Source organism: Nocardioides maradonensis, assembly GCF_054777115.1.
Window position 1 is genome coordinate 54,364 of the sequence record NZ_BAAHAZ010000012.1, and the last position, 95,547, is coordinate 149,910.

Annotated in this window: 149 protein-coding genes and 5 tRNA genes (1 of these 154 only partly in view); 66 read left to right on the forward strand and 88 right to left on the reverse strand. The window is 66.8% G+C overall.

Going from position 1 to position 95,547, the window contains the following annotated elements; translation table 11 throughout:
• The 4 genes in view from ACYVAQ_RS15130 to ACYVAQ_RS15145 are tightly spaced (at most 10 nt apart) and all read left to right on the forward strand, a layout consistent with a single transcriptional unit that may run on beyond the window.
• Positions 1 to 329, forward strand: the end of a protein-coding gene (locus ACYVAQ_RS15130; protein WP_460791074.1) for an SGNH/GDSL hydrolase family protein. Its footprint begins 430 nt before the window's first position; the window shows 329 of its 759 coding nt (coding positions 431–759); the start codon falls outside the window, past its left edge; its stop codon occupies positions 327 to 329.
• Positions 330 to 339: 10 nt separating this feature from the next.
• On the forward strand, positions 340 to 1,047 hold the full coding sequence (rph, locus tag ACYVAQ_RS15135; RefSeq protein ID WP_460791075.1) for a ribonuclease PH: 708 nt from the start codon (positions 340 to 342) through the stop codon (positions 1,045 to 1,047).
• Between the two features lie 4 nt (positions 1,048 to 1,051).
• Positions 1,052 to 1,672 carry an RdgB/HAM1 family non-canonical purine NTP pyrophosphatase gene (gene rdgB / locus ACYVAQ_RS15140; RefSeq protein WP_460791076.1) on the forward strand — a complete coding sequence of 207 codons (621 nt, stop codon included), beginning with the start codon at positions 1,052 to 1,054 and terminating at the stop codon, positions 1,670 to 1,672.
• Positions 1,673 to 1,677: 5 nt separating this feature from the next.
• On the forward strand, positions 1,678 to 2,235 hold the full coding sequence (locus ACYVAQ_RS15145) for a 1-acyl-sn-glycerol-3-phosphate acyltransferase (protein ID WP_460791390.1): 558 nt from the start codon (positions 1,678 to 1,680) through the stop codon (positions 2,233 to 2,235).
• Position 2,236: 1 nt separating this feature from the next.
• Here ACYVAQ_RS15145 and ACYVAQ_RS15150 read toward each other — a convergent pair.
• The 3 genes from ACYVAQ_RS15150 to bcp form a co-directional block, all read right to left on the reverse strand.
• Positions 2,237 to 2,318, reverse strand: a tRNA-Leu gene (locus ACYVAQ_RS15150).
• Between the two features lie 31 nt (positions 2,319 to 2,349).
• Positions 2,350 to 3,507 carry a hypothetical protein gene (locus ACYVAQ_RS15155; RefSeq protein WP_460791078.1) on the reverse strand — a complete coding sequence of 386 codons (1,158 nt, stop codon included), beginning with the start codon at positions 3,505 to 3,507 and terminating at the stop codon, positions 2,350 to 2,352.
• 4 nt (positions 3,508 to 3,511) lie between these two features.
• Complete coding sequence (bcp, locus tag ACYVAQ_RS15160) at positions 3,512 to 3,982, reverse strand: thioredoxin-dependent thiol peroxidase (RefSeq protein ID WP_460791080.1); 471 nt, start codon at positions 3,980 to 3,982, stop codon at positions 3,512 to 3,514.
• 31 nt (positions 3,983 to 4,013) lie between these two features.
• Here bcp and ACYVAQ_RS15165 point away from each other — a divergent pair, with 31 nt between their 5' ends.
• The 5 genes from ACYVAQ_RS15165 to kynU all read left to right on the forward strand — a co-directional run bounded on the left by ACYVAQ_RS15165 (position 4,014) and on the right by kynU (position 7,899).
• Positions 4,014 to 4,256, forward strand: a complete 243-nt coding sequence (locus tag ACYVAQ_RS15165) for a DUF3618 domain-containing protein (protein WP_460791082.1) — start codon at positions 4,014 to 4,016, stop codon at positions 4,254 to 4,256.
• Between the two features lie 56 nt (positions 4,257 to 4,312).
• The gene (locus ACYVAQ_RS15170) at positions 4,313 to 4,612 is read left to right on the forward strand and encodes a GroES family chaperonin (RefSeq protein WP_460791391.1); all 300 of its coding nucleotides are present in this window, start codon (positions 4,313 to 4,315) and stop codon (positions 4,610 to 4,612) included.
• Positions 4,613 to 4,751: 139 nt separating this feature from the next.
• Positions 4,752 to 5,666, forward strand: a complete 915-nt coding sequence (locus ACYVAQ_RS15175) for a WYL domain-containing protein (protein WP_460791084.1) — start codon at positions 4,752 to 4,754, stop codon at positions 5,664 to 5,666.
• Positions 5,663 to 6,649, forward strand: coding sequence for a helix-turn-helix transcriptional regulator (locus ACYVAQ_RS15180; RefSeq protein WP_460791087.1), 987 nt, complete (start codon positions 5,663 to 5,665; stop codon positions 6,647 to 6,649). Before ACYVAQ_RS15175 ends, ACYVAQ_RS15180 begins: the two co-directional genes overlap by 4 nt.
• Entirely contained in the window at positions 6,646 to 7,899 is a 1,254-nt protein-coding gene (gene kynU / locus ACYVAQ_RS15185; RefSeq protein WP_460791089.1) for a kynureninase, read from the forward strand. The genes ACYVAQ_RS15180 and kynU overlap by 4 nt, the downstream gene beginning before the upstream one ends.
• A gap of 3 nt (positions 7,900 to 7,902) precedes the next feature.
• Here the strand turns inward: kynU and ACYVAQ_RS15190 are convergent, their stop codons facing one another.
• The gene (locus tag ACYVAQ_RS15190) at positions 7,903 to 9,198 is read right to left on the reverse strand and encodes a TIGR04338 family metallohydrolase (RefSeq protein WP_460791093.1); all 1,296 of its coding nucleotides are present in this window, start codon (positions 9,196 to 9,198) and stop codon (positions 7,903 to 7,905) included.
• A gap of 77 nt (positions 9,199 to 9,275) precedes the next feature.
• Here ACYVAQ_RS15190 and ACYVAQ_RS15195 point away from each other — a divergent pair, with 77 nt between their 5' ends.
• From ACYVAQ_RS15195 to ACYVAQ_RS15220, 6 genes are all read left to right on the forward strand, one after another.
• Positions 9,276 to 10,217 carry an ADP-ribosylglycohydrolase family protein gene (locus tag ACYVAQ_RS15195; RefSeq protein WP_460791096.1) on the forward strand — a complete coding sequence of 314 codons (942 nt, stop codon included), beginning with the start codon at positions 9,276 to 9,278 and terminating at the stop codon, positions 10,215 to 10,217.
• A 323-nt stretch (positions 10,218 to 10,540) separates the two neighbouring features.
• Positions 10,541 to 11,755 (forward strand): tyrosine-type recombinase/integrase, encoded by a 1,215-nt coding sequence (locus ACYVAQ_RS15200; protein ID WP_460791098.1) that lies wholly within the window; start codon positions 10,541 to 10,543, stop codon positions 11,753 to 11,755.
• A 39-nt stretch (positions 11,756 to 11,794) separates the two neighbouring features.
• Entirely contained in the window at positions 11,795 to 11,980 is a 186-nt protein-coding gene (locus ACYVAQ_RS15205) for a hypothetical protein (protein ID WP_460791102.1), read from the forward strand.
• A gap of 159 nt (positions 11,981 to 12,139) precedes the next feature.
• Entirely contained in the window at positions 12,140 to 12,646 is a 507-nt protein-coding gene (locus tag ACYVAQ_RS15210) for a hypothetical protein (protein WP_460791104.1), read from the forward strand.
• A 34-nt stretch (positions 12,647 to 12,680) separates the two neighbouring features.
• Entirely contained in the window at positions 12,681 to 12,944 is a 264-nt protein-coding gene (locus ACYVAQ_RS15215; RefSeq protein WP_460791106.1) for a hypothetical protein, read from the forward strand.
• A gap of 5 nt (positions 12,945 to 12,949) precedes the next feature.
• A complete protein-coding gene (locus ACYVAQ_RS15220; RefSeq protein WP_460791109.1) occupies positions 12,950 to 13,198 on the forward strand; it encodes a hypothetical protein in 249 nt (82 codons plus the stop codon).
• Here the strand turns inward: ACYVAQ_RS15220 and ACYVAQ_RS15225 are convergent.
• From ACYVAQ_RS15225 to ACYVAQ_RS15415, 39 genes are all read right to left on the reverse strand, one after another.
• Positions 13,195 to 13,458, reverse strand: coding sequence for a hypothetical protein (locus ACYVAQ_RS15225; protein ID WP_460791111.1), 264 nt, complete (start codon positions 13,456 to 13,458; stop codon positions 13,195 to 13,197). The two genes, ACYVAQ_RS15220 and ACYVAQ_RS15225, sit on opposite strands and share 4 nt — an antisense overlap.
• A 160-nt stretch (positions 13,459 to 13,618) precedes the next feature.
• Positions 13,619 to 13,954 carry a hypothetical protein gene (locus tag ACYVAQ_RS15230; RefSeq protein ID WP_460791114.1) on the reverse strand — a complete coding sequence of 112 codons (336 nt, stop codon included), beginning with the start codon at positions 13,952 to 13,954 and terminating at the stop codon, positions 13,619 to 13,621.
• Positions 13,955 to 14,098: 144 nt separating this feature from the next.
• Positions 14,099 to 14,428 (reverse strand): WhiB family transcriptional regulator, encoded by a 330-nt coding sequence (locus tag ACYVAQ_RS15235; RefSeq protein WP_460791117.1) that lies wholly within the window; start codon positions 14,426 to 14,428, stop codon positions 14,099 to 14,101.
• Complete coding sequence (locus ACYVAQ_RS15240; RefSeq protein ID WP_460791120.1) at positions 14,425 to 14,595, reverse strand: hypothetical protein; 171 nt, start codon at positions 14,593 to 14,595, stop codon at positions 14,425 to 14,427. Before ACYVAQ_RS15240 ends, ACYVAQ_RS15235 begins: the two co-directional genes overlap by 4 nt.
• Entirely contained in the window at positions 14,595 to 14,774 is a 180-nt protein-coding gene (locus ACYVAQ_RS15245) for a hypothetical protein (protein WP_460791122.1), read from the reverse strand. The genes ACYVAQ_RS15240 and ACYVAQ_RS15245 overlap by 1 nt, the downstream gene beginning before the upstream one ends.
• A gap of 20 nt (positions 14,775 to 14,794) precedes the next feature.
• The gene (locus ACYVAQ_RS15250) at positions 14,795 to 15,052 is read right to left on the reverse strand and encodes a WhiB family transcriptional regulator (protein WP_460791124.1); all 258 of its coding nucleotides are present in this window, start codon (positions 15,050 to 15,052) and stop codon (positions 14,795 to 14,797) included.
• Positions 15,049 to 15,228, reverse strand: a complete 180-nt coding sequence (locus ACYVAQ_RS15255; protein WP_460791126.1) for a hypothetical protein — start codon at positions 15,226 to 15,228, stop codon at positions 15,049 to 15,051. Before ACYVAQ_RS15255 ends, ACYVAQ_RS15250 begins: the two co-directional genes overlap by 4 nt.
• A 56-nt stretch (positions 15,229 to 15,284) precedes the next feature.
• Positions 15,285 to 15,527: a hypothetical protein gene (locus ACYVAQ_RS15260; RefSeq protein WP_460791128.1), complete on the reverse strand. Its 243-nt coding sequence runs from the start codon at positions 15,525 to 15,527 to the stop codon at positions 15,285 to 15,287.
• Between the two features lie 35 nt (positions 15,528 to 15,562).
• Positions 15,563 to 15,892: a hypothetical protein gene (locus ACYVAQ_RS15265; protein ID WP_460791130.1), complete on the reverse strand. Its 330-nt coding sequence runs from the start codon at positions 15,890 to 15,892 to the stop codon at positions 15,563 to 15,565.
• On the reverse strand, positions 15,889 to 16,284 hold the full coding sequence (locus ACYVAQ_RS15270; RefSeq protein ID WP_460791133.1) for a hypothetical protein: 396 nt from the start codon (positions 16,282 to 16,284) through the stop codon (positions 15,889 to 15,891). The genes ACYVAQ_RS15265 and ACYVAQ_RS15270 overlap by 4 nt, the downstream gene beginning before the upstream one ends.
• Complete coding sequence (locus ACYVAQ_RS15275; RefSeq protein ID WP_460791134.1) at positions 16,281 to 16,610, reverse strand: hypothetical protein; 330 nt, start codon at positions 16,608 to 16,610, stop codon at positions 16,281 to 16,283. The genes ACYVAQ_RS15270 and ACYVAQ_RS15275 overlap by 4 nt, the downstream gene beginning before the upstream one ends.
• A gap of 73 nt (positions 16,611 to 16,683) precedes the next feature.
• On the reverse strand, positions 16,684 to 17,031 hold the full coding sequence (locus ACYVAQ_RS15280) for a hypothetical protein (protein WP_460791137.1): 348 nt from the start codon (positions 17,029 to 17,031) through the stop codon (positions 16,684 to 16,686).
• Complete coding sequence (locus ACYVAQ_RS15285) at positions 17,028 to 17,231, reverse strand: hypothetical protein (protein WP_460791141.1); 204 nt, start codon at positions 17,229 to 17,231, stop codon at positions 17,028 to 17,030. The genes ACYVAQ_RS15280 and ACYVAQ_RS15285 overlap by 4 nt, the downstream gene beginning before the upstream one ends.
• Positions 17,224 to 17,655, reverse strand: a complete 432-nt coding sequence (locus ACYVAQ_RS15290; protein ID WP_460791145.1) for a hypothetical protein — start codon at positions 17,653 to 17,655, stop codon at positions 17,224 to 17,226. The genes ACYVAQ_RS15285 and ACYVAQ_RS15290 overlap by 8 nt, the downstream gene beginning before the upstream one ends.
• A 184-nt stretch (positions 17,656 to 17,839) precedes the next feature.
• On the reverse strand, positions 17,840 to 18,007 hold the full coding sequence (locus ACYVAQ_RS15295) for a hypothetical protein (protein WP_460791149.1): 168 nt from the start codon (positions 18,005 to 18,007) through the stop codon (positions 17,840 to 17,842).
• Positions 18,004 to 18,348 (reverse strand): dATP/dGTP diphosphohydrolase domain-containing protein, encoded by a 345-nt coding sequence (locus ACYVAQ_RS15300; RefSeq protein ID WP_460791153.1) that lies wholly within the window; start codon positions 18,346 to 18,348, stop codon positions 18,004 to 18,006. The genes ACYVAQ_RS15295 and ACYVAQ_RS15300 overlap by 4 nt, the downstream gene beginning before the upstream one ends.
• Positions 18,345 to 18,893, reverse strand: a complete 549-nt coding sequence (locus tag ACYVAQ_RS15305) for a 5' nucleotidase, NT5C type (RefSeq protein ID WP_460791156.1) — start codon at positions 18,891 to 18,893, stop codon at positions 18,345 to 18,347. Before ACYVAQ_RS15305 ends, ACYVAQ_RS15300 begins: the two co-directional genes overlap by 4 nt.
• Positions 18,890 to 20,794 carry a DnaB-like helicase C-terminal domain-containing protein gene (locus tag ACYVAQ_RS15310; RefSeq protein WP_460791157.1) on the reverse strand — a complete coding sequence of 635 codons (1,905 nt, stop codon included), beginning with the start codon at positions 20,792 to 20,794 and terminating at the stop codon, positions 18,890 to 18,892. Before ACYVAQ_RS15310 ends, ACYVAQ_RS15305 begins: the two co-directional genes overlap by 4 nt.
• Complete coding sequence (locus ACYVAQ_RS15315) at positions 20,791 to 21,258, reverse strand: HNH endonuclease (RefSeq protein WP_460791158.1); 468 nt, start codon at positions 21,256 to 21,258, stop codon at positions 20,791 to 20,793. The genes ACYVAQ_RS15310 and ACYVAQ_RS15315 overlap by 4 nt, the downstream gene beginning before the upstream one ends.
• 310 nt (positions 21,259 to 21,568) lie before the next feature.
• Positions 21,569 to 21,687, reverse strand: a tRNA-OTHER gene (locus tag ACYVAQ_RS15320).
• Between the two features lie 109 nt (positions 21,688 to 21,796).
• Positions 21,797 to 22,351 carry an RNA ligase family protein gene (locus ACYVAQ_RS15325; RefSeq protein ID WP_460791159.1) on the reverse strand — a complete coding sequence of 185 codons (555 nt, stop codon included), beginning with the start codon at positions 22,349 to 22,351 and terminating at the stop codon, positions 21,797 to 21,799.
• Position 22,352: 1 nt separating this feature from the next.
• Positions 22,353 to 22,799, reverse strand: a complete 447-nt coding sequence (locus ACYVAQ_RS15330; protein WP_460791161.1) for a hypothetical protein — start codon at positions 22,797 to 22,799, stop codon at positions 22,353 to 22,355.
• 17 nt (positions 22,800 to 22,816) lie between these two features.
• The gene (locus ACYVAQ_RS15335; RefSeq protein WP_460791162.1) at positions 22,817 to 24,118 is read right to left on the reverse strand and encodes an ATP-binding protein; all 1,302 of its coding nucleotides are present in this window, start codon (positions 24,116 to 24,118) and stop codon (positions 22,817 to 22,819) included.
• A gap of 135 nt (positions 24,119 to 24,253) precedes the next feature.
• Positions 24,254 to 25,231 (reverse strand): PD-(D/E)XK nuclease family protein, encoded by a 978-nt coding sequence (locus ACYVAQ_RS15340; protein WP_460791164.1) that lies wholly within the window; start codon positions 25,229 to 25,231, stop codon positions 24,254 to 24,256.
• 29 nt (positions 25,232 to 25,260) lie between these two features.
• Complete coding sequence (locus tag ACYVAQ_RS15345; RefSeq protein ID WP_460791166.1) at positions 25,261 to 25,488, reverse strand: hypothetical protein; 228 nt, start codon at positions 25,486 to 25,488, stop codon at positions 25,261 to 25,263.
• Positions 25,485 to 25,670 carry a hypothetical protein gene (locus tag ACYVAQ_RS15350; RefSeq protein WP_460791169.1) on the reverse strand — a complete coding sequence of 62 codons (186 nt, stop codon included), beginning with the start codon at positions 25,668 to 25,670 and terminating at the stop codon, positions 25,485 to 25,487. The genes ACYVAQ_RS15345 and ACYVAQ_RS15350 overlap by 4 nt, the downstream gene beginning before the upstream one ends.
• The gene (locus tag ACYVAQ_RS15355; RefSeq protein WP_460791172.1) at positions 25,667 to 25,834 is read right to left on the reverse strand and encodes an endonuclease domain-containing protein; all 168 of its coding nucleotides are present in this window, start codon (positions 25,832 to 25,834) and stop codon (positions 25,667 to 25,669) included. Before ACYVAQ_RS15355 ends, ACYVAQ_RS15350 begins: the two co-directional genes overlap by 4 nt.
• Positions 25,776 to 25,988 carry a hypothetical protein gene (locus ACYVAQ_RS15360; protein WP_460791174.1) on the reverse strand — a complete coding sequence of 71 codons (213 nt, stop codon included), beginning with the start codon at positions 25,986 to 25,988 and terminating at the stop codon, positions 25,776 to 25,778. The genes ACYVAQ_RS15355 and ACYVAQ_RS15360 overlap by 59 nt, the downstream gene beginning before the upstream one ends.
• 243 nt (positions 25,989 to 26,231) lie before the next feature.
• Positions 26,232 to 26,429 carry a hypothetical protein gene (locus ACYVAQ_RS15365; protein WP_460791176.1) on the reverse strand — a complete coding sequence of 66 codons (198 nt, stop codon included), beginning with the start codon at positions 26,427 to 26,429 and terminating at the stop codon, positions 26,232 to 26,234.
• Between the two features lie 279 nt (positions 26,430 to 26,708).
• Positions 26,709 to 27,119: a hypothetical protein gene (locus ACYVAQ_RS15370; RefSeq protein WP_460791178.1), complete on the reverse strand. Its 411-nt coding sequence runs from the start codon at positions 27,117 to 27,119 to the stop codon at positions 26,709 to 26,711.
• 35 nt (positions 27,120 to 27,154) lie between these two features.
• Complete coding sequence (locus ACYVAQ_RS15375) at positions 27,155 to 27,592, reverse strand: hypothetical protein (RefSeq protein WP_460791181.1); 438 nt, start codon at positions 27,590 to 27,592, stop codon at positions 27,155 to 27,157.
• Positions 27,589 to 29,802 (reverse strand): hypothetical protein, encoded by a 2,214-nt coding sequence (locus ACYVAQ_RS15380; RefSeq protein ID WP_460791183.1) that lies wholly within the window; start codon positions 29,800 to 29,802, stop codon positions 27,589 to 27,591. The genes ACYVAQ_RS15375 and ACYVAQ_RS15380 overlap by 4 nt, the downstream gene beginning before the upstream one ends.
• A gap of 19 nt (positions 29,803 to 29,821) precedes the next feature.
• Positions 29,822 to 30,259, reverse strand: a complete 438-nt coding sequence (locus ACYVAQ_RS15385; protein ID WP_460791185.1) for a hypothetical protein — start codon at positions 30,257 to 30,259, stop codon at positions 29,822 to 29,824.
• Positions 30,256 to 31,182, reverse strand: coding sequence for a hypothetical protein (locus ACYVAQ_RS15390; protein ID WP_460791187.1), 927 nt, complete (start codon positions 31,180 to 31,182; stop codon positions 30,256 to 30,258). Before ACYVAQ_RS15390 ends, ACYVAQ_RS15385 begins: the two co-directional genes overlap by 4 nt.
• The gene (locus ACYVAQ_RS15395; RefSeq protein ID WP_460791189.1) at positions 31,182 to 31,625 is read right to left on the reverse strand and encodes a hypothetical protein; all 444 of its coding nucleotides are present in this window, start codon (positions 31,623 to 31,625) and stop codon (positions 31,182 to 31,184) included. Before ACYVAQ_RS15395 ends, ACYVAQ_RS15390 begins: the two co-directional genes overlap by 1 nt.
• Before the next feature lie 15 nt (positions 31,626 to 31,640).
• Positions 31,641 to 32,051, reverse strand: coding sequence for a hypothetical protein (locus tag ACYVAQ_RS15400; RefSeq protein ID WP_460791191.1), 411 nt, complete (start codon positions 32,049 to 32,051; stop codon positions 31,641 to 31,643).
• A 17-nt stretch (positions 32,052 to 32,068) separates the two neighbouring features.
• On the reverse strand, positions 32,069 to 36,745 hold the full coding sequence (locus ACYVAQ_RS15405) for a phage tail tape measure protein (protein ID WP_460791194.1): 4,677 nt from the start codon (positions 36,743 to 36,745) through the stop codon (positions 32,069 to 32,071).
• A 227-nt stretch (positions 36,746 to 36,972) separates the two neighbouring features.
• Positions 36,973 to 37,854 (reverse strand): hypothetical protein, encoded by an 882-nt coding sequence (locus ACYVAQ_RS15410; RefSeq protein ID WP_460791197.1) that lies wholly within the window; start codon positions 37,852 to 37,854, stop codon positions 36,973 to 36,975.
• A gap of 139 nt (positions 37,855 to 37,993) precedes the next feature.
• A complete protein-coding gene (locus ACYVAQ_RS15415; RefSeq protein ID WP_460791200.1) occupies positions 37,994 to 39,442 on the reverse strand; it encodes a hypothetical protein in 1,449 nt (482 codons plus the stop codon).
• 123 nt (positions 39,443 to 39,565) lie between these two features.
• Here ACYVAQ_RS15415 and ACYVAQ_RS15420 point away from each other — a divergent pair, with 123 nt between their 5' ends.
• Positions 39,566 to 39,796 carry a hypothetical protein gene (locus ACYVAQ_RS15420; protein WP_460791203.1) on the forward strand — a complete coding sequence of 77 codons (231 nt, stop codon included), beginning with the start codon at positions 39,566 to 39,568 and terminating at the stop codon, positions 39,794 to 39,796.
• Here ACYVAQ_RS15420 and ACYVAQ_RS15425 read toward each other — a convergent pair.
• The 25 genes from ACYVAQ_RS15425 to ACYVAQ_RS15545 all read right to left on the reverse strand — a co-directional run bounded on the left by ACYVAQ_RS15425 (position 39,793) and on the right by ACYVAQ_RS15545 (position 57,392).
• Positions 39,793 to 40,449 carry a hypothetical protein gene (locus tag ACYVAQ_RS15425; protein ID WP_460791205.1) on the reverse strand — a complete coding sequence of 219 codons (657 nt, stop codon included), beginning with the start codon at positions 40,447 to 40,449 and terminating at the stop codon, positions 39,793 to 39,795. The genes ACYVAQ_RS15420 and ACYVAQ_RS15425 overlap by 4 nt on opposite strands.
• Before the next feature lie 272 nt (positions 40,450 to 40,721).
• The gene (locus ACYVAQ_RS15430) at positions 40,722 to 41,006 is read right to left on the reverse strand and encodes a hypothetical protein (protein ID WP_460791207.1); all 285 of its coding nucleotides are present in this window, start codon (positions 41,004 to 41,006) and stop codon (positions 40,722 to 40,724) included.
• 2 nt (positions 41,007 to 41,008) lie between these two features.
• Positions 41,009 to 41,527, reverse strand: a complete 519-nt coding sequence (locus ACYVAQ_RS15435) for a hypothetical protein (protein ID WP_460791209.1) — start codon at positions 41,525 to 41,527, stop codon at positions 41,009 to 41,011.
• A 2-nt stretch (positions 41,528 to 41,529) separates the two neighbouring features.
• Positions 41,530 to 41,979 (reverse strand): hypothetical protein, encoded by a 450-nt coding sequence (locus ACYVAQ_RS15440; protein ID WP_460791211.1) that lies wholly within the window; start codon positions 41,977 to 41,979, stop codon positions 41,530 to 41,532.
• Positions 41,976 to 42,497, reverse strand: a complete 522-nt coding sequence (locus ACYVAQ_RS15445; protein ID WP_460791213.1) for a hypothetical protein — start codon at positions 42,495 to 42,497, stop codon at positions 41,976 to 41,978. The genes ACYVAQ_RS15440 and ACYVAQ_RS15445 overlap by 4 nt, the downstream gene beginning before the upstream one ends.
• Before the next feature lie 18 nt (positions 42,498 to 42,515).
• Positions 42,516 to 42,839 carry a helix-turn-helix domain-containing protein gene (locus ACYVAQ_RS15450; protein ID WP_460791215.1) on the reverse strand — a complete coding sequence of 108 codons (324 nt, stop codon included), beginning with the start codon at positions 42,837 to 42,839 and terminating at the stop codon, positions 42,516 to 42,518.
• A gap of 336 nt (positions 42,840 to 43,175) precedes the next feature.
• Positions 43,176 to 43,658, reverse strand: coding sequence for a hypothetical protein (locus tag ACYVAQ_RS15455; RefSeq protein WP_460791217.1), 483 nt, complete (start codon positions 43,656 to 43,658; stop codon positions 43,176 to 43,178).
• 96 nt (positions 43,659 to 43,754) lie between these two features.
• The gene (locus tag ACYVAQ_RS15460) at positions 43,755 to 44,009 is read right to left on the reverse strand and encodes a hypothetical protein (protein ID WP_460791219.1); all 255 of its coding nucleotides are present in this window, start codon (positions 44,007 to 44,009) and stop codon (positions 43,755 to 43,757) included.
• Entirely contained in the window at positions 44,009 to 44,683 is a 675-nt protein-coding gene (locus ACYVAQ_RS15465; RefSeq protein ID WP_460791221.1) for a hypothetical protein, read from the reverse strand. The genes ACYVAQ_RS15460 and ACYVAQ_RS15465 overlap by 1 nt, the downstream gene beginning before the upstream one ends.
• On the reverse strand, positions 44,680 to 44,910 hold the full coding sequence (locus ACYVAQ_RS15470; protein ID WP_460791223.1) for a hypothetical protein: 231 nt from the start codon (positions 44,908 to 44,910) through the stop codon (positions 44,680 to 44,682). The genes ACYVAQ_RS15465 and ACYVAQ_RS15470 overlap by 4 nt, the downstream gene beginning before the upstream one ends.
• A gap of 2 nt (positions 44,911 to 44,912) precedes the next feature.
• Entirely contained in the window at positions 44,913 to 45,500 is a 588-nt protein-coding gene (locus ACYVAQ_RS15475; RefSeq protein WP_460791227.1) for a hypothetical protein, read from the reverse strand.
• 67 nt (positions 45,501 to 45,567) lie between these two features.
• A complete protein-coding gene (locus tag ACYVAQ_RS15480) occupies positions 45,568 to 46,128 on the reverse strand; it encodes an endonuclease VII domain-containing protein (protein WP_460791230.1) in 561 nt (186 codons plus the stop codon).
• Positions 46,129 to 46,162: 34 nt separating this feature from the next.
• Positions 46,163 to 47,149 carry a hypothetical protein gene (locus tag ACYVAQ_RS15485; protein ID WP_460791234.1) on the reverse strand — a complete coding sequence of 329 codons (987 nt, stop codon included), beginning with the start codon at positions 47,147 to 47,149 and terminating at the stop codon, positions 46,163 to 46,165.
• A gap of 15 nt (positions 47,150 to 47,164) precedes the next feature.
• Entirely contained in the window at positions 47,165 to 47,686 is a 522-nt protein-coding gene (locus tag ACYVAQ_RS15490) for a hypothetical protein (protein ID WP_460791236.1), read from the reverse strand.
• A 3-nt stretch (positions 47,687 to 47,689) separates the two neighbouring features.
• A complete protein-coding gene (locus tag ACYVAQ_RS15495; protein ID WP_460791238.1) occupies positions 47,690 to 48,208 on the reverse strand; it encodes a hypothetical protein in 519 nt (172 codons plus the stop codon).
• Between the two features lie 107 nt (positions 48,209 to 48,315).
• A complete protein-coding gene (locus ACYVAQ_RS15500) occupies positions 48,316 to 49,167 on the reverse strand; it encodes a hypothetical protein (protein ID WP_460791240.1) in 852 nt (283 codons plus the stop codon).
• 5 nt (positions 49,168 to 49,172) lie between these two features.
• Positions 49,173 to 50,825 (reverse strand): hypothetical protein, encoded by a 1,653-nt coding sequence (locus ACYVAQ_RS15505; RefSeq protein WP_460791242.1) that lies wholly within the window; start codon positions 50,823 to 50,825, stop codon positions 49,173 to 49,175.
• On the reverse strand, positions 50,825 to 51,244 hold the full coding sequence (locus ACYVAQ_RS15510; protein WP_460791243.1) for a hypothetical protein: 420 nt from the start codon (positions 51,242 to 51,244) through the stop codon (positions 50,825 to 50,827). The genes ACYVAQ_RS15505 and ACYVAQ_RS15510 overlap by 1 nt, the downstream gene beginning before the upstream one ends.
• 53 nt (positions 51,245 to 51,297) lie before the next feature.
• Positions 51,298 to 54,000, reverse strand: coding sequence for an LAGLIDADG family homing endonuclease (locus ACYVAQ_RS15515; RefSeq protein WP_460791245.1), 2,703 nt, complete (start codon positions 53,998 to 54,000; stop codon positions 51,298 to 51,300).
• 220 nt (positions 54,001 to 54,220) lie between these two features.
• Complete coding sequence (locus ACYVAQ_RS15520) at positions 54,221 to 54,766, reverse strand: helix-turn-helix domain-containing protein (protein WP_460791247.1); 546 nt, start codon at positions 54,764 to 54,766, stop codon at positions 54,221 to 54,223.
• Complete coding sequence (locus ACYVAQ_RS15525) at positions 54,766 to 55,398, reverse strand: hypothetical protein (RefSeq protein WP_460791248.1); 633 nt, start codon at positions 55,396 to 55,398, stop codon at positions 54,766 to 54,768. The genes ACYVAQ_RS15520 and ACYVAQ_RS15525 overlap by 1 nt, the downstream gene beginning before the upstream one ends.
• Positions 55,399 to 55,506: 108 nt before the next feature.
• The gene (locus ACYVAQ_RS15530; RefSeq protein ID WP_460791250.1) at positions 55,507 to 55,824 is read right to left on the reverse strand and encodes a hypothetical protein; all 318 of its coding nucleotides are present in this window, start codon (positions 55,822 to 55,824) and stop codon (positions 55,507 to 55,509) included.
• On the reverse strand, positions 55,821 to 56,444 hold the full coding sequence (locus tag ACYVAQ_RS15535) for a RusA family crossover junction endodeoxyribonuclease (protein WP_460791252.1): 624 nt from the start codon (positions 56,442 to 56,444) through the stop codon (positions 55,821 to 55,823). Before ACYVAQ_RS15535 ends, ACYVAQ_RS15530 begins: the two co-directional genes overlap by 4 nt.
• Positions 56,445 to 57,009: 565 nt before the next feature.
• Positions 57,010 to 57,207: a hypothetical protein gene (locus ACYVAQ_RS15540; RefSeq protein ID WP_460791254.1), complete on the reverse strand. Its 198-nt coding sequence runs from the start codon at positions 57,205 to 57,207 to the stop codon at positions 57,010 to 57,012.
• Positions 57,207 to 57,392, reverse strand: a complete 186-nt coding sequence (locus tag ACYVAQ_RS15545; RefSeq protein ID WP_460791257.1) for a hypothetical protein — start codon at positions 57,390 to 57,392, stop codon at positions 57,207 to 57,209. The genes ACYVAQ_RS15540 and ACYVAQ_RS15545 overlap by 1 nt, the downstream gene beginning before the upstream one ends.
• A 179-nt stretch (positions 57,393 to 57,571) precedes the next feature.
• Between ACYVAQ_RS15545 and ACYVAQ_RS15550 the strand changes: the two genes are divergently transcribed.
• Both ACYVAQ_RS15550 and ACYVAQ_RS15555 read left to right on the forward strand, forming a co-directional pair.
• The gene (locus tag ACYVAQ_RS15550; RefSeq protein ID WP_460791259.1) at positions 57,572 to 57,916 is read left to right on the forward strand and encodes a hypothetical protein; all 345 of its coding nucleotides are present in this window, start codon (positions 57,572 to 57,574) and stop codon (positions 57,914 to 57,916) included.
• Positions 57,916 to 58,644 (forward strand): sigma-70 family RNA polymerase sigma factor, encoded by a 729-nt coding sequence (locus ACYVAQ_RS15555; protein WP_460791263.1) that lies wholly within the window; start codon positions 57,916 to 57,918, stop codon positions 58,642 to 58,644. Before ACYVAQ_RS15550 ends, ACYVAQ_RS15555 begins: the two co-directional genes overlap by 1 nt.
• A gap of 189 nt (positions 58,645 to 58,833) precedes the next feature.
• Here ACYVAQ_RS15555 and ACYVAQ_RS15560 read toward each other — a convergent pair whose 3' ends face one another.
• The 12 genes from ACYVAQ_RS15560 to ACYVAQ_RS15615 form a co-directional block, all read right to left on the reverse strand.
• Entirely contained in the window at positions 58,834 to 59,115 is a 282-nt protein-coding gene (locus ACYVAQ_RS15560) for a phage fiber-tail adaptor protein (RefSeq protein ID WP_460791265.1), read from the reverse strand.
• Positions 59,116 to 59,123: 8 nt separating this feature from the next.
• Positions 59,124 to 61,163: a beta strand repeat-containing protein gene (locus ACYVAQ_RS15565; RefSeq protein ID WP_460791267.1), complete on the reverse strand. Its 2,040-nt coding sequence runs from the start codon at positions 61,161 to 61,163 to the stop codon at positions 59,124 to 59,126.
• Between the two features lie 43 nt (positions 61,164 to 61,206).
• Positions 61,207 to 61,602, reverse strand: a complete 396-nt coding sequence (locus tag ACYVAQ_RS15570) for a phage tail fiber protein (RefSeq protein ID WP_460791270.1) — start codon at positions 61,600 to 61,602, stop codon at positions 61,207 to 61,209.
• 147 nt (positions 61,603 to 61,749) lie between these two features.
• Positions 61,750 to 62,109 carry a phage tail fiber protein gene (locus ACYVAQ_RS15575; RefSeq protein ID WP_460791272.1) on the reverse strand — a complete coding sequence of 120 codons (360 nt, stop codon included), beginning with the start codon at positions 62,107 to 62,109 and terminating at the stop codon, positions 61,750 to 61,752.
• 3 nt (positions 62,110 to 62,112) lie between these two features.
• Positions 62,113 to 62,310, reverse strand: a complete 198-nt coding sequence (locus ACYVAQ_RS15580) for a hypothetical protein (protein ID WP_460791274.1) — start codon at positions 62,308 to 62,310, stop codon at positions 62,113 to 62,115.
• Positions 62,311 to 62,367: 57 nt separating this feature from the next.
• A complete protein-coding gene (locus ACYVAQ_RS15585; RefSeq protein WP_460791276.1) occupies positions 62,368 to 63,174 on the reverse strand; it encodes a hypothetical protein in 807 nt (268 codons plus the stop codon).
• A complete protein-coding gene (locus ACYVAQ_RS15590; RefSeq protein ID WP_460791278.1) occupies positions 63,161 to 63,424 on the reverse strand; it encodes a hypothetical protein in 264 nt (87 codons plus the stop codon). The genes ACYVAQ_RS15585 and ACYVAQ_RS15590 overlap by 14 nt, the downstream gene beginning before the upstream one ends.
• A gap of 24 nt (positions 63,425 to 63,448) precedes the next feature.
• The gene (locus tag ACYVAQ_RS15595; RefSeq protein WP_460791280.1) at positions 63,449 to 64,015 is read right to left on the reverse strand and encodes a hypothetical protein; all 567 of its coding nucleotides are present in this window, start codon (positions 64,013 to 64,015) and stop codon (positions 63,449 to 63,451) included.
• 15 nt (positions 64,016 to 64,030) lie between these two features.
• Positions 64,031 to 64,720, reverse strand: coding sequence for a hypothetical protein (locus ACYVAQ_RS15600; RefSeq protein ID WP_460791281.1), 690 nt, complete (start codon positions 64,718 to 64,720; stop codon positions 64,031 to 64,033).
• 10 nt (positions 64,721 to 64,730) lie between these two features.
• The gene (locus ACYVAQ_RS15605; RefSeq protein WP_460791283.1) at positions 64,731 to 65,429 is read right to left on the reverse strand and encodes a hypothetical protein; all 699 of its coding nucleotides are present in this window, start codon (positions 65,427 to 65,429) and stop codon (positions 64,731 to 64,733) included.
• Between the two features lie 36 nt (positions 65,430 to 65,465).
• Positions 65,466 to 65,801 (reverse strand): hypothetical protein, encoded by a 336-nt coding sequence (locus tag ACYVAQ_RS15610; RefSeq protein ID WP_460791285.1) that lies wholly within the window; start codon positions 65,799 to 65,801, stop codon positions 65,466 to 65,468.
• Positions 65,802 to 66,120: 319 nt separating this feature from the next.
• Positions 66,121 to 67,065 carry a hypothetical protein gene (locus tag ACYVAQ_RS15615; protein WP_460791287.1) on the reverse strand — a complete coding sequence of 315 codons (945 nt, stop codon included), beginning with the start codon at positions 67,063 to 67,065 and terminating at the stop codon, positions 66,121 to 66,123.
• 1,006 nt (positions 67,066 to 68,071) lie between these two features.
• Between ACYVAQ_RS15615 and ACYVAQ_RS15620 the strand changes: the two genes are divergently transcribed.
• From ACYVAQ_RS15620 to ACYVAQ_RS15805, 38 genes are all read left to right on the forward strand, one after another.
• A complete protein-coding gene (locus tag ACYVAQ_RS15620) occupies positions 68,072 to 68,401 on the forward strand; it encodes a hypothetical protein (RefSeq protein WP_460791289.1) in 330 nt (109 codons plus the stop codon).
• Positions 68,402 to 68,482: 81 nt separating this feature from the next.
• Positions 68,483 to 68,881: a hypothetical protein gene (locus ACYVAQ_RS15625; protein WP_460791290.1), complete on the forward strand. Its 399-nt coding sequence runs from the start codon at positions 68,483 to 68,485 to the stop codon at positions 68,879 to 68,881.
• A complete protein-coding gene (locus ACYVAQ_RS15630; RefSeq protein WP_460791291.1) occupies positions 68,881 to 69,054 on the forward strand; it encodes a hypothetical protein in 174 nt (57 codons plus the stop codon). The genes ACYVAQ_RS15625 and ACYVAQ_RS15630 overlap by 1 nt, the downstream gene beginning before the upstream one ends.
• A gap of 152 nt (positions 69,055 to 69,206) precedes the next feature.
• Positions 69,207 to 69,392, forward strand: coding sequence for a hypothetical protein (locus ACYVAQ_RS15635; RefSeq protein WP_460791294.1), 186 nt, complete (start codon positions 69,207 to 69,209; stop codon positions 69,390 to 69,392).
• A 29-nt stretch (positions 69,393 to 69,421) separates the two neighbouring features.
• The gene (locus tag ACYVAQ_RS15640; protein ID WP_460791296.1) at positions 69,422 to 69,679 is read left to right on the forward strand and encodes a hypothetical protein; all 258 of its coding nucleotides are present in this window, start codon (positions 69,422 to 69,424) and stop codon (positions 69,677 to 69,679) included.
• A complete protein-coding gene (locus ACYVAQ_RS15645) occupies positions 69,676 to 69,798 on the forward strand; it encodes a hypothetical protein (protein ID WP_460791298.1) in 123 nt (40 codons plus the stop codon). Before ACYVAQ_RS15640 ends, ACYVAQ_RS15645 begins: the two co-directional genes overlap by 4 nt.
• 1 nt (position 69,799) lies before the next feature.
• Positions 69,800 to 70,150, forward strand: a complete 351-nt coding sequence (locus ACYVAQ_RS15650) for a hypothetical protein (RefSeq protein WP_460791300.1) — start codon at positions 69,800 to 69,802, stop codon at positions 70,148 to 70,150.
• A 1-nt stretch (position 70,151) separates the two neighbouring features.
• On the forward strand, positions 70,152 to 70,403 hold the full coding sequence (locus tag ACYVAQ_RS15655; protein WP_460791302.1) for a hypothetical protein: 252 nt from the start codon (positions 70,152 to 70,154) through the stop codon (positions 70,401 to 70,403).
• A gap of 10 nt (positions 70,404 to 70,413) precedes the next feature.
• Positions 70,414 to 70,587 (forward strand): hypothetical protein, encoded by a 174-nt coding sequence (locus tag ACYVAQ_RS15660; RefSeq protein ID WP_460791304.1) that lies wholly within the window; start codon positions 70,414 to 70,416, stop codon positions 70,585 to 70,587.
• Positions 70,584 to 70,820: a hypothetical protein gene (locus ACYVAQ_RS15665; protein ID WP_460791307.1), complete on the forward strand. Its 237-nt coding sequence runs from the start codon at positions 70,584 to 70,586 to the stop codon at positions 70,818 to 70,820. The genes ACYVAQ_RS15660 and ACYVAQ_RS15665 overlap by 4 nt, the downstream gene beginning before the upstream one ends.
• A complete protein-coding gene (locus ACYVAQ_RS15670) occupies positions 70,817 to 71,563 on the forward strand; it encodes a DUF4192 family protein (protein WP_460791309.1) in 747 nt (248 codons plus the stop codon). Before ACYVAQ_RS15665 ends, ACYVAQ_RS15670 begins: the two co-directional genes overlap by 4 nt.
• A complete protein-coding gene (locus ACYVAQ_RS15675) occupies positions 71,560 to 71,799 on the forward strand; it encodes a hypothetical protein (protein WP_460791311.1) in 240 nt (79 codons plus the stop codon). The genes ACYVAQ_RS15670 and ACYVAQ_RS15675 overlap by 4 nt, the downstream gene beginning before the upstream one ends.
• A gap of 23 nt (positions 71,800 to 71,822) precedes the next feature.
• Positions 71,823 to 72,191 (forward strand): helix-turn-helix domain-containing protein, encoded by a 369-nt coding sequence (locus ACYVAQ_RS15680; RefSeq protein ID WP_460791313.1) that lies wholly within the window; start codon positions 71,823 to 71,825, stop codon positions 72,189 to 72,191.
• 65 nt (positions 72,192 to 72,256) lie between these two features.
• Positions 72,257 to 72,703 (forward strand): hypothetical protein, encoded by a 447-nt coding sequence (locus ACYVAQ_RS15685; RefSeq protein ID WP_460791316.1) that lies wholly within the window; start codon positions 72,257 to 72,259, stop codon positions 72,701 to 72,703.
• Positions 72,704 to 73,044: 341 nt separating this feature from the next.
• Complete coding sequence (locus ACYVAQ_RS15690; RefSeq protein ID WP_460791320.1) at positions 73,045 to 73,677, forward strand: hypothetical protein; 633 nt, start codon at positions 73,045 to 73,047, stop codon at positions 73,675 to 73,677.
• A gap of 170 nt (positions 73,678 to 73,847) precedes the next feature.
• Positions 73,848 to 74,138: a hypothetical protein gene (locus tag ACYVAQ_RS15695; RefSeq protein ID WP_460791325.1), complete on the forward strand. Its 291-nt coding sequence runs from the start codon at positions 73,848 to 73,850 to the stop codon at positions 74,136 to 74,138.
• Positions 74,135 to 74,392 (forward strand): DUF7455 domain-containing protein, encoded by a 258-nt coding sequence (locus ACYVAQ_RS15700; RefSeq protein WP_460791328.1) that lies wholly within the window; start codon positions 74,135 to 74,137, stop codon positions 74,390 to 74,392. Before ACYVAQ_RS15695 ends, ACYVAQ_RS15700 begins: the two co-directional genes overlap by 4 nt.
• 169 nt (positions 74,393 to 74,561) lie before the next feature.
• Positions 74,562 to 74,786 carry a hypothetical protein gene (locus ACYVAQ_RS15705; RefSeq protein WP_460791330.1) on the forward strand — a complete coding sequence of 75 codons (225 nt, stop codon included), beginning with the start codon at positions 74,562 to 74,564 and terminating at the stop codon, positions 74,784 to 74,786.
• Positions 74,783 to 75,082: a hypothetical protein gene (locus ACYVAQ_RS15710; RefSeq protein ID WP_460791332.1), complete on the forward strand. Its 300-nt coding sequence runs from the start codon at positions 74,783 to 74,785 to the stop codon at positions 75,080 to 75,082. The genes ACYVAQ_RS15705 and ACYVAQ_RS15710 overlap by 4 nt, the downstream gene beginning before the upstream one ends.
• Positions 75,082 to 75,864 carry a Ku family protein gene (locus ACYVAQ_RS15715; protein ID WP_460791334.1) on the forward strand — a complete coding sequence of 261 codons (783 nt, stop codon included), beginning with the start codon at positions 75,082 to 75,084 and terminating at the stop codon, positions 75,862 to 75,864. Before ACYVAQ_RS15710 ends, ACYVAQ_RS15715 begins: the two co-directional genes overlap by 1 nt.
• A 2-nt stretch (positions 75,865 to 75,866) precedes the next feature.
• Complete coding sequence (locus tag ACYVAQ_RS15720) at positions 75,867 to 76,079, forward strand: hypothetical protein (protein WP_460791336.1); 213 nt, start codon at positions 75,867 to 75,869, stop codon at positions 76,077 to 76,079.
• The gene (locus ACYVAQ_RS15725) at positions 76,076 to 76,312 is read left to right on the forward strand and encodes a hypothetical protein (protein WP_460791337.1); all 237 of its coding nucleotides are present in this window, start codon (positions 76,076 to 76,078) and stop codon (positions 76,310 to 76,312) included. Before ACYVAQ_RS15720 ends, ACYVAQ_RS15725 begins: the two co-directional genes overlap by 4 nt.
• The gene (locus ACYVAQ_RS15730; protein ID WP_460791338.1) at positions 76,312 to 76,536 is read left to right on the forward strand and encodes a hypothetical protein; all 225 of its coding nucleotides are present in this window, start codon (positions 76,312 to 76,314) and stop codon (positions 76,534 to 76,536) included. Before ACYVAQ_RS15725 ends, ACYVAQ_RS15730 begins: the two co-directional genes overlap by 1 nt.
• The gene (locus tag ACYVAQ_RS15735; protein WP_460791340.1) at positions 76,533 to 76,682 is read left to right on the forward strand and encodes a hypothetical protein; all 150 of its coding nucleotides are present in this window, start codon (positions 76,533 to 76,535) and stop codon (positions 76,680 to 76,682) included. The genes ACYVAQ_RS15730 and ACYVAQ_RS15735 overlap by 4 nt, the downstream gene beginning before the upstream one ends.
• Positions 76,682 to 76,840 carry a hypothetical protein gene (locus ACYVAQ_RS15740; RefSeq protein ID WP_460791342.1) on the forward strand — a complete coding sequence of 53 codons (159 nt, stop codon included), beginning with the start codon at positions 76,682 to 76,684 and terminating at the stop codon, positions 76,838 to 76,840. The genes ACYVAQ_RS15735 and ACYVAQ_RS15740 overlap by 1 nt, the downstream gene beginning before the upstream one ends.
• A complete protein-coding gene (locus ACYVAQ_RS15745) occupies positions 76,837 to 77,085 on the forward strand; it encodes a hypothetical protein (protein WP_460791344.1) in 249 nt (82 codons plus the stop codon). The genes ACYVAQ_RS15740 and ACYVAQ_RS15745 overlap by 4 nt, the downstream gene beginning before the upstream one ends.
• Positions 77,082 to 77,396, forward strand: coding sequence for a hypothetical protein (locus ACYVAQ_RS15750; RefSeq protein ID WP_460791346.1), 315 nt, complete (start codon positions 77,082 to 77,084; stop codon positions 77,394 to 77,396). The genes ACYVAQ_RS15745 and ACYVAQ_RS15750 overlap by 4 nt, the downstream gene beginning before the upstream one ends.
• On the forward strand, positions 77,389 to 77,661 hold the full coding sequence (locus ACYVAQ_RS15755; RefSeq protein WP_460791348.1) for a hypothetical protein: 273 nt from the start codon (positions 77,389 to 77,391) through the stop codon (positions 77,659 to 77,661). The genes ACYVAQ_RS15750 and ACYVAQ_RS15755 overlap by 8 nt, the downstream gene beginning before the upstream one ends.
• 5 nt (positions 77,662 to 77,666) lie before the next feature.
• Positions 77,667 to 78,506 (forward strand): ATP-dependent DNA ligase, encoded by an 840-nt coding sequence (locus ACYVAQ_RS15760; protein WP_460791350.1) that lies wholly within the window; start codon positions 77,667 to 77,669, stop codon positions 78,504 to 78,506.
• Entirely contained in the window at positions 78,506 to 78,787 is a 282-nt protein-coding gene (locus tag ACYVAQ_RS15765) for a hypothetical protein (RefSeq protein WP_460791352.1), read from the forward strand. The genes ACYVAQ_RS15760 and ACYVAQ_RS15765 overlap by 1 nt, the downstream gene beginning before the upstream one ends.
• 55 nt (positions 78,788 to 78,842) lie before the next feature.
• Complete coding sequence (locus ACYVAQ_RS15770) at positions 78,843 to 80,063, forward strand: AAA family ATPase (RefSeq protein WP_460791355.1); 1,221 nt, start codon at positions 78,843 to 78,845, stop codon at positions 80,061 to 80,063.
• Positions 80,064 to 80,207: 144 nt separating this feature from the next.
• The gene (locus ACYVAQ_RS15775) at positions 80,208 to 80,351 is read left to right on the forward strand and encodes a hypothetical protein (RefSeq protein ID WP_460791358.1); all 144 of its coding nucleotides are present in this window, start codon (positions 80,208 to 80,210) and stop codon (positions 80,349 to 80,351) included.
• Positions 80,348 to 80,527 carry a hypothetical protein gene (locus ACYVAQ_RS15780; protein WP_460791362.1) on the forward strand — a complete coding sequence of 60 codons (180 nt, stop codon included), beginning with the start codon at positions 80,348 to 80,350 and terminating at the stop codon, positions 80,525 to 80,527. Before ACYVAQ_RS15775 ends, ACYVAQ_RS15780 begins: the two co-directional genes overlap by 4 nt.
• The gene (locus tag ACYVAQ_RS15785) at positions 80,520 to 82,085 is read left to right on the forward strand and encodes a hypothetical protein (protein WP_460791366.1); all 1,566 of its coding nucleotides are present in this window, start codon (positions 80,520 to 80,522) and stop codon (positions 82,083 to 82,085) included. The genes ACYVAQ_RS15780 and ACYVAQ_RS15785 overlap by 8 nt, the downstream gene beginning before the upstream one ends.
• A gap of 13 nt (positions 82,086 to 82,098) precedes the next feature.
• A complete protein-coding gene (locus ACYVAQ_RS15790) occupies positions 82,099 to 82,275 on the forward strand; it encodes a hypothetical protein (protein WP_460791369.1) in 177 nt (58 codons plus the stop codon).
• Between the two features lie 345 nt (positions 82,276 to 82,620).
• A complete protein-coding gene (locus tag ACYVAQ_RS15795) occupies positions 82,621 to 83,565 on the forward strand; it encodes a DUF6744 family protein (protein ID WP_460791370.1) in 945 nt (314 codons plus the stop codon).
• 2 nt (positions 83,566 to 83,567) lie between these two features.
• Entirely contained in the window at positions 83,568 to 83,822 is a 255-nt protein-coding gene (locus tag ACYVAQ_RS15800) for a hypothetical protein (protein ID WP_460791371.1), read from the forward strand.
• A gap of 260 nt (positions 83,823 to 84,082) precedes the next feature.
• Positions 84,083 to 85,105, forward strand: a complete 1,023-nt coding sequence (locus tag ACYVAQ_RS15805) for an AAA family ATPase (RefSeq protein WP_460791372.1) — start codon at positions 84,083 to 84,085, stop codon at positions 85,103 to 85,105.
• A gap of 17 nt (positions 85,106 to 85,122) precedes the next feature.
• On the opposite strand, the gene ACYVAQ_RS15810 is transcribed toward ACYVAQ_RS15805, so the two are convergent.
• On the reverse strand, positions 85,123 to 85,452 hold the full coding sequence (locus ACYVAQ_RS15810) for an HNH endonuclease (RefSeq protein ID WP_460791373.1): 330 nt from the start codon (positions 85,450 to 85,452) through the stop codon (positions 85,123 to 85,125).
• Between the two features lie 72 nt (positions 85,453 to 85,524).
• Here ACYVAQ_RS15810 and ACYVAQ_RS15815 point away from each other — a divergent pair, with 72 nt between their 5' ends.
• The 6 genes from ACYVAQ_RS15815 (at position 85,525) to ACYVAQ_RS15840 (ending at position 87,808) form a co-directional block, all read left to right on the forward strand.
• Positions 85,525 to 85,983, forward strand: coding sequence for a DUF4262 domain-containing protein (locus tag ACYVAQ_RS15815; protein ID WP_460791374.1), 459 nt, complete (start codon positions 85,525 to 85,527; stop codon positions 85,981 to 85,983).
• A complete protein-coding gene (locus ACYVAQ_RS15820) occupies positions 85,980 to 86,267 on the forward strand; it encodes a hypothetical protein (protein ID WP_460791375.1) in 288 nt (95 codons plus the stop codon). Before ACYVAQ_RS15815 ends, ACYVAQ_RS15820 begins: the two co-directional genes overlap by 4 nt.
• A 212-nt stretch (positions 86,268 to 86,479) precedes the next feature.
• The gene (locus ACYVAQ_RS15825; RefSeq protein WP_460791376.1) at positions 86,480 to 86,839 is read left to right on the forward strand and encodes a hypothetical protein; all 360 of its coding nucleotides are present in this window, start codon (positions 86,480 to 86,482) and stop codon (positions 86,837 to 86,839) included.
• Positions 86,836 to 87,096, forward strand: coding sequence for a hypothetical protein (locus ACYVAQ_RS15830; RefSeq protein WP_460791377.1), 261 nt, complete (start codon positions 86,836 to 86,838; stop codon positions 87,094 to 87,096). The genes ACYVAQ_RS15825 and ACYVAQ_RS15830 overlap by 4 nt, the downstream gene beginning before the upstream one ends.
• Entirely contained in the window at positions 87,093 to 87,302 is a 210-nt protein-coding gene (locus tag ACYVAQ_RS15835; RefSeq protein ID WP_460791378.1) for a hypothetical protein, read from the forward strand. The genes ACYVAQ_RS15830 and ACYVAQ_RS15835 overlap by 4 nt, the downstream gene beginning before the upstream one ends.
• The gene (locus ACYVAQ_RS15840; RefSeq protein WP_460791379.1) at positions 87,299 to 87,808 is read left to right on the forward strand and encodes a hypothetical protein; all 510 of its coding nucleotides are present in this window, start codon (positions 87,299 to 87,301) and stop codon (positions 87,806 to 87,808) included. Before ACYVAQ_RS15835 ends, ACYVAQ_RS15840 begins: the two co-directional genes overlap by 4 nt.
• A gap of 136 nt (positions 87,809 to 87,944) precedes the next feature.
• Here the strand turns inward: ACYVAQ_RS15840 and ACYVAQ_RS15845 are convergent.
• Together ACYVAQ_RS15845 and ACYVAQ_RS15850 are read right to left on the reverse strand one after the other, a co-directional pair.
• Positions 87,945 to 88,020, reverse strand: a tRNA-Lys gene (locus tag ACYVAQ_RS15845).
• Between the two features lie 79 nt (positions 88,021 to 88,099).
• A complete protein-coding gene (locus ACYVAQ_RS15850) occupies positions 88,100 to 89,650 on the reverse strand; it encodes a phytoene desaturase family protein (RefSeq protein WP_460791380.1) in 1,551 nt (516 codons plus the stop codon).
• Positions 89,651 to 89,726: 76 nt separating this feature from the next.
• Between ACYVAQ_RS15850 and ACYVAQ_RS15855 the strand changes: the two genes are divergently transcribed.
• Positions 89,727 to 90,683 (forward strand): pirin family protein, encoded by a 957-nt coding sequence (locus tag ACYVAQ_RS15855; protein WP_460791381.1) that lies wholly within the window; start codon positions 89,727 to 89,729, stop codon positions 90,681 to 90,683.
• Position 90,684: 1 nt separating this feature from the next.
• On the opposite strand, the gene ACYVAQ_RS15860 is transcribed toward ACYVAQ_RS15855, so the two are convergent.
• The 3 genes from ACYVAQ_RS15860 to orn all read right to left on the reverse strand — a co-directional run bounded on the left by ACYVAQ_RS15860 (position 90,685) and on the right by orn (position 92,405).
• A complete protein-coding gene (locus ACYVAQ_RS15860) occupies positions 90,685 to 91,452 on the reverse strand; it encodes a ZIP family metal transporter (RefSeq protein ID WP_460791382.1) in 768 nt (255 codons plus the stop codon).
• A 164-nt stretch (positions 91,453 to 91,616) separates the two neighbouring features.
• Positions 91,617 to 91,692: transfer RNA gene (locus tag ACYVAQ_RS15865), tRNA-His, on the reverse strand.
• Positions 91,693 to 91,787: 95 nt separating this feature from the next.
• A complete protein-coding gene (gene orn / locus ACYVAQ_RS15870) occupies positions 91,788 to 92,405 on the reverse strand; it encodes an oligoribonuclease (protein ID WP_460791383.1) in 618 nt (205 codons plus the stop codon).
• Between the two features lie 67 nt (positions 92,406 to 92,472).
• Between orn and ACYVAQ_RS15875 the strand changes: the two genes are divergently transcribed.
• The 3 genes from ACYVAQ_RS15875 to ACYVAQ_RS15885 are packed head-to-tail and all read left to right on the forward strand — an operon-like array spanning position 92,473 to position 94,737.
• The gene (locus ACYVAQ_RS15875; RefSeq protein WP_460791384.1) at positions 92,473 to 92,958 is read left to right on the forward strand and encodes a MauE/DoxX family redox-associated membrane protein; all 486 of its coding nucleotides are present in this window, start codon (positions 92,473 to 92,475) and stop codon (positions 92,956 to 92,958) included.
• A 1-nt stretch (position 92,959) separates the two neighbouring features.
• Entirely contained in the window at positions 92,960 to 93,715 is a 756-nt protein-coding gene (locus tag ACYVAQ_RS15880) for a DsbA family protein (RefSeq protein ID WP_460791385.1), read from the forward strand.
• Complete coding sequence (locus tag ACYVAQ_RS15885; protein ID WP_460791386.1) at positions 93,712 to 94,737, forward strand: adenosine deaminase; 1,026 nt, start codon at positions 93,712 to 93,714, stop codon at positions 94,735 to 94,737. The genes ACYVAQ_RS15880 and ACYVAQ_RS15885 overlap by 4 nt, the downstream gene beginning before the upstream one ends.
• 1 nt (position 94,738) lies before the next feature.
• On the opposite strand, the gene ACYVAQ_RS15890 is transcribed toward ACYVAQ_RS15885, so the two are convergent.
• Both ACYVAQ_RS15890 and ACYVAQ_RS15895 read right to left on the reverse strand, forming a co-directional pair.
• Positions 94,739 to 94,812, reverse strand: a tRNA-Arg gene (locus tag ACYVAQ_RS15890).
• A 10-nt stretch (positions 94,813 to 94,822) separates the two neighbouring features.
• Positions 94,823 to 95,425, reverse strand: a complete 603-nt coding sequence (locus ACYVAQ_RS15895; RefSeq protein ID WP_460791387.1) for a TetR/AcrR family transcriptional regulator — start codon at positions 95,423 to 95,425, stop codon at positions 94,823 to 94,825.
• Positions 95,426 to 95,547: the final 122 nt, after the last annotated feature.

Here is a 95,547-nt window from a genome sequence, read left to right on the forward strand (position 1 = left end):
CGGTCTACGACGAGCTGCACGAGGTGTACGGCGGGCTGCGGCTCGACCTCGCCGGGCGGGCCGAGCTGGCGCGTCGCGAGTGCTGGTCCGTCGACCGCTTCCACCCCTCCGAGATCGGGCACCGGGCGCTGGCCATCGCGATGGCCGAGGTGCTGCGGGCGGGCGGGTTCGACGTCGTACCTCCAGGGGCGGAACCGTGCGGCGGCGTACCGCGGACCTGGCGCGGCGACGCCGCGTGGATGCTCGCGGAGGGTGCTCCGTGGGTCGGGCGGCGGGCCCGCGACCTCGGGCCGTGGGCCGTCCGGAGAGCGGTCGCGGCCGCTCGCTAGTGTCGGCGGCATGACGACCCGCGAGGACGGCCGCGCCGACGACGAGCTGCGCCCGATCAAGATCACCCGCAACTGGCTCGACCACCCCGCCGGATCGGTGCTGGTGGAGTTCGGCCGCACCCGCGTGCTGTGCTGCGCGTCGGCGTCGGAGGGTGTTCCGCGGTGGCGCAAGGGCTCCGGGCTCGGCTGGGTCACGGCGGAGTACTCCATGCTCCCGGCCTCGACCAACACCCGCTCGGACCGCGAGTCGGTCAAGGGCCGGATCGGTGGCCGCACCCATGAGATCTCCCGGCTGATCGGTCGCTCGCTGCGCGCGATCATCGACGACAAGGCGCTGGGCGAGAACACCATCCAGATCGACTGCGACGTGCTGCAGGCCGACGGCGGCACGCGCACCGCCGCCATCACCGGTGCGTACGTCGCCCTGGCCGACGCGTGCGCGAAGCTCGGTGTGCCCGGTGCGCTCACCGGTTCCGTGGCCGCCGTCTCGGTCGGGATCATCGACGGTGTCCCGCGGCTGGACCTCCCGTACGTCGAGGACGTGCGCGCCGAGACCGACATGAACATCGTGATGACCGGCGACGGCAAGTTCGTCGAGGTGCAGGGCACGGCCGAGGGCGCGGCGTTCGACCGCTCCGAGCTGGACGCCCTGCTCGCGCTCGGCGAGAAGGGCTGCGCAGACCTGACCCGGTTGCAGCACCAGGCGCTGGCGGAGTAGTCCGGTGATCGAGCCTGTCGAGATCCTCGTCGCCTCGGGCAACGCGAAGAAGGTCGAGGAGATGCAGCGGATCCTCGCGGCCCACCTCGACGACGTCGAGGTGCTGGGTCTCGGTGACGTGGCGGCGTACGACGAGCCCGTCGAGGACGAGCCCACCTTCGCCGGTAACGCGCTGCTCAAGGCGCGGGCCGGGGTCGCGGCGACCGGCCTCGCCACGATCGCCGACGACAGCGGGCTGTGCGTCGACGCCCTCAACGGCATGCCGGGCGTGCTCTCGGCGCGGTGGAGCGGGCGTCCGAAGTCGGACCAGCGCAACAACGAGCTGCTGCTGGACCAGCTCCTCGACGTACCGGACGAGCGGCGTACGGCGCACTTCACCTGCGCCGTCGCCTTGGTGCTCCCCGACGGCCGGGAGCTCGTGGTCGAGGGCCGGATGGACGGCCGCGTGATCCGCGAGGTCCGGGGGACCGGTGGCTTCGGCTACGACGTGCTCTTCGAGGCCGACGACCACCCGGGTGTCACGACGGCCGAGCTGTCGAAGGACGACAAGGACGCCATCTCGCACCGGGGCCGGGCGCTGCGCGAGATCGCGCCACAGGTCGCCGCACTGCTGGGCGGGGCGTGAGCGCCATGCGCATCCGCCCGCTCATCGCCCGGACCGTGCTGAAGCTGACCCGCTGGAAGCTGGTCGGCGTGGTGCCCCGCCGCGGCATCCTGGTCGGGGCCCCGCACACCTCCAACTGGGACTTCATCGCGATGCTGGCGATCGCCTGGAGCAGCGGCGTGCAGCCGCAGGTCCTGATCAAGGAGTCGTTCTTCAAGGGGCCGCTCGGGCCGCTGCTGCGGGCGCTGGGCGGCATCCCGCTCGACCGCTCCGACCCGGGGCCGACCATCCGCGCCATGCTCGACGGCGCCGACGACTCCTTCCTGCTCTGCCTCGCGGCCGAGGGCACCCGGTCGAAGGGGGAGTACTGGAAGTCGGGGTTTCTGCGGATCTCCCAGCAGACCGGCCTCCCGGTCTCCCTCGGCTTCGTCGACGGTCCCACCCGCACGATGGGGATGGGTCCGACCTTCACCCCGTCCGGCGACGTGGCCGCCGACATGGACCTGGTGCGGGCCTTCTACGCCGACAAGCACGGCTTCAAGCCCGAGAACCGGACCGAGCCGCGGTTGCGGGAAGAGGGCTGAGTGCCGAAGGGGGGACTCGAACCCCCACGCCCGGAGGCACCAGATCCTAAGTCTGGCGCGTATGCCAATTTCGCCACTTCGGCTTGAAGCGCCTCGAGTCTAGGAGACCCCGGGTCAGCTCCAGGACCAGCCCGCGAGGAACGAGTCGAAGACAGCGCTCTCGCCGGTGTCGCCGTCGAGGTAGGTGAACACGATCGTGTAGCCGGTGCCGTCGTGGACGACCAGGTACGCCGTCTGCTGCAGCGTGCCGTTGCTGCTGGAGCGGGTGACCGAGGCGCCGATCGCCTTCTCCCCGTCGATCTGCCGGTCGGCGATCTCGGTGAGGTTGGCAGTCGCGTCGGAGTTGCGCAGTCCGTGCTCCCAGCCCGAGCGCACGTCCTCCGGGTCGCTGACGCCGAACGACTTCGAGATCGCGATGGCGACGTTCGCGGTCGAGGCGGGGATGGAGCCGGCGTTCACGGCGATCTTGTCGAGCTTGGCCGAGACGGACGGATCGTTAGCGGTCTGGTCCGTCCAGCCCTGCGGCATCGCGACCGTGTACCCGTCGCCCGACAGCGTCGCTCCGGCGGAGGCCGGTGTGGAGGTGTCGGTCGTCGAGGTGGTGGAGGTCGTCGGGTGCGACGGACCCGCCGTGTCCCCGCCGCTGTTGGCGATCAGCAGGGCCGCGCCGATGCCGCCGCCCAGCAGCACCACCGCGCCGACGACGAGCCCGATCACCAGGCCGGTGTTGCTCCTTCGGGGCGGGGGCGGCGTCTGCCAGGAGCCGTACGTCGGAGCGGCCTGCCAGGTGGGCTGCCCGTACGACGCCGGCGGGCTCGTCACCGGCGGGCTCGCCACCGGCGGGCTCGTCAGCGGCGGGGGCGGGGGACTCATCACGGGCGGGGCCTGCGGTGCCGGCGGCAGGGGAGGGGCGGACGGCCCCGTGCCCGGGTCGAGGCTCTGCACGAGCTGCGCCGGCACCCGGCCGAGCGCGAAGCCCAGGACCCCGCACGCCCACTGGCAGCCGCGGGTGTCGCTGCTGCCGCGGTCGCGCGCCAGCCGCTGGCCCGAGGACTCGACGGCGGCCTGCACCTGGGCACCGCTGTCGAGCATGCCGAGCATGCCGTCCACCGCACCGAGCCGCACGGCGTCGGTGAGCAGGTTGATGGTGCCCGAGCTCGCCGTACCCTCGTCCAGGTAGTCGTCCAGGGCCGCGCGGAAGGTCGCGGGGTCGCGGAACAGCGCGGTCCCACGGTCGCGGGCCAGGTCCGCGAGGGCGGCGGCGAGCTGCATCGGATCAGATCCCGAGGTCGCGGCGGAGCTTGGCGACGTGGCCGGTGGCCTTGACGTTGTACTGCGCGAGCTCGATCTTGCCGTCCTCGCCGACCACGAAGGTGGAGCGGATGACGCCCTCGACGGTCTTGCCGTACAGCTTCTTCTCGCCGTACGCCGCATACGCCTTGTGCACCGCGAGGTCAGGGTCGGACAGCAGCGTGATCGTCAGGCCGTCGCGCTCGCGGAACTTGGCGAGCTTCGCGGGGCTGTCCTTGGAGATGCCGAGCACCGTGTAGCCGGCCGCCTTGAGCGGGTCCAGGGAGTCGGTGAAGTCGCAGGCCTGCTTGGTGCAGCCCGGTGTCATCGCCGCCGGGTAGAAGTAGACGATCACTTGTCCGTCTGCGCGGGCCGACGCGAGGGAGACCTCCGCGCCGGTGTCGTCGGTCAGGGTGAAGTCGGGGGCCGTGTCGCCGGGGCCGAGGCGTGCGCTCATGGACACAGCATCCCATTGGTAGCCTGCCTACGTGACCAACCCATCGGACATCGAGCGTGAGATCGAAGAGGCCCGCGACCGCCTCGCCAACACCATCGACCAGCTGGTGTACCGATCGAGCCCCAAGACCGTCGTCGGGCGTGAGGTCGCGGCCGTCAAGGCGTACTACGTCGCCGCCGACGGGCAGCCGCGCACCGACAACATCCTGAAGACCGTCGGCGGAGTGGTCGGCGTGATCGCCGCGTTCGTGGTGATCCGCAAGCTCGTCAAGTGAGCTCCTACGAGGTGGCCGACGCCACCCCGGCAGGAACCGACAAGACGCCGATCAAGATGCTGCACGACCGCATCCTGTGCGAGGTCGACGACGAGGCGGGCGAGCGCAGGTCCGCGGGCGGCATCGTGATCCCGGCGACCGCCGCGATGGGCGCCAAGCGGCTGGCCTGGTCGCGGGTGGTCGCGGTCGGCCCGCACGCGCGAGCCGTCGAGAAGGGCGACCGGGTCCTCTACGACCCCGAGGACAAGGCCGAGGTCGAGGTCCACGGCGAGGTCTACGTCGTCATGCGTGAACGGGACATCCACGCGGTCGCCGCCGACCGGCTGGCCGACGAGGCCGCCGGCCTCTACCTGTAGACGCCGCACCGGACGAGGTCGGCGCAAACCTGGGGAAAGACGGCGAGTCCGCCCGCCCAGCGGCTACCGTCGCGGGAGCGATCCACACGAAGTTTCGGGAGGGGCCATGGCGGGGCCGGGACGTGACCAACGAGAGCCGATGGAGAGGTTGGTCCGCATCGCCGCGGTCCTCCGGGCACATCCCCAGCAGGGCGTGCCGGCCGAGAAGCTGATCGCGGTCGCCGGCTTCACCGGGCAGGGCGACCCGGGGAGCCAGCTGACTCGCGAGATCCGCAACCTCAACAAGCAGGGGTGGCAGATCGAGAACATCTCCCCGCCCGGTGCGCCGGCCGTCTGGCGGATGACGGCGATCGACAACCGGCTCCGGCTGCGTCTCACGCCCGAGCAGCAGACGGCGCTGCGTCGGGCGGTGCTGCTCGCCGATCGGGGCGACCTGGCCGAGAAGCTGGGCCTGCCGGAGGGTGCGCAGCCGGTCACCGTGCCCGCGGCCATGGCGACCGACGCCGCGGAGGGCGAGGGCTCCGCGGCGCTGTCGGCGTCGGTGCGGGCCGTTCGCGGCCGCTGCCGGATGCACTTCGGCTACAAGGGCACGTCGCGCGTGGTGCACCCTGAGTCGGTGCGGATCCAGAACGCCCGGTGGTACCTCCGGGGCGTCGAGGACGCCGACCTGGAGTCGGGTCTGGTCAAGACCTTCGTGGTCGCTCGGATGCACGACGTCGAGATCGACCCGCCGGGGAGCGCGCAACCCGTGACCGCGGCCCGCCACGCCGGCCTGCACCCGATGACCTGGGAGATCGACGAGCCGATCGACGTCACGCTGAGCACGACGACCGACTACGAGCCCGACGTACGCCGTTGGCTGGGCAGCCCGTCCTCGTCGCGGGTCGAGCCGGACGGTCGCGTGACGATGACCTACCGCGTGACGAACCGCGCCGCCCTGCATGCCCGGCTCTTCGAGCTCGGCACCCGGGTGCGCCTGGTCGGCCCGGAGAGCGTCCGGGCCGACCTGGTCGAGGAGCTCGCGGGCTTCGCGGGCCTCCGGGAGGGCCGATGAGCGTCCCGAAGTACGTCGCCCGCATCGCGCGCCTCCCCGAGGTGTTCGCCAGGCTCGCCGAGCACCCGGACGGCCTGCCGCTCAACGTGCTCGCCGACGACCTCGGCATCGCGGTGGCCGAGCTGCGCGAGGACCTCGCGGCCTTCTTCGCCGCCGACCTCGACATCATGCTCGGGCTCTACCGCCCCGACGTGCTGGAGTTCCTCGGCCCCGACGGCGACGACGCACTGCCCGAGGACGCCCAGGTCGTGCGGATCGTCCAGCCGGCCGACGAGCTCGGGGTCGAGTACGTCGACGCCGCCGAGCTCGCCCTCGTCTACAGCGCGGCACGCGCGCAGGCCGACATCGATCCGGACGACGAGCACCTGCTCGGTGCGATCGACGTGCTGACCGAGACGCTGTTCGGCGAGGACGTCGCCGTACCTCCTCCGGCGGCGGCACGCTGGAACCGGCCGCTCCAGACCCTGCAGCAGGCCCAGGAGGAGCGCCGCCGGGTGCGCATCGTCTACTCCCGGTCCTGGGAGCACGGTGTGGGTGAGCTCGTCATCGAGCCCCTCCGCCTGGTGCAGACCCGGCGCGGGTGGGAGGTCGACGCGGGGCCGATCCGCGCGAACGGGGCGCTGCGCACCTACCTGTTGTCCAACATCCGCGAGGCGGAGCTGCTCGACGAGCCGTTCACGCCGACGCCCGAGGCACTGGCGCTGCTGGCCACGCAGCGGGAGACCACGAAGGTGCGCCTGTGCCTGCCGCAGTCGGGCCGCTGGGCCGCCGACATGTACGCCGAGCAGGTGACCTTCGTCCACGACGACGAGGAGTCGGTCGTGGTCGACGTGGAGCTGCTGCCGCCGCTGGAGCAGCGGGTCGGCATGCTGATGCTGGCCGCAGGGCCGGACGCCTTCGTCGTCGACCCGCCGGAGCTCGACACCGCGGGAGCCGTCCTGGCAGAGGAGCTGTTCATGCACCACTCGGTGAATCCGTCATGACCACCCGCGACGACGCGATCGCGCTCGACGCGGCCGACCCGCTGGCGTCGTACCGCGACCGCTTCGCGCTGCCCGACGACCTCAACTACCTCGACGGCAACTCGCTCGGCGCGCTTCCGCGCGCGACGTCGGAGTGGCTCGCCCAGGTGGTGCGGCGCGAGTGGGGCGAGCGGCTGATCCGCTCGTGGAACGAGGGCTGGCACGAGCTGCCGGTGCGGGTCGGCGACCTGATCGGCCGCTACGTGCTGGGCGCGGGGCCCGGCCAGGTCGCCCTCGCGGACTCGACCACCGTCAACTTCTACAAGCTGCTCGGGGCCGCGCTCGACGCGCGACCCGGTCGGTCGGTCATCGTGTCCGACCCACTCAACTTCCCCACCGACCGGTATGTCATCGAGGGCGTCGCCCGGGCCCGGGAGCTGACCGTGCGGCCGCTCGCCGCCGATCTGGTCCTCGGTGTGACGCCGGCGGACGTCGAGGCGGCGGTCGGTCCCGACACCGCCGTGGTGACGCTGTCCCAGGTCGACTACCGCTCCGGCGCGCTCGCCGACCTGCACGAGATCACCCGGATCGCCCACGCCGCCGGGGCTCTCGTGCTCTGGGACCTCTGCCACAGCGCGGGCGCCGTGCCGATCGACCTTGACGCGGCGGGCGTCGACCTCGCCGTCGGGTGCACGTACAAGTACCTGAACGGAGGTCCCGGCGCGCCTGCCTTCCTGTACGTCGCCTCTCGCCTCCAGGACGAGCTCACGCCTCCGATCTGGGGCTGGTTCGGGCAGGCCGACCAGTTCGCGATGGGGCCGTCCTTCACGCCGGTCGCGGGGATCCGCCGGTTCCTCAGCGGTACGCCGAGCATCCTCGCCGGCTCCGCGGTCGAGGCCGGCATCGAGCTCTTTGCCGAGGCCGGCATCGACCGGATCCGCGCCAAGAGCGTCGACCTCACCTCGCTCGCCGTCGCCCTGCACGACGAGCACCTGGCCGACCTCGGCTTCACCCTCGTCTCGCCGCGCGACCCCGCCACCCGCGGTGGTCACGTGTCGGTCTCCCACCCGGAGGCCTACCGGATCTGCAAGGCGCTCATCGAGCTCGAGGACACCGTGCCGGACTTCCGCGAGCCGGACGGGCTGCGGCTGGGCTTCTCGCCGCTCACCACGCGTTTCGTGGACGTGTGGGACGGGATCGACTCGATCCGCCGGATCGTCGAGGAGAAGCTCTACGAGCGGGTCAGCTCGTCCCGTTCGGCCGTCACCTAGGCCCTAGCCCGCGGCGTCCAGCGACTTCTCGTCGCTGAGCCGCGCCCGGCGCGCGGCCCGGTCGCCCTCGTGGGCGGCCGAGGGCGCGCTGTTGGCCGAGGACCGCCGGTCGGCCGACCAGGTGCCGCGGATCTTGTTGCGGCGCAGCGCCTCGGCGAAGTGGTCGTGCACGTCGAGCTCCTTCTGGCGCAGCGCGAGCGCGGTCTCGCTGCTGCTCGGCTCGTCGGCGACGGCCTCGGCCAGGGTGGCCTCGCGCGACTCCTGCAGCCGGCGGCCGATGCGGGCGGCGTACGCCTCGTAGAAGGCCAGGCGTGCGGTGATGGTGGCGACCTGCTTGGCCTCGTAGCGGCGCTTCCGGGCGTTCCACACCGTCGCGACGTCGCGGTCGCCGGCCTTCAGGTAGCGCTCGCAGTCGGCGACCATCTGCACCAGCAGTGACTCGTAGAGCGCCTTGGTGACGGCGATGTCGGACGGGAACCCGTACATCGTCACGCCCGTGGAGTCGCTGTTGATCGTGCAGCGCAGGTCGTTTGCGTGGGCGATGTTGAGCAGCAGCCGCACGTAGCGCGCGAGTCCGCGCCGGCCGGGCTCGCCGATCCGGTAGTGCTCCGACCCGGGCTGCTCGCGCTGCTCCTGGCGGGCGGTGTGGGCGCGGGCCACGGCCAGAGCGATCGAGTGCCGGGTCGCGAGGGCCTGGGCCTTGCCGAGGAACGCGTCGCGCTCGTGGTCGTTGCGGGTGCCCTCGGCCTGGCGCAGCAGCTTGGCGATCCGCGCCAGCATCCCGTCGTCGAGGGTGTGGGTGACCTGCTCGAGCCCCTCGGCGGCGTACGCGACCTGGAGGAGGTGGGCGATGACCGGGCTGCCGATGTTCTCCAGCAGCCGCAGGTACGTCGATCGGAAGCCGGCGCCGTGGTCGAGCTCCTCGGCCAGGTGGTGGGCCAGCTCGTGCAGCACCACGAGCCCGCGCAGCGCCCAGCGGCCGCCGACCTCGAAGGTCGGCACCGCGATGGTGGCGGTGTCGGCCAGGTAGACGGCCATCCGGTGACCGGCGCGCGCCCGGACCACCACGGCGGCCTGCTCGCGGCCGGCGTAGTCGGCGCCCCGGTCGCGCAGGTGGGTGAGCACCTGGTCGACGTACCGCTGCACGGCCTGGGGATCGGTGAACCTCGGCTCGACCTCGGGCTCGTGGACCTCGCCGTCGACAGTGACCGTGGGCCGCTCGGGCGTGACCCGGTCCAGCCAGGACGCGAGCTGGTCCTCGGCGGCGTACACCGCGGTCTTGTCGGGGTCCGAGGTCATGGCGCCAGTCTGCCGGGTCGCTCCGACAGCGCGGCCCTCCGCGGGGTGGTGTCGGGGGTGCGTGGTGGGATGGCGACATGGGGCTGAGCTCGGAACAGGCCGATCGTGCGGTCGGGGTGCTGCTGGGATCCGCGTGCGGTGACGCGCTCGGCGCGGGCTACGAGTTCGGGGTCGCGACGCCCGGTCCCGAAGGGCCGCGGATGATCGGTGGTGGGCTCGGCGGCTTCGCGCCGGGGGAGTGGACCGACGACACCTCGATGGCGGTCGTGATCGCCGAGGTCGCCGCGACCGGCGCCGACCTGCGCACACCCGAGGGGCTCGACGCGATCGCCGCCGGCTTCCGCCGGTGGTACGACGGCGGCCCGGCCGACATCGGCATCCAGACCCGGCAGGTGCTGCACGCGGCCGGTCCGGCGCCGTCGGGGGCCGGGCTCGCGGCTGCGGCGACGGCGATCCACGAGAAGTACCGCCAGAGCGGCGGCAACGGCTCCTTGATGCGCACCGCGCCCGTCGCGCTCGCGTACCTCGACGACCCGGTCGGGTTGGTCGACGCGGCGATGGCCGTGAGCGCGCTCACCCACCACGACCCGCAGGCGGGGGAGGCCTGCGTGCTGTGGTGCCTGGCGATCCGGCACGCGGTCCTGGAGGGCGCCCTCGACCTGTGGGCGGGGCTCGACGCCCTGCCCGAGGCCTCGCGCGACTTCTGGGCCCTACGCCTGCTCGGTGCCCAGACCGACCCGCCGAAGACCTTCCGGCCCAACGGGTACGTCGTGACCGCCCTGCAGGCGGCCTGGTCGGCCATCCACCAGACCCCCGGATCGGGGTTCGAGGACTCCCTGACGACCGCGATCCTCATCGGCGACGACACCGACACCGTGGCCGCTATCGCCGGCGCGCTGCTCGGCGCTCGGTGGGGTGCGGGCGCGGTCCCGGTGGAGTGGCGGGACCTGCTGCACGGCTGGCCCGGGCTCCGGGCCGACGACGTGGTGCGGCTGGCACGCGAGACGGTCGATCGCTGATCCTGGTGTCGCATCGAGCTGTTCGGCTCGGGGACCGGCCACGTGCTCGCCGGGCCGCAGCGCGTGCCAGCGGCCACTCCGTAAACGCCCTGAGGCCCGGTCTCTCGACCGGGCCTCAGGATCTGTACGCCATCACGGACTCGAACCGCGAACCCGCTGATAACTAGAGAGGGGGTTCCCGGCACATCCCAGAAGTACCCTCACGGCGAGGGAAACGCCTTCATTTCGAACAGATGAAGCAATGCCGCATTCCCGGTGAATCCCGGCAGTTCCCGGCCCAAAGTGGCGAGTTTGTGGCAAGTTGGGGAGCGTAGGATTAGGGCATGCGAGACCGCCTGGACCCGTACGAACTCGGGAAGATCGACACCTCTCCATGCCTCACGAACCCCGCTCTTGTCACCGCCCGGGCTAGGTACCGGGACAGGAACAACGTACTCCGAAGCATCTCCGCCAGTGCCCCCTCGAAGGCCAAGGCCGAGCGGGAGCTCAAGCGCAAGGTCAAGAAGCTCTCGGAGACCCACCAGGGCGGCACGCCGGCGCTCAACCAGGACACGACCGTCGCGAAGGCAGTCGGCGTCTGGGTGGATCACTGCAAGCGGAAGCGGAAGAACGGGAAGCCCTTGTCGCCCGAGACCATCCGGCAGTACGAGGACTGGTCGGAGCGGTACGTCAAGGGAACCGAGATCGAGCACCTGACCGTGGTGCAGGCCAACGACATCGCTCGCATCAACTCCTGGCTCGCTGGCCTCGCGGACAACCGCGGAGAGGGCGCCGCCAAGAACGCCCGTCGTGTGCTCTCAGGGACGCTGAACCTCGCCGAGGAGCACGGGGCCATCGAGATGAGCAAGGTGACCCGGGTTCGCACTCCGGGCGCCACGGCGGGCTCTGTCGGGGCCGAGCGCATGTGCCGGGACGACGACTGCGACATGGACTGCGGGAAGCGCCACAGCGGCGTAGGGCGGGCGTTCACGGTCGACGAGTGGCTGACTGTCGCGAAGCTGCTGGAGGAGGAGCGGTATGGCGTCGGGGCCCAGGACATCGCCGACCTCGTCCACTTCCTGTTCGGGACCGGGGCTCGCATCGGCGAGGCCCTGAACCGAGTCCGCTGGGAGGACCTCGACATCAACGGCCGTTCGGTCCACGTCCGCGGAACCAAGTCCGTTCGGGCGGATCGAACGCTGGAGATCAGCGATGAGTTGGCGGAGCGACTGGAGGAGCGACGCAAGCGGCTGGGCGGCAACCCGCCGGGGCTCGCCTTCGGGATCACCCGGTTCCCGACCAAGGTCGGCCAGCCGCGGGACCGCACCAACGTCATCCGAGCAGTAACGGCCGTTACCAAGAGGACCGGGATCGACTGGGCCGGCACCCACACCTTCCGCCGGACCGTGGCGACCTGGATGGACGAGCGAGGTGTCGGGCTCGCGGAGATCGCCAACCAGCTGGGCCACGCCAACGTGAACGTCACGGCCGGCTACCTCGGCCGCACGCTTCAGCCCACCCGGGCCGCGAGCATCATGGTCACGCCACCTTCCCGGTAATTCCCGCTACGACCTTGTGCCCGTCCTCATCGTGAGGGCATGAACGAAACCTGGATCAGCCCCCAGCAGCTATCTGAGCGCTGGGGCGTCAGCACGAAGACCCTCGCCAACCAGCGAAGCCTGGGCCTCGGCCTGCCCTTCCATCACATGGGTCGAGCGGTCCGCTACGCACTCTCCGACATCGAGGCCCACGAGCGCGCCTCCCGCGTCGAACCCGTCCAGTGACCACCCCGAGCTCTATAGGAGAGCCGATGAACAACGACCATTCGACAGAGAAGGCACGACTCGTCTGCGAGTGCCGAGGCGGTCCTCATGGCGGCTACACCTGCGACTACTGCCTGGGCATCCGACCGCAGCCCTCGCGCATACGGCCCGGTGAGACCGATGAGTGAACTCGAAGACAACGCCCGTTTGCACATCCACAGCCTTAGCGGCGCCGGCTGGACCTACAACGCAATCGCGGACGCCGCCGGCGTTGCCCGTAGCACGCTGTTCGAGTTCCGCAAGGGCCGTGCGGGCGCCGGCGTGGCGGCACGCGTCCTCGCCGTGCAGCCACAGCACATCGGGAAGGTGCGAGAGGCCAACGACTGGGTGCCGCGCATCGGCACCGTCCGGCGCATCCAGGCGCTCCTTGTCATGGGCTGGACCCACCAGGAGCTCTCGCAGCGTCTGGGCTACAAGTCTGACCGGGCCACCTCCATGCTGCTCGCCAACCATGGGCTCTGGGTGTTCCGGGACACGCACGATCGGGTGGCCCACCTCTACCGGGAGCTGAGTCACCGCAGGGGACCGTCGCATCGTGGGCGCCTGATGGCATTGGCACGCGGCTACGTCGGCCCAGCGGATTGGGATGACATCGACCTCGACGAGACCCCGGAGATCGCAGCATGACCACGATGAATGCCTTCATGGACTCTGCCCCCGTATGGCTGAGGGGCTCCCTGGAGAAGATGTCCCGCTGGCATGGGATCGAGTGGAACCGGGGATCGAGCGTCACGGATGGCTCTGCTACCTCGACGAAGAGTTGGCGGGTGTCGGGGAGTTCAACTTCTGCCTCGACCCATCAGTCGAGCTCCTGGAGAGTCCGCAGTTCGACGCAATCGAGCACATCTACGGCATCGACAGCGTGGGCTATTGCCCATCCACAGACTCCGAGGTGGTCCTCCGGTGGCTGGGGGAAGCATGCTGATCCCGATGCAGGACTACAACGTCGGGGACGTCGTCGAGGTCCTCGGCTGGGTCGGGCGGGTGATAAAGGTGGAGCACTTCATGTCGGAGACTGGCGCAACATTCTTCGAGGTCAGTGCGGAGTACCTGGATAAGTCGGGCGGACTCTTCAGGTTCCGCCACGACGACCCGTTAATCACTGTCCGGGTAATGAAGACGGCCCCCGGACTGGATCCGGGGGCCGTCTTGGCGTACTTGCTGGGAGAGGCGGGCTAACCCCCGCTGGTGAGGAACGCAACAACCGTTGAGGGAGACAGATCGGCCGGCGGAAGGATCTTCAAGTACCTCTCCAGGATGTTCCACTTCTCCCTGGGCTGGCGCGAGTCATCGAGCATCTGGACGCTCCAGGTGCGATCATCGAGCAGACCGTCCAGGCCAAAGTAATCGGTGATCCTCCCGATCCTGTGGTGCCCGAACACCAGCTGGACCATCGGGTCACTCACTAACACGACATCGCCGGGCTGGAACATCGCCATCACTCGCCTCGCGAGAGGAACGAGACAACCGCGTCAACGTCCGTTGGGTCGGGCAGGATGCCCAGGGCCACGCGGGCCTCGTAGCTCGGGAGGACGCCCTCCTTGCCGAGAGAGATCATCAACTCCTCGAACCACTCCGGGCTTCCCGGAAGACTGCCCATCACGCACCGCCCAGGAACTTCACGACGTCAGCCGGTTGGGCCGAGTCCACCGGCTGCCACACCTGGATCATCCCCGTGCCGGGCTCCACGATCATGTGGACGTGGCCCCGCAGCTGCATCGAGACCAGCGTCTTCAGCAGTTCCTCCTGCATCAGCCCCGTGGTGCACTTCAGCAGGACCTCCATCTCATGGAGGTCGAAGCGCCTGCCGCGGTTGATTCCGCCGAGCATGCGGTTCACGCCGCGCTCCATCCTCGCGTTCGCGCTCTCCTCAAGCCGCACGAGTAACTGCTCCAGCACGAACAACGACGAATCCGCCGCCAGGGAGATCAACAATGCACATAGCCTCACCGTGATCCCTGTAGATCTTTGAGAGCGCGCCACGCTCATCACCCCAGATACAACGGACGTTGACAGAATCGCCGACCGCAAGCTCTCGGCGTAGGTGGTCGATCTCGAAAAGCTCGCCATCGTGGCCGGTCACAGGAACTCCCGAGGCGCACGCCCCTTCGGGTTCTTGCCCAGCAGCACACGACGGTCGTTCGGAGTCGTCCCGCCGAAAATCCCATGAAGCTCGTTGTTGTCCAGTGCCCACTGCAGGCACTGGGTGCTGACCGGGCACTCCTTGCAGACCTTCAGCGCCTGCAGGGTCGCTGTGCGGACGTCGCCCTTCTCAGGGAAGAACGCAGCCGGATCTGTAGACCCACAGTTCGCTTGGCCCCACCACGTCGGCATCGCAGCAGCCGGGTAGGAGTAGCCCTCTCCCTGCTGGATGTGCGCCGGGTTGCACCAGTTCCGCAGCCGGGTCATGACGCCAGCCCGAGCATCGCCAGCAGCAGACGGGCGTCCTCAACGTCCGTTGCCACACTGGCCACGTAGCGGGCGGCCTTGTGCCGGTCCTTCTCGCTGACCCGCTTGACCGCGGGGATGGCGTCCGACAGCGCGTTCAGGTCGTTGTTCATGAACTTCTCGGCCATCAGTCCTCCACCGCCTCGATCGCGTCCAGGGGGATCTCGAAGAACGGCTCCTTGTCCAGCACATCGGACACGGCGATGCCGGCGGGGCTGATGCAGCCGTAGGTGTGGCCCGTGTACTCGTGGACCACCGTGCCGGCCGGGATCGACTCCCACAGCCAGGAGCATTCGTCGGGAGTCACGTCCCGAGTCACGCGGTACCTCACGACGCCCCCTTCAGCCGGCGGCGAGCCGTCTCCGACATCCCACCCCAGTAGCCCTCTTCGTCGTTCTCCAGCGCGAACTGCAGGCACTGCTCTCGGACGGGGCAGGCCTTGCAGCAACGCTGGATGTCGACCGTAGGGCGGTGGTCCGCGAAGAAGCGATCTGCCAACGCCCGTTGCAGCCGCGGGGAGATGCCGGTCGTACGACAAGCAGCGTCCCGGGCCCAGTTGATCTCGGGTGCGAACTGCCAACTCATCGGCGGTCACCCCACAGGGACGCGATGAGCTTCCGACACTCAGCCTCGGCCTCGGCGATCATGCGCTTGGCCCGACGCTCTTCGAGACTGGAGAGGATCATGGAGATCCAGAGGCAACCGATGCCGGGCCAGAGCAGCGCCATCGACATCTGAACGAGGCCGGTGAGTACCAGCACGAACCCAACAATCAGTGCGGCTAGTGAGGCCCAGAGTCGGGGCGTCATATAGCCCCTCACGCCAACTCACCCCGCACGACCTCGATCGCGACCTCCAGAGCGGAGTTCCACTCCTTGGCGACATCCTGGTCGTCGATCAGAGTGCGCAGTTCGCCGGCCAGGATGGACCGGACCTCCGCCAGGAGGCCGTCGCAGACCTCTTCGTGGGCCGCGCGGAGCAGGCTCGGGTTAACCACCCTGACCGCCTGCTCGATGGCTTCCTCGACGTTTGGTACGCCTTCGATGTATCGGAACTTCATTGTGTCTGCCTCCTATAGGCGGGACATGGGTGTTACTAGAAGGGCCCGTCGAACTCGGGCTTGTCGACACGGAGCGGGCGGGGCTTGCTGCCCATCTCGGCCTCGTCGTCGTCCTCATCGAGCAGTTCGACGGACGGGTCGTACGGCTCGGATGAATCGAAATCTTCCAGGGCGTTACGCAGCGTGCGGACGGCCTGGCGCTCCAGCAGCAGGCAGTCCTCGCGGTAGTCCTCGTGCTCTAACGACAGCTGGATCTGGTGGGCGATGCCGACCATGCCCTCGACGCGAACGTCCGTTGAGGCCATGTAGCCGATGGTCACGGTGTCGCCGTCGAACGTGATCGTGTGGATGCGGTAGTCCGTCACGGCTTGGACTTCCGTTCCTTGAAGCGGTCGGCGAGGAGGGCCCGGGCTGCCGCGGAGGAACTGGTAGCGGCAGAGTTCGTTCCGGCGGACCCGCCGGTCCCGCCACCGCCACCACCGTGGCCGGACGCGTTGATCGTGAACGAGGTGCCCGGAGAAGCAGCGATCGTGGACGACGAGTACCGCCGGGCCCCCGCAAAGCCCTCGTTGATCTTGTCCAGCACCTCCTGGAGCGTCAACGAGACACGGATGGGCTCGTTGCTCGCCTTCAGATAGATGCGCGTGACGTGACCGCCGCCCGGGAAGGCCTCGCACGTGATCGCGGCGATCAAGTTGGGGTCGACGGAGGTGGTCTCGTCGATGGGAATCAAGATCTTGCCGCCGATCTCCATCACTCGTCACCACCCTGCTCGATCGAGTGGATCACCGAGCCCTGCACGGGCCGGGGGAGCGCACGCATGATGAACTCGTCCGGCTGCTCCTCGTCGAAGGCGTGGGGGACCATCACCATCGGCCGGAGGACCTGGACGCGGACCAGGTTGCCGTCCTTGTCGGCCTGGTGGGAGACGGCGACACAGCGGAACTGCGCCACCAGCTGGACGACGTCGTCGATCCCGATGATCGCGCCCTCCAGGTCATCCATCGGGATCGAGCCCGACATCTTGATCGCAGTCCCGTTGACCGGGTGTCCCTCGTAGTTGGGGATCGCCTGCTGGCCCATCGTGGGCCTCCAATCTGTCGCCCTATGCGACGTAGTGGTGGACCCGGCGCCCTATGCGTCGGGGTGGAACAGGTCAGGTGATTGGCTTGCCGTGGCAGCGATGACAGGTCCGACACTTGAACCACGGAGCGTTGCCGGCCAGCCGGCCGTACCGGGCCCAGTCGCTCTTCATGTCGAGGAGCTCGGTATTCCCGCGGCAGCAGTTCTTCGGGTAGCGCCACTCCATGTACGGGGTGTCGTGGCCCCTCTTGCAGACGTCACAACGCCCGTTGACCTCTGGAGTGGTGCACTCGTCGAGGAAGACCTTCCGGCAGTCCTGATCGCTGCAGATGTGCCAGTGGTAGCCCGGCGTCAGCTTCGAGACGTCCCGCTTGACGACCTTCTGGGTCGGGAGAGACTTCACGACGACCTTGCGCCTCATGGCATCTCCCAGTGGCCGCAGGTGTCATCGAAGTCAGTACCCTCGGCCCACTTCAGGCAGAACGAGACGCCCCTGAGGGAGAGTGCGAAGTGGGCACAGGACGCGCAGGTAGCCCGGCTCATGTCGGCCACGGCCTCGTCGGTCTCGTCCTGGGTCATGGACTCCAGGCGCTTGCGGCGGAACGGAACAACGTCACCCATCGCGCTCCGCCTTCGCCTTCTCGAACTCGGCCAGGACGCCAGGAGCGCCCGACGGCGATGTGCTGTAAAGCCGGGAGGCCCAGTCCTGCATCCCGAGGGCCACGGCCTCCTTGGTCGCCATCAGGAGCGCCTGGACCATGTCCTCGCCGCGCTTCGGCTTCTGCGCCCGGCGGGCCGGTGCGATGAGCTTCAGCAGGTCGAAGGGCTGGCGGATCACCATGCGCTGGTCCGCGGCGTATTGGGCGGCCATGAACAGTTCTTCAACGGACGTTCGCCGACGCTTGCAGATGCTGTTGATCTTCCCGGCCTCAAGCGAGCGGTACTTGAAGAAGGGGACGTCGCTGGTCTCGTCCCACGTGCCGATGCCGAACCGCTCCTGCAGGTAGTCGAAGAGCTCGGTGGCCGACTTCGGGGTCACGGGCATCGCTCACACTCCTCCAGGAGCACGACGGCCTTCTTGACCCCCATGCGCTGCAGCAGCCCGTCGAGACGGTGGCATGCGCACACGCAGTCCCATGCTGGGGTCAGGCCATAGGGATGGAAGTGGCCACGGCACTGGCGACAGTTGCCTGCCTCGCAGAACCCAGACGCACGGTTGGTCATATCACTCATACCGCTCGCCCCCAATCCGTTCTTCCGTCGTAGTCACCGATGAACTCCGGGCGCTCGCCGCACGCCCCACAGGGGTGGGCGTCGAGGACCTTGACCAGGACCCACTCGTGGCACAAGCAGCGGGCGATGTAGTACGCCTCGTCCGGGAGGTGCGTGAGGCTCATGACTCGCTCCGGAAGCGGTCGTCGAACTGCCCAGCCTCGCCCTGCTCCGCCAGCCAGGTCAGCATGAACAGCACGTGGCAGCCCGCGTGAGCCAGGTGCGGGAGACCGGACTCCAGGTCGTAGGTCTCGCCGTCCCAGTGCGCCGTCATATGGCGCATCGCCGCGGCGTAGGACTTCCCCCACTCGTAGCCCCGTCGCCAGTTGTGCGAGTCGTACTTCTCGGCGCCGAACGCGAAGACCTCGGCGATGGCGTCTAGCGCCGCTTTGGGCAGCAGGTCGTACCGCTGGGGCTTCACACCCTTCTGGCCACCGGTCGAACTGGTGGTGCGGATCTCGGTCATGCGATCACCTCGGAGAAGTGCAGAAGGTCGAGCACGCGCTGTGCTCCTGGGATGTGCTGGTTCCACGGCCGCGTCAGGAGATGGGCGTCAACCCCGGCATCTCGGAGCGCCGCGTAGTTCTCGGGCTTGTCATCGACCATCGCGTCCACACCGGCGACCGTCTTGTCGGCGGTGAAGGTGATGGAGTCGAACGAGAGGTCGTGCCGCGCGAGCCAGTCGATGGTGGCTGCCGCAGCAGCGCCGGGACGTCCGAACGAGCGGTCCGTGACGATGTGGATGGTGTGGCCGGCGACCCTGATCCTGGAGAAGGCCTCGTGCACACCCGGAAACGGATCCCCGTGGGTGAAGATGACGCCGGCGTTCACCCCGTCGTGGCAGAGCTGCTTGAACTCGTCGAGGGAGAATCCCCAGTCCTCGTAGAACTCCCAGCGCAGTACGTCGGCGTAGACGCAACCGTCAGGCAGTCCGCCCGACATCTCCAGGTAGGTCCGCAGCGACGCCGAGAAGTCGTAGCAGACGCCGTCCAGGTCGATTCCGATCCTCATGCGACCTCCTCGAACGCCCGTTGAGCGACTGCGGCGTCCAGCTGCTTGCGGTAGTCCTCGTAGTGGAGGCCCTGCGAGACGAGGCTGACCTCAGAGCGCACCCTGGCCGTGCCGGTGGCATCGAAGGTGCGGTCGACAATCGCCAGTGACATCGGACTGAAGGCCAGGTTGAAGGTCTTCCCCATGCCGCCGTGGCGGGACTTCAGCAGCTGCGCATTGAGGTTGCCGTCCTGGGGGAGGATTGACCCGTCGGCCTGCTCGACCTGGTCCGGCCGGTACAGGCTCAGGACGAAGTCGGCCGTCTCCTCGATCGTGCCGGCGTCACGGGCCTCGTCCAGGCTCAACGGCTTGCCACGCTCGGCCTTGCGGTTGACCTGAGAGGGCACGATGACGGACGTCTCGATGTCCTTGGCGCTCGCCTTGACCTCCATGATCGCGTCGCCGACCCGGTCGTACATCGAGCCGCCCTGGAATCCCCGGGCGTAGTACTGCAGGTAGTCGATGATGATCAGGTCCGGCTTGGCGCCGATCTCCTCGTTGTACTCCCGAGCGAGTTCCTGCAGGTCGCCGCGGCCGATCCGGTTCCGCTCGGTGACCATGAGCCGCTCGTAGTCGAACAGCATCTGGTCCCGGTCGGCCGACGGATTGTGGAAGCGGTGGATGCGGCGCAGGTGTTCGAAGACCTCGGCGCCCGTCATCTCCAGGGAGATGAACAGGACGTGCTTCCCCCGCAGGTTGTGGGCGATGTTGCTGAGGAAGCAGGTTTTGCCAGTCCCTGTTTGCGCGAGCGGGATCATGACCTGGCCCGGCTTCAGGCCGGGCCGAAGGATGGCGTCCACGCTGGGCCAGCCGAGCTTGAGACCAGGGGCCTCGGACTGACGGCGAGTCCACTTCATCGCCAGGTCGCGAGCATTGAACATCTGCTTGCCGGCGAGGTCGGCTTCGATGAGGAGTTCCTGCAGGTCTCGCCAGGTCTTGCCCGAGTTCAGCCAGTCGGTCCAGTCCATCCCGTCGGTGGGGATGGTGACGACCCGGGCCCGAGCGCCGATCTCGTCGCGGAGCTTGATCGCAGCCTTGCGACCAGTGTCGTCGGCGTCCATGCCAATGAAGACCTTGCGGGCCCCCGACAGCATCTCAATCAGGCCGTCGGGCCACGCGTGAGCACCAGGCAGCGCCACCACGGCGAGCCCGTCGAGCGAACGGTCGTTGGATTCTTCCAGAGCGCTGACGAGCCGCAGGCAGTCGAACTCGCCCTCGCAGATCAGAACCTCGTCGGCACCGAACAGAGCGTCGGCGTTGAAGAGGCGGGCGTCATCGCCGGCCGCGGTCAGGTACTTGCCGTCCTGGGTGCGGCACCGGAGCTGCACGACCGAGCCGTGCGAGGTGTACGGGATCAGGATGCTGGCGTTGGCCCACTCGCGTCCGGAAGTGGTCACGAGACCGGAGGCCACCAGTGCCTGGAAGTTGGTGAGCTCAGTCCGAATGGGTAGCGAGTCCGACAACCCGAAGTCGCGGGGCACGTAGCCGATGCGGTGCTTGACAATCAGTTCCGGGGAGATGCCTCGCTTCTGCGTCAGGTACTCGATCTGACGGTCGTTGACCATGAGCATCTCTGAGGCCATCTGCGTGGCCTGCTCCAGAATCTTCCGGCGCAGCATCGGGTCGGCAGCGCCCATGCTCGGGGCGGTGTCCTCGTCCCCGAAGTGCTCGCGCAGCTGACGGCCGTTCCCGTGTGCCCCGCAGATTTTACAGTCCCAAAGTTCGCTGGCCACGTTTAGGTACATGCGGCCCTTGCGCTTCTGCTCGCCGCAGAAGAGACAGTTAACCGTGATCTCCTGCCCGGCGGCCTGCCACGTCTGAACACCCTTTTCCTGCAGGTACTCACGAATCGTGGCGGTCATCGCAGGACCTCCGGTGCGTACTGCCGGAGCCACTCCATGGCCCAGGCCGTTCGGTCCTCAACGCGCTGACCCGGAGGCTGCGAGCGCGACCAGAGCTCCAAGTTCTCGGGCCGATTGTCGTCGCGGATGCCGTTCTTGTGATGGACGTTCTCGCCATCCCTAAGCGCACGTCCCAGGACCTCTGACATCACTAGGGTGTGCTCGAAGACATAACCGCTATGGTCAGCATTCCCGTGATCGGGCCGCCGCAACTTGATGTACCCAGCCGACGTAGCGAACTTCGCGTTGCGCTTGGCCTCAGCCTCGGCGGCCATGATCTCGGGAAGCAGTTCAGTTAGGTGCATCCGGCAAAACTGACGAGTCGCGCTAACGTTGTGCGCTCGATATCGACAGCCGCTAACGCCGCAAGGCGGCATCTTCCATTCGCGGTGCTCGCGACAACGCTGCTGTGAGCCCCGATCCATTGCACGCGCCCCACAGCCCTCCACGACGCACTGTGCTGCGAGTACCCGTTCCCGCTGGACATCCGCCGGAACTCGACGAGACTCGCCATTGCAAGCCTGCGAGCAATACTTCTGTTTCGCAGAGTGCGGGCAGAAGCCTGATCCGCAGTTCCTGCAGAGACGCTCGCCCCAGCGGCCATAGCCGTGATGCCTACGACAGTATCCATAGGCGACAGCAAGGGACTCGCAGCCATCCAGCCGGCACTGCTTCCGAGCATTCTTCCGAGGCACTTAGCTTGTCCTCCTTCCTATAAGAACGGACGTTGAGATGTGGTGCGCAGCGGGGCTCTCGAATCCCCGATCCAGCCAGCCGGCTCTTCCCCGACCAACCCGCCTCCTATAGGCGTGTGGTCGACCTGCTGACTTGCTCTACCGCTTGAGCTACTGCGCTGCACCCGCCTGGTGAGCTTGAGGCTCATGGCGGGGCCCGTGAGGCGAGTTCGACGACTACCGGTGCGACCCGTCTCCGTGCGAACTGCACCCGGGCCTCACGGGAGGTTCATGCCGCCAGCGACTTCGGGGCCTCATCGCCCTTCAGCGTCACCTTGAACATCTGCTGGGCCGCGGAGTGGAAGATCACGACACCCTCGGGGTCCATGAATCCGGGGGCCGCCACGGAGCCGGACTTCTCCAGCCCCATGAGTACATAGCCAATGGCCATGTCATCCCACGGGCCCTGGTAGAGCACCGGAACGGTTCCCACTTGCGGAAGGGCCGAGAAGTCCGTGTCGCCGTACCTCGCCGTGTTGAACAGCGAGAACCGCTTCTCGGTCAGCCCGTACTTGCGCTGGATCCCTTGGCCCCACCACTCGCCGAAGTGCCTGCCCGGACCAAGCAGCTCGACGAGTGCTCCCGAGTGATCCTCGACCCAGCGGGCGAACCCGTAGTTGTCGGCGTCGGAAGTGATGATCCGAGTGCGGGACTGAGCCGCGACCACTCCGCTCTCGGTGATGATCACTGCTGCGTTGGTGCCGTCCAGTTTCTCGGTCACCGTGATGTCACGGTTCAGCCGGGCGATCTTGGGCCACGGCGCGAATGCGATCTCGTCGTCCATCTCAGAACGGAGGAGTGGCGTCCTGCTGCGCCAGAGAGGTACCGATGGGCCAGACCTGGGCGACCGGACACTTGTAGTAGTTCCGGTCCTTGCCCTCCTCGACAACGTGGTCGAGGACGATCTCGCACGGCATGCCGAGCAGGTCGTCGGTGTCCAGGTCCTGGCCGATCTCGAACTCGGCACCCAGCAGGGCCTCGGCGTACTGCCGGACCTTGTTGTCGGGGTGAGTGGTAAGCCGGTCCTCGGTCTCGGCCCAGGCGCGGAGGCCGGCGTACGGACCGTCGATGATCTTGAACTCCCAGATCCACTTGTCGAACGAGTAGTCCTTGCCGGTCCGGGTGCTGGTGCCTTCGAGGTGCTTGACCTCGACGGAGCTCAGCTCGGCGGGCAGTGGCTCGTCCTTCGGGAGCTTGAACTCGGCCTCTTCGGCGAGAGTTGCGCGGGGCATCTGATTCCTTCTTCCTGTTACTTGGAGGCCAGTCGGTCGCAACACGAGCCGCACACGAACGTGCGGTACTTGACGACCGAGATCTTGGACTTGGTGTCGCTGTCCTCGATGGGCTTGCCGCACCCCTCGACAGCCGGGTACTTGCCAGCGAAGGCCGGAGGCTGGGTGCCACAGACCTTCTCGCCCGGAGCAACCTTCGGCGGCTCGGGCTTCGTCTCCTCGGCTGCCTTCTCCTCGACGGGAGTGGCGTCGGCCTCGGACGGCAGCGGGGGCTGCCAGGGGTCCTCTCCGGCACCGCTCGCCTGACCCGGCACCGTTGCGGATGCAGGCTCGGCCACGGACGGAGCGCCTGCCGGCGCCGGAGAGGAGTTCTCAACGGGCGTTGCCACAGGGGCAGCCGCCTTCTTCGCAGCGGTCTTCTTGGCCGCTGCCTTCTTCGCAGCCGCCTTCGGGAGCGCGGGCTTCTCCAGGGCGCCCACCTCGTCGACCGCGGCTGGCACGGCCTCTACCTCCGGGGTCTCGATCTCCTGGATCACCTCGGTCTTGGCGTAGGCGTCGAGGCTGTCGCCGGCGATGGCGTCGAACAGCTGCTGGTAGTCGCCGGCATCGAAGTTGACCGCGGTGGTCTTCGGGAGCCGCGTCGACTGGTCCCGAAGGTTCGGGTGCTTCGGATCGGGGTGCCACCGGACCTGGCGCTTGATGACCCGCTGCCCGCCCTCGGCGGCGTAGCGGTTCTCCATCAGCCCGACGAGCGGGTAGTTGTCGAAGATCGAGTCCTTCGAGTCGCCCTTCATGCGGGCCCGCTGGACGACGCGCGTGGTGTCCGAGTCCTCGTTGTCGTCGTCCTTCTCGTGCACGTCCCGGGTGTGCATGAGGACCACGACGTTCATCGGGAGCGCCTTGAGCTGCTCGATGAGCGACTGCATCTTGGCGTCGAGCCAGCCCCAGTCGGCCCAGCCGGACAGGCCCTGCTGCCGCGTTTCCCGCAAGCGCTCCTGGATCAGGACCTTCTGGTAGGAGTCGATGGTGTCGACGACGAAGGTCTCGTACTGACGGCTGGCCGGCGGCTTGCGGCTCTCGATGCGGGCCTGGTCGATCAGGGCCTGCATGTCGGCCGAGGACTTAACGTCAGCGTACGGCGTGTGGCTGAGCGCGAGGCTCATGTGGCCGTTCTCGCAGAGCGCGAACAGAGGCTTGGGCCACTGCGCCGCGAACGGGGTCTTGCCGGAGCCGTTCTCTCCAATGATGAGCGCCTTCAGGTAGTACTCACCGGACGTGAGTAGCTCGTCGAAGCCAGCTTTCTTGATGACTACGGGCACTGCTTGCTCCCTCCTATAGGGATTGAGTTCGCCCCTCCGATAGGGGCACTTATTGAGACGGGCGTCGGTGTTTCGTGCGGCACTCACCGGACCGGTCACGGGCTCTCCCCGCGCACCATGCCGACGCCCGTCGGTCTAGGGAGCCCCCTCCGTGGGGTGGGGGAGACCGACTCCTGCGCAGATGTCCTTGAATGCGCAAAACTGACAGACGCTCGCGTCGAGATTCACCGAGTAGATGCCGGCCTCGCAGGCCCGGACGTAGGAGTCGATGGCGTGCTTGAGGCGAGCGAAGTCCTGCTCGATGCGCCATCCTCCGTCGCAGAACTTCATGTCGTTCAGGTCGATCCAGCGGAACCGGCGTGCCGCGAGCCGTTTGCCCTCGGCGTAGGCGTCGGTGCCCCGGTGGAGGGCGTAGCCGTGGCTGCTGAAGAGGTGGTCGACGCGCTCCAGGTCCTCGGCCCCGAAGGTCTCCAGCTGGCCCATGCCGGACTCGGCCCATCCGGTCCAGAACTCGGGCATGGTGGTGGCGTAGCCGTAGGCCGTGCCCTGCATGTTGTACCGGAGGTACGTCGGGCGTCGCCCAGTCTTGTTGTCGTCGATCCCGAGCACAGGGCGTCGGTTGGAATGCATCCGGACGGCAAGGCGGTCGATCGTGCCGGTGAGCGTGTGCAAACGCCCGTTGACGTCGATCGGGACCGCGAACTGGTATTCCAGCGCGAGCTTCCAGGACTTGTCGCCCTCCAGCATCGCGTAGTGGACCCGCAGCGCCTGGCGACCGCGCTCCTTGAGTCCGAGGTAGGACTGCTTGGCGATCCACTGGGTCGGCCGGCGGACACCCGGGATGGCCGTCATGTTGTCCAGGTCCCAGTAGTGCTCCCAGAGGCGGAGCGCCTCCGCAAGAGCGTTCGGGTTGCCCTCGTGCATCTGGAGCTCCATGTTCATGGAAACCCAGTGGTAGACGCTGCCGTACTCCGTGGCGCTCAGGGCCTCCGGCTGTGCCTCGCCTGGGTCCGCCGCCGCACGGTCGTAGTAGAGCTTCTGGAGTTGGCAGCGGGACCAGGAGCTGAGGTCCGATTGGCGGATGATGTAGCCGCCGTGCTGGTTCGGCCTCAAGTAGTTGCCTCGGGCCAGGACGGGTTCGATCAACGCGTAGCCCTCCTGGTCCAGTGGTCGGTGATGAGCAGTTGGTCGCATTCGTGGGGCTCGTCGAAGTGCCGCTGGACGTCGGCCAGGTCGGCCTTCACGCGAGCCAGTCGCTCCATGAGCCGGGGCGACTCGCGCCGGGCCAGCAGGTGGGCCACGCGAGCCAGGTCGCCCTTGGCCTGGGACAGCTGCGATCGGCGCTTGTTGCACTCACGGCAGCCCTTCACGCCGCCCCCTCGTTCGGCCAGGAGACCTGCTCGTAGCTCTGCCACCACTTCGAGCGGTGCGGGGTCGTGTGGCCCCGGCTCTCGCAGCAGATCGCCGGGAAGATGTCGCCCGCGTTGGTCTCCTGGATCTCCAGGCAGGTCGTCCAGGCCACCGGCGTGGGAACCAGGTCGAGGTCGATCATGCGTCCACTCGTTCCAGGTAGGCGGCAGCGGTGCGGAGCCGTGCCGCGTCGTCCTCAAGCAGTCCAAGCGCCTTGTTGCATGGCGGGCAGAGCGGCTCGCTTCGCCTACCCCTGGGCACGGCGGTTGGCCTTCCTGGAGAGACGGGCGACCTTGTTGCGCGCACGGCGCTTGGCCTTGACGTGGGCGGGCACGGTGCCCTGGTAGAGGTGCTTGCCGGTGTCCGCGATGGCCAGCAGCATCCGAGTGCTGGGCCGCTCCGCGATGGCGATGTCCTCGGGGGACAGCGTGTTGACGCGAGGCGTCGGGAAGAGATTCACGGCGATCCTTTGCTGGAAAACGACAAAGGCGGCCCGACGGACCCCAGCTGTACTGGAATCTGTCGAGCCGCCTAGCCGAACTTTGTCCGGTGCGACGAGCACCCGCCTTAGCGGGCCTCTGGCATCTACGAGCCTTTGAAGTTTGGTGCCGCCCCGTGGGGCTGGCGAGATAGAACGCTACTCGGGAATCCGCGCCCCGCAAGGGCGTTGGCGGACGAGTTTCGTCTCAACGGGCGTTGCTGACTAATTTCCTCCTACGGCGATGCTGGGACTGCCGATGACAGTCGTGTAGAAGACCTCGGCCGGCTTGGCCGGGTCGCTGTTGATCTGGATGATGAGGGTCGCCCCGATGCCCGGCGTCTCGTGCGCCTGCAGACCCTGATGAAGTGCGAACTGGCTGTGCTTGCGCATCCCCCCCAGGAGCGCAGCGAGCTTCTTCATCGCTTCGTTCTCCGCCAATGCAGAGCCCCTCCGATTCTGACCCCTTGAGGGACTCCCATAGTCACCTCACGTCACAAGAGTGACGGCGCGGGCGCTCGGTCGGCAAGGCCGTTGGAGGACGAGATTTTACTTAACGGACGTAGTCCGGAAACTCGTTGTCTAGACGGGCGTTATCCCAGCCCGGAAGGGGAGATCCCTCGCACCTGCAGTTCTCGCAGGGGAGGGCGTGGTGCTCATGACCGCAGTGCCCGCAGGGCATTTGGCGGCTGAGCAGCGGGGTCATTGCCGGCTCTGGCGGAAGCCCATGAACTCGGTCTCCAGGGAGATCAGCCGAGCGTCCATCTGAGCGGACTGGGCTAGGTGAGCGTCCATCCGCTCGTTGGCCAGGTCCTGTCGCTGGGTCGCCTGGCGCTGGCCCTCCACGACCTCGGCCTGGCCGTCGGCGATCTTTCCGATGTCACTCGCCAACGAGGTGAGGAGGGTGCGGATGGCAGCCTGCTCCTCGACGACATAGCCGACCTTGTCCTTGAGGGTGGGCGGGTTGTTCTTGCCGCCGTTGACCGCTACCTCGCGGTGGGTCTCCTTCGTCTCACGCCGACCACGCCAGGCCTGGAGGCTCTGAACACACACGCCCAGGAACGCCAGGAACGCGATGATGACCGCAGCCTTGTCGCCATGCACCGGCTCCATTGACTTGTCCCCTCTGTTGGTAAAGAGGACTTCGGTCAGCTGACGTTCAGCGGAGCGTTCTTGATCGCGACCGCCTCGAACGTGAAGTAGTGCTCGATGTCCAGCTGTGCGGACGGGGAGATGGCGGCAGGGAAGTAGACGGCCACGGCCACCCAGCAGCCGATGTAGTTGCCCCGGCCGTCTTGGTCCCACTCGGTGACGAAGCCCGTGCATTGGGGGAGCGCGGTCGGCAGCGCGTCGTCATCGAGATTCAGGGCGTCGCGGACCGTGTCGAGGTCGACCTTGCAGCCGTAGGACATGAACGGCTCCTCGATGTAGGTCAGGTCGAACGAGAGTCGGTCCGCGAACTCGACGACACCCTGGCCGGTGGTCGAGTACTTGGCGTACACGCCAGCACGCCGACCGCGGTTCTCCGCGTTCCGGGCGCGCTCCATGTCGACCTGGAGGCGCGGGTCATCCGACTTGAAGGTCACTGGTCCGTTCCCAACAGGCTCAGGTACTGCTGGGTCGCCGCGTTGAGCTTCGTGACGTCGATGACCCACTCCCCGTTATCGGGCGACTGGCCGAGCCAGCAGGTCTCGATGTCGTACTCAAAGACGCCCGACTCCATGTCAATCGTGCAGTCGATGCCGGTGACGTAGTGGTAGAACCGCTCGCCGGTGACGCGTTCAACGATGCGGATCTGGTCGTCGACCTGGATGGCCGGGTTGCCCCAGATGGTCATCTTGCCGCGGCGGTAGTCCATCATCTGCCGGGCAGCGATCAGCTCCGCGGCCACCAGCGCCTCGCGGTTGGAGTCGAAGTGCTCGTCGCTCCACAGCGCGACACGGCGCAGGTTCGTGGGCTGGTTCGGCGGCCGATAGCCGGCGATGACCGCGCCGTACTTGCCCTGGGTGTCAGTGACTCCCACGCGCTCGCGCAGGTTGGCACTGGACGTGCGGACCTCGTAGTCCAGGAGGGTCGACCGCTCGTCGATGGTCAGGACCTTGTTCGTCCGCGTCAACCCGCTGCGGTGCGGCGGGCTCTGCGGTCCGTAGTTCCCGAACTTGTAGATGTTGGGCATGCGCCAGATGAACGCGCCGGCCTCGTCGACATAAGCCACGAAGCCGAGAACATCCCGGGCCTGGGAGATGGACTCCCATAGCGGCTGCTTGTCGAGTCCATCGGCAGTGATGTCCGCGATCGGCGACGTGCCCGAGTCCTGGATCGTCCCCCAGACGCGGCCTGTTGGCAGCGCGTACGCATCCTGGCTGTACGTGAAGTGGGTGGGCGAGGCGTAGGGGCTCGTTCGGATGTAGTTGCCGTTGCTGGAAGGAGGCCAGTAGAACCCACCCCAGGCGAGGATCCAGGTGACAATGTTCGAGTAGTCGGTGATGTTACCGACGGGTCGCTCGACGGTCCCGCTGCTGAACCCTAGGTCAGCGTAGTTGCCCGCGTACACGCCGAACATGTCCAGCGCAGCACGGAAGGGGTAGCCGACCATGCTCGGCCCGCGGTCGGCCCGCAGGTCGGTGAAGGTCAGGCGGATCTTCGAGATGTTCTTGTACTTGCGGGGCAGGACGTAGTCGTAGTTCGCGTGGCGGCTGGGCCGGAACGAGCCGACGAACTTGATGTCCGCCTCGATGTCCACGCCTGCCGTTGTCACCTGGTAGGGGATGGTCTTCTTCCCGAGCCAGCGTCCAGTCGACTCCTGGTAGAGCGAGACGTAGATCTGGAACGGACCGCCCAAAGTGCGGACGCGGATCGCGGCGACGTCCCTAGGGTTCTTGAAGGTAGTCTCCCACCAGACCATGTCGGTGGCGGCCTGTTGGCCCGTGCTGAGCCAGTAGTAGCCGCCCTCTCCGAGATTGAGCATCGCCTGCTGGGCCGTGTGCCCCTGGACCGCGCCGTTGGCGCCGACGTAGGGCGGCTTGTCGACGATGCCGGCGCCCACGTAGTAGGTGTTGGAGCTCGACGCCCCGCCGCCAGCCGGCACCTGCCACGAGCCACCAGTGGGGGCGCGGCCAGGGACGTGGTCGGTGCGGATCGTCGACCACTCCAGCGGGTATTCGCCGACGGGGATTACTGGGGGGAAGGCGATCTGGTCGAGAAGGACGCGGCCCACGTCCCGACACTTGATGGTGAGGTCGCCAGAGGTGGGGGAGACGGTCACCTCATCGATCAGCCACGTCCCGGACATGTAGAGGTTGGGGTCTTCACCGGGCCACACCGACCAGTCGACGCCGTAGCCCTCGTACGTGCGAATGAGCCGATCTGGCTGGATCCGGCCCCTCCAGGACTCGTCGATGTGAGGCCAGAGCGTCTCGGCGCCGTTCTCGCGCTCAGAGAGGGCTCCCGGACTGTCGAAGTCGGGGCCTTGGCTAGTGGCCCCGAGGGGAGTGATCGAGGAGTTCTGGACGACGATCGTGCACTCGGCGACGTCCTGATCGACCGAGCGCGACCAGGTCATCGACCTGATGTGAGGGATCTCGGCGATGTCGGTGCTGCCGCCCAGTACGACGCTGGCGAAGGTGCCCCGACGAGAACGGTCGTTGTCGTAGTTGCCGCCGGGTGCGTCGTCGGTGTTGTAGGCGTACTGGCGCAGCACGCTGCGCTCGACGGTGGCTCGCACCACCGGGCGGTAAGGGCCGGCCTTGACCCGCGCGGTCCAGGCCTTCTGCGTGTGGTCCGAGGTCGCCTTCATGCCTCCGACTTCGACCCGCTCAGGAGAGCGGGCGGGCCGTATCGCCCTCCGTCGCCCTTCCGACAAGGGATCCGCCGAGTACCAGGATCTGTGCCTCGACCGCATAGTTGACGCGCCAGTTGTTGCGCGGGGTCGGCGTCAGCTCCTCCGGGCGGAAGGCGGTGATGAAGACGATGAAGCTTCTACCGAGGTGATCGGTGATCTGGACCTCGTTCGGGCGCTGCGACCAGTCAAGTAGCGCGTTGTAGTGCGCCTCGTCCGCCACACGGCCCGCGAAGTTGAGGGTCAGGCCAGTGGGCGCCGTCTCGAAGCTGGGGATCCGGCCGTCAGCTCCCCAGGCCGTGCCGTGCCGAAACGTGCGCGAGACCAGCGGGATGTCGTTCATCGCGTTCGGGTTCCGAGAAACGACGTACGTCTCGTCGGCGATCGGGTCGTAGAACGTCCATCGGAGCGTCATGGGGTCACCGGCATCTGGGAGTAGAGGGTGAAGGTCAGGTCGTAACTGCCGGCCCAGTCGTTGTCGACCGACACGGCGTCGCTTTGGCGCTTGCGTGGGGTCGTGGTGAAGGACTGGACGCCGACGAGCCAGATCCGCTCGCGATGGTCCTGGACGTAGAACCGGCGACGGATGCCGCAGAACCCGAGGAGCTTGTTGTAGAAGTCCTGGTCCGGGTAGTAGCCCGTAATGCGCCACGGTCGCGTAACAAACGCGGCCTCGGCGACGGCGAACTGGCCCTGCGAAGGCGACGTTGCGTGCCTGGTCGTGACATTCCGCTCGAAGTGCGGGTTTGTCATGGAGGATGGGTTGACCGGCAGCGTCCAGGTTCCCAGTCCGCTGGGCATCAGGTCCTGGAAGACCCACTGGCCCGCGGAGGAGGTCGGAACGGGCGTTGTGTCGCCGGGGAGTGTTCCGGGCAGCGGCTCCGAGTCGTTGCTCAAGGCGAAGCTGGCTGAATCGGTGCCGTTGTCAACGGTCGTTACGACGAGTGAGTAGGTGCCAGCCGTCAGGTCCAGGGGAAGTTCGATCGTGGCGGCCTGCAGGTTCCCATAGGCGTCGGCAACATCGGTCCAGACCGTGTCGACTCCGACCGTGAAGGTAAGCGTGGCGCCGGCGTTGGCTCCAGAGACGTTCACGGACAGGGGGCCCGGGGCGCTGTCGAGGGTGTCGTCGAGGATGGCGAGCGAGACGGTGGAGGGACCGATGATGCCGCCGTGCCCGTCGTCGAACCGGCAGACCTGGGCTGTGCCTTGCATCGCGACGCGCCGCAGGGCCGTGCCCGATGCCGCCAGGGAGAGTGATCCCGAGGCGCTCGGCGCGGAGGACGCGGCGCCCCCCGAACCGGTCAGGGTGAGCGCGCCGGTACCGGTAGCGGCGGTCATCAGCTAGCCCAGTAGAAGCCGCCGGTCGCGAACACGGCCGTGATGTCGGTGCCGGACGGCGTTCGAGCGAAGTCGAGCTTGACCAGGGGAATGATGTTGGTGTCGTTGCCGGACGTCGTGTCAGGGTCGTAGCAGATCAGCAGCGCGCCAGTGGGGTTGCCGGAGGCGGCGGGCCAGGTGACGTCAGCCGCGTCGACCTCGACGCGGTCGTTGGTGTCGTTGATGGTGACGGAGACGCCGCCGAGCGTCTTGCGTCCCATCGTCGTCTGCTCATCAGAACCGCCGGCGAGGACCTGGTACAGGTTGTCGTAGTCCCGCATGGTCGCGTCACTGACGAGTCCGGACGCCTCCAGGACCACGGCGATCAGGGCGTCGCTCGATCCGGGGAGGGAGGCGTAGTACGCCACCTTGCCCTTGGCGTAGTTGAACGTCAGATCGGCCATGATCTGGACTTCGGACTAGGCCGCGTAGGCGATCATCAATCCGGTGGGGTCGGGGACGTAGGTGTAGCTGCTGATGGCGGACGTGTCGACGGGGCCGAAGAGGTCGGCCGCGAGCAGACGGTCAGTAGCCGAGGAGCCGGTGCTGATGTAGAAGATCGCGCCTGCGATGTCGGTAGCACCGAGCGCCCCGAAGTCGATCTGATCGCAGGACAGGGTGACCGTCCCCGTGCCAGGGGTGAGGGTAACGCCCGTTGCCGTGAGCCCGCCGGCGGTGTAGCCGGAGCCGGAGATCTCGTCGGCGATATCGGCGCGGTAGTGATCCGTGCTCGACTGGACGTAGGAGGATGTCACCAGCATCACCTTGATGACCGCCGACCCGAGCTCGGCGGTCATCACGTCTTCGAGCCACTTCTGGTAGGTCGCCATGCTGTCGACTTCGTCTCTCAGCGGTGCCGCGAAGTCGTGGTGCGGGTCGTCAACTGACCCCTCGTGAGCTCCCGCAGGATCTCCTTGACCTTGGCGGTGTCTGCGCCGTTGATGTGGACCTCGACCCGGGGCTGGTTGCCCCGGGTACCGGGGTCACGAACAGGAAAGGGCGTGTTCCCCCCGGTAGTGCTGCCGGAGGGGTTGACGATGTTGCCGTACAGCTCCTCCACGCGGCGCTTGACCTGGTACGGGGTGGGGAGGGTGATGTCCCCGAAGTTCCACTGGCCCTGCAGGTCCGTGTTGGCCGACTTGATCAGCTGGTCGATCTGGTCGAGCTCGTCCTGCTGCTGCCTCGTGCGGTGCTTGATGGCGTTGAGTCGGTCGTGCTCGTGGTCGAGGTAGCTCATGTACTTGAGGTGGCTGATCCGACCGAGTTCGTCGGCGGTCTGCATGTCCTGCAGGCGCTGGCTGAACTTGGTCGCCTCCAGGTTGTTGCGGGCCGTCTTCAGATCCACCTGGGCCGCGAGGCGGTCCTCTCGGTTGAGGGCGTGCTTGACCCGGTCGAGGGCGTCAGCGACTGCCACGCGAGCCTCAGCCAGCGGGTCGGTCATGTCGATCGAGAGCTGGCGCAGGCTGGCGCGGATGGCGAGCATCTTCTGGATGCGGTCAGCCCGCGACTGCTTGGGATCCTTGGTCGGAGGCTTATAGCCGGGGACGTCGGAGCCAGTCAGGTAGGTGTCGGAGGCGCCGTGAGTGGTGTCCTGGAGTGCGCCGAGCAACTGCTGCAGGCTGGTTACTACCTGCGGATCCTTCGGCGTGACACTGGCCCCCAGAAGGCCCAGCAGTGGGTTCACGGCAGCGACCGCGGCAGCCAGAATCTTCTGCTGGATCGCGTCCATCGCCTTGATGGTCGCGATGTCCTGCTTGATCATCGCGATGACAGCGTTCTTGGCAGCCTTGCCGCCGGCCTCGACGATCCCCACCAGGGCGTCCTGGCCGACCTGGCCGTGCTTGAGAGCGATGTCGATCTCGCGCTTCCAGTAGCCCTTGCCGATCGACGCGACAACACCACGCCCAGACTTGTTGTCGATGGCGTTCTGCTGGGCTACCTTGCGCAGCTGCTCCAGGCGGGCGATCTGCGCCGTGACGAGCTGCTTCTCGGCGTCGTGTAGCGCCTGGGTGACCTGGGCGGGCACGCCGCCGCCGGCCTTCACCTGCTTGTTGATGGCGGCGTGGATCGCCTCCACGGTCTGACGCCACTGCTTGATCGGACCGTTGTAGTCCGTCTTGTTCATGTCAGACAGCGCGGCCTGGGCCTTGCTGACGAGTGCAGCGACGGAGGCGTTCAGGTCGGCGTTGGACATCGGCTTCAGGCCACTCACCACATCCCGGACGTCCTGGGTCTGGATGGAGAGGGCCTGGAAGATCTGGTCCAGCAGCGACTGACGGTAGGCCTTGATCTGCTCGGGGGTGAGGCCCGTCTGCTCCGCACCGAACTGCGCAGCAGCGTTCACGTCGGTCGAACCGCGCATGATGCCGGCGAGCGGGCCAGTGTCGACGATCTGCGCGGCCAGCCGGCGCAGCTGGGTCGGGTTCAGGTTCTCGGTCTTGATGTTCTGATCGCGGAGGGCGCTGAGCAGGAGGTCCTGTGCGTCCTTGCCGGAGATCTGCTCGCCCCCGTTGCCCAGGAGGCCCTTCCGAGCCAGGGCCGCGGCAGTGAAAGCGTCCGGACCCGCGTTCGTGCCGGTGACCGCGTTGGCGATCGAGTCCGCCGCCTTGCCGGCGAACGTGCGGCGATCGAAGCCGTGCGTGGCAGCGTCGGCCGCCGCTCCGGCCCCGAGGAGGGCGGTGCGGAGTGCCTGGAACTGCTGCTGTGCCGAGGCCCCCGAGTCGGCCATCTGCTGCAGCGAGGTGTTCAGCGAATCGGCATCGAACGCGGTGATGAGCGGCGCCCGGCCCTTGCCTGCGGTGGCGTCCTCGATCTTGGCGAGTCGGTCCGCGAGAGCCTTCCGTCGCTCGGCCTCGGTCTGCAGCGCGGAGACGATGGCATCGTCGCCAACGTCGTTGCCAGAGATCTTGGCGTAGACGTTCTGCCAGAACCCGTGGGCTCCAGACGCCGTCGCCTGCTTCTTGAGGGCGTCAGCGCTCGCCGCCCACTGGTCACTGGTCTTCAGGTCCTCGGTCGTCGCCTTCAGGGCGTCGGTGCCAGCCTTCATCTGGTCCCCGAGGGACGAGGCCGCGTTGGCGAGTTCACCAAGGGCGACCAGACCACCGATGGCCGCAATCCACGGGCCGGCGGCCAGCAGGGCGCCTCCCGCGGCGCCGGCAAGCGCCCCCGCACCGGCACGCGAAGCGATGGGCACGACGGCACCGGCTTCAGTGGCGAGCGCTGCCCGGCCACCCAGCGTGGATGCACGCGCCAGGCCACCCGCGCCGAGGATGCTCGAAATCGCAGACTGCCCTGCCGTGGACCTGCTTGCGAGGGCGAGGAGCGCGAGGCTGGCCACCACGGTCCGCACGGTGCCCGGGATCTCATCCCACGCCCGGAGGAGGCCGTTCGCCGAGTCGAGGAGTCGCCGAAGCCCCTCGGCCAGGAGGCCCAGGCCGCCCAGGACGCCGGACTGGCCCAGTAGGTTCGCGAACTCCTTGAAAGAGGAGAGCAGGAGTTGCAGCTGGCCACCGAGGTTGTTCATGCGCTCGGAGAACGCCTTGTCGGCTGCGCCGTTCGCCAGACCCTTCGAGGCGTCGTCTGCGGCCCGGGATACCTCGCTGAACGACCCGAGCAACACGGAGACGGCGTTCTGGACCTTGCCACGACCGAAGGCGGCAGCGATCTGGTTCTGCTCGTTCGGGGAGGCCGTCTTGTAGATCTGCGCCAGCTGGGCCAGCTGCTTGGCCAGGGTCTCGCTGGAGTCGATCCCGTACTTGGAGGCGACCTTGCCCAGCGAGCCCTCGCCCGCCCGGGAGAAGATCTGCGCCATCCACCCCGCCACGGCGTCGGCGGACTGACCAGTGCGGCCCTGGAGCAGCGCAGCGATGGCCGTGGTCTGGTCGAGCGTGAAGCCGGCCTGCTGGGCCACGGAGCCCGACTCGGCGACGGACTGGACCGTCTGGCCCGGCGCGACGCCGAACTTGTGGCTGAAGTAGGCGTCGAGGTCGGCGATGCGGCCCTGGCCGGCGTAGCCGAGCTGAAAGGCGTTGGTGATGGCAGCGAGGCTCGTCTGGACGTCCTGGATCTGCATGCCGGAGTTGAAGGCCAGCTTCGTAGCAACGTCCGTTGAGATGCGGGCGATGTTGTTCTGGGTCGCGGCAGTGGAGTCCGCGGCGCCGTACAGACCGATCGCACGAGCGCCGGCCAGCGCCCCCTCCGACGGCGAGAAGCCGGCGTTGGCGGCCTGCTCCCCGAGCTGGTTGGCGAGGGACTTGGCGGCGTCGGCCGACTGGTTGGTGGCGAGCTTGAGCTCGCTCACGGCCTGCTCGAACTGGATGCCCTCCTGCAGGGTCTGCTGGAGGGTCTGGGTGAACGCGAAGAGCGCCTTGTAGGCGGTTCCGTAGAGCAGGGAGAACTTCGCGGCCTGACCCAGCTGGACCGCGTAGGGATCGCCGGACTTGCCGCGGAAGCCCAGGCCGAACTGTGCCGCCAGGCCGGTGGGCGGAGCCTCGCTGAGTGCACGGATCCGGACGTTGGCGGCGGCCAGCTGCTCGGCAGCCCGACGCTCCTGGTTCCACGCGGAGATGAGGGAGCGCAGGTTGGGGTTGGCCTTCTCCTGCTCCGCGGCCAGGGCCCGCGAGGCAGCAGCCTGGGCGAGGACAGCCTGGTTCGCCTGCTCCTGTGCCCGACCAAGAGCGGTTGCCGTGTTCGGGTTGTAGTAGGGGACCGCAGTCTCTTCCTGGAACTTGCGGAGGGTCTCCTGCTTCGCCAGGGAGGTGCCGGCGCCCTGGTCGAGGCCACTGCGGTACAGGCGCTGGCTCTCAGCGAATGACAGCTTGGCGGCTGCGAGACGCTCCTGGGCTGCCTGGCGGTCGGCGGCGTCGCTTCGGAGACCAGCCTTCTGCAGGCGTTGGCCCTCGGCGAAGGAGGCCTTGGCAACGTCCTCCGCGGCCTTCTGCTCTGCCGCGGCAGCCTTGATGTGTGCCTGCGTCTCGGCGTTGATCGCATCCAGCAGGGCGCGAGTGTCCTTGCTGTAGCGCTCGGCGGCAGCCAGCGCCGCATCCTTGGCCTTGCGCTGCCCTTCCGCCGAGGTGTCCGCCTCGACGCGGTAGATGTTGCGGTTCGACGGAGAGTACGGGTTGAGGTCCCGCTCCTTGACGTACCCGATCCCGCTGGTGTTGCGGGAGGCACGCTCCTTGGCGTTTGCCTCGGCGAGCGCTGTGGTGGCGCGCGACAGCCGGCTCTGCAGTTCGGCGATCTTGTTGACGCCGACATCGGGGATGGTTCTGAGGAGTTGTTCCTGGAGGTCCTTGCCGAGGTTGCTGAAGCCCGGGTGGGATTCGACCGACTCCTTGAAGAGCTGCCGGATGCGGGCCAGCGACCGCTCGACCTGGGTGGTGTCGACCTGGCCGAACTCCAACTTCTGGCGCGACAGCGCGGTCGTGCCGTCCGCGATGAGCTTGAAGATGCTCTGGATGTCCGACGCAGTGCTGCCCGGGTTGAGCCGCATTACGAGCTCAAAGAGCTCCTGGTTCGTCGCCATGCCACTTCCTCAGTCGCGGAGCCCCTTGGTGAGCTCGTTCTGCGCCCAGCCGGCCGGAACAGCCTCTTCGGCGATGGGCTTTAGTTCGGGGTTCTTCCGCCGCTGCTCCACGGCGTCGAACCACTCCTCAAGTCGCTGGGAGTGGTGCCAGATGCTCTCGTCGGGGACTTCGTCCTTCGGGAGCTCCAGGAAGCCGAGGACCTGGAGTGCCGCGTTGATCGCGACGCTCAGATCGAAGGGGCAGCGCTCGGCGTCTCGGCCGGGGAAGAGGGATTCGAGACTTCCTCCGGTGCGCTTGAGGGCTCCAACGATTCGGAGGAACTCGCTGGAGCGTCCGAGTTTCCCGCGGCCCTCGCGGAGACCTGGAGGCCATCGAGCGTCTGGACGATCATGTTCAGAACGGCCGTTGGCAGGCCGACCACCTCGGACCGTTCGCCGAGGTAGCGCTTCGAGTGGTCGCACATGGTGTGGTCCCAGGCGCCCGGGCCGCCGGTCGCCTTGCAGAGACGCGTTGCATAGAAGATCTGGGTGACCTGGTGCTCACGCTCGAAGACAGCCCGGGTCGCCAGGTCCCGCCAGCGCTCCAGGAACTTCTCTCGGAGTTCGGCCTCGTCCATCGTCTCGGCCTCGCGGAGCTTCGCCTGGGTCCGGGACTCCTGGGCCTCCTGCAGTGCGGCCATCCAGGTCGACTGGGTTGCGGCCAGCACGTCACGGTCGGGGGAGTCCTCCGTCATGCCGGCGTCGTTCATGAGCTCCTCGGCACGCTCCAGGGCCTCACGCTGCTTGCGGAGTTCGGCGTCGATGTCGATGTCGTCGAGGGCTTCAAGGTAGATCTCGTTGGCCATCAGCTCGACGTATCGCGAGGCGACCTCGACACGGGAGAGCATCTGGGTCTCGGCGACCATGCCGTCGTACTCGCCGGACTGCTTCAGGTCGGCGATGGCCATGAACCGCCGAGCAGAGGCGTCCTTCATGGCCTCCTGCACCTGGAACGGGTTGAGCTTGTTGACCCAGATGACGATGGGCCCCTGTGCGTCGTCGCCGAGGTGAAGTTCGGTGCCCTCGACGAACAGGTCTGTGATGCGCCGCAGCCGGTCAATGCCACCCATAGGTGCTCCTGAAGTCCGATTCCGATTCCGCCCGCGTGTCCGCGGGAACGCCCGTTGCCAGGCCGATTCGCGACGTACTTCGGAAAAGCACCGAGCCCCGGTCCCGCAATGCAGGACCGGGGCTCGGTGACGAGGTAACTCAGCGCTCGAAGACGAGCAGCCCGCCCTCGTCGGAGGTCCACTGGAGCTCGACGGAGAGCTTCTGCTGCACCTGGCCCTGGAAGCCCGGAGCGGTGAAGCGAGCGTCGTCCACGTGGATGCGCTTCAGGTGGGCACCGGTGTCGGGGTGCTTGATCACGATGTCCAGCGCCAGCGGGACCGCGGTCTGGGCGCCCACGACCTTCGTCGCGTCCGTCACGCCCGAGATCTTGCGAACCACCGACAGGAGCTCAGCAGCGTCACGCGGCTTGAGGGTGACAGAGCCGGAGACATCCGGAACATCGAAGTCCTGGCCGACCGCGAAGTGGTTGCCGAACTCCTCGTCCTTGTCGAGGGTGACCTTCCAGTCCGCCTGGACCGCCTGGACCATGCGGAGCCGGTTGGCCTGCGAGCCGGAGATGTCGTTCGGGTTGTAGCCGCCGACGTAGACATCGATGTCGATGCCCTTGACCGCAGCCGGCTTGACCGTGGTGTCCGCGTGGACCGACTGCGAGTACGTCAGCGACGTCGGGCTGGAGTAGACGATCCGGACCTTGTCGGTCGTCGCGACAGCGTCGACCAGGGTGACCGTGGTGACCGCCGCGCCGGCGGTCACCGTGCCGTAGGTCTCCGCGTAGTCCACGCCGAAGGCGAGGCGCTTGCTGCCGACACTGACCGACAGGACACGACGCTGGTCGCCGTCCGCGAGCTGGTAGGCCGGGTGGGCGGTGACGACGGCCTGGCTGGTCGAGCCGGTGCCGGCGGTCTCCTCGATGTAGGTCGCGCCCGGGTTGTAGAAGATCGAGTCGCCACGGAGCGAGGCCTGCTGGCTGGCGTTGTCCCGGAGGCCGAACCGGTAGGACATGCTCTCCAGGTAGACGAAGGGCACGGCGACCGAGTCGGTCACGAGGTACGGGTTCGACGCCGTCAGGCCGGCCTTGAACTGGCTGGCGAAGTCGGCCGGCGCGCAGGTTGCCAGGTCGATGCCGTTCGGGGCGATCCGCACGGCCGCAGCAGAGACGGCGGCAACGGACGGGTTGGCCAGGACGACGGTCGTGGCGTTGGTGACCGAGGCGATCGTGGTGACGAGCTCGCCGCCACCAACGCCAGCACCCGCGACGATAACCATGCGGCCGGCGTCAGCAGACGTGAAGGCGGCGGTGGCGGAGGTCAGGCCAGTGGACGTGGCCGACATGACGCCATCGGTCACGTTCCGGCCGGCGTACGCCTTGGTCAGCAGGGTCTCGATCTCGGTGGACACGTCGAGCGAGTCGAGGGAGAAGGTCAGGTCCGGGACGTCGCGAACCGACGCCACCGACTTGTAGTTGCCAAGCTCGTAGATCTTCTCGACGGGAATGTTCAACTGACCGGGACCACCGGTCTGGATACGGTCGATGACGGTCGAACCGTTACCGACGTGGATCAGGCTGCCGGCCTTGATGCCTGCCATGTCGCGTCCTCCTTGCTCCGGGGGCGCCCGGATCGGGGCGCTTACGGGGAGGACTTCGGCTTAACGGGCGTTGCCGAAGGTTCGGGCTTGACGTGGTTCCCGGCGCGGCCTCACGCTGGACATATGGCCGAACTGCTGCACCCACTCCCTCCCGGGACTTGGGTCGAGTACGGCACTCGCAAGGGCCCCAAGGTCGGGAGGGTCGAGGTCGCCTGTCGTGCCAACGAGCGGTACTTCTACGACCTCAAGGACATGCAGGACGAGTGGGCCGCGACCTGCGCCGACCGTGACGTCCTGAAGGTCCTCCGGCCGGCCGAGGGCGATCCGCGCGAGTGGCTGCTCGCCCGGACCTAGCGCCCCCGCAGTACGCCGCGCATGGTCTGCCGGTAGTACTCCTTGGCCAGTGGAACGAGCATCTCGAAGGCCTCCCCGGAGGACATGAGGTTCTGGTAGACGCTGTGTGGACGAATCGGGTGCGTCACGAACAGAGGCGCCTTGTTCTTGCGTGGGAACGAACTGACGCGCACCGTCCGCAGTCCAGGGTCCTGGGCGTCGGTGCGCCCGCGGGTCGGTCGCCCCTTGCTGTTCTTGGGCAGGATCGTGATCTGAGTGCCCACGAACATCTCGGTCCCGAACTCGAAGGAACGCCAGTAGCGACCTTCCTTCTCGGTCGCCTGGTCCAACCAGGTCGGATTGCCGACGCCGAACGAGAGCGCACCGACAAAGGTGTTGCCGTCGCTTCCGCCCGGCCGAGAAGTCTTTGCCGTGGCCCTCACCAGGCGCCCGGTCGACTGCTGCCGGCGAGCTCCCGCCCATGCGCCCGACTCTGTACCAATGCTCTTGGCAGTCTTCTCGGCTGCACGCGCCGCCAGCGCGTTAGCCAACTTCTCGTTGCGCTTGAGCATCTCGACGTTGACGCCGGACATGCCGTTTAGGGCGTGCGCAGCGCGCAGGGCGGCGTCTCGCCTGAATCCCTTGAGGCCGATCTCGATCTGGGCGCCAGCCATCTCAGGCCAACACCGCCCCGGTCCCAGCGGCTCCAAGCAACTCCACATTGAACTCGCTCGCTGGCAGGTGGCGCTTGCATGCCCTGCAGGTCTTACTCGTCGCCGGCTTGAGGGCTCCTGCAGCCAGGGCATCTCGACGACGAGCGGCCCTGGCTCGGTTCTGTGCGTTCTGACAGCCCTTGCACTGCCAACGCCGCTTCCGCCGGTCCTTGGAAACGAAGTTGAAGTTGGTGATGGGCTGACCGACTCCGCATATCTTGCAGACGCGAGTTTCAGTCATCGGACCGGCCGTCCAGCATTAGTTGGCGCGCCTCTGCGATTCCGCGGTTGAACTCGACAATGGCCTGGACGGCAGCTTCGTTGGTTTCAAAGCCGACGTCCACCGAGGACTTCAGGATGTCGAGGCAGGTGTCGTGGTACTGGTTGATCGAGGCCATGACTTGGCTGCGAAGGTCCTTGCGCTGAGCCTCGGGGAGTCGCTGGGCGTCGATGGCGGACATGATGCTGGCGACCGCCCGCTTCCGCTGCTCGCCGAGCAGCCGGCGTACAAACATCATGGCTAGTAGGCCTCCTCGCTGAACGTGACCTCGCACGTGGTCTTGACCGCCTGCCAGTGCAGGGCGAAGCGCTGGTCGGGGGCGACTCGCTCGACCTCGGTGAACTCCAACTGCCAGCCGGGTGCCGGGTCGCCCGTGGTCTGGTCAATCACGTCGAGTACGCGCTTGCCGCCGATGCGTCCGCGGAGGATGTCTCGGATGTCGCACGCTGCCGCGACGGCGAGGCCGTTGGCGTCCATGAAGACATCGAAGAAGATGGGGATCTGCTGCATCGACAGCGGACCGCCGAGTTCCTGGTCCTCGGGGTCGGGCTCGGTGCCAAGGGTCACGAACACGGAGCCGGGCCGGGCTTCCTGGCGGATCTGGTCGCCGTCGACGAGTGGCTTGTCGATCAACGTCAGCGCGGGTGCCCCGAAGGGTGTTGTTCCAGCGCTGAGCCAGCCAAGGGTGTCCAACTGGTCCTTGACGTGATTGAGGACGGTCGCGTGGACGTGTCGCGAGGAGTGGCGCAGCCAGGCCATATCTAGCTCTCATCCTGGGCGCGACAGAGCACCTGGACCACGTCGATGCTGCCGAGTGCGATGGTCGGCTGGACGTAGTCGCGGGCGTAACGCTCGTTGGCGCCGCCGGCGGTGACGTAGGTGAAGTCCTTGACCTGCGCCCACTCCTCCTGGAGGAGGGTGAGTCGGATGCGGGTCGGCTTCACACTTCCGGGCTCAACGACCTGCCCCTGCCAGTCGATGAACTCCAGCGCGCAGGAGACGGCCTTGGAGGTGGGGGACTGGTCCTCGACGCGGACGCTGGGGTCGAACGGGACGCCGTCCTGGTCTGCCGATTCGGTGGTCGTCGCGCGCGTCGGGAAGTAGAAGGTGACCTTGTCGGCCATGGAGTTCGGCTCTCCGAACCCCATCGCCTTCAGGAGGCCGGCCCGAACGGTGGGGCGGTTGAAGCTGCTGGGTGCGTACTTGCTCACCAGAGACCTGCCGGGATGCCGTTGTACTCGAACTCGTAGCTGTAGAAGGCACCCCAGAAAGCGTCCGCGACCCGGGCCCGGTAGTTGTCGATCACCACCGCGAGGGGTATGCGTGCGTTGGTCGCCTGTGTGATCAGGTCGTCGAGCCGGGACTGAAGAAAGTCGAGTTCGCTCTTGAGCAGGGACGCCGCGTGCTGGATCTCGAACTCCGCCGGGCCGGCCTTGTACCGCTCCATCGTGTTCATGGCTCGAATCTGGGCGCGGATGATCCGCATCGAGGTGAAGATGACAACCAGCGCGGTGCCAGCGAGGGAGAGGTCCGCGCTAGTCACATAGTCATCACCGGACTGGGTGAGCGTCATCGTCGGGAAGAACCCGCGGAGCTGTGCCTCGGCGAAGCCGTCGGCCAGAGAGGCCGCAAGCGACGCGTCGTCGGAGTCCGGAAAGACGTCGTCAAAGGTCCCCGGGACGGCGAGTTCGCGCTTGAGGGGCTCGATGAGCGTCTGCAGGGAGGTCACGTAACGTGACTTCGTCCCCTACCCCGGCAGGTAGTCGACCTCGACGGCAACGAGGCGTAGAACTCGTCCGACGACGGCGCGCTGGAAGGCGCCGGAAACGCCCATTGGCACCCGCAGCAACTGGCGTCGACCGGTCCGTACGTCGTCAGCCAGTTGGGTGGCTAGAACGTCCGACTGGCTGCGGAGCCGAGCCAGTTCGGACTCAACGCCGGGAGGAACGCGAGAGCGCCCCTGATCCCACTGAGCGACAAGCTGTTGCTTCACTCCGAGATGATCGGCGAACGCTTCGCGCGAGAGCCCGATGAACTCTCGTGAGATGCGGAACTCTGCGCCAGACAACATGGGCCCCAACCTAGATGTGTTTCATAAGAAGGTGACACTCATTCGATTCTCTGACCCGACGGTGTCTATCGCACTGGTCCATTAGGACTAGATCGGAAAGAAATTCGGACGAGTTGCCGCGAATCGCTTCGCGGTGCATGACGGTGTGGCTACGGTCACGCCCAGGTGACAAACCATGCCGGAGCAGTGCCCCATTGAACTGCGACCACGCGGCCAAGCGATGAAGGCTACAGCAGCGCACGGATGAGGGAGTCATCTAAGTCCCCCACGTGGAACGGTCCCGGGCCCTGGATTTATGGGGTTCCAGGGTCCGGGACCGCTTGCCGCGGCGAGGGGTCAGGACATGACGCCGATCTCGCTGATCTGCTGCTGGGTCGGGCCCGGGACGGGCGCCGGCCAACGCTCCTCGATCTTCTCCTTGAGGAGACCGACCTGGTTGTAGCTGGCGTCGCGCTCGACCGCGAGGCTGAGCAACCGGCGGACGTTGACCTCGCTCATCCCGCCGACGAACGAATCGAAGTCGGCATCGTCCAGCTCGAACGCTGCGGCGAGTTCGTCGTCGGCGAGTTCCTGGGCCGTGCGCTCGCCGTCACCCCGGCGTACGAGCATCCCGTTGCGGAACGGGTTGTGCTCGGGGTAGACGATCCGCTCCTCGGCGAGTTCACGCTGCTGGTCGGTCAGGCGCAGGACCTGACCCTTGCCCTTGACGCTGATGGTGCGGACCCTCGCAGTGGCAAGGTCCTCCAGGCCCACCGCGACGCGACCCGGGATCTGGCAGACCCAGGCCTCGTACTGGGGCTCACCCTTGGCTTCGCTCATTTCGTACTCCTTCCAATCCAGTCCATCCTGAGCCCGGGCACAAGGGCGTAGGGCTCAGGAAAGTGGAACTTGGGTGGTTCCACTTTCTTCTTCGGGTCAGTCCCCGGAGACCTTGTAGTGCGCCAGTACGGGCACCAGGACAGTCGTGGCCAGGGCCCCCAGGACCTTCAGGTCGTCGGTGACGCTGGCGACGTCCCAGCCAAGCGCCTGAGCGATCCGCACCGTGATGTAGAGGCCGCCCGCGGCAGCGACCTTGTAGATCAGCTTGCGCTGCTTGGCGTTCAGGGTGTCGACGAGGGCGCAGACGGACACGACGGCGTCAAACGCGCGTGCAACGAACGACTTCAGCATCAGTGCTCCTTGAGGGTGACGATGGCGATGCCGGCCGGGTGGTCGGCGTTCTGCTTGCGGTACTCGATGGACCGGAGCTCTAGGCCGTAGCCAAGCCCGATGTAGAGCAGCCCCGGCTCGCTCACACGCTGCATGCCGGCCCAGGTGGTGAGTCCCGGCCGGTTGATGTCGCCGACCATCGCGACGCGACCCTCACAACGGGCGTTCAATTCTGCGAGGCGGCGCGAGATGTGACGGCTGTGCCGGCGCCAGCGGAACTGGATGACGTGGCGCACCCGGGCCTGGGCAGTGCTGGGACGATGGGCCCAGCCGCCGGGGGACATGTGCGTGGAGACGATCGCGTACTCCAAGCCGTCCGCGTCCTTGAGGATCGCCCAGGACGTGTATCGGGCCGGTGCGACGATCGGAATGCCAATGCATCCGAAGTCGACGCCTCCCTCGACCTTCTCGAAGCCCGTCCAGACTGCCGGGCAGTCAGTGCGGGAGAGGCCCTGCCGGCCCGGGAATAGGGCTCGGACGGCGGCCTTCGGTCCCTTGCGCGTGATCTCGGTCAGCCCGCCCATTCCGAAGCCGCCAAGACGGTGCTGGAGCAAGAGCACGTCGGCCTTGACCATGCTGAGCTTGAGCTGAGGGCGGGAGCGAGAAGGCGCGGCCACCACGGCGAACAGGGTCATCGTCCAGCCCTCTTCTTCCTGTCGAGGATGTGGCCACAGAAAACGGCCGTTGTGAGGAAGGCGCCGCCGACGAAGGCTGCCTCTGCGGGCAGGTTGTTCGGGATGAGGTTCCGGACGACGGTTGAGAACGTCTCCCAGTCATTCCCGTCGCTCATGCAGACGCCGTCGAGCACGGCGAAGGCTCCTGCCCCGGTGCCCGCGAGGATCAACCAGCGCTTGCGGTCCATGGCTACTTGGTCGGGATCCCGTGCTTGGCGACCCAGCGGGCGTAGTTGAACGACTTGATGACCTTCGGGCGACGAGTCCTGTCGATGCCGGACTGGTGCTGGCCGGCGAGGCCCTCGGATTCGTTCAGGTAGTCGACCAGTTGGGAGGAGCCTTCGCCGGGGTGTCCCTGCGAGGCGCCTCCGTCGATGAACTCACCCACGACGGTCGTGAAGTGCTTCAGGTCGGCCGGCAGCGGGAAGCAGTGGACGTGGTACTCCGAGACTGAAGCCCAGGAGCCCGTGTGCCTCCACCAGGCCGCGGCGCAGTGGTTGCGGAAGAACCACTGGAAGCGCAGCCAGCGCCAGCGCGTGGTCGGGCGGCCCAGAGTGCCGACGAACCCGAAGTCGAACACCGCGTCGTAATCGTGGGTGCCGGCGGAGGGCGCGTAGCCCGAGTGGTAGCACGGCTGGTACATCACGAGCCGTGACCGCGGGAAGACCCGCGCGAAGTCGGCGATGATCCAGTCGAGCCACGCGACAGTCCGGCGAGAGGCCTTGAAGGTGTGGCCGAGCCGGGTGACCGTGATCAGGTCGGTCTGTTCCAGTGCCATGCTCCCGACTTCGGACAAAGCAAGAAGCCCGGCCCCACGAGGGAACCGGGCTTCTTGACCGCTTCGATCAGACGCCGCTGACGATTTCGAGGTACTCAGCCGCGGCTCTGAGACGAGCCGGATCGTTGCCGAATTGACCGATCCCGATGTTGCATCCCTGGCAGATCGCGCCCCGGAATGTGCTCGTGTCGTGGCAATGGTCTGGGACCAACTTGGCCTCCCGACTGCAGATCGCACAGCGTGATTCCTGCGCTTCCACCAGAGCGTCGAACTCTGCCGGCGTGATCCCGTAGCCGCGACTCTTGAACTGCCAAGCTCGTGTCGTTGCGGCGTCGACCGTACGGCGCGCGCGCTTGTAGCAACGCGAGTAACACTTCTTGCTGCAGTAGCGCTGCTTGCGTTCCGAGGTGCGGATGAAGATCTCGCGACAGGTTGGGTCGGCGCAGACCGCTTGGCTGAATGTGGGGCGTTGACGATTCTTGGCCCGCCACTCTTTCCCGTACTCCTGCCGACACGGCTTGCACCACGGGTTCGTGCCACCAGGCCAGAGATTCGTCTTGCACTTAGAACACAATCGAGGGGCCCCATCCCAGTTGGATGAGACCCCTCGATGCTCAGACTCTGTCATGGCCAGTACTTCGGCCCAGAATCTTCCAGCCGGGCTATACCCCGGAAACGATCCTTCTGGCCATCTCCGGGTGGGAGATCACGCCGCCGACATCCGCGCGGGCGCGGAAGTGGTAGTAGTCCGAGGTGTTCTCGACCCACGCCTTGGTCTTGACGCCACCGAACTTGGCGAACTTGCCGACGGTCCCGCCGAACACCCAGAGCTCGTTGTCCGGGATGTACGACTGGTCGTTCTCGTCGGTGTAGTTCTGGAGGCGGACGATGTTCGCGCCCCGGTACACACCCAGGCGACCCATCTGGCGGATCTCCGCGGTGCCCTCGGGGTCGAACAGCGCAGCCGCGTCGGTCACCACGGCGGAGATCTGGTCGATCATCTTCGCCCGGCCGGCGATGGTGATCGGGGGCAGAGCGCCGGCGTTGTTCGGACGCAGGGCGTCGTGAACGTCGGTGATCGCCTGGTCCAGCTCAGCCTTGGTCAGGCCCGTGGTGGCGTTGACGTAGTACGGCGAGGACGACGGGATCGCGGCCTGCAGCATGTTGAACGCCCGGCGGTTGATCTCCGCGTCGAGCCGCATCATGCCGAGGGCAGCGAGCTCCTCGATCGTCTCGGCGTAGTTCGCCTGCAGCTTGTCCTCGAACTCGCTGACGTGGAAGCCGAGCGTGTCGTGGGTGAGGGTGAACCGCTCGGTCTTGAGCTGGCTTTCCTCGATGTAGCCGCCACGCGCGGTCCAGAAGACCTGGAGGCCACGACGCTCGCGCCAGGAGATGATGTCCTGGGCGCCCACGTTCATGAACTCGATGTAGGTCGGGAACAGCGAGTCGAACCGGAAGCCGTAGTCCCAGCGCTCGGAGAGGATGGCCGCCTGCTCGCGGTGCCACTCCGGACGGTCCCAGTTGTCCTTGGCCTCCTGGTTGAGGGCGGCCTTGGCACGCTCGTACTCAGCGAGGTTCTCGGCCACGTTCCGACCGAAACGGTTCAGACCGCTCTTCGCTGCGAGCAGGTCATCAATCGTCTTGCTCATGGTTTACGCCCCCTTTCAGAAGGTGATGACGGCCTCGACGTAGCCCGTCGAGACAGCGGTGACAGTGAGCCAGTGGGGAGTGGTCGAGCCGTCGGACTTGACCCACTTGGTGCCGTTCCAGCCGAGACGGTCGCCCACGGCGACGCTGGTGGTGTCGACGATGTTCACGGCAGCCTTGGTGCGCCCGCCCTTGGAGTACGCAGCGGTGTTGCGCATCCAGACCTTGGTGCCCGGGCCCGACCAGACGATCGAGTACTTGTCGGCCTTGGCGGTGCCCAGGTCGATCGAGTCGTGGTCCTGGACGTCGAAGAGCCCGAACATGTGGCTCTCCTCCTGGACCAGGAGGCCGGACTTGCCGGTGACGGGGGCGGCGTTGGCCGCCGACTGCTTGAGGTAGCCGGCGCTGGCGGGGTCGATCTCGACGGCCGTTCCGATGAGGAAAGCGCTGCCGACGGGGGTCTTCAGGCGACCCTCACGCGTGGCGTTGTTCTCGTCGGAGCGGCGGAACCCGAAGTTCAGTCCGTAGTCGGATGCCATGGGTCACGCCTCCTTCGGGGCGAAGCGGCCGAGGAGCAGGCTCCGGGCCGAGCTGGTGGGCTGCGCCGGCTGGCTGCCGGACATCGCGGACTCGCGCGGGACGCCACCGGAGGCGCCGGCAGCGGGAGCGGTCGCGGCGAGGTCAGCGACGTAGCCGTCGAACTGCTCCTCGGAGAAGGCGACGATCCGGGCAACCCGGGCCTCGTCCTTCAGGAACTCCTCGCCCATGTGGGCGGCGGCTTCCTTGACCTTGGCAAGGCGCTCGTCCTTGCGCTCGGCGGCCTCGCGGAGTTCCTCCAGGCCGCTCTTGAAGGAGTCGAACTCCCCCTGGATCTCGGTGACCTTCTGCTCCGCGGCGACCTTCGCGGCGATCTCGACGTCCAGCTTGGTAGCCAGGTCGTCGCGCTCCGCCTTGAGGGAGTCGCGCTCAGCAGTCAGGTCGGCCGTCTCCTTGGCGACGCGGTCTGCAAGCAGCAGGGCCATGTCGTTCTCGGTGAACGTCTTCTCGTTCTCGCCGGCCATGCCTTCCTCCTCACCTATGAATCGGTGGTCGGAGTTGGGCCCGACCGCTCGGCGAGGTACTTCGGCAGCGGCTTGCGTCGTTACGGCAACGGGCGTTTAGACGCCGGTTAGCGGCGTCCGTTCGCCCATTCGAGGATCGTCGCGGCGAGGGCTTGGGCTTGGTCAGCAGTGATGCCGTCGGGGGCGAACTCGGCCCTCTCGACAGACTCAGCGGCCTGGCGCATGACCTCCATCGAGGCATGGGCATCGGCCGGCCGGACGGGCGGAATGATGATCGCGGTGCCCAGGAAGATCGGGTCGACGAAGCGCCGCATGGATGACCTCTGGCGGAGGTGCTCGCAGGTCTTGCCGGCGTTGTAGTCCGAGTAGGAGAACTCCTCGCCACAGCCGGAGAGGCCGTTGGGGCCGTCGAGGCAGGCGACCGCCCGGGAGACGCACTCCATCGACTGCATCAGCTGGCCGTCGGCTGCTGCTGCTTCGATGACCGCGGCCTCGGCCGGGAAGAGGAACTTCCAGATCGCTGCGGTGGAGACGATGTGCGCCTGGTGCGTGCCGCTGGCCGCCTGCTCGCGCTCGGGGACGTACTGGCCATCGAGAAGGCTGCCGACGATCTTGGTGTCGTCGTGCAGCCAGTTGACGGGCCCGCCGGCGACGGTCTTCTCGCCGAGCTCCAGGTCAGCGGCGGTCCAGAAGGCGCCGTTGGCGTTGGGGTAGTCGGCGCCGAGCATCCGGCCGCGGAGGTAGGTGAAGCCACTGTTGGCGGCCGAGATCTCGCGGAGTGGCGCAGTGATGAAGGTCCGCCCTGAGGCGGCGGTCATGACGAACGCACGCTCGGGGACGATCAAATCGCCCTCGATCTCCTCCTCGCCGTCGTTGAGGTCGTAGACCTTCGCCGGCAGGGGGGAGGCATAGCGCTGGCGGAACAGGTCCCGCAGATCGCCCAGGCTTCGCTCGCTCATGTCGTTCACTTCGGGCTCTTCTGGCCGGACGCGCTACGAGGACCGGTCTTCCCCTGGGGGGACTGAGGCGAGTCTCCGCCGCCCTTCGGCCGGCCGCCGCGTGCTCCCGAGACCTGCGGTGCCTCGGGCTGCTGCTGGCCGGTACCGCCATCGGGCCCGGCCGCCGAGAACGGCACCATCGTCTTGAAGATGTCGTCGAACTGCTCTTCCTCGATCTCGCGACGAAGGGCCTCGACGTTCTGGTCGAACCCAAAGTATTCGAGGGTCGACTCCCGGGAGAGCTCGTTCTGGGTGCGCAGGGCTAGGATGGCGGAAGTGACCTCGGCGTCGGAGTCCAGCTGGACGTTCCGAGGCGTGAAGGTCAGGTTGGGCTCCTGCTTGAAGATTCCGTCGTTGAGTGGGTGCTCGACGACGGCGCGAGCCAGCCGCTCCTCCAGGACTCGCTTCATCATGTGCCGGCGGTTCTCCAGGAGGCGGGCCACGCCGCGGGCGACGGTCAGGCTCGTCTCGTTGCGCTGGCCGGAGCTCGGGATCGTCAGGGCGCCGAGTGTCCGCGACAGGATTCGACGGTCGAGGGTGTCGTACTTGTCGGCCGTCAGGACGAACTCCTGCGGCGGCACGATGATGTCCACCTGCAGGCGATGGTCGCCAATGATGACCGGCAACTTCGCGATGACCTTGAAGTTCTCCTTCAGGTTGTCGATCTCCTCCTGCTTCGCCGGCACCTGATCCGTGCCCTGTCGAACAAGGAGGATGAAGTTCGCCTGACCGACGAGGGCCACGCGGTCGGCCTCGATCAGCTGCTGCTTGAGGTCGAGGAGGGCGAAGGTGCTCTTCAGGCGCAGCGAGGGCATCCGCTCGTACGTCGACTTGGTCCGGCAGTAGCGGAAGACGTAGTTCGGGTTCAGGTACAGCAGCCGCTTGGTGTTGATCCCCCAGCCGGCCAGCAGCATCTCCTCGGAGCGGTCGAGGTTCAGGACCGGGCCGGCGGTGAACTGCTGAAGGACCGGGTCCTGCATCGTGCCGTCGGCGAGCGCCATCGCCGCGGCGAACTCCTCCTGGGTCGCGTGCCAGGCGAGGCGATCCTGCCCGAACGGGCCGGGCCGGAGGGCGACGACCTTGGTCGGGTCGAGGAACGTCGCGGCGAGCGGTGCCCAGACCGTCTTGGTCTTCTTGGACTGCTTGCCGGCCGGCGTCTTGGTCCGGATCTTGTACTCCTTGGGCCCCCACCAGAAGCCGCAGATGACCTGAGAGTAGGTGAACTCTTCGCGGTGCCAGGTCCGGACGAACTCATCGAGGTTCAGGTCGCGGTTGATCTGGTTGAAGATGTCTGTGGTGTCGGGGTCCTCGGACTCCCACTTCAGGCCCTGGAAGGCGAGGCCCTCGGTGACGTCACAGACGCCGCCGATGATGTCGTCGTTCTCAACGGCCGTTCGTGCGATCAGCATCTGCTGGAACGGGTTCTCGGGGGCGACGTACGCCACTCGGTTGAAGATCGAGGGCTGCGTCTTCGCGGTCCGGCTGCGGTCGACCCAGTTGGCAACCTCGCGGGCGATGTGGTTGACGGTCGCGTTCACGCCTGACCTGGTGTCGTAGTCCATGTCGCCGACGGCGTTGATCCACGGAATGCCGTCCTCGGTGCGCTCTTCGGTCGTCATCAGATCTGCCCCCTCAAAGTGGCGGCATCGAGCTTCTGGACCTCGATGAGGCGAGAGGCGGACTTCCATTGCCGCTCGCATTCCGCGAGGAATCGTTCGACCTGCTGGGTTCTCACGCGGGTGTACTGCCGATCGAGGCCCTCGACGCGGTGGAGGAGGACGCAGAGCTCGGTGAGCCGGGCGGTGTAGGCGCTGCACTCGCGCATGACCATGTCGGCGGGCTTGGCGTAGAAGGTCCGGATCGCTGCTGCGATCAGGTCGAGTTCCTTCTCGATCTCTGCCCGTGGGCCGAGGTGGCCGGCGGGGCCGAGCGCCATGACCGGGCTCAGGAAGCCCTGGATGATCTCCGCGGTCGACGTGACGTCGTCCGGGGCCGATGCCCCGAGGTCGCGACCCTCTTCCATGACCGTCTTAGGCATGCTCGGGACTTCGGATGAACCGTTCTCAACGCATCTGAACGCCTAGGAACGCCTCAGAAGCCGAATCGAGCGAGCACTGGAGTCGTCACGGGCCTGGTGCTCAGGACCTCTTCGATGTGCATCAGCTCCTTGCCGGCGAAGCACATGAAGGCCGCGTCGAGGGTGTGCAGCGAGCCGCCCACCATCCGTGTCTTGATGCCGGCGGCCGAGCCCTCGTCGCGGACATACATGACCTCTTGCCCCTGCCATTCCTGGAGGAGCTCCGCGTCGTAGGGCAACTCAATGCGACTGTTGTCGACGTACTTGCGGAGTTCGTCCGCGGCGAAGGAGACGACGTTCTTCTCGATCAGAGCGTCCTCGGGACGCTCCTTCTCGCCCAACTCCCTGTCGTCAAACTCGACGGCGACCTTCTGGGAGAACCCGTAGCCCTTGATCCGCCGGCTGATGTGGTCCGGCGTCCGGCGGTTCTGGACATGGGTGCCAACGGCCTCCGGATCCAGCTCCTGCCAGAGGGGGAGGCCGTTGCCAGTCTTGTCCAGCGAGTATCGACGAAGGCGTTCGCCGTAGAAATCGAAAATGTGCCGGATCGCGGCGGCCTGGTCGGCAGCCGATACGCGCATCAGGTGCACGCGGGCCAACAACCGCATCAACGATGGGGCGCCCTTCTTAGGCTCGGTCTCCCCGAAGATCAAGATCTCCGACGGGTCGCGTGTGAAGCCGACGTCCTGGCCGGCCCAGAAGTTGAAGTACTTCTCATCCAGATGGCTCGCGGGGAACTGCAGGAAGGTCTCGATGGGTGCCCCGGACGATTTGAGCAGCTCGTCGTTGATCTTGATCTGGGCGTAATGGGCGTCGTTGTACTCAGTAGCCCAGGCGTTCTCGTTGATGCGAACACAGGCCATCAGGCGGTGCAGCACGAACAGGGTGGCGCTGGCGTCGCCGTGGTCACCGTAGACGTTGCGCCGGTAGTCGACGTTATCCTCGGTCCCGCCGTAGATAGCGATCTTCGCCTTGCGTTCGTCCGTGCTCCACGAGGGACGGTGCATGGCCATGTAGCGGTGGACGTAGAACGGAATGTCCGGGTTCTCAGTCTGGGTGTACCGGTAGTACCGGTCACGGACGCCTCGGGACACGCCATGCACCCGCCACTGGGCGCCCGGCGAGGCCGACTTCATCGTCTCGACGAGCTCGACCCAGCCGTTCTCCGGGAAGTCCTGCCCCTCGTCCATCTCAATCTTGAGCGGGTGCTGGCCCTTGACACCTCTGCCATCGCGGTTCGGAAGCCGGCTAACCAGTCGCGCATTGTTGATGAAGTGGCACTGGAACTGCGGCTGGTGGTTGATGCCGTTGCCGCGCTGCTTGGGCAGCATCTCCCTGGTGAGCCGGTGGGACAGGATGTGGTGCTCGATCTTGTCCGTGACCGGCCGCAGGTGGTTGAGCTCGGGGGCGGTGATGAGCATCTCGGCGCCGGGGTAGTTGAAGACGAAGGCGTTGGCTCGCATGATCAGGCCCTGGGAGTTGTGGGTCGGGATCATCGCCCTGCCAGCCAGGAACATGTGCGATTCGGCCTCAACCTCGATGCAGCGGACCGGACGTGTCGGGACCTCGCGAACCGCGACCACGCGACGATGGGCAACGCGGGTGTTCTGGGTCACCGGGCGCCACGCCGCGGCCTTCCTCGCAAGATGCGCCGGCTGGACGAGTGGACGCCATGTGACGCGGTAGCAGACCCCGACATCGACTCCGTTCAAGATCATCGGCCGCTTGGTGATCCTCGGCTTCTCGCCCAGGCTCGTAAGCAGTTCCATGATCCCCATCGCCAGAATCTCGTTCTTCTGAGTGATCTCCGCGTAGGAGTCGGCCATCCGAATGTGGCCGTCACTGTCGACCAAGCCGGCCAGCAGGTCACGCCGCTGGGCCTCGCTGGCTCGCAGATAAACGCTTGGGATGTGCTTGTTGTTGAGCACGCCAACTCTCCGCAGGACCGCAGCAGTAGATCGAGTCCCCCAGTTGTGGCAGTCGACTCCGGGGAACGTGACGGTCCAGCGATACTTGGCACTGGCCGCCTGTGCCACGACGAACCCTCGCTCACGCAACTCATACATCACCTCCGGATCAGCGGAAGTGATGTAAGCATTCGCAGAGTTCCCGTCACCCAGCCAGAGACCTAGGTAATAAGGGTCCAGCGGAAGGTCTGCCTCGGGCAGTTTCAGAGCGTCAGCGAGCTCAATGCTGTGGTTGTTCTCTCCACCGCACCGGATGGTCTCTTCAATCTCAGCAGTCGTCCGAACACTCGGTCGACCAGACGCTCTGCCAGCCGCGGCCGAGCGTCGCTCCGCCCGGGACCACGTGCGCCACAGGTGATCTGCGTCGGCGACGACTGTACTGCCGTCATCGAACTCGACTTCCAGGCATCGACGGTCCTGAAGGACCTCGTACGCCCGGCGGACACGGGTAGGGCGACCCAGGTCGTCGAGCACCTCATCGCCAACCTGAAGGTCGCCCATCACCGTCCATCCAGTCGGGGTGGGAACGGGCGTTGTGACATCGAGAGCCTTACCCAAGCTGCGGCCCATGTGGTCGATCTGGTAGATCGACTTGTTTCGATACAGCGGCCACTGGAACGGCCACAGCCGGTAGCAGGCGTCGGGCTGCTCCTCGTCGATCCAGGAGAACTCCGCGAGGTCCACCCCGGAGTCGTCCATCAGGATGGCTGCAAGGAAGCACTCCTCGTCCGTCATGCTGCGCGCGCTCATGCGGGCGACTTCGTCGGTTATTGGCCCCGCCAGGTGCGACGGTCCTGGATGCCCCGCACAACGGCCGACGGCGGGTGGCCCAGGTGCCAAGTCCCGCAGAAGTCACACAGATAGGCCTGGAGCCGGACTCCGGGGTGATTCGTCCGGGCCACGTGCTTGGCTTCCTTGCGGCTGGAGTGGCGGACCTTGCCGGAGCAGGTCGACTCGTAGTTGAACGCCATCAGTGCCCCCGCGAACGGGCGTTCCGATGTGGTCGAGCCAAGCCAGAGAAGCGCTTGAAGACCTCTGCGGAGAGGTCGGGGTGGGCGGTGAAGGCGCTGTCCATCAGCGTCATCACCCACAGCCGGCGCCACTCTGCAAAGTAGCTGGGATGCACCCGGAGTGGCTTGGCGACGGCCTCGATGCGCTTCATGGAGCCGGTGATGTCGTGGACGCTGACGATCGGTCGCTCACCGCGGATGTAGCGCCCAAGTACAGGATGTTGTACGCCTGCCTGGGCAGCGAGCCATCGCTGGCTGCGCCCGCGGCGCTCCAGCAGTTCGGCGACCGCCTCGCCGAATGGGGTACCAGTGAACTCGGGCGTCTCCATGAGCGCCCAGAGGGCCTCGATGCTCGGCGGCTTGTCGGCACCGTAGGTCACCCGGTAGATGTCGGCCAGGAGCCGGTTGAGGATGTCGGGGTTCTGGGCGAGGAACTCGTCCCAGAAGAGCGCATCGTCTGCGCGGGAGGCGAGTGGATGTGACCGGAGGACCTGCTGCCAGGTCATCAGATGGTCCGTACCCAGTACCGCTGGCCGTCAGGCTTGTTCCGGAAGTGCTCGTCGATCTCGTTGTACGCAGGCTCCAGGTACTCCGTGATCCAGTCGAGGATCGCCTCGGCGTTCTCGATCCCGAGCTTCCTTCGCTCGTTCTCGTTCGAGCGCTTGTAGGCCCCGACCATCGCGATCAGCTCGTTCATAAGCTCCAGCGCGCGGTCGGACTGCTCCTCGCGCATCACGCCGAACTCCTTGGCGCGCTGCAGGAGGTTCGTGATGTACGCCCCGACCGAGTCGGCCTGCTGCGTCGCCTTCTCGCGCTCGGCCTTGGTGACGCCCAGTTCCTTCTGGAGCTCAGTGATCTGGGCGGAGATCTCCTTGATGGCCTTGCGGTACTCGCTCTCCTCGCGGGATGAGAGCAGCGTCGCTTCGTAGTCGATGCCGGCCAGCGTGTACCACTGGTAGCGCTGGCACTGGACCTCCAGCATCAGCAGGCGATCGACCTGGCGCTTGTCGTTCTCGTGAGTGAACGTGTACTCGGCGAGGTACTTGGCCTGGGCTTCCTCGTAGAACTGCTTCTCGGACGGGTGAAGAAGCTGAATCTTCTGGCCCGTGACCGACGTGACTTCGATCTTCTGGCGCACCGTGGGTGCTGCCGGATCGACCTGTGGCTCCTGATCGGACAAGGTTTACTGCACTAACCGGGTCGCAAGAAAAGCCTACCGGTTCTGGAACTCAAATGGTTCCAGAACCTATTCGTCCTCGTCGCCCTCGTCCCCGTCATCATCGCCGGCGTACTCATCGAAGGCCGCGAAGTAGGTCTCGATGTCGGATTCCGCGAACATCTGGTGCCAGCGCAGCAGGCCGAGGGTCTGCGACGGTGTCTGGGAGGGGGCGCCGCCAATCGCCCAGCAGTGTCGGCCCTCGGGGTCGACGTACTCGATGCAAACCGTGAAGGCAGTCGCGAAACCACCGCCGAGTCCCTGCAGCCACTGGTCGACGCCGGCCTGGACGACCCGGGAGACCGCCTGGTTCGGGGTCTCGTACTCGACCTGCTCCTCGTCGCTCATCTGCAGCTCCAACAGGTCCGGGCTATCGTCGGCTTGATCCGGCCGCAGAAGCAGGTGTCGTAACCGGTCGGAGGCACCGGGGCGGCGGCGTACATGCACGGCCGGCAGGGCCGGTGGCGCTTGTGCTCGACACAGAGGAGGTCGCCGGCCTCCGGGTCCGTCAGCATCTCTAAGTGGTCCTGGCCGCAAGCACAGTCCTCGACGAGTGGCTTCTTCCGCCTGGGGCGGGAACGGGCGTTACTGGGTGCGCGCGAGCCGAGCGAGAAGACCTGTAGGGCTACGTAACCCTCGGCGACGCCGTACTCGACCTCGCCGCGGAGGCGGACCACCTGCTTGTCGTCGGCATACAGGACTCCTGCATTGCCGGCATCGAGCACACATTTCTGGAGGTTGTCGATGTCCTTGCGACGGTTGCCGACGACACCGAACTGGCAGTGGATCTCTAGGTCCTCGGACTCATCACGAGGGACGGCCCCCGCAGCCTTGAAGGCCCTGGCCAGATCTTTCTCGTACTGGGCCGTCCGCTTCGGGGTGTACGAGCTGCCGGTCTTGCGGTTGAATCTCGGTCGCTCCTTGGCGACTGGGTCGATCACGACTCGCAACTCGAAGACCGGCAGCATGCTCACTGCTTCGGAGGAAGAGAAAGCCCCCTGGCGTTCTCCGTTGTCCGCAACGATCCAGGATGCCTGCCAGGGGGCACTGGGAACTTCGGATTCAACCAACGCCCTTGCGCCCGGGCCGAAGATCCTGACTACGCAATGATCCGAGGATGCCTTCTGGTCTCCCCCCGGCCGCTCAAGGGGCGCGCGATCCAACTAACCGGGGATGTCTGCCAGTCGTTGATCGGGGAGCCGCTCCCTAGAGAGAGGTACGCCCTGAGGAGGGCACCGCTTTCAACATCATCTGCCTGATGGGCCGATAGCCGCCCACAAGAGCGGAAAGCGCGCGGAGTTTACGGAGCGTGCGCCACCGCGAGGCGGCGTACGGACCATCACTCGGGGAGAATCTCGAACTCATCCCCGCAGCACTCCCGAGCCAGGCTCGGGACACACCAGCACTGACCACAGACCTGGCAGACCCAGAGATCCTCGTAGCTCAAGAACGGCACGACCTTCCGCAGAAACCCGATGCTGGAACCGCAGCCACCCACCTCCGTCGAGGAGATGAGTGACTGTGGGGCCAGCCTCAGTAGGGCTCGGCCGGGTTCAGGTCCCGACGGTCCGGGAAGTGCAGAGGGCTGACCTCCAGCTCCACCGGCTCGCCGTCCTCGAAGGCCTCGTCGAACTCCTCGGGAGTCGGTTCGCCCTCGGGCCCGGCCTCCAGGGTCTCGTCCACGGGAACCTCCGGAACGACGTCGGGGGTCTCATCCTTCTTGGCGGCCATCAGTCCTCCTCCTTGTCGTCATCCTCGGGGTCCTCGACCTTCGGGAGGTCGACGGGCTGCGGGGCAGCCTTGGTGCAGCCCGGGCAGGGCACGGCTGCACAACCGCCATCGGGCTGCTCGACGGTCGGCAGGGCCGCACCGCACGAGTAGCAAGGCGCCGAGATGACGCCCTTCTCTCGTTCCATTTCCAACTCCTTCTCCGGTGGATGGATCGGGAGGGACTTCGTCGGAGGGCTGGAATCGGGAAGTGGTCCGGGCGTTAACGGGCGTTGAAACGTCGACTACGCCACGCTCTTGCGGAGATGCCGATGCTCTGGACATGGGTGATAAAGGGGCAGCATGGCCCGCGCTCACCGTGGGGGACATGATCCGGACCCCCTTCGGTGACGCGGTGATCCAGGTCGTCGACAGCCAGGGCCTTCTGGTCAAGACAGATCTGGGCGTCTGGGACTACGCGGAGATCGAGTTCCGAGGTTCGCTGGAAGACGGCGAGAGCGTCGTCGACTTCCTGAGCGGACCGCGCTTCGAGGTGCTGACCAGCACCGACTACGAGGTCAACCCCTGTACGTGCGGGTGCCGGGACTGCTCGGACACCCGGCAGCGTCACAAGCTGACGGGCAGAACCACCATCCGAGGTCATGAGCGCCGTGCCAACTGTCGCTGCGAAGTCACGGGCTGCCACTGCGTCGCCGTCATCCTGGAGCCCTGATGGGCCGGCCCGACCGCAACAGGGACATGTCGGCCTACTGGGAGGCGTACCGCGCCAACGGCGACCCGGAGGCCCTGGAAGAACTGTTCGTGCAGTACCGCTCACTGGCGCTCTACCTGGCCAAGAAGGCGCTGGCCAAGGCCCCGAGCCACCAGGACCACGACGACATCATCTCGTTCGCCATGCACGGTCTGCTCGACGCCATCCGCAGGTTCGACCCTGAGGCCGGCGTGAAGTTCGAGACGTACGCCACCAGGCGCGTCACGGGAGCCATCATCGACGAGCAGCGGCGGATGGACCCACTGCCCCGCACGATGCGGACCAAGATCAAGCAGCTCACCCAAGCCACCTCGGAGTTCTGGGAGCGCGAGAACCGCGACCCGACGGTCCCGGAGCTCTCCGAGGCGACAGGCCTCCCCGAGGAGCAAGTTCGGGAGGCCCTGGCCAGCCAGAAGACCATGGTGGCCGAGCTCAACCCGGCCACCGCGGACGACGACCCGGGAATGCTCAAGGCAGGCCATGACGAGGCCAGCGCAAGTGCCGAGCTGGCCGACCTCCGGAGCGCCCTGGCTGCCCGCCTGGCGGCCTGCAGGGGAGAGGCAGCGGCCGTCTTGGTACTGACCTACGCTGAAGGCCGGGAAGCGAAGGAGGTTGCGCACATACTGTGTCGCACCCCGCACCAGGTGAAGAGCATCCAATCGAAAGCCCTCGGGAGCCTCGCCGGTTAGTGGAACTCAGGTGGTTCCACTTTCTCCTTAATCGTGCGTACAGAGGGGGCAGCAGGCTTCTTTCTCCACCGCCCATGTCGCCCGACATGATGTGACCGAGAGGCCACACTCCTCGCAGTCGCCCGGCTCGTGGATCCCGCCCATTTCCTGGTAGCGACGCCAATGGCTGGTCATGCCGCCGACTTCGGACTACTGCTGGACGATCTTGATGACGAGCGTGCGGTCGTCGGTCCGGCCGCCATTGGTGGTGATCCGGTTGACCAGCTGGTACCGCTGTCCGAGGGTGCCGCCGGAGACCCAGATGGTCGCGGTGTTCTCGGTGTTGGACTGGGCCTCGACGGTGATGCCGGCCGGCGCGATCCACTCCGAGGAGACGATCACGTCGTCGCCGGAGGAGGCCAGCCAGTCCGTCCAGTCCCGGGTGTAGTCCAGGGTGGCGTCGGGGTCCTTGATGAACGTCGGGAACGACATGATTCCTCCTAGGAGCGGGGGTCTGCGGTGGTGATGACCGTGCGGTCCTCACTGATGACCTCGACGCGGTACTGCGCCTCCGTCACGACCGTGCGCTCTGGCGGGGTGGTGACCAGGATGATCAGGGTCGCCAGGAGCGCGACCGCGGCAGCGACCTCGGCGTCCATCAGCTGGTTGCTGACCGCCCGGTCGGCGGCGGCACCGAGGCCGGATAGGGCCACGCCGGCGGCCAGGTCCAGGCGCACGCTGACGTCGACCAGGCCAGTCGCAGTCAGCGTCGGGGTCGTCGCGGTCGTGGCCCGGGTCGCCGTGGTGCTGAGCGTGCCGGTGGCCGGCCGGGTGACGTCGAGCTGAGCGGTGCGCGTTGCCGTAGTAACGGACGTTCCCGTGCCAACGAGGTCGATCGGCGTGACCTGGGAGCCGCGCGAGCTCGCGTCAGCGATCGTGCCGGTGCCCTGCAGATCGACGCCGGCCGCGTGGCTGACCGTCGCGTCCGCGGTGATCGAGGCGTTGCCGGTGAGCACGATGGCCGCAGCAGCCACCCGGTCCGCCGTCGAGGCGACCGACCCCGTGCCGGCCAGAGCGGCTCCGCCGGCCGGGCCCGACTGGACCGAGCAGTTGAACGCGCCCGTGCCAGCGAGGGTCGCCGAGATCACCGTGCTGACAGCACCATCCGGGGCGATCGAGGCGTTGCCGGCCAGAGCGATGTCGGCGGTGTAGGGGGTCGAGTTCGTCGCGTCGCTCGTCAGCGAGCCCGCGCCGGTCAGCGCCGCGTCAGCGGTCGCTGCACGCGTCCCGTCAGGGCTCGTGGTGCCCGAGCCGGCCAGGGTCGCGCTCATGCTGGAGGTCAGGACCGCGGTGACGCTCACCGTGCCGGTGCCGGCCAGGGAGGCGCCTGCTACTAGGCCGTGGACGGTGTCGACCGGCGTCGAGCCGGCGCCCGTCAGGGAGGCGTCCGCGTAGGCGCCCCGCTGGCCGGCAGCCGTGATCGCGCCAGTGCCGGTCAGTGTGACGTCGCAGTGGTAGGTCAGCCCCAGGCTCGCACTGACAGTGCCGGTGCCAGCCAGGGTGGAGTCGATGCTCTGGCCACGCGAGCCGACCGTGGCGATCGAACCCGTGCCGGCCACGCTGGAGCCATCAGTGGTGGCGCGCGCGTCGGCCGCGGTGACGCTGCCCGTACCGACGAGCGGTGCGTCGCCGTAGGCCCCGCGGACGGCGACGACCGAGATCGAGCCCGTACCCGTCAGGGTGACCGCGCCTCCACGTCCGGCAGACGCCGCAGCCGAGAAGGCGCCCGTGCCTGACTCGGTGATGTCGGCACTGGTCGCGCGCTGTCCCGCTGGGGTGATGCTGCCCGTGCCCGCCAGGCTGATCGCGCCCTGCTGGGTGAACTGGGCGCCCGAGGTGATCGAGCCCGTGCCGGCACGCGAGACGTCGGCGGTGTAGGCGAACGTGTAGGTGACTCGCACTTCGCCGCGCGCACCAGCTGCTCCGATCGCGGTTCCAATGCTGTTGGCGCCGCCGGATGCGCCACCGCCGGGCGCGTTACCAGCCGTGCCATTGCTGCCGACCGGGGCTGACTGGGACGCGCCGCCAAACGGGCCGCCGCCTGCGCCACCAGTGCCACCCTGGGTCGACGAGACGCCGTTTCCTCCAGCGCCACCAGCGGTAGCTGTTCCACCGACACCGCCGGTGCCAACTGCGCCACCGCCACCGCCGGCGCCGCCGTAGTTTCCGCCGTTCCCTGCCTTCGCCAGCAAGGTGCTCGTGTTGACCCACCAGGAGTCGGTTCCGGCTCCACCAGCAGTGTTGCCACCACCCGCGCTACCGCCGCTGCCGACGAACAGGTTGTAGACGTTGCCCGGAGTCACGGAGTACGAGGTGATGACCCGGTACTCGCCGCCGGCACCACCGCCGCCGCCGTTGTTGAGACCGCCAGCGCCGGCCGAACCTCCACCGCCCGCCAGCACCTCGACCTTGACCGAGGTGACGTTGGCGGGGCAAGTCCAGGTGGCGGATCCGGGGGTGGTGAAGGAGTCGGTCGTCACGTCTCAACTCCTGTCTGGAGTGGCTGGTCGACCAGCCGAGGAGTTACGCAGCGATCGGCGTGATGGAGACGCCCAGCGACGTGAGGGTCAGGGTGTCGCCGGAGGCCCACGCCTTCGAGGCGGTCAGCTGGGCGGTGTACTTGCAGTTGCCGGCAGACGAGGCGTCCCAGACCGAGATGTGCGTGATCGTCTCCGAGGTGCCACCGTTGGTCCACGACGGTGCGGTGCCGGTCATCGACATGGAGCCGGCCGAGGGGCTGGTGTGGGAGACGGCGACGCGCGTGGTCGAGCCCGCGGCGGCGTTGTTCGCACCCGAGGCGCCCGGGTCGCCGGTGTGGAGCTTGACGTAGGCGGTGCTCAGGGCCGTGTAGGACGCGCCACCGGTGCGGATCGCGTCGAGCCAGCCGTTGACAGTCGCGGCGACAAAACCTGCGGTCATGGTGTCTACTCCTCCTCAGCCGGCTCGGACTGAGCCTTCGCAGGAGTGACTTCGGCTTCCGCAGTGAAGCGAATCTGGAGGGTGACGGTGTCGCCAGGCTCTTGAGTCATGCCGGCTACTTCGGAGCCGGCGGTGTCAGAACGGGCGTTACGAGGCCGACAGAGTCAACGCGCCCGCGGCGACCGTGATCGTGACGGCCGTGACCGAACTGGTCAGCGCCCCACCGATTCCGAACGTGCCGGAGGTCGAGGCCGACCAGGTCCCGAAATAGGTCGCCGCGGTCGAGCCGGACGTGGTGAACGTCAGGGCAGACGAGTTGGTCTTGCTGCCCGAAGAGGCCGCGTTCCAGGAGCATGCCTGCCGGGCGTAACCGCCGCCCGAGAACTCATTGGCGCCGGTCGTCGAGGGACTCCCCGAGTGCAGGGAGACGTATGCGAGCAGGTTCGTGGAACCGCCAGAGAGCCCGTCCAGGGCCTGGTTCTCTGCGGCCGTCGAGGCGAGAGCCATGACTCAGGCCCCCTCGTACCGGAAGGTGCCCTCGACGTCCGGATGACCCTCCGCCGCGTGACGCTTCCCGATGAGGTCGGCGACTTCCTCGGCGATTGCGAGAGAGGCGACCTCGATGACACTGGGAGTGACGTCAACCGAGGTGCCGTCGGACAGAACGACGTCGCCCTTGATAGGGCCGGTCATGACCAGGTGGCTCATGGCCCCTACTTCGGAGCCGGGCCCAAACGCCCGTTTGACCGATCTGAACGGCCGTTGCTAACGGATACCGCGGCTCAACGCGGCTCGTTTGACGTAACCCGCCCTCAAGTTCCCGCCGCAGTTGTTGCAGCGATAGGCGGCGTAATCCATGACCACGGCACGGACCTCACCGTTGTGCGCGAGGTCCAGAGAGCCGCACTGGTTGCACACGCGCTCGTCACCATCGGTGGTGATGAACGGATGGTTCGGGATGTAGCCCCGCATGCCGTCGTAGACGGCGCCCGAGAGGACGATGTCGCCCTTCTGGTAGGTCAGGAGCTCGCGCTGCGCGTCCCGATCGCCGGCAACCGCCGCGTCAGCCAGATCGCGCGACCACTTGCCCTCCTTGCCCAGCGGGACGTTGAGGAACTTGGCCGCCTCGGTGAGGGACTTGGAGTGCCAGGCCGGGAACTGCTGCCGCATGACCTTGTAGGTGTCGACCGACTTGGCCGGCCGGGGGAGCGGGATGCCGTACTGGGGGAGTGACTCGCGCAGCCAGGGAAGATCCGCGCGATCCACGTTGTGACCGACCACGACGTCGGCCCGCTCCACGAGCTCCCACAGCTGACGGATCATCCGCTCGTGGCCGCCCTTGCGCCACTCAGCACCCGTTAGGATCTTGTCCGAGCCGTACCAGCGCGCGCCCCAGCAGATGATCCTGGGCGGCGAGAGTACGGCGTCGGAGGGGAACCAGGAGCCCTTGAACTGGCCGCGGTCCCAGAAGCGGACCTCAGCACGCCCCTCGACCCGCTCGACATCGAAGATCAGGATCGAAGACGTGCGCCGCTCGATCTTGGGGGACTGAGTTCGCTCACTGAGGGCCACGGAGTCGCTCCCTCGCGCCGCACTGGCCCCTGGCGTGCCGGCTGATGGCACTGACCGAGAGGGTTGGGGTGTCGGGATCGTCGGCCACCTCGTCGGCGATGGCGGGGAAGGTCCAGGAGGGGTCGGCCATCCAGTCGCGGAGAACCTGGGCATCTGCCTTGGGGAGGGCACCGAGTGCGACACAGACGGTGCACCGCGGGCCCTTCTTGGTGCTGGGGGCCGTCTTCGCGGCCTGCTGTCGGAGCGCCATGACCCGTTCTTCGTCGGTGGCCCGTTACCAGCCGCGCGAGAAGCGCGCGTGGCCAGGGCCGGGGAGGCTGGCCGCGGTCTGACGAGGGGCCCAGGAGGTGCCTGTCGCGGAGAGGGTTGGGAAGCCGCCCGGAGTTGGCGGAGGAGGAGGCGGGGGAGCGCCATCTCCGATGTTCAGGTAGTAGAAAGTTGGGTCGTTGCCGTAAGTGCCAATCTGGATGTAGTAGGTCGTGCCCGCGATTCCGTCGAATGAGACCGCGGAGTTGTTCGGTAGCGCTCCTGGGTTGACGTCCGGGTCGATGTCGTCGTTCGACGCGATGGTGGTGAGGCTGGCAAGGCCGCTTCCGGTGTAGATGCCGAGGGTCGTGTCGCCGTACGTCGGGTCGTGGAGGCTGTACGACCCGAACGTGTTGGCGTAGAACGTGCTGTCGGAGGTGGGCGTGAACGACCACCAGGCCGTGTGCCAGCTGCCGCCGGCAACCGTCGGTTCATCCGGGTCTTCCCGGGTGAAGTCGCCGCCGTCCTGCGAGTCGTAGAAGACGCCTCCCGTGAGGACGACTAGCCGAGCGTCGGCGAAGGCGTCGTTCGTCATGCACGCGACTTCGGGTCAGGCGCTGCGCTTGGGGAGGAAAGTGCGCTTGGTGGAGTCGAACGAACCATTCAGATAGGCGGGAACGTAGTAGAAGTCATCGAGGAAGATCGTCGCTGCTGTGTCCGGACCACCCGTTCCGCCACCCACATAGACCCGGGTTGTGTACATGGGCACTGGGCGGTGGGTACTCGCCGTCGCGATGGTCGTCCCTGCTGCATCGCTCAGGGTGAGCAGGCCTGTCGATGTGCCCCTAAGTTGCAGCCACTCGCCCATGTGGTCATACGGGGGCAACGTCACATAGTCCCCGGGGTCGGGGTATAGCTGACTCGCGGAGAGAACCGGGGTCGGAGAGCCCCCCGAGTTCGTGTTCAGGCTCCAGTTGAACGTCATGATCTCGGATCCGCTGAGCAGCGTGATTGTGGCATAGATGAGCCCGTTCAGCGGTACCGAGTCGTACTTGAACCATAGGCCGGCTTCCGCGACCGGAAGGTCGACCTCGGCACGGAAGCCGGCCGAGGCAAACGGGCCATCGGATGCGCTCGACGTGCATCGCACCGACCGGGCGCCGGAGTGCGCGACGTTGCTGAAGTAGCCCCTGTGAACGACCAGAAATTCCGCTCCCGAGGTGCCGGTGCCGGGTGTCTCCGGAATGGCTGCATTCAGGGTGCCGCCCTCGAAGTTCGCGATCGTCCGCGGTGGTTCCATGCCGCTCGCCCTACTCGAAGTTGCGCCGGCGGAACAGCGGCTGGCCGGTGAGCGTCGTCAGTACATAAACCTCGTCCACCAGGATCGCAGTCGGATGACCCGGGGCACCACCCGTGGCTCCGTCGCTCAGGGCGATTGCGTAGAAGATCCAAGGAATGTCACCCCGTCCTTGTGTCGTGACGCCCAGATTGCCAGTCCCGATCACGCCTGCCGAGTCGCCGACCAGGGACCAGCCCCCATCGTCGGCCAGCTCGACGGTGAACCACTGATTCAGGTCGACCGTGTAGTACAGATTTTCTGGCTGAGCCGGCGCATTGAACGTATCGATCAGAAGGTTGCCACGAGCCAGGTGAAATGGATCGTTGAACAGGAACTCAATAAACGGTTCAGCATATCCGCCGGCTTGGTACCACCAGAATTGAATACATGACCGTCCCAGGATCGGCTTGAACGTACAACCCATTCCGGCAACGAGCGCGTTGTGGGTGCTGTCCTGATAGAAGTCGAGATCGCGATATCCGACACCCGTCGACTGCAGTTTCAAACAAAGGTCGCCGGACCGGCCCGCCGCATACGTTGCCGAGTCCAGCTCGCCGCCGTAGAGGAAGGTCTCCAGGATGCCGAACTGCGAGGCACTCGCCCAGTTTGCCGGCAGGGAAGCCCCTAGGGTGCCGTCACTGAAGTCGCCGATCACAACTTTGTTGGCCATGCACCCGTCTTCGTCACAACGGGCGTTGGTGCTAGGTCAACGGGCGTTGCGATTCGCGAAGGCCGCTCTCGTCAGGGCTGAGTGCAGGTCCGGGGACGTGATCTCGACCAGGGACTCCTGGCCGTCCCGCCAGGTCACCACCGACAGCCGCTTCTTCCGGGCGCCCAGCAGGCCGCCGGCCAGACCGAGCGGGCCGAGGGCCACGACGCCCACCACGGCTCCACCCACGCCGGACTTGATCTGCCGGCCCTCGGTCGCCACCTCATAGCCCGTCGCCCAGGAGGCCAGGAACGGACCGACGGCCCACTCGCCGCCGCTCTTCTGGGCCATGGCGCCCTTGCCGGCACCTTCGATGATCGCTCCACCAGCCATGCTCAGACGATACGTCCGGCCGGCTCCGCGGGGGAGCGGTTCGGCTCAACCCATCGGGCTCAACGCCCGTTCAGACCGGCGCTGCCTCGTGCCTCCGCTGCGCCGCAATGAGCATACCTCTTGATGTCAAGATTCTTAACGCCCGTTGTAAGTCCCACGACGATTCCGAAAATGGGATTTATCGTGAGCGGGGAGCTGCCGTTGGCCGGCTGGTGGTCCTGGCAGCTCGTCCCGAGAAACGGGGGGGCCTCTCCCCCCCGGAACGCGACCGACCCCCGGTCGCCACCTTGTGCGCCGGGGGTCGGTGTCGGGTGACGTGTCAGCGTGCGCTGACAGTGATGGTGGGCCCGTTGTCCCCAGGTCGCTTGCGGGGGGACGGTGCGACCTTTCCGCTCGTGACCTGCCCGTCCCGCATGCGTGCCGCCTGCCCGGGGGCGTGGAAGTCGGACGCGCTCCGCTGTGACCCGTCAGCGACGTGACCCTTGACTGTGCGCCGGGGGTCGGTGTCGGTGACGTCCTGACCCTCTCCGGCGTAGGTGGCGGTCTGCTCGCGCGTGGTGACGCGGTCATAGAACGCGCGCTCAGCCTCGCTCATGTCCCGCGTGGTGACCTGCCCGTCAGGGGTGCGCACGGTGACGCGGCCGACGTGCGCGGGGTGCTCGGTGGTGGTCTGGTGTCCCCCGTGAGAGAGACGCCCATGCTTGGGGTGTGCGGGGGCCAGGGGTGCGGAGTCCCCCATGTCAGCGAGTGCGACCTGCAACGCATCGTGCTCGGTGGTGGTGACGTGCTTCGCCGGGGTGGTCCGCTTCCCTCGGCGTCCCATGCGCTCCGCAGTCAGCCAGTCGGAAGCGCTACGGCGTGCCGTGAGGGGGAGCGTGTTGACGACCGCGACCGCGACGTCAGCGACGCGATAGCCGTAGGCGTCGGCCGGATCGGTGCCGCCCGAGGTGAGTCGCCCCATGCCCTCGCCCGTGATGTCCTCCGCATCCGCCGGGGTCACGCCGTAGGGCAGTGCGTCGGTGCCGCGCGCGATGGAACGGGCAACGCGCTGGGCGTGCTCGGCCCGTGCGATGCGGAGCGCTGCGCGTGCGGCGTGAACAGGGGACTGTGCCGCTCCGAGCAGTGACGCGGCGTAGAGGACCGCGTCACTGACGACATGCGCGTCTTCGTCGCTACGGGCCGCCGTCATGAGTGCGGTCATGAGTGCCGTGCGGTCGTCGTCGGCGAGTGCCTGCCAAGCGGTCAGGTCGGTGATCTGAGACATGGTGCCTACTCCTCTGAGAGTCGGGCGCCCGGTGTTGGGTGCCGCACGGCCAACTATGCCGCAACGGGGTGCCGGAATAAACGGGATTCCGTCCCGAATCAGTTTCTTTACCTTTCGACCTCGGTTATTGCCAGACCCCGACTAGGTAGGGGTCAGCAAGCGGGACCGACCGAACAGGGTTGGCCCGACCGGCCCGATCGGTTTATTCCGACGGGCCGACTAGGTAAGGGTCGAAAGGGGGTGAACGGTTGATGCGCCGAACGTTGCTAGCGCTTGTGCTCGTCGTCGGTGTGACCGTCGCCGCGAGTCCGGCGGAGTCAGCTCCGCGCGGGCTATTCAACCCTGCGGCCCATCTGGACGCCAGTCGCATGGTGTCCCGCTAGGCCCCCACACGTACGCCGCTGGACTGCGGCTACGAGCAGCTCGCGCACACGTAGGAGGTGTGAACCAATGAGCGATCTGCGCCCGAATGACCACGACCACGCCGGCGTGACTCCTGACCTGGACCCGGCCGCGCCCTCGTGGGTCACGCAGCACTCCGGGCAGGAGTGAATCTCGACAGCCCACACGCACGAGTGTGTATCCAGCTCCATCGGAACCTGGGTGGGCACGGCTCGCGATAAAGGCGAGTTTCCGCACGAACAGGCGGATTCCTATGCTCACGCGGAATGGGCTTAGTGGAATCCGCCGCCTTCGAGTACACACGTAACGAGGGCCGAAAGGCCTAGATTGCGCACAACTGCATATCCGCACGGATATCCGTGGGAATCGTTGTGATTCCACACGTAGCCGATGCGGACCAAACAAGCGGAGAGACAACTTCGCGCTGAACGCAAACCAAACCCGTGAGCAACTGGCTCTGCGCATCCACGGATATCAATGAAATGCCAGTTCGGGAACGGGCTCGCGCCCTTCCGTCACGTTGGCCGGTACACGCAATCGTGTGTGCCGGCCTTCGTGTGTCCACACGCAACAGGGTGTGTGGGCCATACCGGAAGGCAGAACCATGAGCACCACCACCAACACGCAGACCCTCGACCTGGACTCCATGTCGCTGGAGGAGCTGCAGGCTCTCGTGGAGGCGCGCAAGAACGCGTTCCTCGCCGACCTGGGCGTCCTCGCGCAGGACACGGTCGCCTCGATCGTCGAGGCCCGCAAGGTCAAGGAGTCGGAGACGTCGGCCTGGGTCGGCGCGTCCGTCTCCCAGATCCCGGTCACGTACGACGGTCGGCAGTACTCCGTCTCCGTGCGGATCACCGACACCGCGGCCACCAAGGCGCGCGAGCCGCAGTTCCCCAAGAAGCCGGCCACCAAGGCCGAGACCAAGTCGGAGTGATCCGGCGCAACGAGCACACGCCCGGGTGACGGGCACCCGCTAGTCACCCGGGCGTGCACCAAGGAAGGAGGGCGCACACGAATGTCCACCCTGCAGCAGGCGCTGCGGGATGCCGGCCTGATCGACACGCAGGAGTGTCGGTCGAGCTCGGTCACCCACACGCCGAACCTCACGCACAGCGGAGCACCCTGGGCGCCGGCCTCCCTCACCATGGGTCGGGTCCAGCACACGCACCAGTACGGACCCGGCTTGCGCACCGTGCGCGTCGACTCCGGCATCAACCTGGCGCCCAACCAGCGCGAGCCCCAGCCGGACAACTCCGCTGCGCGCATCCGCGAGATGCAGCAGGGGAAGCGGGCCGAGCTGATCGCCCAGATCACCGACCTGGGCATCCCCACGCAGATGCCCCCGAGTGGCACCTGCCCGACGTGCTTCACCGTCATCCCGTCCGCGCACAAGTCCTGCCCGGACTGCTCATGATGACCACGCGCATCGAGCACAGTGACGATCTCGGCCTGGCTCGCATCATCGTCAACGAGGACGGCAAGCCCGTCTGCCCCAACAACTTCCCGCACCCGGCCCACACGAACGCAGTCCACAACGACTGGCACGACGCCGACGTCTGGATCTGCGAAGGTCGAGACGCGCAGTAACACCCGCACCAAGCAGCTGCACCCAACTCCGGGTGCAGGGCCCTCACCAGGAGGTAGCACCCATGGCAACGCCCGTTCTGACACCGCCGTCACACGCAGCAGCGCGTAGGCGGCACCGCGACAAGGTCAAGCGCGACCGCACCACGTACAACATGCGCACGCACCCGGAGATGTTCTCGCCGGAGGTGCGCGAGATCCTCCACGACGCGCGCGAGCTCGCCATCAACATCCTGGGCGACTACTACGACTGGGACTGCCCCGGATGCGAGCGCGCCGTGCTGACGCGGCACCTGAGCGACAACTGCCCCAACTGCGGACACGACGGCCGGACGCACTGATGCCCAGTATCCGAGTCGAGTCGCATGGCGTGCCGTTCACCGTGCGATTGCACGTCAAGCGCAGCACCTGGAGCGCTGGGATCGCACACGCGGTCACCTTCTACGACGCCCGTTACCCGTTCACCGAGTACGGGCAGCAGATCGCGTCGTACTACCTGAGCACGATTCTGGGGTCCACCGCGGGCATCTGCCTGGATGGCGGCGCTCCGGATTGGTGGATCGACAGCGCCACCATGGCCGACATCCGCGCGTGGCTCGAATCCCAGCTCATCACCGAGCGCACGTGATGCGCGCCGACCTGGGCGAGTGGATCGCCGCCGGCCTGATCCTCCTGGCAGTGGCAGTTGGGTTCGTGCTGCACCTCGCCACCACCAACGACCGCAACGACCCCTGGACGAGGGACTGACATGGCCGAGCTCCACGCACACATCGACACCCGCAGTACCGACTGCGACGGCACCATCGACAGGCGCTACGTCGCAGAGATGACGGACAGGGAGCGAGCCAATGACCTGGCCGAGCTCCAGTTCCGCAACCGCGTGCTCGCCGACATCGTGAACACGCAGCCGTGGATCAACGGCCAGCTGAAGATCGGCACCTACGACAGCAGCCGTAGCCCTCAGCACGCCACCCGCATGGAGTGGTTTGAGGAGACCGAGGAGGGGTCCATCTGGCGCGAGGCCACGTTCTGCACCGAGGACGACTGCGACATGACCTATTCGCAGCGCGACCACAGTGCAGAGGCCGCGGGGTACTGACATGGCCAGCATCACCAACGAGGTGCGGGTCTGCGACTGCTGCGCCCAGAAGATCGCCAACGACGACACCTCGTCATGCAAGAACTACTACGGACATACGCATGAGCCGGCGGCCGAGCTCGGCCCTGGCGCGTTCGTGGTGGACGACGAATCACCGACCGAGTGGTGGGGCCGCATGCCCTGGTACTGCGACGGCTGCGGAGACCTGATGTACCGCGGCTCGAACCGCTGGACGGTGTACCAGCTCGCATAGGGAGAAACACATGTCCGAGAACAAGGCACCCATGATCGGGAGCCGTCGCCACACCGGTCCCGGTGGCCGTGACTGCGCGTGCTGCAACGAGGCGCCCGGCAGGAACCGCAAGCGCGACAAGCGCGTCGGCAAGCACCAGGAGCGCCAGGCGTGGCGCCGGCGCATGACCAAGGAGCAGGAGTGAAGTTCACCGACCTGCCGCTCTCCCAATGCGCGGCCTGTGCCGACGGCGAGCGCATCCAAGACCATCTGACCTGTCGCGACACAACACGCCGCGTCCTCGACTCCCGGTGGCTCATTCGACAACCGCACGACATGGAGTCATGGCGGGCGCTCGACTACGAAGGAAAGTTTCCACTTGGCGTGGACGCCCCGACGTTCCAGCGGCTCCTAACAAAGATTCGAGAGCTTTCATGAAGAAGATCACCCTCAAGTCACCGGCCGACGTGGCAACGATCGTTCCCGTCATGCTCGGATTCGCACCCGAGCACAGCATGGTGCTGCTGACGTTCGGACCGAGGGCGTTTCACGCCCGGATCGACCTGCCGGGCCGAGACACCGGCACGTTCGAGGACATGGTCGAGAGGCTCGTGTCGCCATGCATCCGGCACCAGGTGGAGAAGGTCGTCCTGGCGTCGTACGGGGGTGCGCTCGAACAGGTGCAGCGCCTCGGCCACGAGTTCGACAAGGTCGGCATCGAAGTGCTGATCGCCTGCACCGTAGACGTGCTGCACGACCACGCAACCGTCACGACTGTTCATGGGACCTGGGAGACCGTCACCAATCCCGAGTACAAGAGCCGGGCGCAGGTCGCTGACGAGATCGAACCCCGCGGCACCGAGCACTCCGCATGGGCCGGCGACAAGGAGCAGCGGGACAACATCTACCGCACCCTCGGACGTGACACAGCCGAGGATCTCGTGGCTCGGCTCTGCGTCGAGCTGGCCAACCTCGACCCCGGGCACAAAGACACCGGGCAGGTGGCCAAGGTGCTGGCGCTCGCAGCGTGGCTCATGGGCGACGGTGCGTTGGCGTGGATCGCCCATGACGTCGCGGCCCGATACATGAAGGGCGACCCGGTGCTGACCTTCGTGCAGACCGCACTGGACATCGCAATCCCGCCGTCCGCGTGGGACGACTTCCGCAAGGAGATCGCGTGAGCACCGACCTCGACATCTTCAAGGTTGGCACCTGGCCGACCGTCGTCTACCGCGTAAAGCACGCCGACGGAAGCGTCACCCGATTCAGCCAATCCGCGTACGTGGATGAGGGCAGTTACGGTCCCGTCGTCGTGGAGGCCGGCAACATCGAAGTGTTCGTCGACCACGACGTGAACGTCCGTTGTGGGGGCAAGTTGGACACGCGGTGGATTCGCCGGTTCTACGAGCAGGAGTGAGGTTCGCCCCTATGCTTCTGGACGTGACCACCGAGCGCATGAACGGCGCAACGTTCCGGGTCATTCGGGAATCGCTCGGCTTCACCGGTGGCTCATTCGCCGAGTTCGCCGGCGTCCCGCAGAAACGTGTAAGTGCGTGGGACAACGGGAAGTCGAACCTTCCGCCGCGGATCCTCGAACTCCTGCGCGAGTGCGAGCACGATGCCGACACGATGGTGGCCGAGCTTCTCGCCACGCTCCAGGAGCATCCGGCGCCGACAATGCAGACGTATCGCAATGACGCCTCGTACCGCGATGCCGAACCGGATTCCAAGTACCCGGCCGCCTGGCACCGAATGGTCGCCGGCCGTGTTTGGGAGCAGATCCCGCACATGAGGATCAACTACATCTAGCACGTCCACCCGTTAACGCCCGTTCTCCTGAACTGGAGGGCGGGCTTGCTGCATTTGGAGGTCACATGACCAGCACCGTCGATCTGGTCGAGGTGTTCGAGAACAACCCAGAGATCGACCAGCAGGTCCAAGGCATGAAGGACGCTGTCGCGTTTCTGGAGAAGCACGCGCATCTCCCGACGCCGGCATTCGGCATCTACACCAGCGGCGCCGAGATCTTCTGGTACTTCTGGGCGTCGGAGTCCGCCGTGCTGCAGCGCGCCTCCATCATCCGGCGTGCGATCGGCGGCAAGTGGGAGAAGCTCTACCGCGGCGACACCTTCGAGCTGAACCAGCAGATCACCGAGCACCTGCAGGTACGCATCATCACGCAGCGAGACCAGGTGTGCGAGCGGAGGCAGATCGGCACCGAGACCGTCGTGGTGCCTGCCGTCGAGGCCCAGCCCGAACGCACCGAGGAGCGCCCGGTCTACGAGTACGAGTGCTCCGACTCGCTCCTGGCGAAGGAGTAGTCATGACCGACCATTCGACCGAGAAGGCACGACTCGTCTGCGAGTGCCGAGGCGGTCCTCATGGCGGCTACACCTGCGACTACTGCCTGGGCATCCGACCGCAGCCCTCGCGCATACGGCCCGGTGAGAACGAACGTGATTCGCACACGCAAGACTGATTGGCGCGTCCAGGTCTGCGACGACGAGGGCCGTTGGTACGACTACCACGTCGGCCATCGAGCCAGTCAGGCATTCATCGCGTACCACCGGATCACCGGACCGAACAAGCGGCTCCTCAGGAATGGGGAGCCGCTTCGCATTTCCCACGAGGAATCAACACAACCGAGCCTATGGGAGGCCGGATGAGCATCACCGATCTGGAGTACGAGGTCAGCGACCTGGTGCCTGACACCGCGATCATGCAGTGGACCGAGGAGGACGGACTCCCCGCCCGCACCGTGGCATGGGCCGAGGCTGACGACTTCGGCAACCCGCACGGCGATTTCCAGCACACCAAGTTCGTGGCCGAGGGAACCCGGTGGGCGTACAACGACGATGACTTCGCGGCCAGGATCATCCGCGAATACCGCAACGACTACGTCTACAACGAGAAGCACCTGCGGAAGAGACTCCTCAAGGAGTTGGAGCCGCTGGCGATCGAGCGCTTCGACTTCGGGGACTACGGCTCGGGCACGATGTGGGCCTTCATCCCCGACCTGACTCCGCGCCAGTTGCTCGGCGACCCCAAGTACTGGGACGTCGCCGAATGGCTGCACCACGCCCAGGACCGAAAGCACCTCAAGGCTTACGCGCGTCGGGAGCTCAAGGGTGACATCGCCAGCTTCAAGGTGTGGGACGAGGAGGGCTCGTTCTACATCCGTGCCGCCAACCTCCGCACCGGCGAGCAGTCGATGGGCGTCGGGGGAGTGGTCGACCCCTACCCCTACAAGTACGCCCTGGAATGCGCGATCGAGGAAGCCCGGGAGGTCGCATGAAGGTCCTCAGGCGCCTGGATGACGCCGAACCTTTGATCCGCGAACGCATCGAGTTCCGGAACACCTTCAAGAAGGACGGTCCAGGCGGGCCGTCCTTCTCCGCTATCGAGCATGTCCCCGGCTGCCACCCCGAGACCTTGAGTGGCCTCCCGGTTCGCTACTTCTCGTCAGTGAGGTTCGCCTCGTTCGTCATCAGGTCGTACGCCACCCCGATCGCATGGTGGGCCACCAGGCCCCACGACACCATGGCACCGGAGGACGTCGTTCCGTTCCTGGAGACCGGCGAGTTCGGCATGTGGGTCGTGCCGGCCGTCAAGTACTCCGTGACCACGACCCAGCACCAGGGACTCGTCACTGGAGCCCTGAGCACGACCTGGCGCGACCCGGAGCGGGTCGCCATCCCCTACTCGTCCGGTTGGGGCGAGTACGACGAACGAGTCCCGATGGGAGGACAACGATGACCACTCAGGTCGAAGACGTTTCCATGGAGGCCATTGCGCCCGAGGCGCCGGAGCTGCGAGTCGCAGATCGGTGTGACTCGTGCGGCGCCCAGGCCTTCGTGGTGGTGGGCCAGGTGATCGGCGGAGACCCGCTGAGCCTTTACCTTTGCAGCCATCACACGCACCAGCACTTCGATGCCCTCACGCTCGACGGCTGGCAGATCCTGGTGGACAACCGGGACACCATCAATCGGAAGCCTGGCGGTTCGGTCTAGGTCCAGCCCGGTTTATTCCGTCACCCCGACTAGGTAAGGGGTGACAACAACGCCCGTTCCCATCAGGGAGCGGGCTCTCCTGCTTTTGGAGGTCACATGCGCGCAGTCAGCGCGTACCGAACTGAAGCGCCGCCGATGACGCGGTGGTGCTTGGTGTCGAGGAGGACTGATGTCGAACATCGGACGCGAGATCAATGCCGCACTGGGGGCGGGATACGGCCGCAACCTCTGGGACTACGAGGTTCGTTACCGCGAGGAGTCCGAGTCGCTGTGGCTCGTCTGCACCTCCTGTGACGACGTCATCTGCGAGATCGAGGACACCGACTCGCTCTACGCGCTGGTAGCAACCGCGCTGGATCACCGTCCCGGACACGACTGCGAGGAGGACTTGTGAGTCAGTACGACAAGGTCTGGGGGAAGCACCGAGCCGATGCCGAGTTCTGCAAGCACGACCGACTGGTGTCGAACTTCCCCGAGACGCCCGATCAGTGCCCCAAGTGCGACTGGTGCAGTGCGTGCCGGAACCTGTTCGACATCGAGTGCGCCGTGAGCAAGTACGACGGCGACACCTGTACCGAGTGCTTCCGGATGTGGGGCTACGACTACCACCCCGACGACTGCCGTGCCTGCCATGGCGACCCACCGCCGTCCGCCGCTCGGATTCACCGCTACGACCCCAGGGGGACCTGATGGCAGCACGACACATCACTCTGACGCTGGGGCTGATGAGCCTCACCGTCAACAAGGAGAGCGCGATCGAGAAGCCCGTGCAGATGAGCAATCTCTGCACCGGCCGACCCGGCGCACACCACGACCCGTCGCCCCTCCGGGCACCGCGGGCCTGCGACCACTGCGGCACCCTCACCGGGGACGAGGACATCGTCAAGGGCATCAAGGAGGGCGGCACCTACCGCATCATCCAGCCCGACGAGATCCAGAAGGCCAAGGCCGAGTACACCCAGGCATACAAGGGCGGCATCAAGCTCGTGGCACACCCCGCGGACGAGTTCCTGCGGGCCACCAGCGAGGGCGGCAGCACCTACTACCTGACGCCCACCAGCGGGGGAGACCTGGCCGACCAGTATCAGCTGCTCGTCGCCCTGATCGGCAAGCACCCCGAGCTCGTGTTCGCCGGCCTGCACACCCCGGTGTCGGTCACCGGCCTGTACATGATCTCTGTACGTGATGGCGTCCTGGTCATGCAGGAGCGCGTCCGGGAGCAGGCGATCAAGCCGGCACCGAGCGTCGGCGGCGAGGTCAACGAGACCATGTACGGCCTGCTCGACGCCATGCTCGGCCAGCTGACCACGGACTACGACGCCGAGGCGTACGAGGACCGCTACGCCGTTGCGCTGGAGCGGATGATCGCCGACGCGGACAAGGTCCAGGTCGAGTCCGACACCACGGCAACGGGCGTTGTCGTGTCCAACGACGAGCTGATGAAGAAGCTCGCTGCACTGAAGGCGGCCTGAACATGGACCCCTGGAACCGATACACCGTCATCGGCTACTACGTGGACGACGAGCCCTATGTTGCCGGCGTCATCGAAGGCGATCACGAGGTCGGTGGCGGCAACGAGTCGTTCGGGCAGCCATGGGCGACCTGCGTCGATGCGCCGAACGTGGCGGCGGCAGAGGACGAGGCCCTGAGCGAGATCCGTGCCCTAAATGGATGGGGTGAAGAGTGAAACTCACCGCGACCATCGAGAACATCTACGAGGACGGCCAAGAGGTCGTCACCACCGTCGCAACGGACGTTGACGGACCCGAGCCCGGCGAGGACATCGAGGACTGGGCGGCTGACGTCCTGCTGCCCCTCACTGGCACCGGGCGCTACGACGGTGACGCCTCGTACTTCCTGGAGATCACGGAGTGCGACGACCCCGCCATGGTCGGCGCCAAGTTCGAGTGGGGGCTGTGATGGCGCGTCCGCGGAAGTTGATCTGGGCTCAGCAGGCGCGCGAGTACGTCTGCCCCGCCTGTGGGTGCGGGACGTTCCTGCTGGCCGAGCAGGGCGTCCACTACTACAAGGTCTACGGCTTCGAGGAAGACGGCGAGCCCAACCACATGGAGTCCTCCGACGAGGACGTCACGCGGAGCTGGCTGAAGTGCTGGCAGTGCGAGATCCGAGTGGCCGCACCGTGAAGCAGCAGACGGTGGTCCTGGCGATCACCTACGACGAGACTCGGTTCGATCCGCCCTCCCAGTGGGACTGGGCGACGCTGCTGGAGCTCGCCCCCGAACAGGTGGAATGCCTTCTAACGGGAGTTCTGATCAACGCGGAGGACTGATGCCTCTCAACCTCAAGACGACTGACGAGGTCGTCGCCTACCTCCTCGGTGAGGGCTACTGGGAATGCGCCGGCACCTGCGGGCGCATGGGCTCTTCCGAGGACCACATGTACGACGACGAACGCGGCTACTGCATGGATTGCCAGGAGGAAGCGTGAACGAGTCCTCCGAGGCGATGTTCTCCCTGATGGGCAACGTGTTCGACGTCAAGCCCGAGGAGTCCAGGGCCGAGATCGCCGTGAGGGCATGGGAGACCGTCAAGCGATGGGTCGAGGAGGGCTATCGCCCCGTCGTCCTCATCCAGATCGACGGGATCAACTGCGACATCGACCTCGAAGAAGTACCGCCGATCGACGACCCCTACGAGTTGGCCAAGTGGCTGACGCAGGAGGAGGAATCATGAGCGCAGCAATCCCCGAGCCCGAGGCCGACTGGGCCCGGTCCGAACAGATCAAGCAGGCCATCGACAAGGTCCTGGAGCTCGACCCGCCCGACATTGCGTGGATGACCGGGGAACTTGGCAACGCTCTCCTGAGCGCGAACTACTCGGCCTACACCATGATGCAGATGGAGCTCATCAAGCGCGGAGTCCATCCAGCCGAGGCCCAGCAGTCTGCTCAGCAGCAGGCACCGCTGCTGATCTTCCAGCTCGGCCTTCAGGTGGGAACGGAGTTGGAGTCCACCCGAGCGATGCGGGAGCTCTTCGGTGAGTGAGATCGAGGCTGGCTCGTGGGTCAGGTTCGCATCGCGTCCGACCTTTCGCGGCAAGGACGCTACTGACATGTCCTGCCCGGACGACTGGCTGACCGGTACCTACTGCGTCCAGTCCCTCGACGACTTCTCGGGTGGCGCGACCGCGTCGCTTGAGTGGCTCACCTCCGAGGGAATGGAAGAGGCGTCGTTCGACCTGTCGTGCCTGGCACTCCGTCAGCGTGACTTCTCCACGCCGGAGAAGGTGATCGCATGGCTATCCCAATAGAGCCCATGCTGGCCATCGCCAGCACCGGCGCGTCCGGCCGGCAGCCCATCGACGTGCGGAAGCTGGTCGAGTCTGGCGACTGGGTGCTGGACCTCAAGCTCGATGGCATCCGGGCGATCCTGGATGACTATTCCGGTCGCATCTGGACCCGCACCGGGACCGACATCGCCGACAAGTTCCCCGAGATTCGGATGGGCTCTTGGGCGAGCTCTCTCTTCGATGGAGAGATCATCGCGAAAGACGGCACCTTCGAGACCGCGCTCATGCGGGAGTCGCAGAGCAGCAAGGCGAAGATCAATCGTCTTGCAGAGTCGCACCCGTGCATGTTCGTCGCATTCGACATGCCCATGGCACCGGGAGACTGGACCAGCCGGCGGCGCACCCTGGAGGTCCTAACTGAATCGCGGACGCCCCTCGGGCACGACGCTCAGTTCATCGACGCCGTTCGTCACGCTCGTGGCGAGGGCGTCATCGCCAAGCGCCGGGCATCCCGTTACCAGCCTGGCAAGCGCTCGGCTGACTGGGTCAAGTGGAAGGACACCTCTCGCACTACCTGCATCGCCTACGGCTACGAGCCGGGCACTGGATCACGCACCCACTTCGGAAGTCTGAAGCTGGCGCTCATCAACGACGACGGTTCCGTGCAGCACATCGGCCGCACCGGCTCGGGCTTCACCGAGCGCCAGACGTGGGAACTCAAGAACCGTCTTGACAGCGGGGAGATGTTTGCCGTCGAGGTGGAGCACATGCGCACCTTGGCCGGCGAACTCCGGTTCCCGGTCTTCCGTGGTGTGAGGCGAGACAAGACGCTGCTCGACTGCACCATCGACCAGCTGGAGGAGTGATGAACGACGAGCCCACATTCGAGCCCATCAAGGGTTGCATCTACTTCATGCAGAACTGCCGCGCCACTAGCGGCAAACGGATGCCCGAGTGGGACGGCATGCGCGTCAGGTCACTGGGCAACTGGGACTGGGAGCCGCTGACGGACAGGCCCGATGGCAGGCGGGGCAGATTCAGGTGGGAACACGTCCTGGACGGCGGGCCGCTCGAATTCCGCCTCGAAGTTCCCCTGCCCGATCTGGCCAGCCCCGACTCTGTCGTCGACTTCCTGACCAACAACTGAATACCCCCCAGCGCTGGCTATAGGAGCCGGCCTCGAATGCCTATAGGAGGCACCCATGGGCAACGCCCACCCCGTTGCGGTCCAGCTGAACACGCTGGCTGACGAGCTCAACGCCACGTTCCTGGAGCGCAGGAGCCTCACCCAGGCGTCGATCCTGGCGCTGCTGACCAAGGAGCACGTCTTCGCCCTCGGCGCCCCGGGCTCCGCGAAATCGCTGTTCTTCCGCACCCTGGCCAAGGCGTTCATCAACGCCCGTTACTTCGAGATCGCGCTCTCCAAGACGCGGCCGGCGGAGGCGGTCCTCGGCCCGCTGGACATCAAGGCGTTCCGTGAGAACGGCGACTACAAGCTCAAGCGGAAGGGCTTCGCCACCACGAGCGAGCTGATCTTCCTGGACGAGATCGGCAAGGCCAGCCCGATCCTCGGTCACGACCTCCTGGCGCTGCTCAACGAGCGGATCTACCACGAGGTCGACGACGAGGGGAACTCCGCTCACCCGGCACCGCTGAGCACCGCGTTCACCGGCTCGAACGAGATGCTGACCGACGAGTCCGACGACAACGCCGCGCTCGCCGACCGGCTCCTGTTCAAGGTCCTCGTCGACTACATCCAGGACACCGACAACTTCAAGGCGATGCTGACCTCCGACATGTCGGAGCCGGAGACCACCATCGAGTGGACCGACTTCAAGCAGGTCGTGGACGAGGTCATCCCGGCCATCAAGATCAGCCAGGCCACCCTCGACGGCGTCGCCGGCCTGAAGGAGGCGTTCGCCCGTGAGGGGATGAGCCCGTCCGACCGGCGCTGGCGGACCTCGATGAAGGCCCTCCAGGCCCAGGCGTTCCTCAACGGGCGTTCCGAGACCAACGAGAACGACCTGCTGGTCCTGACCTACACGCTGTGGGACACCCCGCAGCAGATCGAGAAGGTCGAGCGCCTCTGCAAGACGGCGAGCAACCCGTACTACGACACCATCCTGCGGCTGAAGGACGCGCTGAACGAGGTCGAGGAGGGCATCGACGAGCGCGTCGACCAGCCCGCGGAGGTCCGGAACCACCACGCCATCGAGGTCACCAGCAAGCTCAAGCGGGCCAACGACAACATCACCACGCTGCGCATGGAGGCCGAGGCCGCCGGTCGCGACCTGCCGGCCGACGTCGAGGCCGTCATCCGGAACCTCGACCGCCTGATGGTCCGCAACCTGCGGGAGATGATGGGGATGGACGACGACGACAACATCGCCATCACCAAGCGCCAGTTGCTCGGACGCGACTGACCGTCGTCTTACCCGGTCGGCGTCAACGAGGTCTTTGCATGGTGGTGGCCTCGAAGGACGTTCATGACCGCTTTCTACCTTTCGGGCGCAGGCGTACCTGCGCCGACCGGGTTTCCACCCTTCCCATCAACACCGGGAGAACACATGGCCAAGTACGTGGTCAAGCGCACTGAGTACGCCTCTGTCGAGGCGGAGAGCAAGCAAGAGGCGATCGACGCCGCGCAGGCCCTCGCCGATGGCGACTGGGACTACGCGGACTACGACGCTGAGAAGGAGTGGGGCCTATGAGCAGCCGCGATGAGCGATTCGCCTACTCGGCGACCGTGAACGAGGAGGCGTTCCTGCCGTACCTCACCCGCGGAGAGTCCAGCGAGTCCTGCCTGGACATGGGCTGGAACTGCTCGATCGACCCCGAGACGGGGCGCTGCACCGAGTGCGGCAAGAAGGAGGACTTCAATGAGTGACCGCCTCGAAAGGCTGATCGGCCGCGCGAAGCGTGGCAACCTCTTCACCGAGGAAGGCGAGGCCGCGAAGCCGTGGGTGCCGCCCACGGAGAAGAACTCCATCAAGGGCGACGCCTTCGACCGTCGGGCCTGGGAGTACCTGGCCGACCAGCTGCCGTTCATCGGCGAGCAGGTCGAGGACCTGGAGAAGGACTTCCCGACGTCCCCCGTGGCGTACGAGGACCTGTTCCGGATGCTCAACAAGGGCGACCCGCGGATGATCGACCCGCAGGGCATCGAGCCGATGTACCGGCCCCAGTGGGCCATCGTGAAGGGCATGGACGAGGCGGAGGACCTCCAGCACGTCCGCAAGCACACCCGGTACGACGAGTACACAACGGGCGTTGCCATCGCCACCATGAAGGACCGGATGCGGAAGGCCTTCGAGGACCTGCAGGACGCGCTCGACGCCATGGCGGCGGCCGAGCAGCTGCTCCAGGAGATGCTGAAGGCTGCCCAGGAGGCGATGCAGAACGGCCAGGGCCAGGAGCAGGCCGCCGACGGCCTTGAGAAGGCGATGCAGGGTCTGGCCAAGGCCCAGGGCGACGCCCAGGCCAAGGGCGAGGAGCTCAGCGAGGCAGCCGGCCGCGGGCTCTCCGACGCCAAGAAGGAGCTCGACCGTCAGGCCGACGCCGCCAGCGCCTATGGCGTTGAGGATGGCGACCTGAAGCGCATGTCGTTCGAGGAGCGGCAGGCCCTGGTCGGTCGGCTCGACGGCGACAAGATGAAGCGCCTGGCCGATCTCGTGGGCCAGTTCCGCGAGCACGCCGACGCCGAGCGCCGACGCAAGGTCACCCGCTCTCCGGCCGAGATCTACGACGTCGAGATCGGCAACGATCTCAGCAAGATCACCGCCAGCGAGCTCACCCACATGGCGATCCCGGAGCTGGAGGACCTGTTCTGGCTGCGGTACGCCAAGCAGGAGCTCGTCCAGTGGAAGGTCCGGGGCAACGACCACGCCGGTCGTGGCCCGATCCTGGTGGTCTGTGACGAGTCGGGCTCGATGGGCTGCGGTCTCGACGAGGCCGGCAACACCCGGGAGGCATGGTCCAAGGCCGTGTCCTTGGCACTGGCCGACCAGGCCAAGCGAGGGAAGCGGGACTTCCACTACATCGGGTTCTCCAGTCATGGCCAGGTTTGGCACACGTCCTTCGAGAAGGGCGACGCCAACGTGGCTGACGTGACCGGCTTCGTGGAGCACTTCTTCGGCGGCGGCACCAGCTACGAACGCCCGTTGACGGACGCCATGGGCATCTGCCGCGAGTACGCCGAGAAGGGGATGCGCCGGCCAGACGTTGTGTTCATCACCGACGACGAGTGCCACGTGGACGACGAGTTCATCGCTCGCTGGAAGGCCGACTGCCAGGACCTCGACGTCCAGTGCTACGGCATCCGTGTCGGCGCCCGGTCGGACGACGGCTGGAAGTCGGCGATGTCCTCGCTGTGCACCCAGATCATCAACGTCAACAACCTCACCGCGAAGGCCTCCGATGTCGACAGCCTCTGGCGTTTCATCTGACCTGTACACCCTGGTGGACGGCCAGTTCGACGACGACGGATTCGACGAGGGGCTTGACACCCTGTGCCGCGAGTACGGGATCGACGGCCGCCAGGCTGGTGGTGCGCCTGACCCGGACAACGCGCAGAGCGTGGTCCGGTGGCTGCTGACCCCCTACTACTACCAGCCGCGCGACCCGGGCCAGTGGTAGAGATCAGCGACTTCACCGACGAGGCTGCCTCGTCGACGCGGATGGTTGTTGGTGGATCCATCGCAGCGTGGAAGACCTCAACACCTGGTGGTGCTTCGATCCGGCCACGGGCCCGGCCGCTGATCTCGGAGCGAGGGCAACTAGCTCGGCCGACCTCTTGAACCATTACGGCATCAATGGTCTTGCCACCTGGCATGCCGATGATCCCGACTCGATCGTCCGTTTCCTCACGGGTCCGAGCATGTTCTCGTACGCGCTCGTGCCCCTCTAAGCAGCGCCACCCCCTCTCTCGGGTCCTCTCGGGCGACCCCTCACACCGCCCCCAGCTCTGGAGGGAGCTTTGCCATGTCCGACATCAAGGACTACCTGGACCAGATCGGCGATCTGCCGGCCGACATCCTGCTGGGCAGGATCGTCTTCTTCACCATCTACGACCACCCCGTCACACTGCCCGAGATCGAGAAGTGGTTCACCGAGCTCGACCTGAACCGCGCGTTCATCCCCCAGGAGAACAAGCGGCACGACGCCTTCCGAAAGGCCACCAAGGAGCTCGACGGACTCCGATACCCGATGTCCGGGCAGCGGACCGGGATCCTGCTCTGTCGGGACGTCCGCACCACCGGTGACCAGATCATCCGATCCATTGTGCGGGAGATCCGCGACGCCAGGAACCGGAAGCTGACGCACGCCGAGGCGATCAACTGCCAGTTCAACCGCGGCGGACAGTTCGTGCACCCCATCCGGGGCGACCTGCTGGAACCGGAGGAGATCGAGCACGTCCGACTGGCCGCCCAGAAGATGGTGGCCCGCTACAACTACCACTGCGCCTACCTGGACAACATGAAGATCCGGGCCATGGTGCGTGGCTACCTCAAGCATCTCAACTGCGTTGAGATGAAGCCCGGGGTTTACTACGTGAACCACAGCCGGGACGACGAACTCCACCGCCTCGCCGAGTTGGTTAACCGTCTGGGGGGCGGGTGCCACATGGACATGATCCCCATCCCGAACATCGAGCGGCAACGCAAGATGCTGACGGGCATGTTCGAGCGCGAGGCGGTGGGCCAACTTCAGGAACTCACCAAGCAGATCGAGGAGGCCGTGGCCAGTCCCGGGAAGATCAGTGCGGCCAAGTACGCGAAGATGGCTGCACGCTTCTCTGAGGTGCTGCAGAACGCCGAGGAACACATGATCACTCTCGACGTGACGCAGGATCTCACTGCAGCGCACAGCGAGATCGCACAGAAGGCCCTCGCTGCCATGCAACTGAAGATGCTTAGCGAGGGGTAACCATGATCGACCTGTCCCGGGTCAAGAGCGCACTGGTCGACGTCGAGGCACTCGTCAAGAGTCTCGACGGCTTGGCTCACGAGGACAGGAATGCGGTCAGCAACAAGCCCCCAGGCAAGGTGCGTGAGCAGAACGCCCGCATCAACCAAGAGCTTCTACTCCTGTCGGCCCGTCTCCAGCTCGCGGCTCAGCTCGTCGAGATCGAGTACTGGCATGCCCGGGGGGAGGCCGATCCACTAGACAGAAGGCGGCGATGAATCACACTCGAACTTACGAAGATCCCTGGCGCACCCTTGACTTCCGCTACAAGGCGGGCGATCGAGTCATCGACCCAGTCTCGGACAGTCGGGGCCAAGTGGTCGACGTCAAGCCCTCGGTCCGTGGCGGCAACGTGCTGGTCATTGTCCGCTGGGGAAAGGACTCGTTTGTCTCGACGCACCACGCTGGAAACGGTCTCGTGCCCGACCCGGCAGATGCCCAACTCGTCGCTCGTTGGCTCTCGCAGTAAGGAGATTCGATGGCACTAGCCCTGGAGTACATCAAGTACTTGGCAAGCACGGTGGCCGATGACGAGACCATCGCACCGAAGCGCGGAGAGGAGATCTTCGAGGGCACCGACTACCCGCACGACTGGGACGGCTTCATCGGCCAGGAGAAGGCCAAGGAGCAGCTGATGGTCACCGCGGCCTCTGCGAAGGCCCGCAAGGCTCGCATGGAGCACACGCTCATCGCCTCCGGCATCGCGGGCGTCGGGAAGAGCACCCTGGCCACACTGCTGGCGTTCCAGGCGGAGGTGGGCCTGGTCCGCACCACGGGTCCATTGACGCTGGAGGACGCGCGCCGGCTGATGATGTCGATGGAGGACCGCGACGTCCTGTTCATCGACGAGATCCACCTGCTGGTCAACGGCAACAAGAACCGAGCCGACTGGCTTCTGCCGTTCATGACCGAGGGCAAGCTCTACACCAAGGCCGGCTCCGAGCGGATGCCGAACATCACCGTCGTCGGCGCCACAACGGACGTTGGCAAGCTGCCCGAGACGCTGATCAGCCGGTTCATGATCCAGCCCACCATCCACCCGTACAGCGCGGAGGAGGGCACCCTCATCGCCGAGAACCTCGCCGGCCGGATGGGGGTCGGGGGTCTCGACACCGGGCACCTGGAGATCGTGGCCGGTGCCTCCGACAACAACCCGCGGGTGATGCGCCAGATCCTCACCCAGGTCCGTGATCTGGCGTACGCGTACCCGGACACCTTCCCGAACCTGGACAAGGCCCTGGAGTGGGCCGGCGTCTCCAAGGACGGGCTGACGCTGATCGCCCGAGAGATCCTGATGCTGCTGCGGGCAGCCACCAACAACACCCAGTCCATCGACTCCCTGCGGGCGAACCTGGGGGAGCCGGGCCCGATCCGACACCACGAGCAGCAGCTGCTGCGCCGGAATCTAATAGAGGTGACCGGCCAAGGCCGTCGGCTCACTGACCTGGGGCGCCGTCGAGCAAGCCACGAACTGGACATCCGGGCAAGGATGGATGGATGACCCGGATCCGGGCGACGTCACTGCCGTGGTCGAGTTTCTGACCAGCGGTGCACCTGCAGAGCAGTGAGCTCCGGCCGGCCGGCTATCGCCAGCAGGATGTCCCGCCAGTAACGGGCGTTTTGACCGTGGGCGATCCGCAGATGGCAGTCGCACGAACCGACCGCCCAACCGACCGTCACCAGGTTCTCCGGAACGTGTAGCCCGCCCTGACTGCGGAATCGGATGTGGTGGAGGCCTGGGGTTTCCAGCCACTGCCCGCATACCCTGCACGCCGCCTGGCCTTCGAGAGTCCAGTTGTCGCGCGCAGCAACCTCTCGACGAACTGATGCCGGAATGTCGTCAGCCACGAACACCTACCTGAAGGAGCGTTAATCATCTATTCGACCTGCGACACTCAAGTTATGGAGTGGAGGAAGGGCATGGGCATTGATGAGGTCAAGGACCTGACGTTCAATGCGATCCTGGATCACGGGCATGCCGTGGTGCTCTCGCCGGCCACCGAGAGGGTGCCGGCGCCGTACGCGTACACCGTCGGCCGGTACATGAAGGACCGCCCGGAGATCGTCATCACCGGCATCGAGGGAGAGGCGGCCACGAAGCTGCTGAACGAGATCTGCCTGGTCGACGACGTGATCGGACTCGAATCGGGCGAATCGTTCCTGGTCGCTGGCATGCAGGTGAGGTTCATTGAGGCCTACACCGGCCACCTCGACGCGGCGATCCTTCAGTGGCAACGGCCGTTCCGGGCACTCCAGGCCCTGCTGCCCGACGTGGCCGGCGAGTTTCCCGACACCCTGCGTGGCCGTACGTCGTCCCAGCCCCTGCTCCCGGTCATCCCCGAGGATGCCTGGGATCCCTACGACGAGGAGGACGAATGACCGACCAGTGCGAATGCGACATCGACTACCTTGACCCGGCCTGCACCGACAAGTTGCACATCGAGCCGCCGGACCTCGGCGACATCCGACGACTCCAGCAGGACCTGGAGAACGCAGAGGCTTCCGAGCGGAAGATGACCGAGCTCAACATCGCGAACCGAGCACGACTCGACACCCTGCGGAAAGAGATCAGCAACTACGCGAACGAGGTGGCGTTCGGTCTGCCTGACGTGGCCCGGGACCTTCGGCACATCCTCGCTGCGAACGAGAGGGCGAGTCGATGACCGACCATTCGACCGAGGAAGCGCCACGCTGCGCCACGTCGACGCGCTGCCGACAGCCCATCGTGTTCAACGTCGACGGAGGCTCCTGGCGCACAGTCGTATGCGAGAACCACGCAGGACTTCTGCTCTCCCGGCGACTCGCCAACGCGACGACCGGATCGCTGATCGTCTCGCGCATACGGTCCGCCGCTCCGAGCGAAGGGGGGCGAGTCGTGAGCACCTGCATCAGCCGCGAGGGCGAGTACGGCGAGCACGTCCTAGGCGAAGGGGCCGAGCGGTTCACCTGCACCCGCTGCTACGTCTTCGACGAGAACGCAGCGATGGCTGCGCTGGCCCAGGCCGAGAAGGAGCGTGACGAGGCCCAGGAGCACGTCGCCTACCACCTCAGGGACTACGCGCTGAACAGCGAGCCGACCGGCGATCTGGCGGTCGACATGGCGAGTTACGCCGGGCGACTCAAGGTCGAGAGGGACCAGTTGCGCGAGGAGCTGCGCGCTCTGCTGGGCCGCGCTGCCGATGAAGTCTGGTCGCGCATACGGCCCGCCGCCCCGAGCGAAGAGAGCGAGTCATGAGCGCCTCGTCCACCTACCGACCTGGTGACATCGCCGTTGTTGAGGATCGTCCCGCCGTCTACATGCCGACCCGCTGGGAGTGGATGGACGGCACCTGGACCGCGATCCCGCTGAGTGTTGGGCCGGTGCTGGGGAACGTCTTTGACATCGCCAACGCGTCGTGTCGGATGACGCCCGACGGCTGGTGCTCCGAGCATTCGACGGCGGCAGGACCGGCGTACTGCAAGCCGCGCATACGGTCCGGTGAGGGCTCATGAAATCTCAGGAGATCGCCGCGGTACTCCAGAACGGCCGTTGGCTCTACGGGGTCCTCGCCGAACGAGATGGCATCACTCGCACCTGGACCATCGAGACCTCGCAAGAAGATGCCCAGGCCGTCATCGACGACGAGCGCGTGCCGGCTGAGTACCAGAACCCCCGCGTGATGAGGCGCTGGGAGAGCGAGTGGATGGAGATCGAGTGACCGTCACCCTGAAGTACCCGGGCCTGGACCAGGCGTACTGGGAGGACATCGAGTCGACCAACTTTGGTGGCACCCAAGAGGAGCTGATGGGCCACGCCTTCTTCGTGCCGCTGGCGCCAGGGGATGTCGTGGAGATCGACCCGTTTGGTGTCGTGACGGGCGTTGCCGCAATGGCCGAGTCGTACCTGATCGAGGTCGACTTCTACGTGCCCGCCGACGTTCCGCCCATGATGACCCCGACGCCGGAGCATCGGGCGATGAGAGCCGTAGCGGACACGCTGGACGTCTGGCGAGCCGCTGGCCTGTGGGTCACGCGAGACACCAACTTCACCTGCCGCGTCTCCGCTGGGAACGCCAGTGAGATTGAGGCCGCCCAACAGCTGGTGATGCAGCACAAGTACGTCCAGCGGGCGACGATCATCCGCCGGCCCGGCTTCCAGTTCGATTTCAACGTCGCGATCCAGCACCCGGACCTGGACGGATCGAACACGGGCCCATGGGCATGACCTTCACTACCACGAGGACGAGCTCGAAGTCCTGGAAGATCCCGGCACCTCCTGGTGAAAGTGGCGAGTAACCGGCAAGTCGCTCATGAAATGTTCGAAGGCCTCCCGCCTGTTTTCCCAGGTGAGAGGCCCTCTTTGGTACGCCATCACGGACTCGAACCGCGAACCCGCTGATTAAGAGTCAGCTGCTCTGCCAATTGAGCTAATGGCGCATGTCTTTCGACTCCGAGAACATTACACCTCGGCGACCTTCGGCCCAAATCCGGGTGGGCCCTCCGAGCGTCCTCTGGATCACAGTGATTCGAGGACCGCCTGGGCGGCGTTGTGGCCGCCCAGCCCGGACACCGCACCGCCCCGGCGGGCCCCCGATCCGCAGAGCAGGAGGGCCGGGTGGTCGGTCTCGACACCCCAGCGTGCGGCGGGTGTGTCGAGGGCGGCGCGGGCCGGTGCCCAGGGCCAGTCCAGGTCGCCGTGGAAGATGTGGCCCCCCGGCATCGCGACCTCGGCCTCGACGTCCTGCGGGATCTTCGCCTCGATGCAGGGCTCGCCCGCGGAGTCGTGGGCCACGCAGGACAGCAGCGGCTCGGCGAGCACCTCGTCCAGCGACGCGATCGCCCGGGCGACGGCCTCCTGCTTGGCGGCAGCGGGGTCCGCCTCGAAGAGCCGGGCCGGGGTGTGCAGGCCGAAGTAGGTGAGCGTGTGGGTCCCGGGCGGTACGTCGCCGAGGATCGACGGATCGGTGAGCGAGTGGCAGTAGACCTCGCCGGGCAGCCGGGTGGGCAGCTGACCGGCGGCCGCCTCGGCGTACGCCGCCTCGAGCTCGTCGTACCCCTCGGCGAGGTGCAGGGTGCCCGCGAAGGCGACCGCCGGGTCGATGCCCGAGCGCAGTCGCGGGAGCCGCGACAGCAGCAGGTTGATCTTCAGCTGCGCACCCTCGGGCTTGGTCTCGGGATCGGCGGGGCCGCCGCGCAGGATCTGCAGGACCCAGGGAGCGACGTTCGCGAGGACGAAGCGGGCGGAGACGGTCTGATCGGAGGTCCCGTCGTGCCAGCGCACCGTGCCGTCGTCGGTGATCGCGCTGACGCCGGCCCCGGTCACGAGGCGGGCGCCCGCATCGGAGGCTGCCTTCGCGAGGGCGGTGGTCACCGCGCCCATGCCGCCCACCGGCACCCGCCACTCGCCGGTCCCGTTGCCGATGAGGTGGTAGAGGAAGCAGCGGTTCTGCACCAGCGACGGCGAGTGCAACGAGGCGAACGTCCCGATCAGCGCGTCGGTGGCGACCACGCCGCGCACCAGGTCGTCCTTGAAGCGGCGTTCGATCGCCTCGCCGAGCGGCCGTTCGACGAGCTGCTTCCACGTCGCCGGAGCGACCTGACCCGCGATCTCCTTGTCGCGGGGGAGCGGCTCGGTGAGGGTCGGTGCGACGACCTGGGCGACCTTGCCGACGTCGCCGTAGAAGGCTCGCCAGGCGGCGTACTGCTCATCACCGCCGGTCAGCCGTCGGAAGCTCTCCCGCGTCTCCTGCCCCTCGCGCCGCTCCACGAGGAGCCCGTCGGCGACGCCGTCGCGGACGTAGGGCGTGTACGACGCGGTCTCGCGGCTGACCAGCGCGATGTCGAGCCCGAGGTCGCGCACGACCGCGTCCGGCAGCAGCGAGACCAGGTAGGAGTAGCGCGACAGCCGGGTCGGCAGCCCGGGGAACGCCTGCTCCGACACGGCCGCACCCCCGACGTGGTCGAGCCGTTCGAGGACGAGCACCGAGAGTCCTGCCCGAGCGAGGTACGCGGCCGCGGTGAGCCCGTTGTGGCCGGCCCCGACGACGACCACGTCGTAGGAATCCATGCGTCGAACCTAGCGGGAACAAGACGCACGTGCTTATAGTTGACATGGCAACCACCTACTTCAGGAGATGAGTGCGATGCCCGCGATCACCGTCGACGACCTGACCGTCCTGCCCCGGATCAAGGAGCCCGGCCTGGGCGACCAGCCGCGTCCGGTCTGGAGCGTGACCACGGCCCCGACCGGCTACGAGGGGGAGGGGTTCCCGGTGCGCCGCGCCTTCGCCGGCATCGACATGCGCCACCTCGACCCGTTCATCATGATGGACCAGATGGGCGAGGTGGAGTACGCGCCGGGAGAGCCCAAGGGCACGCCCTGGCACCCGCACCGCGGCTTCGAGACCGTCACCTACATCATCGACGGCGTCTTCGACCACCAGGACAGCCACGGCGGTGGCGGCTCGATCACCAACGGCGACACGCAGTGGATGACCGCGGGCAGCGGCCTGCTGCACATCGAGACCCCGCCGGAGTGGCTCGTGCAGTCGGGCGGCCTCTTCCACGGCATCCAGCTGTGGGTGAACCTGCCGAAGGCCGACAAGATGAACCAGCCGCGCTACCAGGACATCCGCTCCGGCGAGGTCGCGTTGCTGACCTCCTCGGACGCCGGCGCGCTGGTCCGGGTCATCGCGGGCGAGGTCGCGGGCCAGGCCGGCCCGGGGTCGACCTACAGCCCGATGACGTTGGTGCACGCCACCATCGAGCCCGGCGCGCGGCTCGAGCTGCCGTGGCAGGTCGAGCACAACGCCCTCGTCTACGTGCTCAACGGCTCGGGATCGGTCGGTACGACGGAGCCGAGCCCGCTGCACACCGGCCAGACCGCGGTGATGGGTGCCGGCGACTACCTGACGATCACCGCGGACGGCACCCAGGAGAGCCGGAGCCCGAAGCTCGACGTGATCGTCGTCGGCGGCAAGCCGATCAACGAGCCCATCGCCTGGGCCGGCCCGTTCGTCATGAACACCAAGGCCGAGGTGCTGGCGGCGTACGAGGACTTCCAGAAGGGCCGGTTCGGCCACATCCCCGCAGGGATCTGAGTCAGACGCCGCCCGCGGTCACGATCGCGTCGGTGAGGAAGCCGGCCAGCAGCCCGACGACCATGCCCACGGCCAGCAGGTCGGTACGCCGGGCGCGGGCGGCCACGCCGATCAGCTGGATCACCACGTAGAGGATCGAGCCGGCGGCCAGTGCGAGGAAGACGACCGCGAGCGGGTCGCTGGTGACCTTGTAGCCGACCAGGGTGCCGACGAAGGTCGGGCCGCCGCCGATCAGGCCGAGCAGCAGCAGCCGGCCCCACGTGGGCCGGTGCTCCTCGCCGGCCAGGGGCGCGGTGATCCCGAAGCCCTCGGTGGCGTTGTGCAGGCCGAAACCGACGACCAGGAGCACCGCCAGCGCGATGGCGCCGGACGCGGCGGACTGGCCGATCGCCAGCCCCTCGGCGAAGTTGTGCAGCCCGATGCCGATGGCGATCAGCAGCGACAGCTTGGCCGGGTCGAGGTCGTGCGCCATGCGGCGCTCGTAGCCGACGAGGCCGAGCAGGCCGACCGCGATGCCGCCGAACATGAGGGCGCCGTAGCCGATCGCGCTGCCCCACTGGGCGCCGCCGTCAGCGGAGAGCGCGGCGTCGGCGGGCTCCCAGGCGGCGGAGAGCACGTCCCAGACGAGGAAGACCAGGATGCCGACCGCGATCGCGTTCAGCAGGTTGCGCAGGACGGGCGCCGGCTTGGGCAGCCGGGCGATCGGCAGGCCGAGGAAGATGGTGCCGCCCGCGATCACGCTGAGGATCAAGGTCTTCTCGAAGGTCACGAGAACTAAGGTTAGGGACACCTAAGGCATTCAGGGAATCCCCGGATGCTGTGGCGATGGTCTCGATACGCGCGACGCGGCTCCCCTCCCGCAGCCGGATCCTCGGCCCCTCGCGGGACGGTGAAAACGACCGCAGCCGGATCCGAGGATCCGGCTGCGTGACATGGGGTGAGCGACGGGGCTCGAACCCGCGACCCTCGCGACCACAACGCGATGCTCTACCAGCTGAGCTACGCCCACCATGTGATGCACTCCCGAAGGAGCGTGGACGAGTGTAGTGGGACCGGGCCCGGTTCGTTCAATCGGTATCGCCCGAGCCCCCGGTCATGGCCGGGTCAGGACGGGCCGAGGCCCGTGATCGACCCGCCGTGCCGGGCCGCCGCCTCCTTCGAGGCATCGGTGTCCGGGCCGGGGAGCGGCACGAAGACGGTGTCGCGGTAGTAGCGCAGCTCCTCGATGCTCTCCTGGATGTCGGCGAGGGCCCGGTGGTTGCCGCGCTTGACCGGCGCCGCGAAGTAGGCGCGGGGGAACCAGCGCTTGGCCAGCTCCTTGATCGAGGAGACGTCGACGATCCGGTAGTGCAGGAACTCGTCGAGGGCCGGCATGTCGCGGGCCAGGAAGCCGCGGTCGGTGGCGACCGTGTTGCCGGCCAGCGGCGGCCGCGAGTCCGCCGGGCAGTGCTCGCGGATGTAGGCCATGACCTGCTCCTCGGCCTCCTGCAGCGTCACCCCGTTCGCGAGCTCGTCGAGAAGACCCGAGGTCGCGTGCATGTTGCGGACGAACTCGATCATCTGGTCCAGCGCCTCGGCCGGTGGCTTGACGATGACGTCGACGCCCTCGCCGAGGACGTTCAGGTCGAAGTCGGTGACCAGCGCCGCCACCTCGATGAGCGCGTCCGCGCCGAGGTCGAGGCCGGTCATCTCGCAGTCGATCCAGACGAGTCGTTCGTTCACGGTTGAGCACCCTACGCCGTAGGTCGTCTCAGGTTCGGCTCAGCCGTACCGGATAACCTCCGGTCTCGTGGAACGTGGACTGCCCTGGGCGGGCGTGCTGGCCCGCCTGGTGGTGGGCGGTGTCTGGCTCGTCGCCGGGGCGCTCAAGGTGGTCGCGCCGAGCGAGAGCATCAATGCCGTGCAGGCCTACAAGATCCTGCCGTCCTCGGTCGCCGAGTGGGTGGGCGTGAGCATGCCCGCGATCGAGCTGGTCGTCGGGCTGGCGCTCGTCGCCGGCGTGTTCGTCCGCGGCGCGGCGGTGCTGTCCGCGGTGCTGCTGCTCGCCTACATCGGCGCGATCGCATCGGTCTGGTCGCGCGGCATCAAGATCGACTGCGGCTGCTTCGGTGGTGGCGGCGCGGACCCGAACGCCGCATCGGCGTACCCCTGGGAGATCGCCCGCGACTCCGCCCTGCTCCTCGGCTCGCTGCTCCTCGTGCGGCTGCGGCGTACGCCGCTCGCCCTCGACTCCCTGCTCTTTCCCAAGCGCCAGATCCCTCTCGAAGGAGACTGACATGTCCTCGTCCGACAAGAAGGCCGCCGATCGCGCCGCCACCGCTGCCGCGATGCGCGCCGCGCAGGCCCGGCGGGAGTCGCAGCGGCGGCTGCTGACCATCGGTGGCGTGGCGCTGGTGATGATCCTGATCGTCGGCGGTGCCATCGTGTTCTCGATCGTCAAGAACAACCACGACCAGACCCAGCGCGAGGAGGCGGTCTCGCAGCTCGGTACGTCGAAGTACGGCCTGGTGATCGGACCGGACTCGGCGCCCCACCACGTCGTGATCTACGAGGACTTCCTGTGCCCGATCTGCGGCTACCTGGAGTCCCACTCGCGCGACCAGCTGGCGAAGCTGGCCGCCGAGGGCAAGGTCCAGGTCGACTACCGGCCGTTCGACCTCCTCGGCGGCGGCAAGGCCGACAGCTACTCGGTGCGGTCGGCGGGCGCGTTCTCCGTCGTGCTGCAGCACGACGGCGTCGCGGTGGCCAAGAAGTTCCACGACATCCTCTACGCGAACCAGCCGAGCGAGTCCGGGCCGTTCCCGAGCGACGAGCAGCTCGCGGCCTATGCGCGGCAGGCGGGGGCGACCAGCACCCAGGTCAAGCAGGCCATCCTCAGCCATGCGGGGGAGGCGTGGGTGACCGGCGCGACCACCGAGGCGAGCGACGCGGGGGTCGGGGCAACGCCCTCTGTCTTCCTCGACGGCAAGCAGCTCGACCCCACGAGCTACGTCGACCAGGTCACCCGCGACCTGTTGGCCGCCGTCTCGTGAGCGACCTCGCGGCATTCGTCGCCGGGCTGCCCAAGGCCGAGCTGCACGTCCACCACGTCGGCTCGGCGTCGCCACGGATGGTGAGCGAGCTCGCCTCGCGCCACCCCGGCACCGTCCCGAGCGACCCCGACGCGCTCAAGCGGTTCTTCGAGTTCCGCGACTTCGCCCACTTCATCGAGGTCTACCTGGCCGTCGTCGACCTGGTGCGTACGCCGGACGACATCCGCTTCCTCACCTACGAGATCGGCCGTGAGCTTGCCGAGACCCAGTCGGTCCGGTACGCCGAGCTCACCTGCACGCCCTACACCTCGGTGCTGCCGGACGACCCGGAGCGGGGCATGCCGATCGAGGCCTACACCGAGGCGATCGAGGACGCGCGGCTCTCCGTCGAGCGTGACTTCGGCCTGACCTTCCGCTGGATCTACGACATCCCGGGTGAGTCCGGCCTTCCCGCGGCCGACGCGACGATCGGCTTCGCGCTGGACCACCGCCCCGAAGGACTCATCGGCTTCGGTCTCGGCGGCCCGGAGATCGGTGTAGACCGGCCGCAGTTCAAGCCGCACTTCGACCGCGCCCGCGCGGCCGGGCTGCACTCGGTCCCGCACGCGGGGGAGACGACGGGGCCGCAGACGGTGTGGGAGTCGCTCACCTATCTCGGTGCCGAGCGGATCGGGCACGGCACGTCCTCGGCTCAGGACCCGGCGCTGCTGGCCCACCTGGCCGAGCACGGGATCGCGCTCGAGGTCTGCCCGTCGTCGAACGTCGCGACCCGCGCGGTGGCGAGCCTCGCCGAGCACCCGCTGCCGCAGTTCGTGGCCGCCGGCGTACCGGTGACGATCAACTCCGACGACCCCTCGATGTTCGGCACCAGCCTCAACCGGGAGTACGAGATCGCCGCCGACCTCCTCGGTCTCGATCGGGCCGGCATCGCGGACCTGGCCCGGGCGAGCGTGCGCCACTCCTTCGCGCCGGAGGGCATCAAGGCGCGCATCACCGCGGAGGTCGACGACTACAGCTCCTGAGTGCCCCCGGCAGGACTCGAACCCGCAACCCAGTAGGTAGAAGCTACTTGCGCTATCCAGTTGCGCCACGGAGGCTGGACGTGGGTCAGTCTCTCATCCGCTCCGCCGTGACCCGCCCCAGGCCGACCAGCCCGGCCTCGAGACGGCGCGCGATGTCCTCGGGCCCCAGGTCGACCAGGTCGTCGAGGTTGCCGGCCAGCAGCAGGGTGGCGAAGCCGTGCGCCATGGACCAGCCGGCCAGGACCAGGCCGCCGGCGTCCTCGATGCCCCACTCCTCGGCGAGCGCGGCGCCGCTGCCGTCGAGAACCGCGAACGCGGCCTCCTTCGCCTCGACCAGCTCGGGGTCGTCGGTGCGGTAGAGGCCGGGGCGGTACATGACCTCGAAGTGGCCGGGGTTGCTGATCGCCCACTCGACGTAGGCGGTTCCGCCGTCCAGGAAGCCGAACCGGCCCTGCGCCCGCGGGGCGATCGCGGCGGCTGCCTGCCGGAAGCCATCGGTGGCGATGGCGGTGAACAGGCCGGTCTTGTCGCCGAAGTGGTGCATCGGGGCGGCATGCGAGACGCCCGCGCGCCGCGCGATCTCCCGGAGGCTGACCGCTGCGGCACCCACGGCCTCGACCTCGGCGACGGCGGCCGCGATCACGTCGGCGCGCAGGGAGCCGTGGTGATAGGGCTTCGCGTCGGACACGGTCCGATCCTAGTGGATCTAGTGTCGCGTGTCGTAAATAACTAGATGGTTGGTGTTCTGAAATCATGGGGCATGGCCAACCGTCCTGCCCCTGCTCTCGTGCTTCGTGATGGTGATCGGGA

Coding starts and splice junctions, on each gene's coding strand:
- ACYVAQ_RS15655 (WP_460791302.1), top strand. CDS start 70,152: ATGGCCAGCATCACCAACGAGGTGCGGGTCTGCGACTGCTGCGCCCAG.
- ACYVAQ_RS15550 (WP_460791259.1), top strand. CDS start 57,572: ATGATCCGGACCCCCTTCGGTGACGCGGTGATCCAGGTCGTCGACAGC.
- ACYVAQ_RS15510 (WP_460791243.1), bottom strand. CDS start 51,244: ATGCCTAAGACGGTCATGGAAGAGGGTCGCGACCTCGGGGCATCGGCC.
- kynU (WP_460791089.1), top strand. CDS start 6,646: ATGACCACCCGCGACGACGCGATCGCGCTCGACGCGGCCGACCCGCTG.
- ACYVAQ_RS15615 (WP_460791287.1), bottom strand. CDS start 67,065: ATGTCTCAGATCACCGACCTGACCGCTTGGCAGGCACTCGCCGACGAC.
- ACYVAQ_RS15300 (WP_460791153.1), bottom strand. CDS start 18,348: ATGACCGAGATCCGCACCACCAGTTCGACCGGTGGCCAGAAGGGTGTG.
- ACYVAQ_RS15170 (WP_460791391.1), top strand. CDS start 4,313: ATGCTGCACGACCGCATCCTGTGCGAGGTCGACGACGAGGCGGGCGAG.
- ACYVAQ_RS15610 (WP_460791285.1), bottom strand. CDS start 65,801: ATGGCTGGTGGAGCGATCATCGAAGGTGCCGGCAAGGGCGCCATGGCC.
- ACYVAQ_RS15190 (WP_460791093.1), bottom strand. CDS start 9,198: ATGACCTCGGACCCCGACAAGACCGCGGTGTACGCCGCCGAGGACCAG.
- ACYVAQ_RS15505 (WP_460791242.1), bottom strand. CDS start 50,825: ATGACGACCGAAGAGCGCACCGAGGACGGCATTCCGTGGATCAACGCC.
- ACYVAQ_RS15495 (WP_460791238.1), bottom strand. CDS start 48,208: ATGGCCGGCGAGAACGAGAAGACGTTCACCGAGAACGACATGGCCCTG.
- ACYVAQ_RS15275 (WP_460791134.1), bottom strand. CDS start 16,610: ATGGGCCAGCAGGCGATCCCCAACTACGAGGGACACCCGGTCAACGGG.
- ACYVAQ_RS15605 (WP_460791283.1), bottom strand. CDS start 65,429: ATGGCCAACAAAGTTGTGATCGGCGACTTCAGTGACGGCACCCTAGGG.
- ACYVAQ_RS15670 (WP_460791309.1), top strand. CDS start 70,817: ATGAAGAAGATCACCCTCAAGTCACCGGCCGACGTGGCAACGATCGTT.
- ACYVAQ_RS15850 (WP_460791380.1), bottom strand. CDS start 89,650: ATGGATTCCTACGACGTGGTCGTCGTCGGGGCCGGCCACAACGGGCTC.
- ACYVAQ_RS15260 (WP_460791128.1), bottom strand. CDS start 15,527: ATGAAGTTCCGATACATCGAAGGCGTACCAAACGTCGAGGAAGCCATC.
- ACYVAQ_RS15630 (WP_460791291.1), top strand. CDS start 68,881: ATGACCACGCGCATCGAGCACAGTGACGATCTCGGCCTGGCTCGCATC.
- ACYVAQ_RS15350 (WP_460791169.1), bottom strand. CDS start 25,670: ATGATCGACCTCGACCTGGTTCCCACGCCGGTGGCCTGGACGACCTGC.
- ACYVAQ_RS15490 (WP_460791236.1), bottom strand. CDS start 47,686: ATGGCATCCGACTACGGACTGAACTTCGGGTTCCGCCGCTCCGACGAG.
- ACYVAQ_RS15620 (WP_460791289.1), top strand. CDS start 68,072: ATGAGCACCACCACCAACACGCAGACCCTCGACCTGGACTCCATGTCG.
- ACYVAQ_RS15820 (WP_460791375.1), top strand. CDS start 85,980: ATGACCGACCAGTGCGAATGCGACATCGACTACCTTGACCCGGCCTGC.
- ACYVAQ_RS15690 (WP_460791320.1), top strand. CDS start 73,045: ATGAGCATCACCGATCTGGAGTACGAGGTCAGCGACCTGGTGCCTGAC.
- ACYVAQ_RS15800 (WP_460791371.1), top strand. CDS start 83,568: ATGATCGACCTGTCCCGGGTCAAGAGCGCACTGGTCGACGTCGAGGCA.
- ACYVAQ_RS15285 (WP_460791141.1), bottom strand. CDS start 17,231: ATGGGTGACGTTGTTCCGTTCCGCCGCAAGCGCCTGGAGTCCATGACC.
- ACYVAQ_RS15310 (WP_460791157.1), bottom strand. CDS start 20,794: ATGACCGCCACGATTCGTGAGTACCTGCAGGAAAAGGGTGTTCAGACG.
- ACYVAQ_RS15530 (WP_460791250.1), bottom strand. CDS start 55,824: ATGAGCGACGAGGAGCAGGTCGAGTACGAGACCCCGAACCAGGCGGTC.
- ACYVAQ_RS15560 (WP_460791265.1), bottom strand. CDS start 59,115: ATGTCGTTCCCGACGTTCATCAAGGACCCCGACGCCACCCTGGACTAC.
- ACYVAQ_RS15515 (WP_460791245.1), bottom strand. CDS start 54,000: ATGAGCGCGCGCAGCATGACGGACGAGGAGTGCTTCCTTGCAGCCATC.
- ACYVAQ_RS15400 (WP_460791191.1), bottom strand. CDS start 32,051: ATGGCGACCTACCAGAAGTGGCTCGAAGACGTGATGACCGCCGAGCTC.
- ACYVAQ_RS15575 (WP_460791272.1), bottom strand. CDS start 62,109: ATGGCTCTCGCCTCGACGGCCGCAGAGAACCAGGCCCTGGACGGGCTC.
- ACYVAQ_RS15500 (WP_460791240.1), bottom strand. CDS start 49,167: ATGAGCGAGCGAAGCCTGGGCGATCTGCGGGACCTGTTCCGCCAGCGC.
- ACYVAQ_RS15200 (WP_460791098.1), top strand. CDS start 10,541: ATGCGAGACCGCCTGGACCCGTACGAACTCGGGAAGATCGACACCTCT.
- ACYVAQ_RS15180 (WP_460791087.1), top strand. CDS start 5,663: ATGAGCGTCCCGAAGTACGTCGCCCGCATCGCGCGCCTCCCCGAGGTG.
- ACYVAQ_RS15835 (WP_460791378.1), top strand. CDS start 87,093: ATGAAATCTCAGGAGATCGCCGCGGTACTCCAGAACGGCCGTTGGCTC.
- ACYVAQ_RS15485 (WP_460791234.1), bottom strand. CDS start 47,149: ATGAGCAAGACGATTGATGACCTGCTCGCAGCGAAGAGCGGTCTGAAC.
- ACYVAQ_RS15465 (WP_460791221.1), bottom strand. CDS start 44,683: ATGACCCTGTTCGCCGTGGTGGCCGCGCCTTCTCGCTCCCGCCCTCAG.
- ACYVAQ_RS15290 (WP_460791145.1), bottom strand. CDS start 17,655: ATGCCCGTGACCCCGAAGTCGGCCACCGAGCTCTTCGACTACCTGCAG.
- ACYVAQ_RS15410 (WP_460791197.1), bottom strand. CDS start 37,854: ATGGGTGGCATTGACCGGCTGCGGCGCATCACAGACCTGTTCGTCGAG.
- ACYVAQ_RS15580 (WP_460791274.1), bottom strand. CDS start 62,310: ATGAGCCACCTGGTCATGACCGGCCCTATCAAGGGCGACGTCGTTCTG.
- ACYVAQ_RS15545 (WP_460791257.1), bottom strand. CDS start 57,392: ATGGAACGAGAGAAGGGCGTCATCTCGGCGCCTTGCTACTCGTGCGGT.
- ACYVAQ_RS15660 (WP_460791304.1), top strand. CDS start 70,414: ATGTCCGAGAACAAGGCACCCATGATCGGGAGCCGTCGCCACACCGGT.
- ACYVAQ_RS15770 (WP_460791355.1), top strand. CDS start 78,843: ATGGGCAACGCCCACCCCGTTGCGGTCCAGCTGAACACGCTGGCTGAC.
- ACYVAQ_RS15855 (WP_460791381.1), top strand. CDS start 89,727: ATGCCCGCGATCACCGTCGACGACCTGACCGTCCTGCCCCGGATCAAG.
- ACYVAQ_RS15455 (WP_460791217.1), bottom strand. CDS start 43,658: ATGAGCGAAGCCAAGGGTGAGCCCCAGTACGAGGCCTGGGTCTGCCAG.
- ACYVAQ_RS15535 (WP_460791252.1), bottom strand. CDS start 56,444: ATGCTGCCGGTCTTCGAGTTGCGAGTCGTGATCGACCCAGTCGCCAAG.
- ACYVAQ_RS15685 (WP_460791316.1), top strand. CDS start 72,257: ATGACCAGCACCGTCGATCTGGTCGAGGTGTTCGAGAACAACCCAGAG.
- ACYVAQ_RS15480 (WP_460791230.1), bottom strand. CDS start 46,128: ATGACAGAGTCTGAGCATCGAGGGGTCTCATCCAACTGGGATGGGGCC.
- ACYVAQ_RS15750 (WP_460791346.1), top strand. CDS start 77,082: ATGAGCGCAGCAATCCCCGAGCCCGAGGCCGACTGGGCCCGGTCCGAA.
- ACYVAQ_RS15460 (WP_460791219.1), bottom strand. CDS start 44,009: ATGCTGAAGTCGTTCGTTGCACGCGCGTTTGACGCCGTCGTGTCCGTC.
- ACYVAQ_RS15390 (WP_460791187.1), bottom strand. CDS start 31,182: ATGACCGCCGCTACCGGTACCGGCGCGCTCACCCTGACCGGTTCGGGG.
- ACYVAQ_RS15760 (WP_460791350.1), top strand. CDS start 77,667: ATGCTGGCCATCGCCAGCACCGGCGCGTCCGGCCGGCAGCCCATCGAC.
- ACYVAQ_RS15415 (WP_460791200.1), bottom strand. CDS start 39,442: ATGGCAGGCATCAAGGCCGGCAGCCTGATCCACGTCGGTAACGGTTCG.
- ACYVAQ_RS15805 (WP_460791372.1), top strand. CDS start 84,083: ATGGCACTAGCCCTGGAGTACATCAAGTACTTGGCAAGCACGGTGGCC.
- ACYVAQ_RS15220 (WP_460791109.1), top strand. CDS start 12,950: ATGCAGGACTACAACGTCGGGGACGTCGTCGAGGTCCTCGGCTGGGTC.
- ACYVAQ_RS15650 (WP_460791300.1), top strand. CDS start 69,800: ATGGCCGAGCTCCACGCACACATCGACACCCGCAGTACCGACTGCGAC.
- ACYVAQ_RS15405 (WP_460791194.1), bottom strand. CDS start 36,745: ATGGCGACGAACCAGGAGCTCTTTGAGCTCGTAATGCGGCTCAACCCG.
- ACYVAQ_RS15520 (WP_460791247.1), bottom strand. CDS start 54,766: ATGACCTGGCAGCAGGTCCTCCGGTCACATCCACTCGCCTCCCGCGCA.
- ACYVAQ_RS15450 (WP_460791215.1), bottom strand. CDS start 42,839: ATGTTGTCTGGCGCAGAGTTCCGCATCTCACGAGAGTTCATCGGGCTC.
- ACYVAQ_RS15470 (WP_460791223.1), bottom strand. CDS start 44,910: ATGGACCGCAAGCGCTGGTTGATCCTCGCGGGCACCGGGGCAGGAGCC.
- ACYVAQ_RS15365 (WP_460791176.1), bottom strand. CDS start 26,429: ATGAAGAAGCTCGCTGCGCTCCTGGGGGGGATGCGCAAGCACAGCCAG.
- ACYVAQ_RS15435 (WP_460791209.1), bottom strand. CDS start 41,527: ATGGCCTGGCTGCGCCACTCCTCGCGACACGTCCACGCGACCGTCCTC.
- ACYVAQ_RS15210 (WP_460791104.1), top strand. CDS start 12,140: ATGAGTGAACTCGAAGACAACGCCCGTTTGCACATCCACAGCCTTAGC.
- ACYVAQ_RS15555 (WP_460791263.1), top strand. CDS start 57,916: ATGGGCCGGCCCGACCGCAACAGGGACATGTCGGCCTACTGGGAGGCG.
- ACYVAQ_RS15880 (WP_460791385.1), top strand. CDS start 92,960: ATGTCCTCGTCCGACAAGAAGGCCGCCGATCGCGCCGCCACCGCTGCC.
- rph (WP_460791075.1), top strand. CDS start 340: ATGACGACCCGCGAGGACGGCCGCGCCGACGACGAGCTGCGCCCGATC.
- ACYVAQ_RS15780 (WP_460791362.1), top strand. CDS start 80,348: ATGAGCAGCCGCGATGAGCGATTCGCCTACTCGGCGACCGTGAACGAG.
- ACYVAQ_RS15785 (WP_460791366.1), top strand. CDS start 80,520: ATGAGTGACCGCCTCGAAAGGCTGATCGGCCGCGCGAAGCGTGGCAAC.
- ACYVAQ_RS15430 (WP_460791207.1), bottom strand. CDS start 41,006: ATGATGTTTGTACGCCGGCTGCTCGGCGAGCAGCGGAAGCGGGCGGTC.
- ACYVAQ_RS15815 (WP_460791374.1), top strand. CDS start 85,525: ATGGGCATTGATGAGGTCAAGGACCTGACGTTCAATGCGATCCTGGAT.
- ACYVAQ_RS15380 (WP_460791183.1), bottom strand. CDS start 29,802: ATGAAGGCGACCTCGGACCACACGCAGAAGGCCTGGACCGCGCGGGTC.
- ACYVAQ_RS15595 (WP_460791280.1), bottom strand. CDS start 64,015: ATGACGAACGACGCCTTCGCCGACGCTCGGCTAGTCGTCCTCACGGGA.
- ACYVAQ_RS15280 (WP_460791137.1), bottom strand. CDS start 17,031: ATGAGGCGCAAGGTCGTCGTGAAGTCTCTCCCGACCCAGAAGGTCGTC.
- ACYVAQ_RS15215 (WP_460791106.1), top strand. CDS start 12,681: ATGGCTGAGGGGCTCCCTGGAGAAGATGTCCCGCTGGCATGGGATCGA.
- ACYVAQ_RS15635 (WP_460791294.1), top strand. CDS start 69,207: ATGCGCACGCACCCGGAGATGTTCTCGCCGGAGGTGCGCGAGATCCTC.
- ACYVAQ_RS15250 (WP_460791124.1), bottom strand. CDS start 15,052: ATGAGTTGGCAGTTCGCACCCGAGATCAACTGGGCCCGGGACGCTGCT.
- ACYVAQ_RS15240 (WP_460791120.1), bottom strand. CDS start 14,595: ATGGCCGAGAAGTTCATGAACAACGACCTGAACGCGCTGTCGGACGCC.
- ACYVAQ_RS15175 (WP_460791084.1), top strand. CDS start 4,752: ATGGAGAGGTTGGTCCGCATCGCCGCGGTCCTCCGGGCACATCCCCAG.
- ACYVAQ_RS15730 (WP_460791338.1), top strand. CDS start 76,312: ATGGCGCGTCCGCGGAAGTTGATCTGGGCTCAGCAGGCGCGCGAGTAC.
- ACYVAQ_RS15420 (WP_460791203.1), top strand. CDS start 39,566: ATGGCCGAACTGCTGCACCCACTCCCTCCCGGGACTTGGGTCGAGTAC.
- ACYVAQ_RS15370 (WP_460791178.1), bottom strand. CDS start 27,119: ATGGAGCCGGTGCATGGCGACAAGGCTGCGGTCATCATCGCGTTCCTG.
- ACYVAQ_RS15295 (WP_460791149.1), bottom strand. CDS start 18,007: ATGAGCCTCACGCACCTCCCGGACGAGGCGTACTACATCGCCCGCTGC.
- ACYVAQ_RS15590 (WP_460791278.1), bottom strand. CDS start 63,424: ATGGCGCTCCGACAGCAGGCCGCGAAGACGGCCCCCAGCACCAAGAAG.
- ACYVAQ_RS15205 (WP_460791102.1), top strand. CDS start 11,795: ATGAACGAAACCTGGATCAGCCCCCAGCAGCTATCTGAGCGCTGGGGC.
- ACYVAQ_RS15145 (WP_460791390.1), top strand. CDS start 1,678: ATGCGCATCCGCCCGCTCATCGCCCGGACCGTGCTGAAGCTGACCCGC.
- ACYVAQ_RS15395 (WP_460791189.1), bottom strand. CDS start 31,625: ATGGCCGATCTGACGTTCAACTACGCCAAGGGCAAGGTGGCGTACTAC.
- ACYVAQ_RS15775 (WP_460791358.1), top strand. CDS start 80,208: ATGGCCAAGTACGTGGTCAAGCGCACTGAGTACGCCTCTGTCGAGGCG.
- ACYVAQ_RS15195 (WP_460791096.1), top strand. CDS start 9,276: ATGGGGCTGAGCTCGGAACAGGCCGATCGTGCGGTCGGGGTGCTGCTG.
- ACYVAQ_RS15705 (WP_460791330.1), top strand. CDS start 74,562: ATGTCGAACATCGGACGCGAGATCAATGCCGCACTGGGGGCGGGATAC.
- ACYVAQ_RS15830 (WP_460791377.1), top strand. CDS start 86,836: ATGAGCGCCTCGTCCACCTACCGACCTGGTGACATCGCCGTTGTTGAG.
- ACYVAQ_RS15570 (WP_460791270.1), bottom strand. CDS start 61,602: ATGACCGCAGGTTTTGTCGCCGCGACTGTCAACGGCTGGCTCGACGCG.
- ACYVAQ_RS15225 (WP_460791111.1), bottom strand. CDS start 13,458: ATGGCGATGTTCCAGCCCGGCGATGTCGTGTTAGTGAGTGACCCGATG.
- ACYVAQ_RS15720 (WP_460791336.1), top strand. CDS start 75,867: ATGGACCCCTGGAACCGATACACCGTCATCGGCTACTACGTGGACGAC.
- ACYVAQ_RS15155 (WP_460791078.1), bottom strand. CDS start 3,507: ATGCAGCTCGCCGCCGCCCTCGCGGACCTGGCCCGCGACCGTGGGACC.
- ACYVAQ_RS15625 (WP_460791290.1), top strand. CDS start 68,483: ATGTCCACCCTGCAGCAGGCGCTGCGGGATGCCGGCCTGATCGACACG.
- bcp (WP_460791080.1), bottom strand. CDS start 3,982: ATGAGCGCACGCCTCGGCCCCGGCGACACGGCCCCCGACTTCACCCTG.
- ACYVAQ_RS15325 (WP_460791159.1), bottom strand. CDS start 22,351: ATGGACGACGAGATCGCATTCGCGCCGTGGCCCAAGATCGCCCGGCTG.
- ACYVAQ_RS15330 (WP_460791161.1), bottom strand. CDS start 22,799: ATGCCCCGCGCAACTCTCGCCGAAGAGGCCGAGTTCAAGCTCCCGAAG.
- ACYVAQ_RS15305 (WP_460791156.1), bottom strand. CDS start 18,893: ATGAGGATCGGAATCGACCTGGACGGCGTCTGCTACGACTTCTCGGCG.
- ACYVAQ_RS15765 (WP_460791352.1), top strand. CDS start 78,506: ATGAACGACGAGCCCACATTCGAGCCCATCAAGGGTTGCATCTACTTC.
- ACYVAQ_RS15385 (WP_460791185.1), bottom strand. CDS start 30,259: ATGACGCTCCGATGGACGTTCTACGACCCGATCGCCGACGAGACGTAC.
- ACYVAQ_RS15700 (WP_460791328.1), top strand. CDS start 74,135: ATGACCACTCAGGTCGAAGACGTTTCCATGGAGGCCATTGCGCCCGAG.
- ACYVAQ_RS15540 (WP_460791254.1), bottom strand. CDS start 57,207: ATGGCCGCCAAGAAGGATGAGACCCCCGACGTCGTTCCGGAGGTTCCC.
- ACYVAQ_RS15740 (WP_460791342.1), top strand. CDS start 76,682: ATGCCTCTCAACCTCAAGACGACTGACGAGGTCGTCGCCTACCTCCTC.
- ACYVAQ_RS15795 (WP_460791370.1), top strand. CDS start 82,621: ATGTCCGACATCAAGGACTACCTGGACCAGATCGGCGATCTGCCGGCC.
- ACYVAQ_RS15425 (WP_460791205.1), bottom strand. CDS start 40,449: ATGGCTGGCGCCCAGATCGAGATCGGCCTCAAGGGATTCAGGCGAGAC.
- ACYVAQ_RS15715 (WP_460791334.1), top strand. CDS start 75,082: ATGGCAGCACGACACATCACTCTGACGCTGGGGCTGATGAGCCTCACC.
- ACYVAQ_RS15475 (WP_460791227.1), bottom strand. CDS start 45,500: ATGGCACTGGAACAGACCGACCTGATCACGGTCACCCGGCTCGGCCAC.
- ACYVAQ_RS15235 (WP_460791117.1), bottom strand. CDS start 14,428: ATGACCCGGCTGCGGAACTGGTGCAACCCGGCGCACATCCAGCAGGGA.
- ACYVAQ_RS15600 (WP_460791281.1), bottom strand. CDS start 64,720: ATGGAACCACCGCGGACGATCGCGAACTTCGAGGGCGGCACCCTGAAT.
- ACYVAQ_RS15315 (WP_460791158.1), bottom strand. CDS start 21,258: ATGGATCGGGGCTCACAGCAGCGTTGTCGCGAGCACCGCGAATGGAAG.